This window comes from Curtobacterium pusillum, assembly GCF_007680845.1.
GTDB lineage: Bacteria > Actinomycetota > Actinomycetes > Actinomycetales > Microbacteriaceae > Curtobacterium > Curtobacterium pusillum_B.
This window is the reverse complement of the sequence record NZ_VEIY01000002.1, coordinates 144,357-258,820: the sequence shown is the minus strand read 5'-3', so window position 1 is coordinate 258,820 and position 114,464 is coordinate 144,357. Positions and strand designations below refer to the sequence as shown.

Here is a 114,464-nt window from a genome sequence, read left to right as displayed (position 1 = left end):
TGCCGTCCGCACCCGGCGACGACGGTGTCCGGCGGTAGTGTTTCCGGGAGCACCACAGGACGACGGGGGACCGATGACCGAGCAGCACCAGGCCGACGGGTGGGGGTCCGTCCCCGACGTCGACTCGATCAGCGGGGAGCGCGGGGCTCCCGCGACGACGGGCGCCGCGGCACCGGCGGCTCCGCGGAAGAAGCTCCGCCGCGGCGCCCTCGTCGGGATCATCGCGGGCGGTGCGGCGGTCGTGCTGCTGCTCGTCGCGGGCGTGGTCGGGTACTCGGTCGGGACGGCCTCGCACTCCGCCGACCGCCCGGTGCGCGCGTTCCTCGACGACCTGACGGCCGGACGCGTCGACGCAGCCTTGGAGTCCGCCGGCATCGACCACGACAAGGACGACGTGCTGCTGACGGACGCCGCGTACGCCAAGGCGACCAGCCGGGTCACGGGGTACCGCATCGCGGCCACCCGCGACGACGGCGACACCGCGACGGTGACGGCGTACCTGCGCCAGGGCGGGCGCGACGTCTCCTCGACGTTCACGCTCGACAAGACGGGCACCGACTGGGGCGTGTTCCCGGTGTGGGAGCTCGAGGCACCCCGACTCGGTGCGGTCGACGTCAGCGTGCGCGGTCCGGCCGGCGCGACGGTGGAGGTCGGCGGGCAGTCGACGACCACCTCGAAGGACGGCACGGTCACGCTCACGGCGCTCCCCGGCACGTACGACGTCGCGGTGGACGGCGGCAAGTGGTACTCGGCGGACGCGACGACGGCGACGGTGGCCGGGTTCGGCGGCTCGGCCTCGAGCCCGGTGTCGATGACGACGAAGCTCACCGCCGCGGGGGAGCAGTCCGCGAAGGGCGCGGTGGACGCGTGGGTGGACGGCTGCATCGCGTCGACCGACGCCGAGCCGGCGGGCTGCAGCTTCTACGCCTACGGGCAGGACTCCTCGTACACCTACACGAACCAGAAGTGGACGCTCGACGCCCGCCCCTCGGTCGCGGTGGGCGACTGGCTGTCGAACGGCTGGCTGGTCACGACGACGACGCCCGGCAGCGCGACCTTCACGGCCGACATCTCCGGACCAGGCGGCGTCGGGACGGCCTCGGCCGGTCCGATCAACGTCAACGCGAGCGGGTACGTCACCGGGTTCACCGACGCGGGCGCGCAGTTCCGCTCAGCGGTCGGCAACGGCTCCTCGGACACCGGTTCCTGACCCGGCTCGCGTCCGCACCGGTACGGTCCACGGCCGGTCTGGAGGCGCGGCGCGGCTCCGCAGGACTGGCCCGGCGGTGCGCCCCGCGCCGAACGCGACCACCCACCGGGCGCGTGTTCGCCCAGGGCGGTCGGCACGCGCCTCCAGGGCGACGCGCCCGGATTGATTTCGCCGTGTGACGCAGGTAGTCTCTTCCGGGTGTGCGCCCTCGTGCGCGCCCGAAAGAGCCGGTCCGACCGACGGTCGACCGGCCTCCATCCCCCACTCACCACTCGCCGTCAGGCGGTGATCAGCGTGGGATGAGGAAGCCGGCGGTCCGCGTCGGCCAGAGAACACGAGCAGGACCAGGAGAACAGTTGCCTACTATTCAGCAGCTCGTTCGCAAGGGTCGTTCGCCGAAGGTCACCAAGACCAAGGCGCCCGCCCTGAAGGCGAACCCCCAGCAGCGTGGTGTGTGCACCCGCGTCTACACCACCACCCCGAAGAAGCCGAACTCCGCCCTGCGCAAGGTCGCTCGTGTGAAGCTCTCGAACGGTACCGAGGTCACGGCCTACATCCCCGGTGAGGGCCACAACCTCCAGGAGCACTCGATGGTGCTCGTGCGCGGCGGTCGTGTGAAGGACCTCCCCGGTGTCCGCTACAAGATCATCCGCGGCGCGCTCGACACGCAGGCCGTGAAGAACCGTAAGCAGGCGCGTAGCCGCTACGGCGCGAAGAAGGGTTGAGCCAATGCCTCGTAAGGGTCCCGCCCCCAAGCGTCCCGTCGTCGCAGACCCGGTCTACGGCGCGCCGATCGTCTCCCAGCTCGTGAACAAGATCCTGCTGGACGGCAAGAAGGGCCTCGCCGAGCGCATCGTCTACGACGCACTCGAAGGCGTTTCCGCCAAGAACCAGCAGGACGCCGTCGCGACGCTCAAGAAGGCGCTCGACAACGTCCGTCCGACCCTCGAGGTCCGCAGCCGCCGCGTCGGTGGCTCGACCTACCAGGTCCCGGTCGAGGTCAAGCCGCACCGCGCGAACACCCTCGCGCTCCGCTGGCTGACCTCGTACGCCAAGGCCCGTCGCGAGAAGACGATGACCGAGCGTCTCATGAACGAGATCCTCGACGCGTCGAACGGTCTCGGCGCCGCGGTCAAGCGCCGTGAAGACACGCACAAGATGGCCGAGTCGAACAAGGCCTTCGCCCACTACCGCTGGTAGTCCCGGCACCGTCCGGGCGCCGGTGGTCATGAACCGCTGGCGCCCGGACGGACGCCAACCTCTCCTACAACTCTTCCGGAGGAACCTGTGGCACAGGACGTGCTCACCGACCTGAACAAGGTCCGCAACATCGGCATCATGGCGCACATCGATGCCGGCAAGACCACGACGACCGAGCGCATCCTGTTCTACACGGGCATCACGCACAAGATCGGTGAGGTCCACGACGGCGCCGCGACGATGGACTGGATGGCGCAGGAGCAGGAGCGCGGCATCACGATCACGTCGGCCGCGACGACCTGCTTCTGGGACAACAACCAGATCAACATCATCGACACTCCCGGTCACGTGGACTTCACGGTCGAGGTGGAGCGCTCGCTCCGCGTCCTCGACGGTGCGGTCGCCGTCTTCGACGGCAAGGAGGGCGTCGAGCCCCAGTCCGAGACCGTCTGGCGTCAGGCGGACAAGTACGACGTCCCCCGCATCTGCTTCGTCAACAAGATGGACAAGCTCGGCGCGGACTTCTACTACACGGTCGACACCATCGTGAACCGCCTCGGCGCCGAGCCCCTCGTGCTCCAGCTGCCGATCGGTTCCGAGAGCTCCTTCGAGGGCGTCGTCGACCTGGTCGAGATGCGTGCACTGACCTGGCGCGGCGACGCCAAGGGTGACGTCGAGATGGGTGCGAAGTACACCATCGAGGAGATCCCGGCCGACCTGGCCGACCGTGCCGCCGAGTACCGCGAGAAGCTCATCGAGCGCGTGGCCGAGGCGGACGACGTCCTCATGGAGCGCTACCTCGACGGTGACACCGACTTCTCGGTCGCCGAGATCAAGGCCGCGATCCGTGCCCTCACGGTGAGCAGCACGCTCTACCCGATCCTCTGCGGCTCCGCGTTCAAGAACCGCGGCGTCCAGCCGATGCTCGACGCGGTCGTCGACTACCTCCCGTCCCCGCTCGACGTGCCGCCGATGATCGGCCACGACGTCAAGGACGAAGAGAAGGAGATCATCCGCAAGCCGGATGCCTCCGAGCCGTTCTCCGCCCTCGCGTTCAAGGTCGCGGTGCACCCGTTCTTCGGTCGCCTCACCTACGTTCGCGTGTACTCCGGCTCCATCGAGTCCGGTGCACAGGTCATCAACTCGACCAAGGGCAAGAAGGAGCGCATCGGCAAGATCTTCCAGATGCACTCCAACAAGGAGAACCCGGTCGGCAACGTGACCGCCGGGCACATCTACGCGGTCATCGGTCTCAAGGACACGACCACGGGCGACACCCTCTGCGACCCGCAGAACCCGGTCGTCCTCGAGTCGATGACCTTCCCGGAGCCCGTGATCGAGGTCGCGATCGAGCCGAACACGAAGGCCGACCAGGAGAAGCTCTCCACGGCCATCCAGAAGCTCGCCGAAGAGGACCCGACGTTCCGCGTCGAGCTCAACGCCGAGACCGGTCAGACGACGATCAAGGGCATGGGCGAGCTCCACCTCGACATCCTCGTCGACCGGATGAAGCGCGAGTTCCACGTCGAGGCCAGCGTCGGCAAGCCCCAGGTGGCCTACCGCGAGACGCTGACCAAGGTCGTCGAGCGCTACGACTACACCCACAAGAAGCAGACCGGTGGCTCCGGTCAGTTCGCGAAGGTGCAGATCGCGCTCGAGCCGATGGAGGTCACGAGCGAGAAGGTCTACGAGTTCGTCAACGCGACCTCGGGTGGCCGTGTCCCGCGCGAGTACATCCCGTCGGTCGACGCCGGTATCCAGGACGCCATGCAGGTCGGCATCCTCGCCGGGTACCCGACCGTCGGCGTCCGCGCCACCCTCAAGGACGGTGCGGCGCACGACGTCGACTCGTCCGAGATGGCGTTCAAGATCGCCGGTTCCATCGCCTACAAGGAAGCGGCCCGCAAGGCCGGTCCCGCCATCCTCGAGCCGATCATGGCCGTCGAGGTCCGTACTCCGGAGGAGTACATGGGCGACGTCATCGGTGACCTCAACTCCCGTCGTGGCCAGATCGCCTCGATGGAGGACGCCTCGGGCGTCAAGGTGGTCCGCGCGAGCGTGCCGCTGTCCGAGATGTTCGGCTACGTCGGTGACCTTCGTTCGAAGACCTCCGGTCGTGCCGTCTACTCGATGACCTTCGAGACCTACAGCCAGGTCCCGGCCAAGGTCGCCGAGGAGATCATCGCGAAGAACACCGGGGAGTAACGCTCCGGCGTTCTCCACAGGCGGGGGCGCCCGGCGACGGGCCCCTCGCCACCAAGTACAGTAAAGACACACACCGCGCACCAACGATCCGTGCCCACAAAGGGCCGGCCGGGGGTGTCGCTTCTTCAGTCCTGAGGAGGACCCCAGTGGCCAAGGCCAAGTTCGAGCGCACCAAGCCGCACGTCAACATCGGAACCATCGGTCACGTCGACCACGGCAAGACCACGCTCACGGCGGCGATCACCAAGGTTCTGCACGACCAGTACCCGGACCTCAACGAGGCCCGTGACTTCGCGCAGATCGACAACGCTCCCGAAGAGCGCGAGCGCGGCATCACGATCAACATCTCGCACGTCGAGTACCAGACCGAGAAGCGCCACTACGCGCACGTCGACGCTCCTGGTCACGCTGACTACGTGAAGAACATGATCACGGGTGCGGCACAGATGGACGGCGCGATCCTCGTGGTCGCCGCCACCGACGGCCCGATGCCCCAGACGCGTGAGCACGTGCTGCTCGCCCGCCAGGTCGGCGTGCCGTACATCGTCGTCGCGCTGAACAAGTCCGACATGGTGGACGACGAGGAGATCCTGGAGCTCGTCGAGCTCGAGGTCCGCGAGCTGCTCGGCTCGCAGGAGTTCGACGAGGACGCCCCCGTCGTGCAGGTCTCGGCGCTCAAGGCGCTCGAGGGCGACGAGAAGTGGGTCAAGTCCGTCCAGGACCTGATGGCCGCCGTCGACGAGTCCGTTCCGGACCCGGTGCGCGCCACCGACCAGCCCTTCCTGATGCCGATCGAGGACGTCTTCACGATCACCGGTCGTGGCACCGTCGTCACCGGTCGTGTCGAGCGTGGCACGCTCGACCTCAACTCCGAGGTCGAGATCGTCGGCATCCGCCCGACGCAGAAGACCACGGTCACGGGCATCGAGATGTTCCGCAAGCTGCTCGACAAGGCCGAGGCTGGTGACAACACCGGTCTGCTCATCCGTGGCCTCAAGCGCGAGGACGTGGAGCGCGGCCAGGTCGTCGTGAAGCCGGGTTCGGTCACGCCGCACACCGAGTTCAAGGCGAACGCGTACATCCTGACCAAGGAAGAGGGCGGGCGTCACAACCCGTTCTACGCGAACTACCGTCCGCAGTTCTACTTCCGCACCACCGACGTCACCGGTGTCATCACGCTGCCCGAGGGCACCGAGATGGTCATGCCCGGCGACACCGTTTCGATGGCCGTCGAGCTGATCCAGCCGATCGCCATGGAGCCGGGCCTCCGTTTCGCCATCCGTGAGGGTGGCCGCACGGTCGGCGCTGGTACGGTCGAGGAGATCGTCAAGTAACTCCGGTTACCTGCGTGCAAGCGGGGTCGGGCCTTCGGGTCCGGCCCCGCTTTCGTGTTCCCGGGGTCAGGGCGTGGAGCTCGCTTCCACCGTCCGGGTCACCACCCACCGGTGCTTGCCGATCAGCCGGTCCCGGGTGAAGCCGAGCCGCTCGAAGGTCGACAGCGCCCCGTGGAACAGGAACCCCGCGGGGACGGCTCCGGCCGGTTCGGGGTAGCCCTCCACGCGTCCGCCGCCGCTCGCGGCGATGAGCTCGAGCGCTCCGCCGAGGGCGCGCGTCGCAACCCCCCGCCGTCGGTGGCCGGCGCGGACGTAGTTGCAGCCGATCCGCCACTGCGGCGGTTCCCCGGTCTGCGTGACGTCGTAGGCGCGCCGGTTCTTGATCCGGACGATCTCGCTCACCGGCCCGAACTGACACCAGCCCACGCAGCGGTCGCCCGCGAACACGAGCGCGGCGTGTGTGGTCCCGGCGAGGACGCGGGCGTGCTTCCGTTCGCGGTTGCACGCGGCGTCGCGGGTCGGGCCCTCCTCGTGCATGCCGATGCAGTGACACCCGCTCGGGTACCCGCCGCTGGTGGCGCAGGTCTCGACGAAGGCGTCCCAGGTCGATGCGTCGAGCGGCCGGACGGTGTGATCGTCCGCCGCGGTGTCGTGTTCGTCCATACGCTCGGCTCCGATTCGCGGGGTCCGCTGGTGCCACGGACACCGGCAGCGTACGTCGTCCCGTGCGCGAGCGAGAGGGCTTCCTCGCCGGAACGGGTGCTCCCGCTGCCGTAGGGCGCCTGGACGGGCCGAGGGGGCCGTGTCGGCCCGTATGGACGACGTCGCCGAGCGTGACCTGCTGACGGACGGGACCGGTCACAGGCGGTGGCGAGTTGCATCGGTGACGTGACACGCCTCCGCCGCTCCGCGACCAACGGTCGCGGCTACCACCGCGTCCGCAGCGGACGCGGGTTCTCCTACCGGGCCCCGGACGGGACCACCGTGTCGGACCCCGCGGTCCGGCAGCGGCTCGAGGACCTCGTCATCCCGCCCGCGTGGGACGACGTCTGGATCTCGCCGTACGACAACGGGCACATCCTCGCGACCGGCATCGACGGCGCCGGTCGCCGGCAGTACATGTACCACCCGGGCTGGCGCGAGCGGATGGACCGGATCAAGTACGACCGCGCGCTCGCTCTCGCCGAGTCCCTGCCGGTCGCCCGACGCGGCGTGACCATGGACCTGCGACGGCCGGAGCCGGACCGGCAGCGGGCGCTCGCCGCGGCGTTCCGGATGCTCGACCAGGGGTCGCTGCGGGTCGGCTCGGAGCGCTACGCGACCGAGCACGGCAGCCGGGGGCTCTCGACGCTGCTGTGCGCGCACGCCCACGTCTCCGGGGACGAAATCGAGCTCGACTTCCCCGGCAAGAGCGGGCAGGAGTGGTCGTCGTCGATCCACGACCCCGACCTCGCGACGGTGATCGCCGGCATGAAGCGGCGCGGACCGAACGCCCGGCTGCTCTCCTTCCGGGAACGGCGCGGCGCCGAGTGGGAGCCGCTCTCCGCCGAGGACATCAACGCCTACGTCAAGGAGCGCGCCGGGGACGAGTTCACGGCGAAGGACTTCCGGACCCTGCACGGCACCGTCGCGGCCGCTGTCGACCTCGCCCGGACCGGACCGCAGTCGTCCCAGGCGAAGCGGCGGAAGGCGGTGTCGCACGCGGTGAAGGCCGCCAGCGAGGAGCTCGGGAACACCCCGACCGTCTGCCGGCAGAGCTACATCGACCCGCGGTTGCTCGACGCGTACGACCACGGCGAGACCATCGACCCCGCACGGATCCACGCCGCCGAGTCCGAGGTCCGTGCCCTCCTCTACCGACAGTGACCTGGAAGGGGCCGGGATGACGTACCGTTGGACCTCGTGCCCGACCACCCCCACACGGGCACGGAAGGACCCACACCAGTCGTGACTGACGAGTGCATCCACGGATTCGAGACCGAACTCTGCGACATCTGCGCCCCGCGCCAGCGTGCGGCGTCGGAGATCCCCACACCCACACCCCGGCGGACGCGGATCACCACCTCGCTCCGGACCGTCCCCGGCCAGGCGGCGGCGCCCGCGTCCTCGCTGCGGTCCCCGGTGCCCGACCTGCCCGAAGCGCGTGACTTCGCCTCGCTGCGTGCGCACCACGTCACGCACGTGGACAACCTCGACGACATCGTGGGCTCCGGCGCCATCCTCGCGTCCGACGCGGTCACGCCGGTCGTCGACGTCGCATCGGCCGAGGTCCGGGCCGCCCGCGCCGAAGCCACCGCGCCGGACGGTTCGCCCGTCTCCTCGCACGTGCCGTTCACCCTGTCGCCCGACGCCACGCGCTGGGACGAACTCCGCACCGGCGCCGAGGGGGAGCGCTGGTCCGACGCCGCGCGCCGCACCCGCGCGACCGAGTACGTGATGCTCGTGGTCCCCGTCTCGGCGTTCGGGGCGTCGGTGATCGTCGCCGACCAGGACGCCGAGGCCGAGGACGCCCGGTTCGCCGTCGGCCCCGACGCCGCGACGAACCTCATCCGCCGCACGGACTTCACCGACCCGGAGATGCTCGGCCTCGAGCTGCTCGCCGGGCCGAGCGTGCCGTTCTCCGCCGTCGCCGTGATCGGCGTGCCGAACGACCGGGTCCGCCAGAGCGTCAAGGCGGTCCTCAAGGACCACGGCGGACACGCGCCGCGGGTGGCGGTCTTCCCGCCGTGGTTCGTCCCCCCGGTCCCCGCGGAGTAGCCCGCGCGCCCGGCGCCGCCGGGCCCGCGCGGCGCCCGCTCGGTGCCCGCCCGGTGCCCGCTCGGCCTCGCCGAGCGGGCACTTTGCGTCCCGCTCGGGTCCCTCGGGCGGCGGGTTCTGCCCGCTCGGCGTCCCGCCGACGGCGTGTCCTGCCCGCTCGGCCGGGGAGGGGGCGGGGGAGGTCGGCGGGGGAGGTCCGCGGTGGCTGCCCGGAGGGCCTGCGGAGGCGACGTGGCCGCCGGGGACGAGCCGCGCCTCCAGTCCGTCGATCCCCGCCGTTCCGGGGAAGCGAGCCGATCCCGACACGCCACGGAATCGCGACACGCCCGGGTTGCACGGATGGCGTGCCTATGCGAGACTTGTCCGGTTCCGAATTCCGCGGGCGCTCGCGCTCGCAGGATCACTGCTCTGGCAGTGCACAACCCCCGTGTTCAGCATGGCTGGGTTGGGCCGCAGGCAGCAGAACACGTTCGACTCCTCGCAAGCGCTCGGCCACAGCTGTGTCCGGACGTGGGGAGACGACATGCCCACGCTGGACGGCCCCGGTCGCCCCGCGCGGTTGACAGGAGAACAGCGGTCATCCCCAGCGGATGCGGCCGGTTGGTTCAGGAAAACAGCCAAGCCGTGCAGGAATGCACGGTGGCGGCGGCGTCAGGCGGCCCGAGGGTGCGCGGCGCAGAGAGGACAAAGAGACACATGGCGGGACAGAAGATCCGCATCCGGCTCAAGTCGTACGACCACGAGGTCATCGACACGTCGGCCCGGAAGATCGTCGACACGGTGACCCGTGCCGGTGCGACCGTGGTCGGCCCGGTGCCGCTCCCCACCGAGAAGAACGTGGTCACCGTGATCCGTTCTCCCCACAAGTACAAGGACTCGCGCGAGCACTTCGAGAAGCGCACGCACAAGCGGGTCATCGACATCGTCGACCCGACGCCGAAGGCCGTGGACTCGCTCATGCGACTCGACCTGCCGGCCGACGTCAACATCGAGATCAAGCTGTAAGGGGGCTGGACTGATGGCGAATTCAACCAAGTCCGTCAAGGGCCTCCTCGGCAAGAAGCTCGGGATGACCCAGGTCTGGGACGAGAACAACAAGTTCATCCCCGTGACCGTGATCGAGGTCGGCCCGAACGTGGTCACCCAGATCCGCAACGTCGAGCGCGACGGCTACGAGGCGATCCAGATCGCCGCCGGTGCCATCGACCCGCGCAAGGTCAACAAGCCGGCCGCTGGTCACTTCGAGGCCGCCGGGGTCACCCCGCGCCGCACCCTCACGGAGATCCGCACCAACGACTCCGCTGACTACACCCTCGGCCAGGAGCTCACCGTCGACACGTTCGAGGCGGGCCAGAAGGTCGACGTCGTCGGCACGTCCAAGGGCAAGGGCTTCGCGGGTGTCATGAAGCGCCACGGCTTCGCCGGCGTCTCCGCGTCCCACGGTTCGCACCGCAACCACCGCAAGCCCGGTTCCATCGGTGCCTCGTCGACGCCGTCGCGCGTCTTCAAGGGCATGCGCATGGCCGGCCGCATGGGTGGCGAGCGCGTGACCGTCCTCAACCTCACGGTGCACGCCGTCGACGCCGAGAAGGGTCTGCTGCTCGTCAAGGGCGCCGTCCCCGGTGCTCGCGGTCGCTCCGTCTTCGTCCGCACCGCCGTGAAGGGTAAGTGATCATGGCCACCACGACCGCAACCACGATCGACGTCCTCGACGCATCGGGCACCAAGTCCGGCACGGTCGAGCTCCCCGCTGAGCTCTTCGACGTCGAGACCAACGTCCCGCTGATCCACCAGGTCGTCACCGCGCAGCTCGCCGCCGCGCGTCAGGGCACCCACAAGACCAAGAACCGCGGCGAAGTCCGCGGTGCCGGTCGCAAGCCGTTCAAGCAGAAGGGCACCGGCCGCGCCCGTCAGGGTTCGGTCCGCGCTCCTGAGCACACCGGTGGTGGCGTCGTCCACGGACCGACCCCGCGCGACTACTCGCAGCGCACCCCGAAGAAGATGATCGCCGCTGCGCTGCTCGGCTCGCTCTCGGACCGCGCCCGCGGTGGCCGCATCTCCGCTGTGGAGGGCTTCGTCCCGGCCGAGCTGCCGTCGACCAAGACCGCCCGCACGCTCCTCGAGAAGGTCGCGCCCGTCAAGCACGTGCTCGTCGTGCTCGAGCAGGACGACGAGATCACGCTCAAGTCGATCCGCAACCTGCCGAACGTCCACGCGCTCTCGTACGGCCAGCTCAACGCCTACGACGTGCTCAAGGCTGACGCGCTCGTCTTCAGCAAGAGCGCACTCGACGCCTTCATCGCGTCGAAGACCGCGAAGGAGATCTCCGCATGAGCGGCTTCAACAAGGACCCGCGCGACATCATCATCTCGCCGGTCGTCTCGGAGAAGAGCTACGGCCTGATCGACCAGGGCAAGTACACGTTCATCGTGGACCCCCGCTCGAACAAGACCGAGATCAAGCTCGCCATCGAGAAGATCTTCGACGTCAAGGTCGCCAGCATCAACACGCTGAACCGTCCGGGCAAGACCCGCCGCACCAAGTTCGGCCTGGGCAAGCGCAAGGACACCAAGCGTGCCATCGTGACGCTCAAGTCCGGTTCGATCGACATCTTCACGGCTGTCGGCTGAGGACCAGAGGGATAAATCATGGCTATTCGTAACTACAAGCCGACGACCCCTGGTCGTCGCGGCTCGTCGGTCGCCGACTTCGCTGAGATCACCCGTTCGACGCCGGAGAAGTCACTGCTTCGTCCGCTGCCGAAGACCGGTGGCCGCAACAGCTCGGGCCGCATCACCACCCGTCACATCGGTGGTGGCCACAAGCGCCAGTACCGCGTGATCGACTTCCGTCGTCACGACAAGGACGGCGTGGACGCCAAGGTCGCACACATCGAGTACGACCCGAACCGCACCGCGCGCATCGCGCTCCTGCACTACGTGGACGGCACGAAGCGCTACATCATCGCGCCGAACAAGCTGAAGCAGGGCGACGTCGTCGAGCAGGGTCCCGGCGCCGACATCAAGCCCGGCAACAACCTGCCGCTGCGCAACATCCCGGTCGGTACCGTCGTGCACGCGATCGAGCTCCGCCCCGGTGGCGGCGCGAAGATGGCCCGCTCCGCCGGTGCCTCGGTCCGCCTCGTCGCCAAGGACGGCCCCTACGCGCAGCTCCGTCTGCCGTCGGGCGAGGTCCGCAACGTCGACGCCCGCTGCCGCGCCACGATCGGCGAGGTCGGCAACGCCGAGCAGTCGAACATCAACTGGGGCAAGGCCGGCCGCATGCGCTGGAAGGGCGTCCGCCCGACCGTCCGTGGTGTCGCGATGAACCCGGTCGACCACCCGCACGGTGGTGGTGAGGGCAAGACGTCCGGTGGTCGTCACCCGGTCAGCCCCTGGGGCCAGGCCGAGGGTCGTACGCGCAAGCCGAACAAGCCGAGCGACAAGCTCATCGTCCGTCGCCGTAACGCCGGCAAGAAGCGCAAGTAGGAGTTCAGAAGATGCCACGCAGTCTGAAGAAGGGCCCCTTCGTCGACGAGCACCTGCTCCGCAAGGTCGTCACGCAGAACGAGGCCAACACCAAGAACGTGATCCGTACCTGGTCGCGTCGCTCGATGATCATCCCGAACATGCTCGGGCACACGATCGCCGTGCACGACGGCCGCAAGCACATCCCGGTGTTCGTCACCGAGTCGATGGTCGGTCACAAGCTCGGCGAGTTCGCGCCGACCCGCACCTTCCGTGGTCACGTGAAGGACGACAAGAAGGGCCGTCGCCGCTAGCGCGGCGACGCAGAGGAGGAACGAAATGGTGGAGTCGATCGCACGCGTGCGACACATCCGCGTCACGCCTCAGAAGGCCCGTCGCGTCATCGAGCTGATCCGCGGCAAGCAGGCCCACGAGGCCCTCGCCATCCTGAAGTTCGCCCCCCAGGGCGCTTCGGAGCCCGTGTACAAGCTGGTCGCCTCGGCGATCGCGAACGCACGGGTCAAGGCGGACTCGACGAACAGCTTCCTCGACGAGCGCGACCTCTACGTGAGCCGCGTCTTCGTCGACGAGGGTACGACCCTGAAGCGGTTCCAGCCGCGCGCCCAGGGCCGCGCCTTCCGCATCAACAAGCGCACCAGCCACATCACGGTCGTCCTCGCGACGCCGGATGAGGTCGAGGCTGCCGCGACGAGCAAGAAGGCGAGCAAGTAATGGGCCAGAAGGTCAACCCGTACGGCTTCCGTCTCGGGATCACGACGGACCACGTCTCGCACTGGTTCACCGACAGCACGAAGCCCGGTCAGCGCTACGCCGACTACGTGGCCGAGGACATCAAGGTGCGCGAGTACCTGAAGAAGACCCTCGACCGCGCCGGCGTCGCCCGCATCGAGCTCGAGCGCACCCGTGACCGCGTCCGCGTGGACATCCACACGGCACGCCCCGGCATCGTCATCGGTCGCCGCGGCGCCGAGGCGGAGCGCGTCCGGAGCGAGCTCGAGAAGCTCACGAAGAAGCAGATCCAGCTCAACATCCTCGAGGTCAAGAACCCCGAGACCGAGGCCCAGCTCGTCGCGCAGGGCATCGCCGAGCAGCTCTCCGCTCGTGTCGCGTTCCGTCGCGCCATGCGCAAGGGCCTGCAGGGTGCTCAGCGCGCCGGCGCCAAGGGTGTCCGCATCCAGGTGTCGGGTCGTCTCGGCGGCGCCGAGATGTCGCGCTCGGAGTTCTACCGCGAGGGCCGCGTGCCCCTGCACACGCTCCGCGCGAACATCGACTACGGCTTCTACGAGGCCCGGACCACGTTCGGCCGCATCGGCGTGAAGGTCTGGATCTACAAGGGCGACATCACGAACAAGGAGCTCGCTCGCGAGCAGGCGAACCAGCGTTCGTCGCGCCCGGAGCGTCGTGGCGGCCCGCGCGGTGAGCGTGGGGACCGTGGCGGCGACCGTCGTGGCGGCGACCGCGGTGGCCGTCAGCAGCAGGCCCCGCAGGACGCGCCGGCCGGCGCAGGAGTTGAGGCGTAACCATGCTTATTCCCCGTCGAGTCAAGCACCGCAAGCAGCACCACCCGAAGCGCTCAGGCCAGGCCACCGGTGGCACCAAGGTGTCGTTCGGTGACTTCGGTATCCAGGCACTGACCCCCGCCTACGTGACCAACCGTCAGATCGAGTCCGCTCGTATCGCCATGACGCGTCACATCAAGCGTGGCGGCAAGGTGTGGATCAACATCTACCCGGACCGTCCGCTCACGAAGAAGCCGGCCGAGACCCGCATGGGTTCCGGTAAGGGCTCCCCCGAGTGGTGGGTCGCCAACGTCAAGCCGGGTCGTGTGCTCTTCGAGCTCTCCGGCGTCACCGAGGACATCGCCCGTGAGGCGCTGACCCGTGCAATCCACAAGCTGCCCCTCAAGGCACGCATCATCAAGCGCGAGGAGGGCGACGCATAATGGCGATCGGTTCCAAGGAGCTCCGTCCGACGGAGCTCGACACGTTCGAGAACGAGCGTCTTGCTGACGAGCTCAAGAAGGCCAAGGAGGAGCTCTTCAACCTCCGCTTCCAGTCGGCCACCGGCCAGCTGGAGAGCCACGGTCGTCTCCGTGCCGTCAAGCGCGACATCGCCCGTATCTACACCGTCCTCCGCGAGCGCGAGCTCGGCATCCGTGCCACGCCCGCTCCCGTCGAGACCGCCACCAAGGCCAAGAAGACGAAGAAGGCTGACAAGCCGGCCGAGTCGACCGAGGCCGAGACCGCCGAGGAGAACTGATGGCGAACGAAGAGAAGAACTCCGCCGCCTCCGCTCGCGGCTACCGCAAGACGCGTCGCGGCTACGTGACGAGCGACAAGATGGACAAGACCATCGTGGTCGAGGTCGAGGACCGCGTGAAGCACGCGCTCTACGGCAAGATCATCCGCCGCACGTCCAAGGTGAAGGCCCACGACGAGCTCGGCACCGCTGGTGTCGGCGACCTCGTCGTGATCAGCGAGACCCGTCCCCTCAGCGCCTCCAAGCGCTGGCGCCTGGTCGAGATCCTCGAGAAGGCCAAGTAGGCCCTGGCCTACTTCGGAATAGGAGACAGCAGTGATCCAGCAGGAATCCCGCCTCAAGGTCGCCGACAACACGGGTGCCAAGGAGATCTTGACCATCCGCGTGCTCGGTGGCTCGGGTCGTCGCTACGCCGGTCTCGGTGACGTCATCGTCGCCACGGTGAAGGACGCCATCCCCGGCGGCAACGTGAAGAAGGGTGACGTCGTCAAGGCGGTCATCGTTCGCACCAAGAAGGAGACCCGTCGTCAGGACGGCTCCTACATCAAGTTCGACGAGAACGCGGCAGTGATCCTCAAGGCTGACGGCGACCCGCGCGGCACGCGCATCTTCGGTCCGGTCGGTCGCGAGCTCCGTGACAAGAAGTTCATGAAGATCATCTCGCTCGCGCCGGAGGTGCTGTAAGCCATGGCGAACATCAAGAAGGGTGACCTCGTCCAGGTCATCACGGGTGCCAAGCAGGAGCGCGGCGGCGACCGCGGCAAGCAGGGCAAGGTCATCGAGGTCCTCCGCGAGAAGAACCGCGTCGTCGTCGAGGGCGTGAACTTCGTCACGAAGCACGTCCGCGTCGGCCAGACGCAGCGCGGCTCGAAGACCGGTGGCATCGAGCAGCACGAGGCCCCGATCCACGTCTCGAACGTCGCGCTCGTCGACCCGAAGACCAAGAAGCCGACCCGCGTCGGTTTCCGCAACGAAGAGGTGGAGAAGGACGGGGTCAAGAAGACCGTCCGCGTCCGCTACGCCAAGAAGTCTGGTGAGAAGCTCTGATGACCGACACGACTGCCGCGCCGGCGACCAAGGTCGAGCCGCGCCTCAAGCAGAAGTACAAGAACGAGATCAAGGCTGCCCTCACCGAGCAGTTCGGGTACGCGAACGTCAACCAGGTCCCCGGCCTGGTCAAGGTCGTCGTGAACACCGGCGTCGGTGAGGCGGCTCGTGACTCGAAGATCATCGAGGGGGCCATCAAGGACCTCACGGCGATCACGGGTCAGAAGCCCCAGGTCACCAAGGCCCGCAAGTCCATCGCGCAGTTCAAGCTGCGCGAGGGCCAGGCCATCGGTGCGCACGTCACCCTCCGCGGTGACCGTGCCTGGGAGTTCATCGACCGGCTCGTGACCCTCGCCCTGCCCCGCATCCGCGACTTCCGCGGTCTCAGCGACAAGCAGTTCGACGGGAACGGCAACTACACGTTCGGTCTCACGGAGCAGTCCGTGTTCCACGAGATCGACCAGGACCGCATCGACCGCGTGCGTGGCTTCGACATCACCGTCGTGACCACCGCGAAGTCGGACGACGAGGGCCGCGCGCTGCTCAAGCAGCTCGGGTTCCCGTTCCGTTCTGCCGAGCAGACGGTCTAAGATATCTCGGGCGGTGCGGGCCGGAGGATTCACGTCCTCCGGCCCGCACGCACGATCACACCGATCCAGGGGATTCGCCCCGGGATCACCCGATCGCTCAGGTCGGCATTCGTGGAACGGGTGTCGAAACCAGGCGAAGAATGGACGACCATCATGACGATGACCGATCCGGTCGCAGACATGCTGACCAGATTGCGGAACGCGAACTCGGCGCACCACGACGACGTCTCGCTTCCCAGCTCGAAGCTGAAGAAGAACATCGCTGAGATCCTCAAGCGCGAGGGCTACATCAGCGAGTGGAAGATCGAGGACGCCCGCGTGGGCCAGACCCTCACGATCGACCTCAAGTACGGCCCCGAGCGCGAACGCTCGATCGCCGGCATCAAGCGCGTCTCGAAGCCCGGTCTCCGGGTCTACGCGAAGTCGACGGAGATCCCCCAGGTCCTCGGTGGCCTCGGCGTGGCGATCCTCTCGACCTCCTCGGGCCTGCTCACCGACCGCGAAGCCGAGCAGAAGGGCGTGGGTGGGGAAGTCCTCGCCTACGTGTGGTGACCGACAATGTCTCGTATCGGACGTCTTCCCATCGACATCCCCGCCGGCGTGACCGTCTCCATCGACGGCCAGAACGTGGCGGTCAAGGGCCCGAAGGGCGAGCTCGCGCTCGTCGTCGCTGAGCCCATCCAGGCCAAGCTCGAGGAGAACCAGGTCCTCGTCACCCGCCCGGACGACGAGCGCACCTCCCGTGCGCTCCACGGCCTCACCCGTACCCTCATCGCCAACAACATCGTGGGCGTCACGCAGGGCTACTCCAAGGGCCTCGAGGTCGTCGGCACCGGTTACCGCGTGCAGGCCAAGGGCAACAACGTCGAGTTCGCGCTCGGCTACTCCCACCCGATCACGGTCGAGCCGCCGGCGGGCATCAGCTTCGCCGTCGAGGGCAACAACAAGCTCACCGTGACCGGCATCGACAAGCAGGCCGTCGGCGAGGTGGCTGCCAACATCCGCAAGCTGCGCAAGCCCGAGCCCTACAAGGGCAAGGGTGTCCGCTACGCGGGCGAGATCGTGCGCCGCAAGGCCGGAAAGTCAGGTAAGTGATCATGGCCATCGGAATCCGAGGCAAGAGCAAGTCGGCCGCCAAGGCGCGTCGTCACAACCGTCTCCGCAAGAAGATCACCGGCACCGAGTCGCGTCCGCGTCTCGCCGTCACCCGCTCGTCGCGTCACGTGTTCGTGCAGGTCATCGACGACGCCAAGGGTCACACCCTGGCCAGCGCGTCGACGATGGAAGCCGACCTCCGTTCGTTCGACGGCGACAAGACGGCCAAGGCCCGTCGTGTCGGCGAGCTCCTCGCGGAGCGCGCCAAGGCCGCCGGCGTCGAGGCCGTGGTCTTCGACCGCGGTGGTAGCAAGTACGCCGGTCGCGTCGCCGCGATCGCCGATGGTGCCCGTGAAGGAGGGCTGAACCTGTGAGCGACATCGCGAACACGAACGAAGACGCCAACGTCGAGGCGACCGAGGCCGCCGACACCACGGCGACCACCGACGCCGAGTCCACGAGCGCCAAGGCCCCCGCGGCCAAGGAGCCTGAGGTGCCGGTCGTCGAGCGCCCCGTCGAGACCGCCGCCGGTTCGGCATCGAACAACCGCGACTCCGCCGACAACCGTGGCCGCCGTGGTGGCGGACGCGACCGTCAGCAGGGTGGCGGCCGTGGCAACGACCGCAACGGCCGGGGTGGCGACAGCCAGTTCCTCGAGCGCGTCGTGACCATCAACCGCGTCTCCAAGGTCGTCAAGGGTGGTCGTCGCTTCAGCTTCACCGCGCTCGTCGTCGTCGGTGACGGCAACGGTCTGGTGGGCGTCGGCTACGGCAAGGCCCGCGAGGTCCCGACCGCCATCTCCAAGGGTGTCGAGGAAGCGAAGAAGAACTTCTTCCGCGTCCCCCGCGTCGGCAACACCATCCCGCACCCGGTGCAGGGTGAGGCCGCTGCCGGTGTCGTGCTCCTCCGTCCGGCCGCTGCCGGTACCGGTGTCATCGCCGGTGGTCCGGTCCGCGCCGTCCTCGAGTGCGCCGGCATCCACGACGTCCTGAGCAAGTCGCTCGGTTCGTCGAACACGATCAACATCGTGCACGCGACCGTCACGGCGCTGCAGCAGCTCGAGGAGCCCCGTGCGGTCGCAAGCCGCCGCGGTCTCCCCGTCGACCGGGTCGTCCCGGATCGTCTGCTCCAGGCCGAGGCCGCTGCTCTGCGTGCCGCGTCCGAGAAGGCAGGTGCGTGATGGCGATGCTGAAGATCACGCAGACGAAGTCCGTAATCAGCGAGAAGCAGTACCAGCGCGACACGCTCCGCAGCCTGGGTCTCAAGCGCATCGGCCGTACGGTCCTGCGTGAGGACAACGCCCAGAACCGCGGGTACGTCGCGACGGTCGCGCACCTCGTGAAGGTCGAGGAGGTCGACGCATGAGCGACGAGAAGAACGAGCGCGTGCAGGTGCTGAAGCTGCACCACCTCCGCCCCGCTGCGGGTGCCAAGAAGGCACGCACCCGCGTCGGTCGTGGTGAGGGCTCGAAGGGCAAGACCGCCGGCCGTGGTACCAAGGGTCAGAAGGCTCGTTACCAGGTCAAGGTCGGCTTCGAGGGTGGGCAGATGCCGCTGCACATGCGCACCCCGAAGCTCCGCGGGTTCAAGAACCCGTTCCGCGTCGAGTACCAGGTCGTGAACCTGGACAAGATCGCGGAGCTCTACCCCAACGGTGGCGACGTCACCGTCGCGGACCTGGTCGCCAAGGGCGCCGTCCGCAAGAACGAGAAGGTCAAGGTTCTCGGTCAGGGTGACATCAGCGTGAAGATCACGGTCGCGGTCGACAAGGTCTCGGCGTCCGCCGCCGAGAAGATCGCGGCTGCTGGCGGCACCGTCTCCCAGTAACCCCCGTCGGCGGCCCGTGCGTTTGCGCACGGGCCGCCGTTACGGTTTCCTTGACAGTGGTCGGCGTCCGCCGGCCAGGTCGGTCCTGCCGACCACACCGGTGACGGCCCCTCTCCGGGCCGCCGGTCCCAGAAGTTCGGAGTCCTCGTGTTCAGAGCGGTCGCGCGCATCATGCGCACCCCCGATCTTCGCAAGAAGATCGGCTTCACCCTCGCGATCATCGCGCTGTTCCGCCTGGGGTCGTACATCCCCGCGCCGTTCGTCGACTACGCATCCGTGCAGACCTGTCTCGCCAGCGCTTCGTCGCAGCAGGGTCTCTACGACCTCATCAACCTCTTCTCCGGCGGCGCGCTGCTGAAGCTCTCGGTCTTCGCGCTCGGCATCATGCCGTACATCACGTCGTCGATCATCGTGCAGCTGCTCCGCGTGGTCATCCCGCACTTCGACGCCCTCTACAAGGAGGGGCAGTCCGGTCAGGCGAAGCTGACGCAGTACACGCGCTACCTCACCATCGCGCTGGGCGTGCTGCAGTCCACCACCCTGATCACGGTCGCCCGCTCCGGCGCCCTGTTCGGCACGAACGCCTCGGCCTCCTGCTCGTCGATCATCTCGAACGACAGCTGGTACGCGATCATGCTCATGGTCGTCACGCTGACCGCCGGCACCGGCCTCATCATGTGGATGGGCGAGCTCGTCACCGAGCGCGGCATCGGCAACGGCATGTCGCTGCTCATCTTCACGTCGATCGCGGCGCAGTTCCCGTCGGCCCTCTGGGCGATCGAGCAGTCGAACGGCTTCGAGCTGTTCCTGTTCGTCATCCTCGTCGGCCTGGTCATCATGATGGCCGTCGTGTTCGTCGAGCAGTCGCAACGACGCATCCCCGTCCAGTACGCCAAGCGCATGGTCGGACGGCGGACGTACGGCGGCAACAACACGTACATCCCGATCAAGGTGAACATGGCCGGCGTCGTGCCCGTCATCTTCGCCTCGTCGCTGCTGTACCTGCCGGCCCTGGTCGCGCAGTTCAACCAGCCCTCCGACGGCACCGAGCCCGCCGCGTGGGTGACCTGGATCCAGAACAACCTGACCTCGGGTGACAACTGGTTCTACATGGTCCTGTACTTCCTGCTCATCGTCGGCTTCACGTACTTCTACGTCGCGATCACCTTCAACCCCGAAGAGGTCGCCGACAACATGAAGAAGTACGGCGGCTTCATCCCGGGCATCCGCGCGGGCCGACCGACGGCCGAGTACCTCGACTACGTCCTGACCCGGGTGACGTTGCCCGGCTCCCTGTACCTCGGTCTCATCGCGCTCATCCCGCTGGCCGCACTGGCCTTCTTCGGCGCGAACCAGAACTTCCCGTTCGGCGGCGCGAGCATCCTCATCATCGTGGGTGTCGGCCTCGAGACCGTGAAGCAGATCGACTCGCAGCTGCAGCAGCGTCACTACGAAGGGCTTCTCCGTTGAGCGCACGTCTCATCATCGTCGGACCCCCCGGGGCGGGGAAGGGCACCCAGGCCGGCCGCATCGCCGAGGCCTTCGGGATCCCCGCCGTCTCGACGGGCGACATCTTCCGCAAGAACGTCGCGGACGGCACCCCGCTCGGCGTCCAGGCGAAGGCGATCATGGACGCGGGCGACTACGTCCCGGACTCCCTGACGAACGAGCTCGTGAAGTCCCGCCTGCAGGAGCCGGACGCCGAGCAGGGCTTCCTGCTCGACGGCTACCCCCGGACGGTCGGGCAGGTCGAGTACCTCGACGCGCTCCTGGCTGAGCAGGGCACCGGCATCGACGCGGTCGTCCAGCTCGTCGCGGACCAGGACGAGCTCGTCGGTCGGCTCCTCAAGCGCGCCGAGGAGCAGGGCCGCAGCGACGACAACGAGGACACCATCCGCCGTCGCCAGCAGGTGTACGCCGAGCAGACCGCCCCGATCGTGGCGGCCTACGGCGAACGCGGCCTCGTGGTCGACGTCGACGGTCTCGGTGGCATCGACGAGGTGGGCGACCGCATCCAGGCGGCGCTGTCCGCCCGCGGGCTCACCGCAGGCGTCTGACACCGCGTGGCACGCTTCCGCAAGCCGTCGATCTACAAGTCGCCGGAGGAGCTCCGCGCCATGGTCGCGCCCGGTCTGCTGACCGAGGCGGCCTTGACCGCGGTCCGTGCGGCGATCCGCCCGGGCACCACGACGGGCGAGCTCGACGCGATCGCCGAGCGGGTCATCCGCGACGGTGGCGGCATCCCGAACTTCCAGTTGGTCCCGGGGTACCGGCACACCCTGTGCGTGTCCGTGAACGACGAGATCGTGCACGGGATCCCGGGCGACCGGGTCCTGCAGCCCGGTGACATCGTGTCGGTGGACGCCGGCGCCGAGGTCGACGGCTGGAACGGCGACAGCGCCTTCACGGTCGTCGTCCCCGGCGGCGACGCCGGCCTCACCGCGGCCCGGCAGACCCTCTGCGACACGACCGAGCGCGCGCTCTGGCACGGCATCGCCGCCCTCGCCCACACGAAGCACCTGCACGAGGTCGGCGCCGTGATCGAGGACGCGATCGACGAGACCGGCGCGTGGGGCATCGTCGAGGACTTCACCGGCCACGGCATCGGCCGGTCCATGCACGAGGACCCGCCGGTGTTCAACTACCGGGTCCGCGGTGCCGGTCCGGCGGTCAAGCCGGGTCTCGTCGTCGCGATCGAGCCGATGGTCACCGCCGGCACGATCGACAGCACGACGGACGACGACGACTGGACCGTCCGCACGCTCGACGGCTCCGACGCGGCGCACTGGGAGCACAGCATCGCGGTGCACGCGGGCGGCATCTGGGTGCTCACGGCCGCCGACGGCGGCGCCGCCGGTCTGGCCCCGCTGGGTGTGACGCCGGTCCCGATCCCGTAGGTCGCGCCTCCCGGTCCGGCCCGCAACACGCGCCGTCCGGACGCGTCGGCCACGGTGGTCCCACGCTCTCACCCGTCGGCCTGGAGGCGCGGTGCGGGCCCGGCACGCGCCTCCCGTCCGGCTCCTGCGCACGTCCACGACGTCCGCACGGGTGGACCGTAGGCACCTGTCGTCAGCCCCGCGGCTAGTCGTTGCCGACGGAGCAGGTCTCCTCGGAGGCGCTCTGCCCGGTGATCGAGGACGGCAGGGGAGTCGCCGACGTGGTGGCGGTGCTCGTGGCGCCACTGCTCGTGCCGCTCGACGTGCCCGTGCCCGTGCCCGTGCTCGTGCCCGTGCTCGAACCGGTCCCGCTCGACGTGCCGGTCGACGGCGCCGTGGTGGCGGTGCCGCTCGAACCGGAGGACTCCTCCGACGCCCGGCCGGTCGACGAGTCGCTCAGTGACGTCTTCTGGTCGCTCTGCAGGGCGACGTTGAGGGTGTGGGCCGCGTCCTGGTCGACGATCACGCGCGCGCTGTCCGCCGGGTCGTCCGCGACCGGGTACTGCACGAACAGCATGTTCGCCGTGCTCATCCCGCGGAGGGCCCCGGCCAGGCCGACGAGGGTGCGCGCCTGCGCGAGGCCGTCCGAGAGCGTCATGTTCGACAGGGCGGCACCGGCCAGCTTGTAGAGCGTGATCGGGTTCGAGAGCGTGCCGTCGGACGTGACCTTGCGGAGCAGCGCGGACAGGAACACCTGCTGCGAGCTGATGCGGGCCAGGTCGCTGCCGTCGCCGACGCCGTGCCGGGTGCGGAGGAAGGCGAGGGCGTCGGACCCCTCGAGGTTGTGCGACCCCGCGGTGAGGTGGAGCCCGGTGTAGGTGTCGTTGATCGGCTCCGCGACGCAGACGTCGACGCCACCGAGGGCGTTCGACATCTCGATGACCCCGTCGAAGGTGATGAGGCCCGCGTACGGGATGCTCAGGCCGGTGAGGTTCTCGACCGTGTCGACCACGCACGAGACGCCGCCGTTGCCGAGCGCGGTGTTGAACTGCGCGGACGTGGCCGCCGGGTAGGTCGTCCCGGTCTCGGGGTTCGAGCACGCCGGGATCGGGACCATGAGGTCGCGCGGGAAGCTGACGGCGGTGAGCTGGGTGTGGTCCTGCGAGATGTGGATGAGCATCGTGACGTCGTTGCGGGCGCCGTCCACGTCGTCGGCGGAGTCGAACTGCCCGACGCGGGTGTCGCTGCCGATGAGCAGGATGTTCGCCCCGCCCTTGATCGCCGTGATGTCGGCCGTCTGGGCCTTGCTCTGGTCGTCGGTGCTGAGCTTCACCGTGGTCGGCGCGGTGGCGAGCTGTGCGCCGGCGATGGCCGCGACGCTCGTCCCACTGACCAGGACCACGGCGAGGGCGGAGGCCACGATCGACGCGAGGGTCCCCCAGCCGCGGCGGCGCGGGAGTCGGCCGTGGCGGGCGAGCGGGCGTCGGGTGGCGTCGGGCACGTGGTCTCCGTTCGGTGGTCCGACACGGCCGTGGTGGCGCGGACGGGATGGCACCCGGTCACGCTAGGGGCCGACGACTTGTGGCGCCCAGGAGGGGGCCGACAAACCACTGTGGAACGCTCAGACTGGTCTGGGAAGCCCCAGACGTGGGGACTTCGCCGTCTCCACTTGGCAATCCTCGGTTTACCACATAGGATCGATCTTTGGTGTGCCGTGCCCTTTGGGCGTGGCGCCCGACCCGCAGACCGGTTCGGGGATCACATCAGCAATCCAATCAAGCGACAGTGAGGCTATGGCCAAGAAAGACGGCGTCATCGAGATCGAGGGCTCGGTGCTCGAAGCTCTGCCCAACGCGATGTTCCGCGTTGAGCTGACCAACGGACACAAGGTCCTCGCGCACATCTCCGGGAAGATGCGCCAGCACTACATCCGCATCCTCCCCGAGGACCGCGTGATCGTGGAGCTGAGCCCGTACGACCTGACCCGCGGCCGGATCGTCTACCGCTACAAGTGATCCGCGAGCTGGAAAGGAACGGCCCGGCGAACCCGCCGAGCACGAAGCCAGCGAGCACGAGGAAACAACCATGAAGGTCAACCCCAGCGTCAAGCCCATCTGCGAGCACTGCCGTGTCATCCGCCGCAAGGGCCGCGTCATGGTGATCTGCAAGAGCAACCCGCGCCACAAGCAGCGCCAGGGCTGAGCTCCCAGCAGGACCCACAACTCAACACCGAACACGCAGTGCCAGAAGCCGATGCGCGAGCATCGGTGGACACCTCGGGGCGGAGGCCCGAGCACCGGCACTGCGCCACACCTCCATCGACAACAGGAGCAGCCATCACATGGCACGTCTAGCAGGCGTCGACATCCCGCGCGAGAAGCGCGTGGAGATCGCACTCACGTACATCTACGGCGTCGGCCGTACCCGCGCGGTCCAGGCACTCGCCGAGACCGGTATCTCTGGTGACATCCGCGTCAAGGACCTGACCGACGACCAGCTCGTCGCCCTCCGCGACTTCATCGAGGGCAACTTCAAGGTGGAGGGTGACCTCCGCCGTGAGGTCGCAGCCGACATCCGCCGCAAGGTCGAGATCGGTAGCTACGAGGGTCTTCGCCACCGTCGTGGTCTCCCGGTGCGCGGTCAGCGCACCAAGACCAACGCGCGTACCCGCAAGGGACCGAAGCGCACCGTGGCAGGCAAGAAGAAGGCTCGATAGGAGACCCCGATGGCTACCCCCAAGACTGCCGCGCGCAAGCCGCGCCGCAAGGAGAAGAAGAACGTCGCCGTGGGCCAGGCCCACATCAAGAGCACGTTCAACAACACGATCGTCAGCATCACCGACCCGTCGGGTGCCGTCCTCAGCTGGGCGTCCTCCGGGGCCGTGGGCTTCAAGGGTTCGCGCAAGTCGACGCCGTTCGCGGCGCAGCTCGCCGCCGAGTCCGCTGCGCGTCAGGCGCAGGAGCACGGCGTCAAGAAGGTCGACGTCTTCGTGAAGGGCCCGGGTTCGGGTCGCGAGACCGCGATCCGCTCCCTCCAGGCCGCCGGCCTCGAGGTCGGCTCGATCAACGACGTCACGCCGCAGGCGCACAACGGGTGCCGCCCGCCCAAGCGCCGTCGCGTCTGACGCGAGGAGCAACCGGCCGCGCCCTGCTCGTCCCCTGACCGGATCCGTCCGGTCCGGATCGGGCAGGGCCTGCGGCCATTCCTGGTCGTTCGATCGCGCACATCGGTGCGCGTGATCACAACTCAACAGACCCGTCGGGGCCCGGTCGGCCCCGTCGTACCGCCGAGTGTCATATAGCGGACACTCCGCCGAAAGGAATCCCACAGTGCTCATTGCACAGCGCCCCACCCTGACCGAGGAATCGATCTCCGAGTTCCGCTCGCGCTTCGTCATCGAGCCGCTCGAGCCCGGCTTCGGTTACACCCTCGGCAACTCGCTGCGCCGCACGCTCCTCTCCTCGATCCCCGGCGCGGCTGTCACCAGCATCCGCATCGACGGCGTCCTCCACGAGTTCAGCACCGTTCCCGGTGTCAAGGAAGACGTCACCGAGATCATCCTCAACATCAAGAGCCTGGTCGTCTCCAGCGAGCACGACGAGCCGATCACCGCGTACCTGCGCAAGCAGGGTGCCGGTCAGGTCACCGCAGCGGACATCTCCGCTCCGGCCGGCGTCGAGATCCACAACCCGGACCTCGTCATCGCGACCCTGAACGACACCGCGCGCTTCGAGCTCGAGCTCACGATCGAGCGTGGCCGTGGCTACGTGTCGGCGACGCAGAACCGCTCGGAGTTCTCCGAGGCCGGTCAGATCCCGATTGACTCGATCTACTCGCCGGTCCTCAAGGTCACCTACCGCGTCGAGGCGACGCGTGCCGGTGAGCGCACGGACTTCGACCGCCTGGTCGTCGACGTCGAGTCGAAGCCGGCCATCACGCCGCGCGACGCCATCGCATCGGCCGGCCGGACGCTCGTCGAGCTGTTCGGGCTCGCCCGTGAGCTCAACACGGCGGCCGAGGGCATCGAGATCGGCCCCGCGCCGGTCGACGCCGTGCTCTCGAACGAGCTGCAGACCCCGATCGAGGACCTCGACCTGTCGGTGCGCAGCTACAACTGCCTCAAGCGGGAGGGCATCAACACGGTGTCCGAGCTCGTCGCCCTGTCGGAGACGCAGCTCATGAACATCCGCAACTTCGGTCAGAAGTCGGTGGACGAGGTCAAGGACAAGCTCACCGAGCTCGGCCTGTCCCTCAAGGACACCGTCCCCGGATTCGACGGCGCCCACTTCTACAGCGGGTACGACGAGGACGAGTCCAACAACTGACCTCGCGCTGACGCGCACGCGCGCCGCTGACGCAGCGCGCACCACTCTTTCACCACTGGAGAACTGACATGCCGAAGCCCACCAAGGGCCCCCGCCTCGGTGGCGGTCCCGCCCACGAGCGCCTGCTCCTGAGCAACCTCGCCAACGCCCTCTTCACGCACGGTCGCATCACGACCACCGAGACGAAGGCCAAGCGCCTCCGTCCCGTCGCCGAGCGTCTCATCACCTTCGCGAAGCGTGGCGACCTGCACGCTCGCCGTCGCGTGATCGCGCAGCTGCGTGACAAGTCCGTCGTGCACACGCTGTTCACGGAGATCGCACCGCAGGTCGCCGACCGTCAGGGCGGCTACACCCGCATCACGAAGCTCGGCTTCCGCAAGGGCGACAACGCGCCCCTCGCGTCGATCGAGCTCGTCCTCGAGCCGGTGTCGGGCACGCCCGCCCCGGTGACGCGCAAGGCTGCTCCGGCCGCCGCTGCGCCCGTCGAGGAGACCCCGGCGGAGGACACCACCGCCGAGGAGACCAGCACCGAGGAGACCCCGGTCGAGGAGACCGAGACCACCGAGGAGTCCGCGCCGGTCGAGGCCGAGACCGAGACCGACGCTGCTGCCGAGGTCGAGGGCGACGCCGCCGAGAAGGCCGACGACGCCAAGTAGGTCGCACACCACCACGAGGAAGCCCCCGCAGCGCCTGTTGCGGGGGCTTCCTCGTTCGTCCGAGAGGAACCGATGCCGTTCGAGCACGTGACGGGGCTCGGCACCAGGGTCTGGCGCTGGAGCCGGACCTCGGGGACCCAGCCGCGCCTCCTGCACGCCGCGAAGGCAGCGGCGGCCGCGGTCATCGCCTGGTTCATCGCCCGCCACGTCCCCGGTGTCGCGGCCGAGTACCCCTACTACGCCCCGCTCGGGGCCGTGGTGGCGATGCAGGCGACGGTGTTCGCGGGCATCCGGAGCGGCGTGCAGACCCTCGTGGGGATCGCGCTCGGCATCGTCATCGCCGGCTTCACGATGTGGGTGGGCGACCCCGGCTTCCTCGCGGTGGCCCTGGCGGTCGGGATCGGTGTGCTCGTCGGCGGGTTCCGGGTGCTCGGCGAGGGCAGCTCGTGGGTGTCGACGGCCGCGCTGTTCGTGCTGCTGGTCGGTGGGGCGCACGCCGAGGGCTACTCGCTCGGGTACCTCGTGCAGATGGCCGTCGGCGTGGTGGTCGGGCTGCTCGTCAACTTCCTCGTGTTCCCGCCGCTGCACTTCTGGGACGCCGAGCACCGCATCGACGCGGTGAACGGGGTCCTCGCCGACCACCTCGACGGACTCGCGGTCGTGCTCGAGGACGGGACGCGCGACGAGGCGGCGTGGGACCGTCAGCAGGACAGCCTCGACCGGGCGATCGCCGACGTCCGCTCCCGGGTGTCGATCGCACACGAGAGCCGGCGGCTGAACCCGCGCGGCGCCCTGCGCGGGTCGCGGGCTCGGTTGCAGCGCGACGGTGCACGGTTCCGGGCCCTCGAGCGGGCGGCCTGGTACACGACCGACCTCACTGAGCTGGTCGCCCGCTCGGGGCCGGTGTCCGAGGGGCTCGGCCGGCCGGACCCCGCGTTCGCCGCCCCGCTCGCGAAGGCCTTCCGGCAGCTCGCCAGCATGATCCGTGGTGACAGTACGGACGGGGCCGGTGACGACGCGATCGCCGAGCTCGAGCACGCCCTCGACGCCTCGCGCGAGAACCCGTCCCACGTCGCGGTGACGTCGGCCGCGCTCGTCGCGCTGCGGGGGATCGTCGAGTCCGAGCGCCGGGCCACGGACGACCTGGACACCCGCACCGGGCCCTCGATTTCATAACGTCGCGGTTATAGAGTGTGGCCGTGCACGCGTTCGACGTCCTCGGCGACCCGGTCCGCCGCCGGCTCACGGAGCTCCTCGCTGCGGGGGACCGGACGGCCGGCGCGCTCACGGACGTCATCGGCCACGAGTTCGGGATCTCGCAGCCGGCCGTGTCCCGGCACCTGCGGGTCCTGCGCGACGCCGGCTTCGCCTCCGCGGTCCCGCGGGGAACGGCGCGCGTGTACCGGCTGGAACCCCGTGCGGTCGAGGAGCTCGACCGCGCCGTCGAGCGGTACCGCGCGCTGTGGGCACAGCGGCTCGACGCCCTCGCGACCGAGATCGCCCGCGGTCGTCCGAGACCGCCCGAGACCGCCCACGGTCGCCGCACCCGTGACACCGCCCGCGGTCGCCGCACCCGCGACGCCGTGACCGACCCGCACCCCGAGGAGCACTGACATGCGCACCACCGACGGCACCGTCCAGGACTCGCCCTCCGGCGGGTACCTCATCCGCTTCGCCCAGACGTACCCGACCACCGTCGAGGACCTCTGGGACGCGATCACCGACCGGGAACGGCTGTCCCGGTGGATGGCACCGTACGAGGGCGACCTCCGCCTCGGCGGGCACTGGCTCGCCCGGTACGACGACGGCACGGTCTTCACCGAGGGCACGGTCACCGCGTGCGAGGCCCCTCGGACCTTCACGACCACGTGGCACGCCCGCGACGAGCACGAGACCACCATCACCGTCACGGTCGAAGCGGTCGCGGACGGCGCCGCGCTCCGGCTCGAGCACGACGGCGTCGGCGGTCGTGACTACGCCCCCGGGTGGCACACGTACCTCGAGCTGCTCGAGCTCGACCTTGCCGGCGACCGGGACGCCGCCGCGGCCTTCGACTGGGACGCCCGGTACGCCGTGCTCCGGGAGCACTACCGCGCCGGGTGACCGCCCCGGCACCGACCGTCCGTAGACTCGCACCGTGCCCGAGCAGCCCCGCGTCGCCGTCCTCGGACCCGTGACGGTCGAGGGGCCCACGGGGACGCCGACGTCCGTGCCGGGCGCCCTGGCACGCTCGTTCCTCGTCGCGCTGGTCATCGCTCGCGGACACGCCGTCACGACCGAGGCACTCATCGACGAGCTCTGGCCGACGGACCGACCCCGTGGCGCGCGTGCCGCGCTCCAGACCCTCGTCTCCCGGCTCCGCCGCGGTGTGGCCGACGGGATCGTCGTGTCGACGAGCACCGGCTACGCGCTTGGGTGTGACGACATCGACGTCGACGTCGACCTCGCCCGAGCCGAGCGGGCAGCATCGGACCACGCCGAAGTGGGAGCGCTCCGTGCCGCCCTCGACCTGTGGCGGGGGAGCCCGGGCGACGACGTCGAGGGCGACCTCGGCGACACGCTCGCCGACCGCGCCGCCGCCGCACGACGCTCGCTCCGCCGCGGGCTCGGCGCCGCGCTGCTCGACTCCGGCAACGCCGACGAGGCGGTCGATGTCTGGACGACGGAGGCGCAGGCCAACCCGTTCGACGAGGTCGCCGTCGACGGCTGCATGCGCGCGCTCGTCGCCGCCGGTCGGACGGCCGAGGCGCTCGCCGCCTTCGCCGCGCACCGCGACCGGCTGGCCGACGAGCTGGGCGCCGACCCGTCCGCCGACCTGGTGCGGCTGAACGCCGAGCTGCTCCGCCGCTCGAGCGCGGACACCGGACGCGCCCGCCGTGTCGGGCTGCGGGCCGCGCCGAACACGCTGGTCGGACGGGAGGCGGACCTCGCCACGGTCGCGGAGCTCTTGTCCCGCAACCGGCTGGTGACGATCCTCGGTGCGGGTGGGCTCGGCAAGACCCGCCTCGCGCAGGCGGTCGCCGCCGGCGTACCGCCGACCTGCGGCGTCGTGGTGCTCGAGCTCGCGCCGCTGACCGCGGCGGAGGACATCGTGCCGGCACTCGGTGCACTCCTCGGGGTGGCCGAGTTCCGGTCGGCTCGGGCGCTGCGGGACGTCGTCGTCGCGGACCTGCGCAGCCGGGTCGTGCGCGCGCTCGCCGACGGCCCGACCGTGCTCGTCCTGGACAACTGCGAGCACCTCGTCGCCGAGGTCGCCGGGTTCGCCGCCGACCTGCTCGCCGCCGATCCCGACCTCCGCGTCCTCACGACCTCACGCGCACCGCTGGCGATCGCCGGCGAGGTGGTGGCTCCGCTCGCGCCCCTGCCGGTCGAGGCCGACGGGGCCGCGGTCCGGCTCTTCACCGAGCGGGCGCGCGCCGCGAGACCCGGTGCCGTCCTGCCGGTGGACACCGTCCGCCGGATCTGCAGCCGGCTGGACGGCTCGCCGCTCGCGATCGAGCTGGCGGCCGCACGGATCCGCGGCATGAGCATCGACGACATCGAGCGCCGGCTCGACGACCGGTTCGCCCTGCTCCGCGGCGGCGACCGGAGCGCCCCGGAACGGCACCGCACGCTCCTCGCCGTCATCGAGTGGAGCTGGCGGCTGCTCGACCCGGGCGCGCAGGACCTCCTCACCCGTCTGGCGCTGTTCCCGGACGGGCTCGCCGTCGACGCGGTCGAGGCGGTCGCCACCCCGGAACGCCGGGACGACGCCCTCGACGACCTCGCCGAACTCGTCGAGCAGTCGCTCGTGCAGCTCGTCGAGCTCGAGGGCGAGCCGGTCCGCTACCGCCTGCTCGAGACCGTCCGCGAGTTCGGGGTCGCACGCCTCGACGAGCGCGGCGCCACCGAGGCCGTCCGGACGGCGATGATCGGCTGGGGACGGGACTTCGCCGCCTCGCGGAACCTCTTCACCATCACCGGGGCCGAGCAGCTGTCCCGCTTCCACGAGGTCCGGCGGGAGGCCGACAACCTCGTGACCCTGCTCCGCTGGGGTCTGCGGGCCGACGACGCCTCCGCGACCGCGCACCTCTTCGCCGCCCTCGGCGCCTACTGGACGCTCCGCGGAGCGCACGGCGAGGTCACCGGCGTCGCCGCGGACGTGGTCGACGTCCTGCGTTCACGGACGCCGGCGGCCGAGGACGTCGCGGCCGTCCAGGTGGGCCTCCTCGTCGCCGGTGCGTCCTCGGCGTTCGACGACCGTCGGACCGCGGCGTGGGCGATCTCCACGCTCCGTCGCCTCCGTCGGGCCGGGACGACGGGGTTCCCGGTGCTCGACGCGCAGGTCGCGCTGCTCCTGACGCTGGGCCGACCCGCGGCGGGCACGGCGCTGCTCGCACGGCTCCGCGACGACCCCGACGACGGCGTGGCCGGCACCGCGAACATGCTCAGCGCGCCCCTCGCCGAGAACGACGGCGAGTTCCGCGCAGCCCTCCGGTACGCCACCCGGGCACAGGTTCTCGCCGAGCGAACGGCCGACGCGTGGACGATCGGCACGGTCGCGGTCACGATGACGCAGCTCCTCGCCCAGACCGGCCGGTACGAGGACGCCCTCGCGAACGCCGAGCGCGCCCGCGAGCAGCTCGAGCGGTTCGGCGCCGAGGACGACCTGTACGAGATCGGGTGGACCGTCGGCCTCTGCTCGGCGGCCACCGGCGAGGTCGAGACCGCCCGGGCGGTCGCCGCCGACCTGCAGCACCGGCCCGTGTCGGGACGAGGCGGGTTCGACGGCGACCGGTCGCAGATCGGTGTGCTGGCGGTCGCGATCGGGGCGGAGTGCCTGCGCTTCGAAGGGGACCTCGACGGTGCTGCGCGCGAGTACGCGGCGGCCTGGGACTGGGTGCTGCCGCACCGGAAGCACACGCCGCACTGGACCGTGATGGCGGGCGCGGCACGGATCGCGGCCGTGGACGAGGCGGCCGCACGCCGTACCGTCGGGGCCGCGCCGCGCCTCCAGGACGAGGAACGCGCGGTCGCACGCCGCATCCGGGTCGGTGCGCTCGTGATGATCCGCCTGCACCCGTGGTGGCTCGACCTGCCCGTGCTCGGCACGACCCTCGCCGGCCTGGCGCTCGCCGCCGCGCGGAGCGGTCACCCCGAGGAAGCGGCCCGCTGCTGGGGCGCGGCGACCCGCTTCGGGACCCGGCAGGACTTCGCCGTGCTCGCCCACCGCCGTCTCCGGCCGGTCCTCGTCGACCAGGTCGGCGCCGACCTGGTCGCGGACGCCGAGACGGCCTCGGCCGGATGGGACCGGGCCGAGGCCGTCTCGCGGGCGAGGCTCCTGCTCGAGGACCTCCGCTACGCCTTCCGCATGTAGGCGCGGACCGTCAGCGGCGCGAACACCGCGACCACGACCGCCGCACCGAGCAGGCTGATCCACAGGTCGCCCGTGACGGTGCCGTGGTTGATGAGGTCCCGTACGGCGGTGATGAGGTGCGAGATCGGGTTCACCTCGGTGAACCAGCGCAGCCAGCCCGGCAGGGTGTCGGTCGGCACGAACGCGTTCGACAGGAACGTCAGGGGGAACAGCACCAGGTTCGCGATGCCCGAGACGCTCGACGCGGTGCGCGCGATGACGCCGAAGTACGCGAAGATCCAGCTGATCGACCACGCCACGACGATCACGAGCAGGCCCGCGAGGACGACCGCGGTCGGCCCGCCCTCCGGACGGAGGCCCATGATGATGCCGACCGTGAACGTGATCGCCGTGGCGATCGCGTAGCGGACGGTGTCGGCGAGGAGCGCACCGGCGAGCGGGGCGATCCGGGCGATCGGGAGGGACTTGAAGCGGTCGAACACGCCCTTGTCCATGTCCTCGCGGAGCTGGACGCCGGTCACGATCGAGGACGTGATGTTCGTCTGCACGAGGATGCCGGGGATGATCACGGGCAGGTAGCTGCCGATGTCGCCGGCGATCGCACCACCGAAGATGTACGTGAACATCACGGTGAAGACGATCGGCATGAGCGTCACGTCGAACAGCTGCTCGGGCGTGCGCCGGACCTTCACCAGGCCGCGGTACGCCATCGTGAAGGACTGCCGGATCGTCGCACCGAGGCCGGTCGCGCCGACACCGGGACGCGGGGTGACGCGGGGGGCCGAGGTCGGGGTGGGGGCGATGGTGGTCATGCGATGCTCCCTTCGAGCTCGCGCTGGGTGTCGTCGTCGGCGGTGGCCGGGGCACCCGTGATGGTCAGGAAGACCTCGTCGAGCGTGGGCTTCTGCACGCTCATCTCGGCGAGGGAGATGCCGGCCTCGCGGAACGACACCAGGAGGTCGGTCACCCGGTCCGGGTCCGACATCGGGGCGGTGAGGCGCGATCCCTCGGGGCTGGCCACCGCGTCGACGCCCAGGGTGTTCCGCACGATCGCGCGGGCGGCGTCGAGGCGCAGGGCGTCGGCCAGCCGGAGCTGCAGCGAGCTCGTGCCGATCGACGCCTTCAGCTCGTCACCGGTGCCCTCGGCGACCACGCGGCCGTGGTCGATGACGGCGATGCGGTCGGCGAGCTGGTCGGCCTCGTCGAGGTACTGCGTCGTGAGGAGGACCGTCGAGCCCGTTGCGACGAGCTCCCGGATCGTGTCCCACATCTGCGCACGGGTGCGCGGGTCGAGGCCCGTCGTCGGCTCGTCGAGGAAGATGAGCGGCGGCTGCGCGATGAGGCTCGCGGCGAGGTCCAGCCGACGGCGCATGCCGCCGGAGAAGTTCTTCAGCGGACGCGACGCCGCCTCGGTCAGCCCGAAACGCTCGAGCAGCTCCGTCGACTTCGCCTTCGCGTCCCGCCGGGACAGCCCGAGGAGCCGGGCGAAGATCACGAGGTTCTCGGTCGCGCTGAGCGTCTCGTCGACACTCGCGTACTGGCCGGTCACGCCGATCAGGGAGCGGACGAGCTGAGCCTCACGGCGGACGTCGTGGCCGAAGACGCGGGCCTCGCCGGCGTCCGCCCGGAGCAGGGTCGCGAGCATCGAGATGGTGGTCGTCTTGCCGGCACCGTTGGGGCCGAGCACGCCGTAGACCGTGCCGGCCTCCACGCGGAGGTCGACACCGTCCACCGCGCGGTTCGTCCCGAAGGTCTTGACGAGGCCGGTGGCCTCGACCGCGAGCGGTGTGGTGGTCATTCGCGCAGGTCCTTTCGTGGTGACTCGACGCGGTTCGCCGATGTCGAGGTCGATCGTGCCGCGGGCCGCTCACGCGGCACTGACGTGGCGCTGACACCGCTAGCGTGGGGGTGTGAGTGAGACGGGCGTGCCGCAGTCGGACGTGCGGCTCCGGCTGGACATCGCGTACGACGGGTCGGCGTTCTCCGGGTGGGCCAGGCAACCCGGACTCCGCACCGTGCAGGGCGCGCTCGAGACCGCGCTCGCCACCGTCTTCACCCGCTGGGGCGAACCGCCGCTCCTCACCGTCGCCGGCCGCACCGACGCCGGCGTGCACGCCACCGGGCAGGTCGCGCACCTCGACCTGACCGCGTCGCAGTGGGGAGCGCTCACCGCGAAGGCCGGATCCGGCCCCGGACGCTCGCCGTTCGACGGGCTCGTGCGGCGCGTGAACGGCATCGCCGCCCCCGACGGGGACGTCGTCGTCACCCGGGCATCGGTCGCGCCCGACGGGTTCGACGCCCGGTTCTCCCCGCTCTGGCGGCGCTACACGTACCGGGTCGCTGACGCCGACGCCCCCCGCGATCCACGTCGTCGCGGGCACACCGTGTGGTACCCGGCGCGTCTGGACCCGGCGGCGATGGAGCGCGGTGCGCTGCGGTTGTTGGGGTTGCACGACTTCGCGACGTTCTGCAAGCCGCGCGAGGGAGCGACGACCATCCGGACGTTGCAGGAGTTCCGCTGGGACCGCGAGCCGGACGGGGTACTGGTGGCGCGCCTCCGGGCCGACGCCTTCTGCCACTCCATGGTGCGGGCCATGGTCGGGGCGACCATCGCCGTCGGCGAGGGCCGCTTCGACGCCGAGCGCCTCGAGGAGCTGCGTCTCGCGGAGACCCGCACCAGCGAGTTCAAGGTCGCTCCCGCGAAGGGCCTGACCCTGACCGAGGTCGGGTACCCGGCGGACGAGGAACTCGCCGAGCGGGCGACGCAGACCCGGGCACGGCGGGGAACGCCGGACGGCGGCGGTACCGTCGGGGGATGAACTCCCGCGAAGCCCGGTCCGTCGTCTCCGTCGCTCCGGGGGTCGTGTTCGTCGAGGGGCCCGTGTCGAACTGGGTCGTCCTCGCCGAGGAGGACGGCGTCGCGCTGATCGACGCCGGGTACCCCGCGGACGCCGACCTCGTGCTCGACACCGTCCGGTACGCCGGGCACGACCTCGACGACCTCCGCCGCGTGTACGTCACGCACGGGCACGTCGACCACGTCGGCGGCATCCCTGGCATCCTCGCGCGGTACCCGCACGTCGAGGTGCTCGCGCACGCCGACGAGCTCGACAACGTCCGAGGGCCCGCGCGGCAGCAGGTCACCCCGGCGGAGATCGGCGGGCGGCTGGCGTCCCCGCGGGTGCTCCGGTGGCTCGCCCGGGCGATCCGGTCGGACGCGCTCCGGCCCACCGAGGTCCCGTCCGCGCGGGCGTTCACCGCGGCGGACTTCGCCGGGCGGGCGATCTCGCCGCTGCCGGCGGACGGGCACACGGACGGGTCCACGGCGTACCTGCTGCCCGCGGCGAACGCGATCGTCACGGGGGACGCGATCGTGTCGCGGCACGACACGCAGCCGAGGTCGTGGTCGCCGCGGCCGCGGATGATCACGTCGTTCTTCACGGCGGACCAGGAGCGGGCGGTCGAGAGTGCCCGGGCGTTGCCGGTGCCGGAGATCCTGCTGCCGGGGCACGGGCCGGCGGTGCACCGGGTGGGGCGGGAGTGGGTGCCGGTCGGTTCCTGACGGGCGCGGCCCGCTGCGAGCGTTCCGGCCTCCGCCCACCGCCCCCGACCGGGGGTGGAACGGATCGTTCACCAGCCGGAAACCTGAGGGCCCCCGCAGGTCGGTAGCGTGCGACCATGCACAGATCCGTCGGGCGCACTCTGCTGTGCGCCACCGCTGCCGCCGCGCTCGTCGCCGCCCCACTCGTCTCCGTCTCCACTGCCAGCGCGAACCCCACCGGCACCGGGCTCGTCATCGAGGAGGCCTACCTCAAGGGCGGCAGCGCGAACCAGCCGTTCACGAACAAGTTCGTCGAACTCGGCAACCCCACCGACACCGCCGTCAGCGTCGACGGCTGGTCGGTGCAGTACCGCGCCGCCACGAGCACCGGTGCCCCCGCGGTGGGCAAGCTCAGCGGCTCCGTCCCCGCGCACGGCACCTACCTCGTGCAGATGGGGTCGAACGGCACGAACGGCCAGGCGCTCCCGGAGCCCGACGCCGTCACCGGCCTGAACCCCTCCGGCTCCACGGGCACCCTCGTGCTCGCCGACCAGGCGACCGCGCTGTCGCTGCCCGCCGGCGCGGTCACCACGGGCACACCGGGCGTCGTCGACCTGCTCGGGTACGGCACCTCGAACACGTTCGAGACCGCGGTCGCCACGGCTGGCAGCGCGAACGCGGTCCCGGACGCGCTGACCCGCCAGGGCACGACCGACACCGACTCGAACGCCGCGGACTTCACGGTCACGTCGTCGGTCACGCCGGAGAACGCGGCGGGCGAGACCACGCAGCCGACGGACCCGACGGATCCGACGGATCCAACTGACCCGACCGACCCCGGGACACCGGCCGAGCAGGTCACCATCGCGCAGCTGCAGGGCACCGGCGACGCCTCCCCGTACGTCGGCGGGACCGTCCGCACCGACGGCGTCGTCACGGCGGTCTACGCCACGGGCGGCTTCAACGGCTACACGGTCCAGACCGCCGGCACCGGCGGGGCGCTCGTCCTGGCGAAGCACACCGCCTCCGACGCCGTGTTCGTCTACTCGGCAGCCACCGCGGCGAACGTCACGGTCGGCGACGCGGTCCGGCTCACCGGCACGGTGTCCGAGTTCAACGGCCTCACCGAGCTGACGGTCCCGTCGGCCGCGGGCCTGGAGCAGCTGCCGAAGGACGGCGTCGTGCAGCCGGTCCCGGCCACGATCACCCTCCCGCGGACGGACGCGCAGCGCGAGTCGCTCGAGAGCATGCTCGTCGCCCCGCAGGGTGACTACACGGTCGCCGACGACTACACGACGAACCAGTACGGCGAGGTCGTGCTGGCCAGTGGCAAGCAGCGTCTCCTCCAGCCCACCGAGGTCGCTCGTCCTGGCAGCGCCGAAGCGGCCGCGGTGGTCGCCGACAACGCGGCACGGACGGTGGTGCTCGACGACGGTGCGAGCACGAACTTCCTCAGTGCCGCGAACCAGTCGATCCCGGTGTCCTGGCTCACCCAGGGGCCGGTGACCGTCGGCGCTGCTGCGACGTTCCGGAAGCCGGTCGTCCTCGACTACCGCAACGACGCGTGGAAGTTCCAGCCCACCGCGCCGATCACCGGTGCGACCCCGGCGGCGGACCTGCCGACGGCGTTCTCGAACGTGCGGACCACCGCGCCGGAGAACGTCGGCGGCGACGTCCGGCTCGCCGGCTTCAACGTCCTGAACTACTTCCCGACGACCGGCGACCAGCTCACCGGCTGCACGTACTACACGGACCGCGACGGCGACCCCGTGACGGTGCGCGGCGGCTGCGACGCCCGTGGTGCGGCGAACGCGGACGACCTGGCCCGGCAGCAGGTGAAGATCGTCAAGGCCATCAACGGCCTCGGCGCCGACGTCGTCTCCCTCGAGGAGATCGAGAACTCCGCACGCTTCGGCAAGGACCGCGACGCGGCCGTGGCCACGCTCGTCGCCGCGCTCAACGCGGCCACCGGCAAGGACACCTGGGCGTACGCGAAGTCGCCGGCGAAGACCCCGGCCAGCGAGGACGTCATCCGCCTGGCGCTCATCTACAAGAAGGACCGCGTGCAGCCCGTCGGTGGATCGACGATCCTCGACTCCACCGCCTTCGCCAACGCCCGACAGCCGCTCGCCCAGGCCTTCGCGCCCGTGGTGAAGAAGCCGGGCAAGGGGTCGCAGAAGCCGAGCGGGCAGGACACGTTCCTCGTCATCGCGAACCACTTCAAGTCGAAGGGGTCGGGCGAGGGTGCTGACGCGGACCAGGGCGACGGGCAGGGTGCGTCGAACGCCTCCCGCGTCGCGCAGTCGAAGGCGCTCGTGGCCTTCTCGGCCGCTCAGCAGCGGCAGGCCGGCACCGACAAGGTGTTCATGCTCGGCGACTTCAACGCCTACAGCCAGGAGGACCCGGTGAAGGTCCTCGACGACGCCGGGTACACCGACCTCGGGCCGACGAAGGACCCGTCCGAGTGGTCCTACGTGTTCGACGGGCTGAGCGGCTCGCTCGACCACGTCTTCGCCTCGAAGGCCGCACTCCGGACCGTCACCGGCGTGGACATCTGGAACATCAACTCGGTCGAGTCGGTCGGCCTGGAGTACAGCCGCTACGACTACAACGTCACCGACCTGTACCGCGACGACGTGTACCGCGCGAGCGACCACGACCCGATCCTGGTCGGCATCGACCTGCCCGGCGTCGGCGACCCCGGGCAGGGGAACCCGGGCCACGGCGGTCCCGGTCACGGCGGTCACCCGGTGGCGGACGCACTCGCGGCGCTCGCCGCGTTGATCGCGTGGTTGCGGAGCCTGTTCGGCTGACGGACGTCCTCGTGACGGACGGGAGGCGCGGTGCCAGCCGGCACCGCGCCTCCCGTCCGTCCTGTCGCGCGTTCGACAACGCGAGCCGCGTCCGGTAGGCTCTCACCTTGGTCTGCGCGCCCCGTGCGCCGGACAGTCAGATGAGCCCTCCACCGGGCAGTTCCAGCAGGCATCGCCCGCGGGAACACCCACCGGAGCGGGATTCACGGACTCCTCACCTCGACACGAAAGCAGCACTCCTGTGACTCGTACGTTCTCCCCGAAGCCGGCAGACGTCCAGCACGACTGGATCGTCATCGACGCGACCGACGTCGTCCTCGGCCGTCTCGCCACCCACGCCGCGGCGCTCCTGCGCGGCAAGCACAAGGCCACCTTCGCCCAGCACATGGACATGGGTGACTACGTCATCATCGTGAACGCGGACAAGGTCGCCCTCACCGGCTCCAAGCTCGCCAAGAAGGTCTACTACCGCCACTCGGGCTACCCGGGCGGCCTCACGGCGACCTCCTACCCGGAGATGCTCGAGAAGCACCCGACCCGCGCCGTCGAGAAGGCGATCCGCGGCATGCTGCCGAAGAACACCCTCGGTCGCGAGCAGCTCAAGAAGCTCAAGGTCTACGCGGGCGCCGAGCACCCCCACTCCGCCCAGCAGCCCAAGGCGTACGCCTTCGACCAGGTCGCACAGTAGTTCCGGCCACGACGACTTCAAGGACACAGGAAACACTCATGGCTCAGATCGCTGACTCCCTCGACCAGACCCCGGAGAGCTTCACCACGGAGAGCGCACCCGTCGCTGCCGAGGCCGCTCCCCGTCAGATCCTCAACGTCTCCGGCGGTGCCGTCGGGCGCCGCAAGGAGGCCATCGCGCGCGTTCGCCTCGTCCCCGGGACGGGCACGTTCGTCGTGAACGGCCGCACGCTGGAGGACTACTTCCCGAACAAGCTGCACCAGCAGCTCATCAACGACCCGTTCAAGGTCCTCGAGCTCCTCGGCTCGTACGACGTCGTCGCCCGCATCACCGGTGGCGGCCCCTCGGGTCAGGCCGGCGCGCTCCGCCTCGCCATCGCCCGCACCCTGAACGAGATCGACCGCGAGAACAACCGCGCCGCCCTCAAGAAGGCTGGCTTCCTCACCCGTGACGCCCGCGTCATCGAGCGCAAGAAGGCCGGTCTCAAGAAGGCCCGCAAGGCGTCGCAGTTCTCGAAGCGCTAGTCGCCACCGGCTGACGATCGCCATGCCGCGTCTGTTCGGTACCGACGGGGTTCGTGGTCTCGCCAACGGCGAGCTGACGGCCGCGCTCGCACTGGGTCTTGCCCAGGCGAGCGCGGCCGTCCTCACACACGGACACCACGCGGACGCCCGTCGGGCGTCCGGTCGACCGCGCCCGCGCGCGGTCCTGGCGCGCGACCCGCGCGTCTCCGGCGAGTTCCTCGGTGCCGCGGTCGCGGCCGGGCTCGCCTCCGCCGGCGTCGACGTGCTCGACGCCGGGGTCATCCCCACCCCTGCTGCGGCGTTCCTCGTCGCGGACATCGACGCCGACTTCGGCGTGATGATCTCTGCGTCGCACAACCCCGCCCCCGACAACGGGATCAAGTTCTTCGCCGCCGGCGGCCGGAAGCTCCCGGACGAGGTCGAGGACCGCATCGAAGCGGCCATGCACGACCACTCCGCGCCGACCCCCACCGGTGGCGACGTCGGCCGGATCACCCGGTTCGCCGACGCCGAGGACCGCTACGTCGTCCACCTGCTCGGCACGCTGCCGCACCGGCTCGACGGCCTGCACGTCGTGCTCGACTGCGCGAACGGTGCCGCCGCTGGTGTCTCGCCCGAGGTGTTCGTGAACGCCGGTGCGAAGGTCACGCTGATCGGCGCGGAACCGGACGGCATCAACATCAACGACGGCGTCGGGTCGACGCACATCGACAACCTCGCCCGCGCGGTGCTCGCTGCCGGCGCGGACGTCGGGATCGCCCACGACGGCGACGCGGACCGCTGCCTGGCCGTGGACGCCGAGGGCAACGCGGTGGACGGCGACCAGATCATGGCGATCCTGGCGCTGTCGCTCAAGGAACGCGGACACCTCGCGCACGACACCCTCGTCGCGACGGTCATGTCGAACCTCGGGCTCATCCGCGCGATGACGGACGCCGGCATCACGGTCGAGCAGACCGCGGTGGGTGACCGCTACGTCCTCGAGAAGATGAACGAGGGCGGGTTCTCGCTCGGCGGCGAACAGTCCGGCCACGTCATCTTCAACGAGTACGCGACGACGGGCGACGGGGTCCTCACGGGCCTGCACCTCGTGGCGGAGATGGCCCGGACGGGCAAGTCCCTCGCCGAGCTCGCCGCGTGCATGACCGTGTTCCCGCAGGTGCTGCAGAACGTCCGTGGGGTCGATCGCCACGGGCTGGCCGACCAGGGCGTGCAGGACGCCATCGCCGCCGCGTCCGCCGAGCTCGGGGACACCGGGCGGGTGCTGCTCCGGCCGTCCGGCACGGAGCCGGTCGTGCGGGTCATGGTCGAGGCGGCGTCGCAGGAGACCGCGCAGCGCGTGGCCGACGAGCTGGCCGCGGTCGTGTCGGAGCGGCTGGCGCTCGACGCCGCGTAGCGCGGGCGGCCGCGCCCGGCCGCCCGCGTCGGTCGTCGTCGCGGTTGCGTGAACCAGGTTCCGGACACAGCACCGCGCATCTTCGCGGTGTGGTGTCCGGAACCTGGTTCCGGCAGGGCCCGCCCCGCCCGCCCGCGCTAGATCTTGCGGAGCAGCACCGAGTTCACCTTGTGGTTCGCGCCCTTCTTGAGCACGAGGGTCGCCCGGGAGCGCGTCGGCAACACGTTCTCGAGCAGGTTCGGCTCGTTGATCGCCCGCCACACCTGGGTGGCCGTCTCCACCGCGTCCGAGCGGGAGAGCGACGCGAACCGGTGGAAGAAGGAGTCCGGGCTCGCGAACGCCTCCTCCTGCAGGGCCAGGAACCGGTCGACGTACCAGGACTCGATGTCCTTCGTCTTCGCGTCCACGTAGATCGTGAAGTCGAACAGGTCGGAGAGCGCGAGCCGCCCGTGCACCGGCGGCGCCAGGACGTTGAGGCCCTCGACGATGAGGATGTCCGGCTGCCGCACGACGATCTCGGCATCGGGCACGATGTCGTACACGAGGTGTGAGTAGTACGGCGCCCGCACCTCCGCCGCCCCGCTCTTCACCTGGCTCACGAACCGCAGCAGCGAACGACGGTCGTACGACTCCGGGAAGCCCTTGCGGTCCATGATCCCGCGGCGCTCGAGCTCGGCGTTCGGGTACAGGAACCCGTCGGTCGTCACGAGCTCGACGCGGGGCGTGTCCGGCCATCGCTTCGTCAGCTCACGCAGCAGACGGGCGACCGTGGACTTCCCGACCGCGACCGACCCGGCGACACCGATCACGAACGGGGTGCGTCCGGCCCGCTCGCCGAGGAACCGGCTCGTCTCGGCGTGCAGGTTCCGCGCACCGGCCGCGTACAGCGTCAGCAGGCGGGAGAGGGGGAGGTAGACCTCCTGCACCTCCTGCATGTCGAGGCGGTCACCGAGGCCGCGCAGCTGCACGATCTCGGTCTCGGTGAGGGAGAGGTGCTCCTTCGGTGCGAGCTGCGACCACTCACCCCGTGGGATCTCCACGAAGGGGGTCGGGTGCGCGACGGGTGCTTCCGTGATCGGCATGGGCACGAGCGTACAGACGGGAGGCGCGGATCACGTGAGCAGACCGGCGCACGTCAGCCGCGCCTCCCGTCCGACCACCGCGCGCACGTCGCGGACGCGACCGCGCGTCGTCAGGCGGGGAGCGCGGACTCGATCGCCGCGATGACCTGCGGCGCGTCCGGCTTCGTGGTCGGACGGAAGCGCGTGACCGAGCCGTCGGGCGCGACGAGGAACTTCTCGAAGTTCCAGCTGACCCGGCCGGCCTTGCCGTCGGCGTCCGGGGTCTCCTTGAGCGCCTGGTAGAGCGGGTGGGCGCTCTTGCCGTTCACCTTGACCTTCTCGGACATCGGGAACGTGACGCCCCACGTGGTGGAGCAGTACTCGTCGATCGCCTCGGACGTGCCGAGCTCCTGCAGGAACTGGTTGCTCGGGAACCCGAGGACCGTGAACCCGCGCGGGCCGTACTCCTTCTGGAGCGCCTCGAGCTGCTCGTACTGCGGCGCGAGGCCACAGCGCGACGCGACGTTCACCACGAGCACCGCCTTGTCCGAGAACGCGCCGAAGGTGGTCTCCTCGCCGTGGAGTGTCGTGATCGCGATGTCGTCGAACCGTCCCATGTCCCAAACGTTATCCCCAGCCCTGCCGCTTCGCAGGGTCGGCGGTCAGGCAGACCGTAGGATCGACGCCATGTGTGGAATCGTGGGCTACGTCGGCAGCAACAGCAGCCAGGACGTCCTTCTCGGTGGTCTGCGTCGGCTCGAGTACCGCGGCTACGACTCGGCGGGCATCGCCGTCGTGGACGGATCGCAGGAACTCGCCTCCGCGAAGAAGGCGGGCAAGCTGCAGGCCCTCGTCGACGAGCTCGAGTCGCACCCGATCGCCGACGGCGGGACCGGGATCGGCCACACCCGCTGGGCGACCCACGGTGGCCCGACCGACGGCAACGCGCACCCGCACCTGGCGGACGGCGGCAAGCTCGCCCTCATCCACAACGGCATCATCGAGAACTTCTCCTCGTTGCGGGACGAACTCGTCGCCGAAGGCGTCGAGTTCCTCAGCGAGACCGACTCCGAGGTCGCCGCGCACCTCGTCGCCCGTTCCTTCCGTGCCACCGGGGACCTGACGAGCGCGATGCAGCAGGCCGTGCAGCGGCTCGAGGGTGCGTTCACGCTCCTCGTCGTGCACGCCGACCAGCCGGGGGTCGTCGTCGGCGCCCGTCGCAACTCCCCGCTCGTGGTGGGGCTCGGCGACGGCGAGAACTTCATGGGCTCGGACGTCGCCGCGTTCGTCGCGTACACGCAGCGCGCCCTCGCGATCGGGCAGGACGAGATCGCCACGATCCGCCCGGACGGCGTGGACGTCATCCACTTCGACGGCACCCCGGCGTCGCCGGCCGAGTTCGAGGTGAACTGGGACGCCTCCGCCGCCGACAAGGGCGGGTGGACCTCCTTCATGGCGAAGGAGATCAGCGAGGAGCCCGAGGCCGTCGCGAAGACGATCCTCGGCCGCGTGCACGACGGTGCCGTGACCCTGACCGACCTCGACCCGATCGCCGACCGCCTCGCGACCGTCGACCGCGTGATCGTGATCGCCTGCGGCACCGCGGCGTACGCCGGCATCCTCGGCAAGTACGCCATCGAGCAGTGGGCCCGCGTCCCGGTCGAGGTCGAGCTCGCCCACGAGTTCCGCTACCGCGACCCCGTGCTGGACGAGCGCACGCTCGTCGTCTCGATCAGCCAGTCGGGCGAGACGATGGACACGCTCATGGCCGTCAAGTACGCGCGTGAGCAGGGCGCGCAGGTCCTGTCGATCTGCAACACCCAGGGCGCCACCATCCCCCGCGAGTCCGACGCGGTGATCTACACGCACGCCGGACCGGAGGTCGCCGTGGCCTCGACGAAGGCGTTCATCGCGCAGGGCGTCGCGCTGTACCTGCTCGGGCTGCACCTCGCCACGCTGCGGGGTACGCTCACGGCCGAGCAGATCGCCGAGCAGGTCGCCGAGCTCGAGGGGCTCGCCCCGAAGCTCCAGCAGACGATCGACGACGCGTCCGGCATCAAGGACCTCGCCCGCTGGATGGCGGACACGCGCAGCGTCCTGTTCCTCGGTCGCCACGTCGGCTACCCGATCGCGCTCGAGGGTGCGCTCAAGCTCAAGGAGCTCGCGTACATCCACGCCGAGGGCTTCGCCGCCGGTGAGCTGAAGCACGGGCCGATCGCCCTGATCGAGCCCGGCCAGATCGTCTTCGTGATCGTGCCGTCCCCGCGTGACCCGCGGTCGCTGCACCCGAAGGTCGTGTCGAACATCCAGGAGATCCGCGCCCGCGGCGCCCGGGTGATCGCCATCGCCGAAGAAGGCGACGCCGCCGTGCTGCCCTTCGCGGACGAGGTCCTGCGCATCCCCCTCGCGACGCCGCTGTTCGAGCCGCTGCTCGCGGTCGCGCCGCTGCACATGTTCGGCATGGAGCTCGCCGCGGCCAAGGGCCTCGACGTCGACCAGCCGCGCAACCTCGCGAAGTCGGTCACCGTCGAGTAGTCGGCGATGATCATCGGCATCGGTGTCGACGTGGTCGACCTGGAACGGTTCGAACGGGTGCTCACCCGGACGCCCGCGATGCGCACGCGGTTGTTCACCCCGGGGGAGCTCGTCCGTGACGGGGAGCCCCGTCCGATCGCGTCGCTCGCGGCACGGTTCGCCGCGAAGGAAGCGCTCATCAAGGCCTTCGGGTCGAGTGCGGGGTTGAGCTGGCAGGACCTCGAGGTCGTCTCCGACGACCAGCGGAACCCGTCGTTGACGCTGCAGCGATCGGCGCGGGACGTGGCGGATGCGCGCGGGGTGACGAACGTGCACCTGTCGTTGTCGCACGACGGCGGGATCGCGACGGCGTTCGTGGTCATCGAAGGAACAGGGGAAGTCAGTTGAGCGCGTTCACCGGCATCACCCTCGACCGTCGGACGACGGTTCTGTCGCTGATCGCCGAGGGGGTCGCGTCGTGAGCGCGTTCACCGGCATCACCCTCGACCGGGAGGCGCTCATCGCCAACTACGCGACGGTCGCCGAACAGGTGGCCCCGTCCGGCGTCATCGCGGTCGTCAAGGCGAACGGGTACGGCCACGGCGCGGCCGAGGCCGCGCGCGCGTTCGTGGACGCCGGCGCGGAGTGGCTCGGCGTCGCCGACATCGACGAGGGCATCGCGCTCCGGCACGCGGGCATCGACGAGGGCGTCCGGATCCTCGCCTGGCTGCACGCCCCCGACGAGGACTTCCGCCGCGCTGCCCGCCACGGCATCACCCCGGCGGTCTCGAGCGTCGACCAGCTGTCCGCGGCCGCCGACTCCGACGTACCGGCCGTACACGTCTGCGTCGACACGGGCCTCAGCCGGAACGGTGCGGTCGAGTCCGAGTGGGCCGAGCTCTTCGCCACGGCCGGACGGCTGGCCCGCGGCGGCAACCGCACCCGCATCGAAGGACTCATGTCCCACCTGTCGAACGCGTCCCGCTCGGACGACCTCGACCAGGACGCCGCACTGCAGCGCGCGCTCGACGGCCTCGCGGCGAACGGCATCGTGCCCGACATGGTGCACCTGGCCGCCAGCGCGGCGAGCCTCGCCGTCCCGGAGACCCGGCACGACGTCGCCCGGGTGGGGCTGGCCCTGTACGGCCTGAGCCCGTTCCCGGACCGCACGTCGGCCGACCTCGGTCTCCGGCCCGCGATGCGCGTGACGGCCGCGGTGCTCCGCACGGTGCCGGTGCGCGCGGGGGAGGGCGTCAGCTACGGGTACACGTGGCGGGCGACGGAGGACACCACGCTCGCGGTCATCGGCCTCGGGTACGCGGACGGCTTCGACCGCGACTTCGGCAACCGCGTCTCCGTCCGCATCGGGGACCGGACCTTCCCGGTCGTGGGCCGCGTCGCGATGAACGCCATGCACGTCGACATCGGTGACGCCGACGTCCGGACCGGCGACGAGGCGGTGCTCTGGGGCGACCCCGCGAACGGCGACCCCGCGGTGGAGGACTGGGCGGCGGCCGTCGGGACGATCAACTACGAGGTGGTCGCACGGATCGGCCGCAGCGTGGAACGGAGGACGACGTGAACGCGCCGCTGCGCCGGGCCGAGATCGACCTCGACGCCTACCGCGCCAACCTCGACCTGGTCCGCGAGTGGATGGACCCGGTCGAGCTCATGGCGATCATGAAGGCCGATGCGTACGGGCACGGCCTCGAGCCGATCGCCCTGGCAGCGGTCGACGCCGGCATCCGCTGGATCGGCGTGCTCACGGTCCCGGCGGCGCTGCGGCTCCGGTCGATCGGCGTCGGTGAGGACGTGCACCTCTTCACGTGGCAGCACGACCCCGCGCTCGACTTCCGCGACGCCGTCGACTCGGCGGTGGACCTCGGGGTGTCGAACGTGCCGGAGCTGCAGCGGGTGATCGACGCCGTCGACCAGCGCCCGGCGCGCGTGCACCTCGGGTTCGACTCCGGGCTGCACCGCGACGGCGCGACCCCGGACGACTGGCCCGCGCTCGTGTCGCTCGCCCAGGACGCCCAGCGCGCCGGCCGGATCGAGGTCGTCGCCGCTTACACGCACCTCGCGGAGGCCTCGGACGACGACGACGCCTCGGCCGTGGCGCTGTTCGACGACGCCGTCGAGCGAGCGGACGAGCTCGGCCTCGACATCCCGATGGAGCACGTGGCCGCGTCGCTCGCCGGGCTCGAGCGCAAGGAGTTCCGCAAGGACATGGTCCGGATGGGCGCGAACCTGTTCGGGATCCCCGGTGCCGACGGCGTCTCGGCGGCCGACCTCGGCCTGGAACCCGTGATGACGCTGACCGCCTCGGTCGCCAAGACCAAGCGGGTCCCCGTCGACACCGGCGTCTCCTACGACTACACGTACCGCACGACGACCGAGACCACGCTCGCGCTCGTGCCGGTCGGGTACGCGGACGGTGTGCCGCGCCTGGCGCAGGGCCGGATCGAGGTGGCGATCGGCGGCAAGCGCTACCCGATCGCCGGCCGCGTCGCGATGGACCAGTTCCTCGTCGACGTCGGTGACGACGACGTCCGGATCGGCGACGCCGTCGTGCTGTTCGGCACCGGCGAGCACGACGAGATGACCGTCCTCGAGTGGGGCGACGCGCTCGGCACCATCGGTGAGGAGATCGTCTGCCGGATCGGCAGCCGCGTGCCCCGGGTCTACGAGGGACACCGCGTCGAGGGGCACGTCGCCGAGTACCTCCGAGGCGAGCGGCCGTGACGGAGCAGCCCCGGGTCCTCCTCGACACCACGGTCGCGACCACCGACGCGATGGGTGCGCTCGGCGCCCGGCTCGCCGCGGTCCTGCGCGCCGGCGACCTCGTCGTGCTCACCGGCCCGCTCGGCGCCGGCAAGACCACGCTCACCCGTGGGCTCGGTGCGGCGCTCGGTGCCCGGGGCCAGGTGTCGAGCCCGACGTTCGTGCTCGCCCGGACCCACCCGACGACCGCCGGCCCCGACCTCGTGCACGTCGACGCCTACCGGCTGTCCGACCCGGTGGAGCTCGACGACCTCGACCTCGACTGGGACGCCTCGATCGTGGTCGTGGAATGGGGCCGCGGCTTCGTCGACGGCATCTCGGACAGCGTGCTCGACGTCGAGATCACCCGTGCGACCGGCGCCGGCGCGGACGCCCTCGACGCCGATGCCGACCCGGACGACGTCCCCGACGAGCCCCGCCGCGTGGTCGTCACCGCGACCGGACCCCGATGGGCCGACGCCCGGCTCTGACCGCCGGACGGACCCCGTCGGAACCGATCGGCCACCACCGGACACCAGCTGGGAAAGGGATCGGAACGGGGAAGCACACGGTGGACGACGACGAAGGACTGTGGCGCGCAGCGCGGAACGGCGACGCGCGCGCCTACGAGCGGGTGTACGACCGACACCGCGACCGAGTGTTCGGACAGGCCGCACGCCTGCTGCGCTCCCGGATCGAGGCGGAGGACGTCACCGCGCTGGTGTTCCTCGAAGCCTGGCGGCGCCGCGCGGACGTCCGGATCGTCGACGGATCGGTGCTGCCGTGGCTGCTCGTGACCACGAACAACGTCGTCCGGAACGTCGCACGGGCTGCCCGCCGGCACCGCGCGGCGATGGAGCGCATCGCGTCGCTCGCCCCGGTGCGCGCCGACGCGGAGGAGGCGTTCGAGGACGTCGACTCCGGCCCGGAACGGTCGGCGGTGCGACGCGCGCTCGCCGCGTTGCGTCCGTCGGACCGTGAGGTCCTCGTCCTCTGCGTCGTCGGCGAGCTGCCGATGCAGGCGGCCGCCGCGGCCATGGGCGTCCCGGTCGGCACCGTGAAGTCCCGCCTCTCCCGCGCGAAGCGGCGCCTGGCCGACCGGCTCGGCGGGTCGCCGGCCGGGCCCGATCCACTGCACGACCTCACGTCGAAGGAGGGAGCACGATGAACGACGTCCGGTTCGACCCGCAACGAGACGCGGCGATCCGCACGGTCCTCCGTGACGAGGTCGCGGCGGCCGCCTCCCGGAGCCCGCTCCGCCGGTTCCTCGTCGCCGTCGCGATCGTGGTGGCCGGCCTGCTCGCACTCGGCGGTGGAGGGTACGCGCTCGCCGCCGCGCACCCCGAGCTGTTCGGGCCGAGAGCCCACGCCCCGGCTGCGCCGACCAGCGCCCCCGCACCGCAGTCGTCCACGCCGGTGGGGTCGCCGATCGTCCCCACCGAGGAACCGACGACTCCCCGGACGACACCGCCCGCCGCGGACCCGACGCCGACGCAGCTGCCGGTGCCGGCGGTGCCCGTCATCGTGAGTCCGACCGACGGGGCGACCACCCCCGGCGGCACGATCACGATCGCCGGCACGGGCTCGCCGGGGTCGCACGTGTACCTGACCGAGTACTGCACCCTCGCGCCGCCGGCCTGCACGATCCCGGAGGAGATCGGCCAGCCCTGGCAGCCGCAGGTCGTCGTCGGTGCGGACGGGCGGTGGAGCACCACGACCTTGATCGCACCGCCGCAGACGCTGACGTTCCGGCTCGCCGCCAGCGCGGCGTTCGTCAGCGCGGACGGGTCCACCGTCGGTCACGGGTCGGGGTCGTCGCCCGACCTCCGGTTCACGGTGACCGGATCGGGCGGATGACCCCACGGACGGGAGCGGCTGTGGGGGGCGCTCCCGTCCGAGGCGGGCCAGGAGCGGTGACGCGCCTACGATGGACGGGTGCTGCTCGCGATCGACACCTCCGCCGGGACGTCCGTCGCCGTCGTCGACCCGCAGACCCGGCAGGCCCTGGCCACCCGTGACACCGAGGACAGCCGCCGCCACGCCGAGGTGGTCGGCCCCTTCCTCGCCGAGGTCCTCGACGCCGCCGGCATCACCGCAGCGGACGTCACCGGGGTCGTCGCCGGCATTGGCCCCGGCCCGTTCACCGGCCTCCGCGTCGGCATCGCCGCCGCCCGCACGTTCGCCGCGGCACGAGGCGTCCCGTTCCTCCCGCTCGTCAGCCACGACGCGGTCGCCGCCGACCAACGCGCCTCCGGCCTGGAGGGCCCGTTCGTCGTCCTGACGGACGCCCGCCGGCGCGAGGTCTACTGGAGCGGGTACGACCAGACCGGCACGCGGGTCGCGGGCCCGGGACTCGCCAAGCCGGCGGACCTGGACGAGGCGATCCGCGCCTCCAGGCCCGATGCGGTGGGCTGGGACCGCGTCACCGTCACGTCCATCCCGGCCTGGAGGCTCGGCGCGCTCGCCGCGGACCGGCTCGCCTCCGGCGCGTCCTTCGCCCAGGACACGCCCCTCTACCTCCGCGATCCCGACGTCACCGTGCCCGGTGCGCCGAAGCGGGTGAAGCAGTGACCCTGCCCGACGGGCTGCGCCTGCGGCGCGCCCACCCGCAGGACCTCGACGACGTGATGTGGCTCGAGCACACGTCGTTCCCGACCGATGCCTGGTCGCGCTCGCAGATGTCCGGCGAGCTGTACTCGCCGCACGGGTACTACGTCGTCGTGGAGACGACCGACGTCGGCGCCCCGACGATCGTCGGGTACGCCGGGCTCTCCTCGCTCGCGGGGAACCCCGTCGCCGACGTCCAGACCATCGCCGTGGCGGCTGAGCAGCGCGGGAAGGGCGTCGGCCGGGAGCTGTTCACCGAGCTCCTCGACGAAGCACGGCGTCGCGGCGTGCACGAGGTGTTCCTCGAGGTCCGGGCGGACAACCCGGTCGCGCAGGCGATGTACACGGCGTTCGGCTTCGAGCGGATCGCGGTCCGCCCCCGCTACTACCAGCCGGACGGCGTCGACGCGTGGGTGATGCGGGCGTCGCTGGAGCCCGCGGACACATCGGCTGCCGGTCGGCCCGGCCCGATCGGGCAGGAGGCCCTCGATGAGCACGACTGAACCGCTGGTGCTCGGCATCGAGACGAGCTGCGACGAGACCGGCGTCGGCATCGTGCGGGGGAGCACCCTGCTCGCCAACGTCATCGCGTCGAGCATGGAGGAGCACGCGCGCTACGGCGGCGTGGTCCCCGAGGTCGCCGCTCGAGCCCACCTCGAGGCGATGACGCCGACGCTCGAGGCGGCACTGGCACAGGCCGGCGTGACGCTCGACGAGCTCGACGCCGTCGCGGTGACCGCCGGCCCCGGACTCGCGGGCGCGCTCATGGTCGGCGTCGGCGCAGCGAAGGCGCTCGCCGTGGCCACCGGCAAGCCGCTGTACGGCGTGAACCACCTCGTCGGGCACGTCGGGGCGGACGTCCTCCGTGCCGACGGCAGCGCGATCGAACTGCCGACCGTGGCGCTGCTCGTGTCCGGCGGGCACACGTCCCTGCTGCTCGTGCGCGACCTGGTCGGCGACGTGGAGCTCCTCGGCGAGACGATCGACGACGCCGCGGGCGAGGCGTTCGACAAGGTCGCGCGGCTCCTCGGACTGCCGTACCCCGGCGGGCCGCAGATCGACCGGGCCGCGGCGGACGGCGACCCGACGGCGATCCGGTTCCCCCGCGGACTGACGCTGCCGAAGGACATGGCGGCGCACCGGTACGACTTCTCGTTCTCCGGGCTGAAGACCGCCGTCGCACGGTGGGTCGAGCGCTGCCGCGACGAAGGGCGCGAGGTCCCGGTCGCCGACGTCGCGGCGAGCTTCCGCGAAGCGGTGGTCGACGTGCTCCTCACGAAGGCGCTCCGGGCCTGCGCGGACACCGGGGTGCACCGGCTGCTCCTCGGCGGCGGGGTCGTCGCGAACGCCCGACTGCGGCAGGTCGCGGCCGAACGGTGCGCGGCGGCGGGCGTCGAGCTGCGGATCCCGCCGTTCGACCTCTGCACCGACAACGGGGCGATGATCGCCGCGATCGGGGCCCGGCTGGTGGCCGAGGGGCACGCGCCGAGCGACCTCGGGATCGCGGCCGACTCGACCCTGCCGGTGACGACCGTCCAGGTGTGACCACCGCTCCCGCACCGGCTGTCGGCGTGTGTGGGAGGATTCACAGGGCGCCGACGAACCCGGTGCCGAGAGGGGTGGACGGTGTCCGATCAGAACCAGTGGCCGAAGCCCGGCGAGACGGACCCGGGTCGCGACGCGTCCGTGGGCGGGCAGCCGCAGGAGCCGGGGGCCGGACAGTACGGCGGGTCCGCGCCGGAGGCACCGCACACGCCGCAGGGGACGGCCGCTTCGGACCCGTGGGCGCAGTCCGGCCAGGGTGCCGCTGCGCAGGGCGTGTCGGAGGGGCAGACCGCACCGCAGAACCCGTACGCGGCACCGGCCCAGCAGCACAACCCGTACGGCGCGCCGAACCAGCAGCAGAACCCGTACGCCGCTCCGAGCCACCAGCAGAACCCGTACGCCGCTCCGGGGCAGCCGCAGAACCCGTACGCCGCACCCCACAACCCGTACGCCGCACCCCAGAACCCGTACGCCGCGCCGCAGAACCAGTACGCCCAGAACCCCTACGCAGCACCGCAGAACCCCTACGCAGCGCCCGGCTACTCGGGCGCCGGGTACCAGCCCTACGCCCAGCGCCCCAAGACGAACACGCTCGCCGTCCTGTCGATCGTGTTCGGCCTCGGCGCCGTCCCGCTCTTCTTCATGGCGATCCTGCTCGGCCCGGCCGGTGCGATCCTCGGCCACATCGCCCTGGGGAAGATCAAGGAGAACGGCGAGGGCGGCCGCGGGCTCGCACTCACCGGCATCATCGCCGGGTGGGTGATGACCGGCTTCTGGATCCTCTGGATCATCGGCCTCGTGTGGCTGGGCACCATCGGGAGCTCGTACTCGCACGACTACGACTACGGGACGGACTCGGGCGCCTTCATCGGCTGAGCCGCTCGCACAGGACGGCGGTGTGCCGTCCCGCGACGCGGGTGAGCACGAGGGTCGCGTGCCCGCTGCCCCCGCGCAGCCGGAGGCGCTTCCGGAACTGCGCGGGGTCGACGTCGACGCCGCGCTTCTTGATCTCGACCGTCCCGACGCCGTCGGCAGCGAGTCGTGCGGCGAGCTGCTTCACGTCGAGCGGCAGCGTGTCGAGGACCCGGAACCCCTGGGCGAACGGCGTCGTCACCGCGCGGTCCGCGGTGACGTACGCGATCCCGTCCGAGAGCATCCGACCGTCGAGCGACCGGGCAAGGTCGCCGATCAGCCGGGCGCGGATGACGGCCCCGTCGGGTTCGTAGAGGTACTCGCCGAGCGGTCCGACCTCGACGTCCTCGGCGTCGGCGGCCCCGACGAGTTCGGCGATCCCGTGCGGACCGACGACGGTCGCGGCGCGCCCGATGCCCGGTCGGGCGAGCGGCCCGAACCACAGGGCGAGCTCGACGACCTCCCGGTCGACGGAGGTCCACTGCGCCTCGGCACCGTCCGGGATGAGGTCGCGGTCGACCCCCGGCCCGAGCTTCACGCCGGTCGGGGTGGTCGTCGCGGCGGCGAACACGGTGTCGAGCGACGGCGACCAGTCGTCCGGGTCGGCCAGGCGACGGGTGTCCGAGTGCCCGGAGGTCCGGCGTGCCGGGTCCATCCAGACGCCGTCGACCCGGGACAGGTCGAACGCCGCGGCGTCGCCGAGCTCCACGCGAGCGTCCGGCCACGGTGACAGGTTGTGGGTGGCGACGGCGGCCGTCACCTCGTCGCGGTCCACCGCGGTGACGTCGAGGTCGAGCGCGGCCATCGCCATGGCGTCCCCGCCGATGCCGCAGCCCAGGTCCGCGACCCGGGTGATCCCGGCCGCGGCGAAGCGTCCGGCGTGCTGCGCGGCGACCTGCAGCCGGGTCGCCTGCTCGAGACCCGCTTCGGTGAACAGCATCCGGGCGGCGAAGTCGCCGAACTTCGCGCGGGCCTTCTGCCGCAGCTTCGCCTGGGTGAGCACAGCGGCGACGAGGCCGGGGTCGTGCCCTTCGGACCGCAGACGGGACACCACCCGGACGATCTCACCGCCGTCCGAGACGGCCGGCGTACGGTCGAGCAGGTCCATCCCCTCGGGGGTCAGCAGCTGGGCGAGGTCGGCGGCTTCCACCCGTCGATCCTCCCAGGTCGCCGAGAGGTGCGACACGTGCTGGCACTCGGATTGACCGAGTGCCAGTGGCCCCCTAGAGTTGGCGTTGGCACTCTCCTGTGCGTAGTGCCAACCCGGTTTTCATCTGTACCGAGTCCGTACCGAGAAAGAAGAGGTCACCGTGGCCGTCAGCATCAAGCCGCTCGAGGATCGCATCGTCATCCGCCAGGTCGAGGCGGAGCAGACCACCGCTTCCGGTCTGGTCATCCCGGACACCGCGAAGGAGAAGCCCCAGGAGGGCGAGGTCGTCGCCGTCGGACCGGGTCGCATCGACGACAACGGCAACCGCGTCCCGCTGGACGTCGCCGTGGGTGACAAGGTCATCTACTCCAAGTACGGCGGCACCGAGGTCAAGTACTCGGGCGAGGACCTCCTCGTCCTCTCCGCCCGCGACGTCCTCGCGGTCGTCGTCTCCTAGCTCCAGCTCCGGCTGGTCAGCAGACCACGCGAACGCCCCGTTCGGCTCCGGCCGGCGGGGCGTTCGCGCGTCCGCGACGCATCCGCCCGCTGGTCGCGGTGGTCCCGGGAGGCGCGGTGCCGGCCCGGACCGTCGGTGCGGCTTCCTAGGATGGTTCCGTGAGTGAACCGAGTCCGGCGCGCCCGGCCCGCAGCGAGGCATCCGTCGGTGTCGCCCAGGGGATCGTCGCGTACGGGCTGTGGGGACTCATGCCGCTGCTGTTCGCGGCGATGGCCCCCGCCGGCGCGTTCGAGATCGTGTCCTGGCGGATCGTCTTCGGCCTGGCGTTCTGCGCGATCGCCATCGCCGTGACCCGCTCCTGGCGCCGGACGCGCTCGCTCGTCGCCCAGCGCCGGGTCATGCTCGTGATGGGCCTCGCCGCGGTGCTCATCCTGGTGAACTGGACGGTGTACGTCGCCGCGGCGACCTCGGGCCACACGGTCGAAGCGGCGCTCGGGTACTTCATCAACCCGCTCGTCACGATCGCGCTCGGCGTCGTCGTGCTCCGCGAGCGCCTCCGTCCGGCGCAGTGGACGGCCGTCGGCATCAGCGTGGTCGCGGTCGTCGTGATCGCGATCGGGTACGGCCGGATGCCGTGGATCTCCCTCGCGCTGGCGTTCTCGTTCGGCCTGTACGGGCTCGTGAAGAAGCGCGTCGGCGGCACGGTGGACGCGCTCTCGGGTCTCTCGATGGAGACCGTCTGGCTGCTGCCGATCGCGGTGGTCGCGCTCGTGGTCGTCGGGGTGACCGGGTTCGGCGGTGGTGTGACGTTCGCGGGCGAGGGGTGGGTGCACGTCCTCGTCACGGTGCTGACCGGGCCGGCCACCGCGGTGCCGTTGCTCTTGTTCGCGTCGTCGGCGCGACGGGTGAGCCTGTCCACGCTGGGACTGACGCAGTACCTCGCGCCGATCATGCAGCTGCTCGTCGGGGTGGTCGTGCAGCACGAGCCGATGTCGGGCGCGCGCTGGTTCGGCTTCGGGATCGTCTGGCTGGCCCTGGTCATCCTGACGGTGGACTCCTTCGCCGCCGCGCGAGCGGCCCGCCGGACGCTCGCCCCTGCCGCGGTCGAGCCCGCCTGACGGGGCCGCGCCGCGCCTCCAGGCTGTGTGCCGAGTCTCGCTCTGCGCGACAGGACTCGCGCGCCCGGACCCGAGGAACGACGCTGGGCCCGAGTCTCGGCTTGGTGCAGCCGAGACTCGGGCCCAGACGAGGTGTGCGGGGTGTTACTTCTTGACCGAGCCCTGGATGGCGCTCTGGTAGACGGGCTTGTTGTCGCCGTCGAACTTGTAGATGCCGATGTAGGCGCTCGACGGGTCGTTGTTCGAGTCGAACGGACCGATGCCCGACGGACCCGTGTAGTGGATGTCGTCACCCTTGTCGAGGATCGCCTTGCAGTCCTTGAACGTCGAGCACTCGGTGCCGCCGTCCGCGCCCGACACGGCGGCCATGTTCTTCTGGATGGTGCCCGAGTCGGTGCCCTTGCCCTTCACCGCTGCGAGGGCGGCGAGGGTCGTGGCGTCGTAGGACTCCGCGGCGTACGAGTAGTCGGCGAGGTCCTTGCCCGACGACTTCTTGTAGTACGCGGCCAGCTGCTGCTTGAACTCGTCCTTCGGCGAGGCACCGGGGATGGTGCCCTGCGCGCCGGTCAGCGTGCCCTTGTCGAAGTCCTTCGAGTAGTCCGCGGTGTTGCCGTCCGACATGTAGATCGTCTTCATGTCGGCGTTCTGGGACTTCAGCTCGGGGATGATCGACTTGGTCTCGTCGAACGCGAGGATGACGATGGCGTCGGGCTTCGTGGCGAGCGCCGCGGTGACCTCGGACGAGAACGTCGTCTGGCCGGGCGGGAACTCCTGGCCCTTGCCCTTGGCGCCGTAGACGACCGACCCGCCGGAGTCCTCGATGGCCTTCTGGACGGTGTTGCGGAGGCCGGTGCCGTACGTGTCGTTGAAGACGAGGAAGGCGACCTTCGCGTTGCCGTCACCGGTGATGAGCTGGCCGAGGGCCGAGCCCTGCACCGAGTCCGGCGGAGCGGTCCGGTAGTAGTACGACGAGTAGCCCGAGAGGTCGGACGCGGTGTTCGCGGGGGAGATCTCCACGATGCAGTTGCTGGTGAGCTGGTCGATGACGTTCAGCGTGACGCTGGACGACTCGGCGCCGATCGCGACCGGGACCTTCGCGTTCACGAGCTTCGTCGCGGCCGAGCTCGACACGGTCATGTCGTTGCTGTCACCGGAGTCGGTGGCGGGCGAGATGCTGACGTCCTTGTCGAGGACACCGCCGGCCGCGTTGATGTCCTGCACCGCGAGGCCGACACCGGACTCGGCGGGCGGGTTGAGGTACGCGAGCGAACCCGTGAGCGGGAGGATCGTGCCGATCTTCAGCGCGTCGGTGCTCGGGGTGTCCGGGGCCTTGCAACTGGCGGCGGGGTCCTTCTTCGTGCCGCTGGACGCGGACGACGACGGGGAGCTGCTGCTGGTGGTGGAACACGCGGCGAGCAGGAGCGCCGCCGCTCCCGCCACTGCCAGTGCCGTGGTGGCACGGGTGGTTCTGATCATCCGTGGAGCCCTTTCTCTGCGCGGAGCCCTACCGCATCGGGTCGAGCGCGGGGTCCCCGCGTGGGATGTCGAGAAAACTAGGGCGGATGTGTTTCGCATGTGTGTCGGTTGTCCACCCCTGGGTGTTTCGTTACATACCCGTGACACTTCTGAACGGACGGCCAGGTTCCCGGCCGTACGGTCCCGGGGCATGAGCGACACACCCTCGACCACGCAGTTCCGTCCCACCCGGGCCATCGTCACCGGAGCCGAATCCGGGATCGGCCGCGCCACCGCCGTCGCCCTGGCGGCTGCCGGCATGGACGTCGGCATCACGTACCTGTCCGAGCCCGACCGGGCCGAGGAGACCGCCGCCGAGGTCCGCGCCGAGGGGCGGCAGGTCTTCGTCGAGCAGATCGACGTGACGGACCTCGCCGGGGCCGGGGCGGTGATCGACCGGCTCGCCGAGCAGCTCGGCGGCGTCGACGTGATCGTCGCGGACGCCGGGACCGGGGACAACGCGCCGTTCCTCGAGATCACCCTCGACCAGTGGCGCCACACCGTAGCCACCGACCTGGACGGCGCGTTCGTGACGATCCAGGCGGCCGCACGACGGATGGTCGCGCAGGGGACCGGCGGGCGGATCATCGGGATCACGAGCGTGCACGAGCACCAGCCCCGGTACGGGTCGAGCGCCTACGACGCGGCGAAGCACGGTCTGGGCGGCCTGCTGAAGACCATCGCGATCGAGCTGGCCGAGCACGGCATCACCGCGAACGCCGTCGCCCCGGGTGAGATCGCGACGCGGATGACGGGCGCCGAGGACGAGGACCCGCACACGATCTCCCGTCCCGGTGTCCCGCTCGGGCGTCCGGGGAACGCGTGGGAGATCGCGGCCGCGGTGGCGTTCCTGGCCTCGCCGGCCTCGTCGTACATCACGGGGATCTCGCTGCCGGTGGACGGCGGGATGCTGCAGATGGGCCCGCACGGCGGCTCGCACATCACGTCCGACGACTGGCGCTCGGCGTAGGCGCGGAACGGTTCCGGAACGGCAGAACGCCCCGCTCCTGGTGGAGCGGGGCGTTCTGCGTGCCGGGGTCAGCGGTTGTAGTTCGGGGCCTCGACGACCATCTGCACGTCGTGCGGGTGGGACTCCTTGAGCCCCGCCGCCGTGATGCGGACGAACTTGCCGCGGGCCTTGAGCTCCGGGATCGTCCGACCGCCGACGTAGAACATCGACTGCCGCAGGCCGCCGACGAGCTGGTAGACGACGTTCGACACCGAGCCGCGGTAGGGCACCTGTCCCTCGATGCCCTCGGGGATGAGCTTGTCGTCCGAGGGGACGTCGGCCTGGAAGTAGCGGTCCTTCGAGTAGGAGGTCTTCTTGCCGCGGGTCTGCAGCGCGCCGAGGGAGCCCATCCCGCGGTACGCCTTGAACTGCTTGCCGTTCACGAACACCAGGTCACCGGGGGACTCGTCGGTGCCGGCGAGGAGCGAGCCGAGCATGACGGTGTCGGCACCGGCCACGAGGGCCTTCGCGATGTCGCCCGAGTACTGCAGGCCACCGTCGGCGATGATCGGGATGCCGGCCTCGCGCGCGGCGAGGGAGGCCTCGTACACGGCGGTGACCTGCGGCACGCCGACACCCGCGACGACGCGCGTGGTGCAGATCGAGCCCGGTCCGACACCGACCTTGACGGCGTCCACACCGGCGTCGATGAGCGCCTGCGCGCCCGCGCGGGTGGCGACGTTGCCGCCGATGACGTCCACGCCGGCGAACGCCGGGTCGCCCTTGAGGCGGCGCACCATGTCGAGCACGCCTTCGCTCTCGCCGTTGGCGGTGTCGACGACGAGCACGTCCACACCGGCCTCGAGCAGGGCGGTCGCGCGCTGCCAGGCGTCACCGAAGAAGCCGATCGCGGCACCGACACGCAGTCGGCCGCCCTCGTCCTTGGTGGCGTCCGGGTACTTCTCGCTCTTGTCGAAGTCCTTGACCGTGATGAGGCCGCGGAGCTTGCCGGCCTCGTCGACGAGCGGGAGCTTCTCGATCTTGTGCTCGGCGAAGATCGCGACCGCGTCGTCCGGGTCGATGCCGACCGGGGCGGTGACGAGCGGTGCCTTGGTCATCACGTCGCGCACGAGCGTGGTCTGCTGCTCGAAGGGGGCGACGAAGCGCATGTCACGGTTGGTGATGATGCCGACGAGCGTGCCGTCGCCCTCGACGACCGGCAAGCCGGAGACGCGGAACTGCCCGCAGAGCGCGTCGACCTCGGCCACGGTGGCGTCCGGGCTGGTCGTCACCGGGTTGGTGATCATGCCCGACTCGGAGCGCTTGACCTTGTCGACCGCGGCGGCCTGGTCGGCGATCGACATGTTGCGGTGCAGGATGCCGATGCCGCCCTGCCGCGCCATCGCGATGGCCATGCGGGCCTCGGTCACGGTGTCCATCGCTGCGGAGAGCAGCGGGACGTGGACCTCGATGCGCTTGGTGAGCCGGGACGTGGTGGACGCCTCGCTCGGGATGACGTCGGTGTGCCCGGGCAGGAGCATGACGTCGTCGTACGTGAGTCCGATGAATCCGAACGGATCCGGCTGGTCCATGGGTCCCCTTCGTGGGCGAGGTGAAGTGTCGAGACACCGGGAACGCTGCGGCGGGTTCCGGATAGACCATCCTAACGCGCGCACCGGCGGGCGCATTCCGGCAGCCGCCCGGGGCCGCGGATCGGACTGCTGAGAAGAATCACGGTTGCGGCACGATTTGTGCAGGAGACGTGATGGAAACACGGGGGACACAAAAAATCCCTAGGGTCCTCGACTATCCGAACGAGAGGCTCATCCGTGGGTTCCATCACTCCGCCGGGGTCAGCGCTTGCGCACCGACTCCGCCGCGGGGCACCAGGCCGCAGCCGCCTGGTCCTCGCCGCCGTACTGTTCCTCGCCTTCCTCGCCACCTTCGCGGTCGACTGGGCACTGGCGCCCGGGGCCGACGCGGCGACGAGTGCTCCATCCGCCTCCGCGTCGGCGAGCAGCGCTCCCGCCAGCACCCAGCCGTGCACGGTGAGCCCGACGAACGGCTGCATCCAGGGCACCATCACCGACTCGGACCGCAAGCCCGTCAGCGGCGTCGACGTCGACGTCGCCGGTCCGGGCGGGTTCTCGCAGACCGCGACCACGGCCGACACCGGTCGCTGGTCCGTGAGCGTGACCCAAGCCGGCAACTACACCGTGAGCGTCGACCAGGACACCCTGCCGAAGGGGCAGTACCTGACGAACGCGGCCGACGCGAAGCGGACCGTCGCGGCGAGCCTCAACGCGAACGTCGGTCAGATCTTCCAGCTCTCCGACCAGCAGGGCGTCACGACCACCGGCGCCGCGACGAGCGTCACCCCGCAACGGGCCTGGCAGCAGTTCGCGTCCGGCATCCGGCTCGGGCTGCTCATCGCCCTCGCCTCCGTCGGGCTCTCGCTCATCTACGGCACCACCGGGCTGTCGAGCTTCTCGCACGGCGAGCAGGTGACGCTCGGCGGTCTGCTCGCGTACCTCTTCGCGAACCAGCTCGGCTGGAACATCTGGCTGACCGGGATCGTCGTGACCCTGCTCTGCGCGGCGACGGGTTGGCTGCAGGACGCCGGCATCTGGCGGCCGCTGCGGAAGAAGCGGATCAGCCTCACGCAGCTCATGATCGTGACGATCGGGCTCTCGATCGCCGCCCAGTACGCGTTCCAGTACTTCTTCGGCGCCTCGACCGTCCGCATCCAGCAGGGCAACCCCGAGACGGTCACGTTCGCCGGGCTCACCCTGACGGTGCAGTCGTACGTGGCGATGGCGATCGCGCTCGTCGTCCTCGTCGGCACCGGGCTCTTCCTCGCGAAGACCCGCTTCGGCCGTGCGACCCGGGCGGTGTCGGACAACCCGGCGCTCGCCAGTGCGTCCGGCATCGACGTCGACCGGGTGATCCGGTTCGTGTGGACGCTCGCCGCCGGCCTGGCGGGCCTCTCCGGCGTGATGCTCGGACTCGTGCTCAACGGCGTGAACTGGCAGACCGGTCTCCAGCTGCTGCTGCTCATGTTCGCCTCGGTCACGCTCGGCGGACTCGGCACCGCGTACGGCGCGCTCGTCGGGTCGATGATCATCGGCATCGTCGTCGAGCTCACCAACCTCGTGCTGCCGGGTGACTTCAAGTACGCCACCGCACTCGTGATCCTCATCCTCATCCTGCTGTTCCGGCCGCAGGGCATCTTCGGTCGTGCCGAGCGGATCGGTTAAGGGAGCCCCGACATGGACTACATCCTCCAACTGCTCAGCTCGCTGACGCAGGAAGCACTCGCCCCGACGACCGCGGCGTTCGCCCTCGCGGCGATCGGCCTCAACGTCCACTTCGGCCTCACCGGCCTGATCAACATGGGCCAGGCGGCGTTCCTGCTGCTCGGCGCCTACGGGTTCGCGATCTCGATCACGAACGGGCTGCCGTTCATCATGGCGGTGCTCATCGCCCTGCTCGTGGCCATCGTCTTCGCGATCATCCTCGGCATCCCGACCCTGCGGCTCCGCGGCGACTACCTGGCGATCGTGACGATCTCCGGTGCCGAGATCATCCGCATGGTCGGCAGGTCGAGTCTCCTCACCGACACGACCGGTGGCTCGAACGGCATCGCCGGCTCGGCCTACCGCGACCCGTTCAACGCCCTCAGCCCCCTGCCCGACGGCACCACGAGCATCCTGTGGTTCACGTACTCGAACAACGGCGTCAACGGCTGGTGGATCCGCATCGCGGCCTGGGCCCTCGTCGCCCTGTTCACCCTCGTGCTGTTCCTGCTCATGCGGAGCCCCTGGGGCCGCGTGGTGAAGGCCATCCGCGAGGACGAGGACGCCGTCCGCTCCCTCGGCAAGAACGTCTACTCGTACAAGATGCAGGCGCTCGTCTTCGGTGGCGCGCTCGGTGCGCTCGGCGGGATCATCTACGTGCTGCCGAGTTCGGTGCAGCCGGACGCGATGGGCCGCTCGATGACGTTCTTCATCTGGACGGCGCTCATCCTCGGCGGTGCCGCGACCGTGTTCGGCCCGGTGCTCGGGTCGGTGCTGTTCTTCGTCCTCCGGCTCTTCATCCGCACCCTCGCCGGGGACTTCATCCCCGACTCGATCATGAACGCGCAGCAGGCGGAGCAGTTCTCCTACGTGCTCGTCGGCGTCGCGCTGATGCTCCTCATCGTGTTCCGTCCGCAAGGACTCCTCGGCAACAAGAAGGAGCTGTCGTTCAGTGTCTGAGTCGTACACACACCAGAAGACCGACCCGATCCTCGTCGTCGACGACGTCACGCGGCGCTTCGGCGGCATGACCGCGGTCGACGTCGACCACCTCGAGGTCCAGCGCGGCACGATCACCGCCCTCATCGGCCCGAACGGCGCCGGGAAGACGACCTTCTTCAACCTGCTCACCGGGTTCGACAAGCCGAGCCCCGGTGCGAAGACGCAGTTCAACGGCGACACGCTCCAGAAGACGAGCGCGACGCACATCGCGAACCGGGGCATGGTCCGCACCTTCCAGCTCACCAAGGCCCTGAGCCGCCTCACGGTGATGCAGAACATGCTCCTCGGGGCGCGGGAGCAGCCCGGGGAGAACTTCTTCGCCGCGCTGATCAAGCCGGTCTGGGCGAAGCGCGAGCGGGAGATCACCGCGAAGGCGGAGGACCTGCTCGACCGCTTCAAGCTCCTCGAGAAGAAGGACGACTACGCCGGCTCGCTCTCGGGCGGCCAGCGGAAGCTCCTCGAGATGGCCAGGGCGCTCATGTCCGACCCGACGATGATCATGCTCGACGAGCCGATGGCCGGCGTGAACCCGGCCCTGACGCAGTCGCTCCTCGGCCACATCCAGTCCCTCCGCGACGACGGCATGACCGTGCTGTTCGTCGAGCACGACATGCACATGGTCCGGCACATCTCGGACTGGGTCGTCGTGATGGCCGAGGGCAAGGTCGTGGCCGAGGGCCCCGCCGACACCGTGATGGACGACCGGGCCGTCATCGACGCCTACCTCGGTGCGCACCACGACACCGACCTGGGCGACGACTCGCTCCTCACCGAGGAGACCTACGAGGAACTGGCCGAGGAAGTCGCAGAAGAAGACGAGCAGGAGGCGACCCGATGACGGACGCAATCGACCCCACGAACGCGAGCAGCGCCTCCAGGCCGACAGCGGCGAACGCCGCACCAGCGGCCACGCTGGAACGCGAGCCGGTCCTCAGCGCGAAGAACCTCGTCGCCGGCTACCTGCCCGGCGTGAACATCCTCAACGGCTGCGACCTCGACTGCTACCCCGGCGAGCTCATCGGCATCATCGGCCCGAACGGCGCCGGGAAGTCGACGCTCCTCAAGGCGCTGTTCGGCCTCGTGTCGATCCGCGAGGGCTCGGTCACGCTGCAGGGCGAGGACATCACCAACCTCAAGGCGAACAAGCTCGTGCAAGCCGGCGTCGGCTTCGTCCCGCAGACGAACAACGTCTTCCCCTCGCTCTCCATCGAGGAGAACCTGCAGATGGGCCTGTACCTCCGGCCGAAGAAGTTCGCCGAGCGGCTCGAGGTCATCTACGACCTGTTCCCCGTCCTCGGCCAGCGCAAGGGGCAGCGGGCCGGCTCGCTCTCCGGCGGCGAGCGGCAGTCCGTCGCGATGGCCAGGGCGCTGATGATGGACCCGAAGGTGCTGCTCCTCGACGAGCCGAGCGCGGGTCTGTCGCCGGTCCGCCAGGACGAGACGTTCATCCGCACGCGCCGGATCAACAAGGCCGGTGTGTCGATCGTCATGGTGGAGCAGAACGCGCGACGCTGTCTGCAGATCTGCGATCGTGGGTACGTGCTCGACCAGGGGAGGAACGCGTACTCGGGCACCGGGAAGGAGCTCGCCGACGACCCGAAGGTCATCGAGCTGTACCTGGGAACGCTCGCCAAGGACGTCGACTCCGCTCGCTGAGCGCGTGGAGTCGGCCTCGGGTGCCGCTGTGGGGGTGGTATCCGCAACCGGGCGGGGTCGTGCGTGGTCGCTCAGCGCCGCACGGCTCCGCTCCTCACGTCGCGTCCGGCGCGCTGGTCGCGTCGCGTCGGCCTGGAGGCGCGGCTCGGCCCCGGTGCGCCGGTATCGTTCCGCAGGTGCGGAGAGTGTCGGCGGTCGCGACGGACGTCCTCGTCTGGGTGGTCTTCGCCGTGCTCTTCGTCGGCGCAGCCCTGCTCGTGAAGGTCGCCGCGGCGCTCCTCGTCGTGCTCGTGGTGCTGGCGCTCCTGCTCGGCCTGGTGCTGCGCACGGTCCGTCGGCGCCGCGCCGGACCGCCGCGCCGCTGACCCGCGGACCCGCCCACTGCACCGTCCGCCCGTGCCACCCGCCGACCCCGACCGGTAGGGTTGCCGGGTGAGTGAAGTCGAGATCGGTGCTGGCAAGCGCGGACGTCGGGCGTACGCGTTCGACGACATCGCGGTGGTCCCCTCGCGGCGGACGCGCGACCCGCAGGACGTCAGCGTCCAGTGGTCGATCGACGCGTTCACGTTCGCGTCGCCGATCCTGTCGGCCCCGATGGACTCCGTCGCCTCCCCGGCCACGGTCATCCAGATGGGCAAGCTCGGCATGCTCGGCGTGCTGGACCTCGAAGGGCTCTGGACCCGCTACGAGGACCCGGCGCCCTACTACGACGAGATCAAGGCGCTGACCGACGGCAACGTCACCAAGCGCATGCAGGAGATCTACTCCGAGCCGGTCAAGGCCGAGCTGATCACCGCGCGCCTCGCCGAGATCCGTGCCGCCGGCGTCCCGGTCGCCGGGTCGCTCAGCCCGCAGCGCACGCAGGAGTTCTCGCAGACGGTCGTCGACGCCGGTGTCGACCTGTTCGTCATCCGCGGCACGACGGTCTCGGCCGAGCACGTGTCGCAGAACACCGAGCCCCTCAACCTCAAGAAGTTCATCTACGAGCTCGACGTCCCCGTGATCGTCGGCGGTGCCTCGACCTACACGGCGGCGCTGCACCTCATGCGCACCGGTGCCGCTGGTGTGCTCGTCGGCTTCGGCGGGGGTGCGGCATCGACCACGCGTGCGGCGCTCGGCATCCACGCCCCGATGGCCACGGCCGTCGCGGACATCGCCGGCGCTCGCCGCGACTACATGGACGAGTCCGGCGGTCGCTACGTGCACGTGATCGCCGACGGCGGCCTCGACACCGCCGGTGACGTCGTCAAGGCGATCGCCATGGGCGCGGACGCGGTCATGCTCGGCACCGCCCTGGCCCGCGCGGCCGAGGCGCCCGGCGGTGGCTTCCACTGGGGTGCCGAGGCGCACCACCCCGAGCTGCCCCGCGGCCGCCGCGTCGAGGTCGGCACGATCGCCCCGCTCGAGAACGTCCTGAACGGTCCGACCCCCACGTGGGACGGCCGGGCGAACATCGTCGGCGCGCTGCGTCGGTCGATGGCGACGACCGGTTACTCCGACGTCAAGGAGTTCCAGCGAGTAGAAGTGGTCGTGGCGCCGTACCACCGGGACTGACGGTGGCACCCGCACTCCCGTGCGGGTGACGCCTCGGCGCTGATCGCGACACCGCGACACGCGACACGGAGGCGACGATGGCGAAGGCCGCAACCACCAGCACATCCAGCGCGACCAGGCCCGCTCGGCCCGAGAACGCCGCTCCGGGGGTCGGCTTCGACCCGTCGGCGAAGCTCGGTCCGGACGAGCGGACCGCGGCCATCGAGGCCATGAAGACCACCGAGCTCGACGTGCTCGTCGTCGGCGGCGGCATCGTCGGCGCGGGCAGTGCGCTCGACGCCGTCACCCGCGGCCTGAGCGTCGGGATCGTCGAGGCCCGTGACTGGGGTTCGGGGACGTCGAGCCGCTCGTCGAAGCTCGTGCACGGCGGCATCCGGTACCTCGAGCAGCTGAACTTCGCGCTCGTCCGCGAGGCGTTGATCGAGCGCGGGCTCCTCCTGCAGCGGATCGCCCCGCACCTGGTCAAGCCCGTCCGGTTCCTCTACCCGCTCAACCACCGGGTGTGGGAGCGCTTCTACATCGGCATCGGCATGGCGATGTACGACGTCTTCAGCTGGTCCGGCGGTCGCCCGCCCGGCGTCCCGCACCACCGGCACCTCAGCCGCGGGCAGGTCCTCAAGAACATGCCCGGTCTGAAGAAGGACGCCTTCGTCGGCGGCATGACCTACTACGACGCCCAGGTCGACGACGCCCGGTACGTGGCCTCGCTCGTGCGCACGGCGGCGTCCTACGGCGCGCACGCCGCGAGCCGGATCCGCATCGAGGGCTTCATCAAGGTCGGTGAGCGGGTCGTCGGTGCCGAGGCGCACGACATCCAGACCGGCGAGAAGTTCGAGATCCGCGCGAAGCAGGTCGTCAACGCGACCGGCGTCTGGACGGACGACACCCAGGCGATGATCGGCACCCGCGGGCAGTTCAAGGTGCGGGCGTCGAAGGGCGTGCACCTCGTCATCCCGCGCGACCGCTTCCAGTCGAACACGGGCATGATCCTCCGCACCGAGAAGAGCGTGCTGTTCGTGATCCCGTGGGGACGGCACTGGCTCGTCGGCACGACGGACACCGACTGGTACCTCGACAAGGCGCACCCGGCGGCGACCGCGGCGGACATCGACTACATCCTCGAGCACGTGAACAAGGTGCTCGCGGTCCCGCTCACCCGCGAGGACGTCGAGGGCGTCTACGCCGGACTCCGACCGCTGCTCGCGGGTGAGTCCGACCAGACGTCGAAGCTCAGCCGCGAGCACGTCGTCGCGCACACGGTCCCCGGGCTCGTGGTCGTCGCCGGCGGCAAGTGGACCACCTACCGCGTGATGGGCAAGGACGCCATCGACGAGGCGGTCGCGGCCATGGACGGCAAGATCCCGGGCTCGACGACCGAGGACATCCCCCTGCTCGGTGCCGAGGGGTACCCGGCGGCGTGGAACCGCCGCGGCCGCACCGCGCGGAGCTTCGGCGTGCACAAGGTCCGGATCGAGCACCTGCTGAACCGCTACGGCACCCTCGCGACCGAGGTGCTGCAGCTCGTCAAGCAGGACCCGTCCCTGGCCGAGCCCCTGCCCGGCGCCGACGACTACATCGGCGCCGAGGTCGTCTACGCCGCCTCGCACGAGGGCGCACTCCACCTGGAGGACGTCCTCGCCCGCCGGACCCGCATCTCGATCGAGGCCTGGGACCGCGGCGAATCAGCGGCTCCGGTGGCCGCGAAGCTCATGGCGGACGTGCTCGGCTGGGACCAGGAGACCACCGAGAACGAGGTGTCGAACTACCTCAAGCGCGTGGCCGCCGAGCGTGAGTCGCAGCTGCAGCCCGACGACGAGTCGGCTGACCGCGTCCGCCTCGAGGCACCGGACATCGCGTTCGGCTTCGACGAGGACGACGTCGTGGTCGGCGGTGGCCGCTCCAGCGGCGCGGAGGGCGCGAAGGCGTCCGACGAGCAGGTGGTCGGCGAGAAGACGAGCGAGCCGGAGTAGACGCACGGGTCCCCGGACCGGAGGCGCGTGGCGGCGCCGCCCCGCGCCTCCCGTCCTTCCGGGAGCGGCCCCAGGGCGCGTGGTCAGGCCGTCGCGCGCGCGCGACGCAGCGTCCGCACCAGCGTGGTGCAGAGCACCACGCCGATGCCGACGAGCGCGGTGAGGCTCGTGCCGTACAGGACGCCGGACCACACCGTGTGTGCGGCGCCCGAGACCGGGTACGAGTCGGCGACGTCGAACGCGAGGAAGAACATCGACTGGAACGTCGCACACGCGCCGGCCGCCAGCACCCCGAGGTGGACCACGGCGATCGTCATGGCCGGGAGCCGTGCGACGAGGCCGAGGACCGCGCCGCCGACGCCCAGCAGCACGCCGATGCCCGCCGTGACGGCGACCCCGACGACGTCCTGCGTGGTGGAGTTCCCGGCTGCGTCGACGTGCCGGTAGATCTCGGCGAGGGACGAGCCCGGCACCGCGGCGAGCGGATCGAGGACGAGCGCGTTCAGCGCCAGCAACGCCGCGTACAGCACCACGACCGCGACCCCTGCGCCGGCCACCACCCACCGTGTCGTCCCCATCCACGGACTGTAGCGGATCGGAATGTGCCGGGCCCCGCGGTGGTTATCATCGACGTACTCGAAAAGGGAGCCATCATGGTCGACGTCCATCGCGTCAAACTCCCCGGAGTCGGCGTGCTGCACAGCTTCTACACCGACGACGGTGGCAAGTGCGGTGTCATCACGCACCGGTCGGGTCACTCCGACCTCATCTCCTTCGCCGACGTCTCGGACGGCGCCGACAAGTCCGAGAAGGTCTCGCTCCGCCTCAGTGAGGACGAAGCGCACACCCTCGCCGAACTCCTCGGCGGCACCCGGATCACCGAGGGCCTCGACAAGCTCGACGAGATCCCGGGCCTCAGCATCGACTGGTTCTCGGTCGACTACGACGACGCCATCGCGGGCAAGCCCCTCGGCGACCTCCACGACTCGGGCTTCATCGGCCTGACCGTCGTCGCGGTCGTCCGCGGCGACAGCGCGAACCCCGCGCCGTCGTCGGACTTCGTCGTGTTCCCCGGCGACACCATCGTGGTGGCCGGCGCCCCCGAGAAGGTCGCGAAGGCGTTCTCGTTCTACCGCAGCGGAGAGCTTGCGGCCGCGTCGGCCGAGGCCCCGCGCAGGAGCTAGCTCGTGCACCTGGGTGGTGAGCTGCTCACCATCGGTGTGCTCTTCGTCATCGCCTACGTCCTCGGACGACTCGGCAAGACGATCGGGCTCCCGGCGATCCCGATCTACATGATCGTGGGGCTGCTGGCGAGCCCGCACACCCCGTGGATCGGCCTGAACGTCGAGTCGCACACGATCGAACTCATCGCGACGTTCGGCCTCATCCTGCTGCTGTTCAACCTCGGGTTGGAGTTCGACCAGGAGGAGTTCTACGGCAACGCCGGGAAACTCCTGGTCTCCGGCGGCACGTACGTCGCCATCAACATGGGCGTCGGGTTCGCCTTCGGGTTCTCGCTGGGCTGGGGCACCCGCGAAGCCCTCATCATCGCGGGCATGACCGCGACGTCGTCGAGCGCGATCGTCACGAAGCTCCTCATCGAACTCCGGCGGCTCGCGAACGACGAGACCCCGATGATCCTCGGTGTCACCGTCATCGAGGACGTCTTCATCGCGATCTACCTCGCGATCGTCTCCGTGGTGCTCTCCGGCGACACGAACATCTGGGCCGTCGTCGGGAAGCTCGGGCTCGCGTTCGGGTTCCTCGTGGTGATGTTCACCCTCGCCCGGTTCGCCGGCAAGTGGGTCTCGAGGATCTTCGCGACCCGCGACGACGAGCTCTTCACCGTGCTGTTCTTCGGACTCGCGGTGATGTTCGGCGGCATCGGCGACCTGCTCGGGGTCACCGACGCGATCGGTGCGTTCGTGATCGGTCTGCTCTGCGGGGCCACGCGCTACCGCGACCGCATCGAGCAGCTCGCGCTCCCGATGCGCGACGTGTTCGCCGCGTTCTTCTTCGTGAACTTCGGGCTCGGGCTCGACCTGTCGACGTTCGGCGAGGTCCTCTGGCCCGTGCTCGGCGCCATCGGCATGACCGTCGGACTCAACGCCGTCGCCGGTCAGCTCGTGGCCCGCATGAACGGCTTCAACGTCCAGCAGGGCATCAACACCGCCGTCATCCTGGTGAACCGCGGCGAGTTCGCGCTGATCCTCGCGACGCTCTCGGCCGCCGCCGGCCTGGAGGCGCGGATCACCGCGTTCGCGGGCCTCTACGTCCTCGTCATGGCCATCCTCGGTCCGCTGCTCGCCGTGAACTCCGACCGCATCGGCCGCCTCGTGGTGCGTCCGGCCCGCGTGGCGCGGCTGCGCTCGCGCCTGCGGGCGCGGCTCGGCCGCCGACTCGGGGCGGGCGCCTCGAGCCCCGCGATGGAGGACGTGGTGGACGCCGCGGCCGTCGCCGGCGTCGCCGACCAGGACGCGAGTGCCGCGGCCCGCCGTGCCGAGCGGGACCGCCAGTTCGCCGAGGAGTTCGCCCTCGTGGAGGCTGCGGGCAGGGAAGAGCGGGACAATGGGTCCCCGGAGCCAGTGGACGAGCCCGTGACGGCGTCCGTGGAGATCCCCGCCGAGCGTCCCGAACGCCCGGTTCGACAGCGCGATCCGGAGTACTGATACGAATGTGGGCCGTAGCCCGACGACCGAGGTGGATCGCGCTGCTGTTGCTGGCGCTCGTGCTCGCGGCGGTGTTCGCAGGGTTGGGCAAGTGGCAGCTCGAGCGGAGCATCGCCAACGGCCGGCCGCTCCCGGCCACCACCGAGACGCGCAAGACCCTGGACACCGTGACGAAGCCGATGCGGCCAACGTCCGAGACGCTCGCCGGGCAGAAGGTGACCGTGACCGGCACGTTCGTGGCCGGTGACACGACCGTGCTGACCGGGCGCAGCGGGGGTGGGACGTACCAGACCGTCGGACACATGGTGGACGACGGAAGTGGGGCGAGCCTCCCGGTCGTCATCGGGTGGTCCGACCAGCGCTCGGCCGCCGTCGCCGGTGGTGAGCGCCTGACGGACGGCGCGCGGATCACCGTCGAGGGGCGGTACTACCCGGCCGAGTCGCCGGACCAGGACACCTACGACAAGGGCGAGTACTCGGCCGTCGCCCCCGCCCGGTTCGTCAACACGTGGAAGGCCTTCGACGACCGGATGTACCTCGGGTACGTCGTCGCCGACGGCACCACCGCGAAGGCCGCCGACCTCGGCACCATCGCCGACCGCGCCCCCACGCGCGAGGTCCAGTTCGACTGGCTGAACCTCTTCTACGCCGTCGAGTGGGTCGTGTTCGCCGGCTTCGCCGTGTTCCTCTGGTACCGGTTCGTGAAGGACGCTTGGGAACGCGAGGAAGACGACCGTCGTGAGGCCGCTCTCAGCGTCGACGGGGCCCTCGCGGACCGACGGTAGGATGGCCGATATGGCTCTGACCGTCCGAACCCGTGACATCCCGAAGATCCCGGGTGCGGTGAAGTGGTACCGCGTCTCGGCGTACATCACCGGTGTGCTGCTGCTCGCCCTGGTGCTCGAGATGATCCTCAAGTACACGCCCCTGCACCTCGAGATGCAGCTGGGCGGTGGCGCGTTCTTCGTCCCCGAGGGGACGGCCGGCAAGGAGCCCGGCACGATCAACCTGTCGATCGGCATCCTCATCGCCCACGGCTGGTTGTACGTCCTCTACCTCTTCACCGACTTCCGTCTGTGGAGCATCATGCGCTGGCGCCCGATCCGCTTCCTGCTGATCGCGCTCGGCGGCATCATCCCGTTCATGTCCTTCGTGGTCGAGCACCGGATGCAGAAGATCGCCATGGACACCTACCACGAGCTGACCGCTGCCCAGCAGCGTGAGAAGGAGGCCGCTCGGTGAGCGAGACCGAACAGCGTCCCGTCCTGGTCGTCGACTTCGGAGCCCAGTACGCGCAGCTCATCGCGCGTCGGGTCCGCGAAGCGAACGTCTACAGCGAGATCGTCCCGCACTCCATCACGGCGGACGAGATCCGCGCGAAGGACCCGGCGGCCATCGTGCTGTCCGGTGGTCCGTCGTCCGTGTACGAGCAGGGTGCGCCCGCGCTCGACGGCGACATCCTCGAGCTCGGTGTCCCCGTGCTCGGCATCTGCTACGGCTTCCAAGCCATGGCCACCGCGCTCGGTGGCGAGGTCGCGAACACCGGCCTCCGCGAGTACGGATCGACGTCCGTCGACGTCACCGGCACGGACAGCGTCCTGCTCGGCGGTCAGCCGGAGTCCCAGGTCACCTGGATGTCGCACGGCGACTCCGTGGCGAAGGCCCCGGAGGGCTTCGAGGTCCTCGCGTCGAGCGCCTCGACCCCGGTCGCCGCGTTCGCGTCCGACGAGCGCAAGCTGTACGGCGTGCAGTGGCACCCCGAGGTGAAGCACTCCGTCTTCGGTCAGGCCGTGCTCGAGAACTTCCTGCACCGCGCAGCCGGGCTCCCCGGTGACTGGAACTCCGCCAACGTCATCGACGAGCAGGTCGCGCGGATCCGCGAACAGGTCGGGGACGCCCGCGTCATCGCCGGACTGTCCGGCGGGGTGGACTCCGCAGTCGCCGCAGCGCTGGTGCACAAGGCCGTCGGGGACCAGCTCACGTGCGTCTTCGTCGACCACGGACTCCTCCGCGCCGACGAGCGGAAGCAGGTGGAAGAGGACTACGTCGCCTCCACCGGTGTCCGGCTCATCACGGTCGACGCCGAGCAGCAGTTCCTCGACGCCCTCGCCGGCGTGAGCGACCCGGAGCAGAAGCGCAAGATCATCGGGCGGGAGTTCATCCGCACGTTCGAGTCGGCGGCCGAGGCCCTCGTGCTCGAGGCGCGCGGCGACACCGGTGCCGGTGAGGTCAAGTTCCTCGTGCAGGGCACCCTCTACCCGGACGTCGTCGAGTCCGGCGGCGGTGCGGGCACGGCGAACATCAAGTCACACCACAACGTCGGCGGACTGCCCGACGACATGACGTTCGAACTCGTCGAGCCGCTCCGCACCCTGTTCAAGGACGAGGTGCGCGCGGTCGGTCGTGAGCTCGGGCTGCCCGAGGTCATCGTCGGTCGCCAGCCGTTCCCCGGTCCGGGGCTCGGCATCCGCATCGTGGGTTCGGTCACGAAGGAGCGGTTGGAGCTGCTCCGTGCCGCCGACAAGATCGCGCGCGAGGAGCTCACCGCGGCCGGCCTCGACGACGAGATCTGGCAGTGCCCGGTCGTCCTGCTCGCCGACGTCCGGTCCGTGGGCGTCCAGGGTGACGGCCGCACGTACGGCCACCCGATCGTGCTGCGTCCGGTGTCGTCGGAGGACGCGATGACCGCCGACTGGACCCGCCTGCCGTACGACACGCTCGCGAAGATCTCGAACCGCATCACGAACGAGGTGCCCGACGTGAACCGGGTCGTGCTCGACGTCACGTCGAAGCCGCCGGGGACGATCGAGTGGGAGTAGTCCTCCCGCGCTGAGGGCCCGGCACGCGTCACGCGTGCCGGGCCTTCGTGCGTCCGGCGCGGGCGCGGCGCAGGGGCGGCTCCCGCGCCGATCGGGCAGAACACGCCGCAGGGCATCCGCCGAGCGCGCGGAACCGGCCGCCCGGGCCCCCCGAGCGTGACGGAAAAGGCCCGCTCGGCGCGTTCGGCCGCCGGGGCCCGGGCGCGCCGGGCCGAGCGGGCAGGACCCGCCGCGGGGCGTGCGCCGAGCGGGCGGAACCGGTCGCCGGGAGGCCTCGAGTGTGACGGAAAAGGCCCGCTCGGCGGGCGCGCGGCCCCCGCCCGAGCACGACGAAGGGCCCCGGCGTGTTCGCCGGGGCCCTTCGGGAATGCGGGTGCTAGTTGCGCTGGCTGCTCGCGATGATGGCGAGGATGCGCAGGATCTCGAGGTACAGCCACACCAGGGTGACGATCAGGCCGAACGCAGCCGTCCACGCGTAGATGCGGGGCGCACCGCGCTCGACGCCGGTCTTGATCTGGTCGAAGTCGATGATCAGCGAGTACGCGGCCATGACGACCACGAAGATGCCGATGAGGACTCCGAGCGGGATACCGAACAGCGAGACCCCCAACAGCCCGAACGCCGACTGCGTGACGCCGGTCCACATCAGGACGAGGTTCACCAGCGAGAACGCCATGTAGCCGACCATCGCGATGAGGAAGAACCGCGTGGCCTTCGGCGTCGCCCGGACCTTGCCGGAGCGGAAGAGCAGGAGCGTCACGAAGAACACACCGAGGGTGCCGAACACGGCCTGCGGGACGATGCCCTCGAACGCGGTGTCGTAGTAGCCGGAGATACCACCGACGAACAGGCCCTCGAAGAACGCGTACAGGAGCACGAGCGCCGGCGACGGCTTCTTCTTGAAGGTGTTCACGAGCGCCAGGACGAACCCGACGAGCGCGCCGACGATCCAGACCGCCGGCGGGAGGTTCCAGCCGGCCACCGCACCGACGACGAGCACGCCGAACGCGAGCAGCGTCTTGACGATGGTGTCCTCGTACGACATGCGGTCGGTGTCGACCGTGGAGGCCGCCGGACGGTCGTACATGTACTGCAGCTGCTCGGGCGTCATGCCGCCCCGGGCCTGCTGCGGGGTCTGTCCCCAGCCGGCCTGCTGCTGACCAGCGCCGCCGCCCCAGGCGTTGCGTCCCTGGTCGTTGAAGGCGGGGGACTGGTCGAAACCGGGCTTGAAGGCCATGGTGTCCTCTTCCTAGGAGATTCGAGTCCTCTCAGCCTAGGTGCGCTCGATCGCGGAAGGCTGAGGGTTCGCGGCGAGCGGACGGGCTCCCGGAGGACCCCGATGCCCGAAGCCTATGGGCGTCCGCTGCGCGCGCGCCCCGAAGTCGTCGGGAACCTGCCGACCGCGACCCGGCCGCCTGCGGGGCGCGACCGGGCGGCCGGCGGTGATCCGCGCCTCCAGTCCGGACGACCGACCGCGCGACCGGGTGGACCCACGTGACCAACGCGACCGAGATGGTCATGAGGAGCAGCCAGGCGACGATCTTCGTCGGCGCGACCGGCTCCCACGCCGCGGCCTGTGCCGGGTAGGACCACGCGCCCGCCCACGTGGCGACGTTCTCGGCCACCCAGATGGACAGGGCGACGAGCCCCATCGCGACCAGCACGGGCATCCGCAGCGTGGACCGGTGGATCCGCACGCGCATGGTCGTCCGTGCGAAGAGCAGCACGATCGCCGCGAGCAGGACGTAACGGGCGTCCCGGACGAAGTGGTGTCCGAAGAAGTTCGCGTAGACGGCTCCCGCGACGACCGCGAGCAGCCACTGCCGTGGGTACCGGTCGAAGCGCAGGTCGAACAGCCGGTACACCCGGACCATGTAGGAGCCGACCGCGCCGTACATGAAGCCGGAGAACAGGGGGACGCCGAGCACGACGAGCACGCCGCCCGGTTCGTAGGTCCAGGAGCCCATGTGGGTCTTGAAGACCTCCATGACGGTGCCGACGACGTGGAAGAGCAGGACGACGCGGAGCTCCCGGACGGTCTCGAGCCCGAACACGAGCATGCCGACCTGCAGCAGCACGGCGGCCACGGTGAGCACGTCGTTCCGCAGGGCGGCGGGGACGGTCAGGTGCACGACCGCCATCGTCGCGAGCAGCAGCGCCCCGAACGCACACGCCCACGCCTGCTTCGCGCCGAACACCAGGAACTCGGTGACGGCGACGCGACCGGGTCGGTGCGGCTGGTGCCCGGCGTCGAGCATCCGCCGGGCGGCACGGTCGATGCGGTGCTCGACGGCGGTGGAGAGGGATCGGACGGTCATGCTGCGAGCGTCGGACCCGCCGCTGGGAACGGTGGGCTGTGCGCATCCGGATGTGCCGCCCGACACACGCCAGGCCGCGGACACCGCTCCCCAGTAGGGTGCGCGCATGACCCTCGTGATCGCCCACCGTGGCGCGTCCGGCTACCGCCCCGAGCACTCGCGGAGCGCCTACGAACTCGCGATCGAGCTCGGCGCCGACGCGATCGAGCCGGACCTGGTGCCGACGAAGGACGGCGTGCTCGTCCTGCGGCACGAGAACGAGGTCTCGGGGACCACCGACGTCGCCGACCACCCGGAGTTCCGGCACCTCCGCACGACGAAGACGGTCGACGGCGACCAGGTGACGGGCTGGTTCACCGAGGACTTCACGTGGGCCGAGCTGCAGACCCTGCGGACGCGGGAGCGCCTGCCCGCGCTGCGCCCCGGCTCCGCGGAGCACGACGGCGAGGAGCCGGTCCTGCGGCTCGAGGACCTGCTCGCGATCCTCGACGCAGCGCCCCGCCCCGTGGGCCTCGTGGCCGAGGTCAAGCACGCCGACTTCTTCGGCCGTGCCGGCTTCCCGATGGGCCAGCTCGTCGACGGCGCGCTCGGCGACGCGGGGTGGCGGCGCGACGAGCGGCTCACGATCGAGTGCTTCGAGAAGGGCGTGCTCCGCGACCTCCGTGCGCGCGGGACCGCCACACGGCTGGTGTACCTCCAGGAGGCGCGGGGCAGCGCCGCCGACGAGGTCGCGTCCCACGGGTCGCTGGCTCCCACCTACGCGGCCGAGCGGTCGGACGAAGCGCTCGCCACGTTCGCGACGGAGTTCCACGGCATCAGCGTCGATCTCGGGACGCTGATGGCCGGGGTCGACAGCGTCGCGCTCGACGACCCCGCGCCGGTCCGGAGCGCGATCGTCGACCGGGCGCACGACGCGGGGCTCGCCGTGTACACGTGGACGCTCCGCCCGGAGAACCGGTTCCTGCCGGGGCCGCTCCGCCGCGGGGGCGAGGTCGCGGGGTTCGGCGACTGGGAGCGGTGGTTCACGTCGGTCGTCCGGACCGGGGTCGATGGGGTCTTCGCGGACCACACCGACCTGGCGGTGCTGGCCCGTTCGGCTGTCGGGGGTCCGGCCTAGACTGTCCCGGACATGACGATCGTGCTGGACCCATTCGACTCGTCCCCCGAGCAGGGTGGCGGGACCGCCTCGTACGAGGACCCGTTCACCGCGGGTCTGAACCCCCAGCAGAAGGAAGCCGTCGAGTACCGCGGCGAGTCCCTGCTGATCGTGGCCGGCGCGGGCTCGGGCAAGACGAGCGTGCTGACCCGGCGCATCGCACTGCTGCTCGCGAACCGCGAAGCCTGGCCGTCGCAGATCCTCGCGATCACCTTCACGAACAAGGCCGCCGCCGAGATGCGCGAGCGCGTCCGGGCCCTGGTCGGGCAGGCGTCCGACGGCATGTGGATCTCCACGTTCCACTCGGCGTGCGTGCGGATCCTCCGGCGCGAAGCGGAGCGCTTCGGGTTCGCGCAGTCGTTCACGATCTACGACTCCGCCGACTCCAGGGCCCTGCTCAAGCGGATCATCAAGGAGCTCGAGGCGGACACGCTCGGGCTCACGGTGGGTGCCGCCGCGTCGAAGATCTCGAAGCTCAAGAACGAGCTGCAGGACATCGACTCCTACGCCCGGAACATCAACGCGAACGACCCGCAAGAAGTCATGTTCACCGAGGTGTTCCGTCGGTACACGAACGAGCTGCGCCGGGCGAACGCGTTCGACTTCGACGACCTCATCGGGCAGACGGTCTTCCTGTTCCGTGCCTTCCCCGACGTCGCCGCGCTCTACCAGCGCCGGTTCCGGTTCATCCTCGTCGACGAGTACCAGGACACGAACCACGCGCAGTACGCCCTCATCCGCGAGCTCACCCGTCCGGTCCCGGCCGAGCAGGTCGACAAGCTCGAGGACTCCGGGCAGCACGTCGCCCGGATGCGCGAAGCCGACGGGTCGATCGCGCCGGCGTCCCTGACGGTCGTCGGTGACTCGGACCAGTCGATCTACGCCTTCCGTGGGGCCGACATCCGCAACATCGTCGAGTTCGAACGGGACTTCCCGAACTCGAAGGTCGTCCTGCTCGAGCAGAACTACCGGTCGACGCAGAACATCCTCGACGCGGCGAACGCCGTCATCGCGAACAACTTCGACCGTCAGGCGAAGAACCTGTTCACGGACGTCGGAGCCGGCGACAAGATCGTCGGGTTCACGGGCTACACCGGCCACGACGAAGCGCAGTTCGTCGCGGACGAGATCCAGCGCCTGCGCGAGGACGGCACCGACTACCGCGACATGGCGGTGTTCTACCGGACGAACTCGCAGACCCGTGCGCTGGAGGAGATCTTCATCCGCGCGGCGATCCCGTACCGGGTGCTCGGCGGCACGAAGTTCTACGAGCGCGCGGAGATCAAGGACGCGATGGCGTACCTGATCACCGTCGCCAACCCGGCGGACCCCCTGGCGCTCCGCCGGATCCTCAACGTGCCGAAGCGCGGGATCGGTGCGGTCACCGAGACGACGCTCCAGCGCTACGCCGACGAGCACGAGACGACGATGCGGGACGCACTCCGGCATGCGGACGAGCTCGGGTTCGGGCCGAAGGTGCGGAACGCGATCACCGCCTTCGCCGCGCTGCTGGACTCCGTGTCGGAGAAGGCGGCGACCCAGCCGGTGGTTGACACCCTCACGCAGCTGCTCGACGGGTCGGGCCTGCTCGAGAACCTGCGGAAGTCGCCGGACGCGCAGGACGCCGCCCGCGCGGACAACATCGACGAGCTCGTCGCGGTGACGCGGGAGTTCCAGAAGAACAACCCCGAGGGCACGCTGTCCGACTTCCTGACCGAGGTCTCCCTCGTCGCGGCGGCGGACGAGCTGGACGACTCCTCCGGGACGGTCTCGCTCATGACGCTGCACACGGCGAAGGGCCTCGAGTACGACGCCGTGTTCCTCACCGGTGTCGAAGAAGACCTGCTGCCGCACCGGATGTCGGCGAACGAGCCTGGTGGCCCCTCCGAGGAACGCCGGCTGTTCTACGTCGGCATCACCCGCGCGAAGAAGTCGCTGTTCCTGTCGCTGGCGATGACCCGCGCGCAGTTCGGTGACGTCAACGTGGCGATGCCGTCGCGCTTCCTCCAGGAGATCCCCGAGGGGCTCATCGAGTGGAAGCAGTCGCCCGGCATGGCGAACAGCCGCGGTGGCACGCAGCCCCGTGCGCTGAACGCTCGGCGGGACGGCGCCGGCGGGGGCGGGTTCGGCGGTGGCGGTGGCGGCTACCGCGGGGGCGGTGGATGGGGCGGTGGCTCCTACGACCGTGCCGCTGCGGCACAGAAGACCCGCCCGAAGACCGAGTGGGCGAACCGGGTGTCCGGGCAGGTCCGTGACAACGGGGACATGGAGCTCGTGGCGGGCGACCGGATCAAGCACGTCGACTTCGGCGAGGGGACGGTCTCGGCCGTGACGGGTCAGGGGGCGAAGCGCATCGCGGAGATCGCGTTCGACTCCGCGGGGCGCAAGAAGCTGCTCATCAAGATCGCCCCGATCGAGAAGCTGTAGCGCCCGGCGCGCCCCGCGTCGGCCGGTGTCGAACCACGGAACCGACGTCGAACCGGGCCCGGGTGCCGGTTCCACGTCGCAATCGTGGTTCGACCCCGCGGCACGGCGGCCCGCGACCCGGCGCCGCCTCGCGCGGCCCCGCGCCGGGCGCGCCCCCGCGCGCTACGGCTGCAAACGCGCCGCGCTCCACCCGCCGCCGGCGCCCCTGCGGTACTCCAACCGCCGGTGCATGCGGTCCCGACTGCCGTGCCAGAACTCGACGCGCTCGGGTTCGAGCCGCCACGCCACCCACCCCGCGGGGCGGGGGACGTCGTCGCCGGCCTCGTCGAGCAGGGCGTTCGCGTCGTCGATGAGGTCCTCGAGCGTCCGCGGCTCGAGCACGGCGGACTGGTCGGCGACGGCCGTGGCGGCGCGCGACTTCGGCGACCGGTCGGCGAACAGCGCGTCGGACTCGGCGTCGGAAAGCACCACCGCCCGCCCCTCGAACCGGAGCTGCTGCATGGTCTCGCGCCAGTAGACCTGGAGCGCTGCGAACGGGTTCTCCTCGAGCTGCCGGCCCGTCGGGCTCAGCGTCGAGGTGCCGAACACGAGGCCCTCGTCGTCGAGCCGCTTCACGTCCACCGTCCGCGCGGACACCCGCCCGTCGGCGCCGGCCGTGGCGAGCGTCATCGACAGCGGCTCGGAGACGTCGCCGTCTTGAGCGGCGTCCAGCCAGGAGCGGGCGACCGTGAACGGCGAGACGGGCGGGTCGGTGAACTCGGGGAAGGCGAACGAGGTGTCACCGGACAGCGGGGCGGAGGGCATGCCCCCACCCAACCGCGCTCAGTCCACCCACGTCCAGGTCACCGGGGGACGACCGCCCCGGCCGGCGACGGAGGAGGGAGCATCCGCCCGGACGAGCGCCGGGTTCGTCCGGAGCGCACGGTTCGTGTTGCCCGGGTCCGGGGCCGTGCCGGTCAGGGCGGTCTGCAGCTGCGCCGCGTCCGAGCTGGTGAACACCTCGCCGAGGAGCGCGCGCGTCAGCGGCAGGTCGCGCCAGATCCGGGTGCGGACGTGCTCGAGGGCGGCACGGATGATCGTGTCGTGGTCGAACGGGAGGCGCGGCTCGCCCTGGTCGGGGAGCCTCCAGACCGAAGACGGCCGGTCCACGGCGCCTCCGCCACCGGGCCCGACGGCGCTCGGGTCCACCACGGCCGCGAACGCGACGCTGATCGCCGTGCTCCGCGGGTCCCGCTCCGGCCCGTCGAACGCCCCGATCTGCGCGAGGTGCCGGACCGCAGCCGCATCGATCCCGGCCTTGGACCGGAGCGCGCGTCGGGCACCGTCGGCGAGGCGTTCCGCAGGGGCCAGGAGCACGCCGGGCAGCGCCTCCTGGCCGACGTACGGCGCGTACTGCCGAGGCGCGGTGGCGACCCGGAGACCACTGCCCGCCGCGAAGGACACCGGGACGACGTCGATCGCGATGAGCGGCTGGTCGCGGGCCGCCGTCGGGGCACCGGTCACGCGGTCGCCCGTCGTGCCGCGCGGGCGGCGCGTTCGGCCCGGAGGGTCTCGCGGACGTCGGCGAAGGACTGCAGGACGGTGAACCGGCCGTCGATCCACACGGGCTGGAGGAGGTTGGTCGCCTCGTTCTCCGGGGTGGCCTGGTCGGTCTGCCGGATCTCACCGGTGGCGTCGCGGTGCAGGGCGATCCGGCCCTTGGCGCTCTTCTTGCCGCTGCCGGTCTTGGGGTCCTTCTGGATGTCCACGGGCTCGCCGTCGACGAGTGCCCAGGTGGCCTTGACCGCGCTGCCGAGGTTGTCGCGGGTCATGTACTGGTACGTGTACGAGCCGATCCCGAGCACGATGTTGTCGCTCGCGTAGCCCTTCGCGGCGAGACGCTCGTAGATGCGGTGGGCACGGTCGAGGGTGATGCTGTCGCCGTAGATCACGCCGACGTGCTGGTCGAGGACCTTGAACCCCTGCTCGTTCACGGTGTGCCCGAAGATCTCGTCGAGGAGTTCGACGACGCCCTTCTCCTCGTGGCTGCGGCCGGGGTCGCTCAGCGCCGCGGCGTCCACCCCGTGCACCGTGCCGGTGACGATGTCGACCGGGTCGCCCGAGTCGGGGCGGATGACGAGCTTGCCGTCGCGGCCGGTGATGCGGTCCTTGAGGGCGGGGAGCGTCTCGGTGACGACCTTGAAGAGGTCGAAGCCGTCGCTGACCGCGGAGACGATGCCGGTCGGGTAGACGTCGAGGATCTGCTCGAAGGTCGCCAGCTCGCCGTCGGCCCCGCGGACGCACATGACGCTGTGCTCGGTGGCGGGGACGCTCGCGGCGACCCAGCCGTTGTCGCCCGGGTAGTACCGGTCGATGAAGTCGAGCGACGGCATCGAGTCGGTGCCGAGGAACGAGAGGAGGTGCCCGGCCCCGCCGGCGGCGGCTGATTCGATGCTCGACTGCCCGCGGAACGAGAAGTCGTGTGCGGCGAAGTCGATGCTGGCCGGGTCGGCGCCGGTGCGGGCGGCCCAGTCCTCCATGAGGTCGCGGTACTCGAGCGCCTTGGTGGCGACGGTCGACGGGTGCCAGATCGACGCCGACAGCGCGGTCTCGATGTAGTTCGGCAGCCAGAAGAACTCGTCGATCGTGTTCTCGATCGTCAGGGTGGCGACGCCGATCGGGGCGAGCGTGCCCTCGGGGAGCGCGCGGATCTCGAGCGGGAGGTACCCGAGCCGGTGCAGGGCGCGGACGTGGTCGGTGCCGATGTGGTTCGGGCCGAAGTACCCCTGCAGGGCCTGCTCGAACCGGTCGGCGACCTCGTCCTCGTCGGCGGCGAAGAACGGCGCCCAGGCTTCGACGAGCGAGCGCTGGATGAACGCCTGCAGGCCGAAGACCACCGCGTGCGTCGACTCGGGCATGTGCGCGTTCGACCGGTTCGTCCAGTTGATGAGGATTCGGGTGGTGCCGGCGGGGTAGACCTGCCGGTGCGAGTGCTTGTACCCGTCGACGGCGAGGAGCGGGGCGATCGGGCTCGGCGCGGTGAGTCGTGGCGCGATCGTGGTGGTGTCGGTGTCGGTCATCGGATCTGCTCCGTCAGGGTGGGGGTGAGTTCGATGGTGCGCAGACCGTCGATGTGGTTCTGCGCGGGGTAGGAGTCCGTCGTGACGATCTCCCCGAAGTGGTCGGCGAGCTGCGGGGCCCGGCCGGAGAAGACGCCGTGCGAGACCCAGAGGCCGAGGCGGTCCTTCGTCAGGCCGGTCGCCGCCGCGAGACCCATGAACGTGCCGCCGCCGTCGCAGATGTCGTCGACGACGAGCAGCCGGCCGGTGTCGGGCAGTGGCTCGCAGGAGAACCCGTCGAGCTTGCCGGTGTCCGGGTTGCGGTGCTTCTCCGCCCGGAACACCGGGAGACCGCACGCTTTGGCGACGGCAGTGGCCCGGGCGACCGCGCCCTTGTCGGGGGCGATGATGCCGACGTAGTCGGAGCCGGCGACCACGGCGTCGCGGACGAGCGCTTCGCTGGTGACGACGGTGAGCCGCTCGACCAGGTCGACGATCACGGGCGAGTGCGGGTCGAACGCGATGACCTGGTCGATCCGGAAGCCGTTGATGACGTCCGCGTAGACCTTCGCGCCGAAGGGGAGTCCGCGGTCCTGCCGGGCGCCGGGCAGGTAGGGGATGAGGGCGACGGACCGGGATCCGCGCTGCCGGACGGCGTCCGCCCACATGCCGAGCACGAGGAGGTCGTCGCCGCTCGTGCCGCGCAGGGTCGCGATCTCGATGAGGTCCCCCGCGTCGGCGTCGTGCGCGACCTTGACGTGGGCTTCACCGGCGGGGAACCGCATGGTGGAGAACGTCGGTGTCGCGAGGTCTCCCCGGGTGGTCCGGGTGTTCAGTTCGACTGCCATGACCCGACCGTACCACGGTATTTGTCAGTTTGACAAGTACCTGTCCGCGGTGCGGTGCATCGACCGGAGCAGGAGCGGCCCGGGCAGCCGGAGCAGCCCGCGCGGCAGGAGCCCGCGGACCACACGCACCCACCGGACGGTGCGCCGGAACCGCCGCTGCTCGCGCGGCCCCCACGCGAACCCGTACTGCGTGCGCACGACCTCCGGCAGCATGCCGACCGTCACGATCCGGACGACCGGCATCACGGCCCGCACCCACAGCGGCGCGAACCGCGGGTGCAGCAGGTCGCGGACGACCCCGCGGGCGTCGTCGGTCACCTCGAGACGCTCGAGCGCGGACGCCCAGTACCACTCGAACGCCTCGACGGTCCCGGGCCAGCGGTCGGCGGGCACGCGCAGCGCCGTGCCGATCGGCGCGTAGGCGTCGAGGACCGACCGGGCACGGGAGGCGTCGACGGGGTCGCCGAACAGCGTGTGCGCGCGCATCGCCGAGTCGTACAGGGTCGCCGCCACCCAGAGCTGCCGGTCCGGGTCGTCGGCCCCGGTGACCGGGCGGTGGGCCCGGCCGACGAACCCAGCGGCGACGGCGGCGTCCGCCTCGGTGCCGATGACCACGGCGTACACGAACATCAGGGTGTGGGCCAGCCGCTGCTGCGGTCGGCGCGCGAAGTCCGAGTGGCAGCGCACTCCCGCCGCGACCACCGGGTCGGCGATCTGCAGCAGGATCGCGCGGCCACCCGCGGCCACGGGTGTGCTGTCGGCGAGGAACCGACGGAGGTCCGGGTCCTGGACGCGACCAGCGGTCGGACGGGAGGCACGGTGCGGGTCCGGCACCGCGCCTCCAGGCTGTCCCGTGGTCACGTTCCGGCCCCGCGTCGCCGCTTCCGCAGGAACGGCACCATGTCCACTGCGATCGCCAGGGCCAACGCGACCGCCCCCGCGACCAGGGAGACCATGAGTGCCGTCCCGTCGACGGTGGCGCCGGTGGTCGTCACGAGCAGTGTCGCGACGAGCCAGATCGCCGGGAGCGGCCAGAGTCGTCTCGGAGCGCCGGCGACCACGCCACCGACCACACCGACCAGCAGCAGCGGGAGCCAACGGCTCGTCGGCTCCGACCGGGCGACGAGGTTCGCCGCGGCAGCCACGAGCAGGAGCGCGGCGATCGTGATGAGTCGCACCGCACCCGGCATGCGACTGACACTGGCTCGGGCGCGACGGAACACGGCCCGATCGTACGGGGTGCCGGTCAGAGGGGCTTCGTGCCGAGGTCGTTCCCGAGGTCGGGACGCTCCTCCTCCTGCTCCCACAGGTCGGGTGAGCCCTCGCGGGGCGAGCCGCCCGTCGGGCCGTCGTCGGTGCCGTCACCGGGCTGCGGTTCGACGGTCTCGCCGGCCACGGCGTCGTTCGTGACGGTCTCGAGGGCTTCCTCGCGGTCGTCCACCTCGTAGGGGCCGGTGTGCTCGGTGTCCACGTCGTCGTCGCGGAACTCGTCGGTGCCGTCGTCGGGTGTGATGCCGGGGTCGCTCACTGCGCACTCCTTCTCGTTTCGGGACTCCCTGTGTACGCCCCGGTCCTGCGGACGCGTCCGGTGTCCGCTCCGCGCGCCGTTTCGTGTCCCGTTCACCTGCAGGTCACCTGCGGGTCACGGGCGCGGGGCACACTCGCCGTGCTCGGGGGAGTGGAGCGCGGTCGCCGACGGGTGGTCGAGCGACCGCGCCTTCCCCCGGTCAGACGCGCTCGAGCAGCCCGCGCTCCGCGACGTCGGCGAGGGCGAGCGTGCGGTACCCGGCGGACTCGAAGAACACCGTCAGGCGGTCGTCCTCGGTGCTCATCACGGTCCCGCGGCCCCACTCGGCGTGCTCGACCTCGGCGTCCGGCGGCCACTCGGCGTCGTGCGACCCGTCGGCCGCGTGCGCTCGCTGGGCGGAACCGGACGAGCAGGTGTCGCAGTTGCCACACGGTTCGGGCAGCTCGTCGCCGAAGTAGCCGAGCAGGAACTGCCGGCGGCACTCGTCGGTCTCGGCGAAGCGGCGCACCATCGCGATCCGGGACTCCTCGATGCGCTCCCGCTCGTCCGCGCGGTCCGAGGCGGCGCGGGCGGCGTCCTCGGCGGTCCGCGGCGCGCCGGGGGCCCGGCGGAGTCCGTCGCGCACGTCGACGAGGACCCCGGCGTCGACGAGCGCGTTGGCGGCGCGTCCGGCGGTCCGTGCGGAGAGTCCGCTGGCGTCCGGCAGGTCCGACCGGGCCACGGTGCCGCGGCCCGGCACGGCGTCGAACACCGCGCGGAGCGAGGCCGGCCGGGGGCTGCCGGAGGCGAAGAAGCGGCGGAGGCCGAGGTCCTCGGCGCGGTAGTGCATGGTCGCGAGCCCCGGGCTGCCGTCGCGCCCCGCCCGCCCGACCTCCTGGTAGTACGCGTCGACCGACTCCGGCACGTCGGCGTGCACGACGAAGCGGACGTCGGGCTTGTCGATGCCCATGCCGAACGCGCTCGTGGCCACGACGACGTCGATGTCGCCGTCGAGGAACGCGTGGTGCACGGCCTCGCGGTCCCGCACCCGGAGCCCCGCGTGGTACGGCTTGGCGCGCCGGCCGCTCTCGACGAGCTCGTCGGCGTAGACCAGGGTCTCGGCGCGGGTGGCGACGTACACGACCCCGGCTCCCTCGAGTCCGGCGACCTGGGCGACGAGGGCGTCCTGCTTGCTGTCGGCGTCCTCGTGGCGGACGACCTCGAAGCGGAGCTCCGGCCGGTCGAACCCGGTGGCGAGGACGAGCGGGTCCCGCATGCCGAGCCGCTCCACGATCTCGGTGCGGACGGGCGAGGACCCGGTGGCCGTCATCGCGAGCACCGGTGGGCGGCCGAGCCGTTCGGCGACCTCGCCGAGCAGCAGGTAGTCCGGCCGGAATTCGTGCCCCCACGACGACACGCAGTGCGCCTCGTCGACCGTCAGGAGGGCGACCCCGGCGGCCACGAGCCGCTCGACGACGTCGTCCTTCGCGAGCTGCTCCGGAGCGAGGAACACGTACCGGACCTCGCCGGCGTCGACCGCGTCCCACGCCTCGGTGAGGTCACGGTGGCCCTTCGTCGCGTTGATCGTCACGGCACGGGGGGCGTCCGGGTGGTCCTCGAGCCCGACGACCTGGTCCTCCTGCAGGGCGACGAGCGGCGACACCACGACGACGAGCCCGTCGAGCGCGAGCCCGGCGACCTGGTAGATCGCGGACTTGCCGGATCCGGTCGGCATCACGGCGAGGGCGTCCCGGCCGGACAGGACCGCGTCGATGACGGTCTCCTGCTGGGGACGGAGGGTCCAACCGAAGACGTCGGTGGCGCGGGTACGGAGTGCGGTGTCCATCGGGTACACCGTGCCGAGCGCTCCCTGTGGTCCGGCCCGGAGCCGCGCGCACCGGATGTCCACACTGCGGCGCTAGCATGGCCGTCGGCCGTTGTCTCGACATCGAGCGACCCTCGATGTGGAGTGCGCGACCGGGAAACCGATGCCGATCGCACGAACCGTCGTGCGGGAAGAAGAACAGCGTGGATCTTTTCGAGTACCAGGCCAGGGACCTCTTCGAGTCCTACGGCGTCCCCGTCCTCCAGGGCATCATCGCCGACACCCCGGACGAGGCGAGAGCAGCGGCGGAGAAGATCGGCGGCGTGGTCGTCGTCAAGGCGCAGGTGAAGGTCGGCGGTCGCGGGAAGGCCGGCGGCGTCAAGGTCGCCAAGACCCCCGACGAAGCGTTCGAGCACGCGCAGGCGATCCTCGGCCTCGACATCAAGGGCCACACGGTCCAGCGGGTGATGATCGCCCAGGGCGCGGACATCGCCGAGGAGTTCTACTTCTCGGTGCTGCTCGACCGGGCGAACCGCTCGTACCTGTCGCTCGTCAGCGTCGAGGGCGGCATGGAGATCGAGCAGCTCGCGGTCGAGAAGCCCGAGGCGCTCGCCCGGGTCGAGGTCGACCCGCTCACCGGCATCGACCAGGCGAAGGGGCTCGAGCTCGCGCAGCAGGCCGGCTTCCCCGAGGCGCTGCAGGAGCAAGTCGCGAACGTGTTCGTGAAGCTCTACGACGTCTACAAGGGCGAGGACGCCACCCTCGTCGAGGTGAACCCCCTCGTCCGCACCGGCGACGGTCAGATCCTCGCGCTCGACGGCAAGGTCTCCCTCGACGAGAACGCCGACTTCCGGCACCCGGCGCACGCCGACCTCGAGGACACCGCGAGCGAGGACCCGCTCGAGGCCAAGGCGAAGGCCCACGGCCTCAACTACGTCAAGCTCGACGGCGAGATCGGGGTCATCGGCAACGGTGCCGGCCTCGTCATGTCGACGCTCGACGTCGTCGCCTACGCCGGTGAGCGCCACGGCGGCGTGAAGCCCGCGAACTTCCTCGACATCGGCGGCGGCGCCTCGGCCGAGGTCATGGCCAACGGCCTCGACGTCATCCTCGGCGACCCGCAGGTGAAGAGCGTCTTCGTGAACGTCTTCGGCGGCATCACCGCCTGCGACGCCGTCGCGAACGGCATCGTCGCCGCGCTCGGGATCCTCGGCGACGCGGCGACCAAGCCGCTCGTCGTGCGCCTCGACGGCAACAAGGTGGACGAGGGCCGGCGCATCCTGACCGAGGCGGCGCACCCGCTCGTCACGATCGCCGAGACCATGGACGACGCGGCCGAGCAGGCCGCCGAACTCGCCGCTGCAGCGGCCTGAAGGGACTGACCATGTCGATCTTCCTCAACAAGGACTCCAAGGTCATCGTCCAGGGCATCACCGGCGGCGAGGGCACCAAGCACACGGCGCTCATGCTCGCGGCCGGCACGCAGGTCGTCGGTGGCGTCAACGCCCGCAAGGCCGGCACGACCGTCACCCACGGCGACGTCGAACTGCCGGTGTTCGGCACCGTGCGGGAAGCCGTGGACACCACCGGCGCCGACGTCTCGATCGTGTTCGTGCCGCCGGCCTTCGCGAAGGACGCCGTGCTCGAGGCCATCGACGCCGCGGTGCCGCTGGTCGTCGTCATCACCGAGGGCATCCCGGTGCAGGACTCCGCCGAGTTCTGGGCGCACGCGAAGGCCCTCGGCGGGGCGACCCGCATCATCGGGCCGAACTGCCCCGGCATCATCACGCCCGGTGAGTCGCTCGTCGGCATCACCCCGGCGACGATCACCGGCAAGGGCCCGATCGGTCTCGTGTCGAAGTCGGGCACCCTGACCTACCAGATGATGTACGAGCTCCGTGACCTCGGGTTCTCGACCGCCATCGGCATCGGCGGCGACCCGGTCATCGGGACGACGCACATCGACGCGCTCGCCGCGTTCGAGGCCGACCCCGAGACCGAGGCCATCGTCATGATCGGCGAGATCGGCGGCGACGCCGAGGAGCGTGCGGCCGACTACATCAAGGCGCACGTGACGAAGCCGGTCGTCGGGTACGTCGCGGGCTTCACCGCCCCCGAGGGCAAGACGATGGGCCACGCGGGCGCGATCGTGTCCGGTTCCGCCGGCACCGCCGAGGCGAAGAAGCAGGCGCTCGAGGCGGCCGGCGTCAAGGTCGGCAAGACGCCGTCCGAGACGGCCGCGCTGCTGCGCGAGGTGGTCGCCGCGAAGTAGCGGTGCGGTCCGCGTCGTGACGACGCAGACGGGAGGCGCGGTGCCGGCTGGCACCGCGCCTCCCGTCGTTCCTGCCGTCGCTGTGTACCCTTGTGGTTACGTAACCAGAGTGGTACACATGGTGCATGGACGCGATCTGGGGAGCCCTCGCCGACGGACACCGCCGGACGATGCTCGCCGCGCTGCGCGAACGCCCGCGGACGGTGAACGAACTCGCCGACCTCGTGCCGATCGCCCGGCCCGGCGTGTCCCGGCACCTTCGCGTGCTGCGCGAGAGCGGACTCGTCGAGTCCGAGCAGGACGCGCAGCGGCGGGTGTACCGGCTCCGGACCGAGCCCCTGACCGAGATCGACGAGTGGCTGCGGCCCTACCGGGACCAGTGGGAGCAGCGCCTCGACGCGCTGGAGACCGAGGTCGCCCGGGGTCGCCACGAACGGAAGGCACGAGGATGACGACGGAGACGTCCGGCACGGTCCGGATCGAGGAGGACGGCACCGGCACGGTGCGCATGGACCGGGTCTACCCGACCGGGATCGACGACCTGTGGGACGCGGTGACCGTGCCGGAACGCCTGGCGCGGTGGTTGGTGGTGCGGCTCGACGGTGTGCCCGCCCTCGGCGAGACCGTGCACGCGGTATTCACCAGCCACTGGGACGGGTCCGTGCGCGTTGACGTGTGCGACCGGCCCGAGCGACTGCTGGTGACCATGACCTCGGACGGCGAGACCACCGTGACCGAGGCCCGGCTGACGGCGGTCGACGACGACCGGACGCGGCTCGTGATCGAGGAGCGGGGCTTCACCGCGGACGAGGTCGCCGACCACGGCGCCGGGTGGCAGGTGCACGTCGAGGACCTCGGCACCGTGCTCGCGGGCGGCGAACCCGAGCCGTGGCTGCCGCGGTGGCGGGCGCTCCAGCCGGGGTACGTGGCGTCCCTCTCCTGAGCGGATCTGCCGCGCGGCACCGCCGTCGGCGGCGGATCGGCACGTATCCTCGCTCCGATGAACCGCCTGGGAACCGCACTGCTCGCCGCGATCGAGGCGGTCGTGACGGTCGGCGTCGGCATCGGGATCGCCCTCGTGCCGCTCACGCTGCTCTGGGGCTTCGAGTACGGCCTGCAGATCGACTGGGACGTCTTCTGGAAGGCCACCGGGAGCGTCTGGCTCGTCGGCCACGGCGTCGACGTGTCGTTCCTGCTCGGCTCGGCGCTCGCGAAGTCGTCCGGTGTCAGCGGCGCCACCGACCCGATCCACGTCACGCTCGCGGCGCTCGGCTTCGCGATCGTGACTGCGTGGCTGGCCGGCCGCGCCGGACGTCGGTTCGCCGAGACCGAGCACCGGACGACCGGGCTCCTGGTCGGGACGGCCGTGGTGGCGGCGCTCGGCCTCGCGATCGCGCTGTCCTCCCGGTCCGCGGCGATCGACCCGACGACCTGGCAGGCGATCGTCCTGCCCGCGCTGTGGTTCGGGATCCCCGCCCTCGTGACGAGCGAGGTCTGCCGGCGTCGTCGCGGCCTCCCCGCCGACGCGGTCACCCAGCGCGTGCTCGACCTGCTCGGCCGGGTACCCGAGGCCTGGCGTGCCGTGGCGGCGTTCGGGCTCCGTGCGGGCACGGCCGCGACCGCCGCGGTGGTCGCCGTCGCCGGCATCGTCGTCGCCTTCCTGCTCTTCGGGTCCTTCGCCGAGGTCATCTCCCTCTACGAGCGGTCGCACGCGGGCATCGTCGGGGGCATCGCACTGACCGTCGGCCAGCTCGCGTTCCTGCCGGACTTCGTCGGGTGGGCGACCTCGTGGCTCGTCGGCCCCGGCTTCGCGATCGGCACCGGGTCGAGCGTCTCGCCGATCGGCACGACGCTCGGGCCGATCCCCGGCCTCCCCGTGTTCGGCGCGCTGCCCGCGTCCGGGCACACCTTCGGGCTCGTCTGGGTGCTCGTCCCGGTCGTTGCCGGGTTCGCGGTCGGCGGGCTCCTCCGCCCGCGACTCGTCCGGGCTCTCGGCAGCGCGAACTCGGCGCTGCACCGGGCGCTCGGCGGGGTCGCCGCCGGCATCGTCGCGGGCGTGCTCACCGGGGTCGTCGCGTGGCTGACCGCGGGGTCGTTCGGTCCGGGCCGCCTCGCGGACGTCGGCCCGCACGCCCTGGTCGTGGGTGCCTTCGCCGCGCTCGAGGTCGGCGCCCCGGCGATCGTCGCCCTCGCCGCGGGGAGCGACCTCGTCCGACTGCCCGAGGGCGGGTGGGCGCGGGAGCGTTGGCACGAGTCCGAGACTCCGGACGACACGTCCGAGGAGCACGAGGGGTCCCTCCTCGCCGCGCTCGACCGGGCCGGTGCCGGGCGCACCACCGAGGTGCACCGGTTCGTCGTCGAGGAGGCGCACGGGGCCCTCCCGGACCGCGCGGCCACCGACGACACCCGCACCGCGCCGGAGCCGGCGGCCCCGTCGGAGGCGAGCCGCGCCTCCAGGACGGACGACGACACGCGCGCCGAGCCCGTCACGCACGCCGAGACCGACGTCGAGTTGCCCGACTGGGCGCGCACCGACGCGGTCGCGGCCGAGCGGATGGGCGGCGCACCAGCAACCCCGGACGCGAGCGGGGTCGCGCGGACGACGAAGCGCGGCGGCGTCGGCGCGGTCCGCGACCGGCTGCGCGGAGCGGCGGAGGGCGTCCGCGAGCGTGCGGACGACGTCCGCGAGCGGGCCGCCGGGCTGCGCGACCGGGTCACCGGGGCGGACGTCGAGCGAGACGAGACCGACACGCCCTCCGCGCCGCCGGTGCCGCACGCTCCCGGGACCGAAGCCCAACCCGCGTTCCCGTGGAGCACCGAGGAGTTCGTCGCCGGCCGTGACGACGCGGACGACGACGCCGCCGACGACGACGCTGCCGACGAGAACGTTGCCGACGGACCCGCCCGGCCCACCAGCGCTTCGGGCCCAGCGCAGGACCGCGCACCCGGACACCCGACGTGGGACGCGACCGACCAGATCCCCGAGGACGAACTGCCCTGGTGGCGGCAGCCGAAGGGCGACCGGTAGCGACCGCCGTCGCACGGCGGGCCGCCCGGTAGGCTTGGTCGCGTGCTCGAACTGGTCGTCCTGATCTCCGGTGCCGGCTCGAACCTCCGGGCCCTGCTCGACGCGACCCTCGACGCGGAGTACCCCGCCCGGGTCGTCGCCATCGGTGCCGACCGCGACGCCGAGGGCCTCGGTCTCGGCGAGGAGTACTCGATCCCGACGTTCACGGTGCCGTTCACCCGGTTCGACTCGCGCGAGGAGTGGGGCCGGGAGCTCGCGACCCAGATCCGTCCGTGGTCGCCGGACCTCCTCGTGCTGTCCGGCCTGATGCGCCTGCTGCCACCGACCGTCGTGTCCGAGTTCGCCCCCGGCATCATCAACACACACCCGGCGTACCTGCCCGAGTTCCCCGGTGCCCACGGGGTGCGGGACGCCCTCGCCGCGGGCGTCGACCAGACCGGCGCGAGCGTGATCCAGGTCGACGACGGCGTCGACAGCGGGCCGATCCTCGCGCAGGAGCGTGTCCCGGTGCTCCCGGGCGACTCCGAGTCGACGCTGCACGACCGCATCAAGCCGGTCGAGCGTCGCCTGCTCATCCAGACCATCCTCGACATCGCCAACGGCACCACCGACCTGAAGGGCACCCCGAGCGCATGAGCGTGCACGCAGCCGACCCCAGCCTGTACCGCGACCGGGACCTCGTCCCCGTGCGGCGGGCGCTCATCTCGGTGAGCGACAAGTCCGGCCTGCTCGAGCTCGCCGGCGCCCTCGCCGACGCCGGCGTCGAGATCGTCTCCACCGGCTCCACGGCCGGCGCGATCCGGGACGCCGGGTACGCCGTCACGGACGTGTCGAGCGTCACGGGCTTCCCGGAGTCGCTCGACGGCCGCGTGAAGACCCTGCACCCGTCGGTGCACGCGGGCCTCCTCGCCGACCTGCGCCTCGAGTCGCACGAGCAGCAGCTCGCCGAGCTCGGCATCGAGCCGTTCCAGCTCGTCGTCGTCAACCTCTACCCGTTCGTCGAGACGGTGGCCTCCGGCGCCGACACCGCGACCGTGGTCGAGAACGTCGACATCGGCGGGCCCGCGATGGTCCGCGCCTCGGCGAAGAACCACCCGAACGTCGCGATCGTCGTGTCGCCGTCCTCCTACGCCGAGGTGGTCGAGGCCGTGCGCGCCGGGGGCACCACGCTCGAGCTCCGGAAGCGCCTCGCCGCGCAGGCGTTCGCGCACACCGCCGCGTACGACACCGCGGTCGCGGGCTACTTCGCGAGCGACGTGGTCGCGGCGGCAGCAGCCGCACCGACCACGAGCGGCGACATCGAGACGCCCGGCTCCTTCGACGAGCACCTGTCGTTCGGCGCCGACCTCGCCGCGACGCTCCGCTACGGCGAGAACGCCCACCAGGCGGCCGCGCTCTACACGAGCGCGGGCGGGACCGGCATCGCGCAGGCGACGCAGCTGCACGGCAAGGAGATGTCGTACAACAACTACGTCGACGCCGATGCCGCCGTGCGGGCCGCGTACGACTTCGCGGAGCCCGCGGTCGCGATCATCAAGCACGCGAACCCGTGCGGCATCGCGATCGCCCCGGCCGATGCCGCCGACCCGATCGCCTCCGCCCACGCCGCCGCGCACGCCTGCGACCCGCTGTCCGCGTTCGGTGGCGTGATCGCCGCGAACCGGCCGGTGACCGTCGGCATGGCCGAGACCGTCAAGGACATCTTCACCGAGGTCGTCGTCGCCCCCGCGTTCGACCCCGAGGCGATCGAGATCCTGTCGCGCAAGAAGAACATCCGGCTGCTCTCGCTCCCGACCGACTTCGCGCTGGCTCCGCGGGAGGTCAAGCAGATCTCCGGCGGGTTCCTCGTGCAGGACGCCGACCGCTTCACGGCGTTCGACCAGTCCACCTGGACCCTGGTGTCCGGCGAGCCGGCCGACGAGCAGACCCTCGCCGACCTCGCGTTCGCGTGGAAGGCCAGCCGGGCCGTGAAGTCGAACGCGATCCTCCTGGCGAACCAGGGCGCGAGCGTCGGCGTCGGCATGGGGCAGGTCAACCGCGTCGACTCGTGCCACCTCGCGGTGGACCGTGCCGCGGAGCGCGCCGCCGGATCGGTCGCCGCGTCGGACGCGTTCTTCCCCTTCGCGGACGGGCTCCAGGTGCTGCTCGACGCCGGCGTGCGCGCCGTCGCCCAGCCCGGCGGCAGCGTCCGCGACGACGAGGTGATCGCCGCCGCGACGGCTGCCGGCGTGACGATGTACTTCACGGGTGAGCGGCACTTCTTCCACTGATTCGAACAAAGGCATTGCGCACCACGATCGACTGTGAATAGTCTGTAAGGCTCCGCGACAGGCACGCCGACGGCCCCGCACGACCACGGGCCGGCGGCACCGCGGACACAACGGTGACGAAGACGACGACTGGAGTGACGATGGACACGACGACCGGAACCGTGGCGACGGATGCCCGTGCAGGTCTCGTGCTCGCCGTGGGGACCGCTCCCGACGCACGACCGCGCGCAGTGCACGTGGCCGTCGCGCCGCACCCGTACCGGGGTGCGCCCGCCGTCACGGCACCGCTGTCCGCGTAGGGCTGTCTCCCACAGCCACCGGACGGTGATCGTCGGCTCTGCCGGCGACACCGACCACGGGCCCGCGCGAGCCCACGCCTGAACCCGGGGGACGACTGTCTCCCGGTGCACTCCGACCGAACCGACGCCGCTCGACGAGCGGTGGCGGGCGACCCCGTCCGACCGGCACGCACCTGACCAGGGTGCGTGCGGACCGAGACCGGACCGACCGCTCGGCCGACGACCATCACGCAACGCAACACCGAGCCTCCCGACCGGACCTGCCGCGACAGCGGCTCCCGGCCAGGAGGCCCCGGCACGACGCACGAGGACGCAGACCCCATGTCCAAGACGCCAGAGCAGGCGCGCCCGTCCACCGACCGCCCCTCGACACAGCGCCCATCAACATTCAGCGCTATTGCTCGTATCTACCCCTTCGTGAAGCCCTACCAGGGCCGCATCATCGGCGGCATGTTCGCCGCCATGGGTGCGTCGCTGGTCGCGCTCGCGATCCCCTACGTCCTGCAGTGGCTCGTCGACGGCCCGCTGTCCTCGAAGGACTCCGCACAGATCTGGCCGGCCGGCCTGGGCGTGCTCGCGCTCGGCGTGCTCGAGGCGTTCTTCATCGCCTCGCGCCGACGCCTGGTGATGCGCCCGTCGACCCGCATCGAGACGAGCATGCGGAACGCGCTCTACGCGAAGCTGCAGGACCTGCCGGTGGCGTTCCACGACCGCTGGGAGTCCGGGCAGCTGCTGTCCCGCTCCGTGTCCGACCTGTCGCTCATCCGGCGGTGGCTGGCGTTCGGCGTCGTGCTGCTCGTCGTCAACATCGTGACGATCGTCGTCGGCTTCGTCGTGCTGTTCACCTTCGGGTGGCTGCTCGGCCTGGTGTTCCTCGTCGCCTCGATCCCGCTGTGGATCAACGGGCTGCTGTTCGAGCGCCGGTACTCCGTCGTCGCGCGCCGCAGCCAGGACCAGGTCGGTGACCTCGCCACGAGCGTCGAGCAGTCGGTGCACGGCATCCGCGTGCTCAAGGCGTTCGGTCGGGGCCGGTACAAGCTCGACGAGTTCAGCGAGCAGGCCGAGGCGCTCCGCGGCACCGAGATCGAGAAGGCCAAGGCGATCGCGGGCATCTGGCTCTGGCTGCTGCTCGTGCCCGACGTCGCGTTCGCGCTCTGCCTGCTCGCCGGCATCTTCCTCGCGTCGCAGGGGCAGCTCACCGTCGGGCAGCTGTTCGCGTTCTTCGCGACGGCCACGGTGCTGCGGTTCCCGATCGAGTCGATCGGCTTCCTGCTCTCGATGACGTTCGACACGCGCACCGCGGTCGACCGCTTCTTCGAGGTCATGGACTCCGAGAACACGATCACGGACCCCGAACACCCGGAGACGATCGCGGAGCCGCACGGTGCCCTGTCCTTCAACGGCGTGCACTTTCGCTACCAGGACTCCCCGCCGCAGTTCCCCGACCTCATCAACGGCGTCGAGCTGCAGCTCCGGCCGGGCGAGACCATGGCGCTCGTCGGACTGACCGGCTGCGGCAAGACGACGTTGCTCTCGCTCGTCCCGCGGCTCTACGACGTGACGGGCGGTTCGGTGACCATCGACGGTGTCGACATCCGTTCGCTGACCAGGGAAGAGCTGCGCCGGCACGTCGGCGTCGCCTTCGAGGACGCCACGCTGTTCTCGACGACCGTGCGCGAGAACGTGCTGCTCGGTCGTCCGGACCTGTCCGGGGACGAGGCCGAGACGCTCATGCGCGAGGCCCTCGACATCGCCCAGGCGTCCTTCGTGGACGACCTGCCGGACGGGGTCGACACGCGCGTCGGGGAAGAGGGACTGTCCCTGTCCGGTGGGCAGCGGCAGCGACTCGCACTGGCCCGTGCCATCGCGGCGCGGCCGTCGGTGCTCGTCCTGGACGACCCGCTGTCCGCGCTCGACGTCGACACCGAGGCGCGGGTCGAGGCGGGCCTCCGTCGCGTCCTCGCCGAGACCACGTCGCTCATCGTGGCGCACCGTCCGTCGACCGTGACGCTCGCGGACCGCGTCGCGCTCATGGAGAACGGCGTCGTCACCGCCGTCGGCACCCACTCGGAGCTGATGGCCACCAACGACCACTACCGCTACGTCATCTCGTCGCTCGACGAGGACGACGCCACCGCACGAGAGGAGGCGATGGCATGAGCCAGCAGACGGAACAGAACCTGCCTGGAGGCACGGCCGGCGTCCCACAGGACGCTCCGGACGAGCAGACTGCCGCGCCCGTCACCGCGTCGATCACCACCCTGGGCGTGCGCGGCGAGGAGCGTGAGGACTTCACCAAGGCGGAGAGCAAGCGCCTGCGGCGCCGGTCCCTCGCCCTGCTCGGGTCCCTCGCGGCCCCGCTGAAGATGCGCCTCGTCGTGCTCGGCATCGTCGTGGTGGTCTCCACGGCTGGGACCGTGGCCGGTCCGGCGCTCATCGCCTGGGGCATCGACAACGCCCTGCCCGCCGTGCTGGACCGGAACGACTGGGTGCCGGCGTTCGGGGTCGTCGCGACGTACGTCGTCGTCGCGATCCTCGGCGCGGTGCTCACCGCCTGGTACACAGTGCTCGCCGCGCGGATCAGCCAGGCGATCCTGTTCGACCTCCGCAAGCGGGTGTTCCTGCACACGCAGCGGCTCTCGCTGGAGTTCCACGAGACGTACACGTCGGGCCGGATCATCTCCCGCCAGACGAGCGACCTCGACTCCATCCGGGAGCTGCTCGACTCCGGCCTGAACCAGCTCATCCAGGGCGTGCTCTACATGGTGTTCACGGCGATCGCCCTCGTGGCGCTCGACCCGACGTCCGGGCTCGTGCTCGCGGTGTCGCTCGTGCCGCTGTGGTTCCTGATCCGCTGGTTCCAGTCGAACTCGCAGACCCTGTTCCGGGCGACCCGTGTCACCTCGGCCCGGGTGATCGTGCACTTCGTCGAGACCATGACCGGCATCCGGGCGGTGCAGGCCTTCCGCAAGGAGTCCCGCAACCGTGACGAGTACGGCGGGTTCGTCGAGGACTACCGGGTGGCGAACACGAAGGTGTTCAACCTCTTCGGGACGTTCGACCCGGTGCTCGTGCTCATCGGGAACGCCACGCTCGCCGCGGTCGTGATCGTCGGTGGCTTCCGGATCGTCGACGGTTCGCTCGAGGTCGGTGCGCTGCTCGCGGTCGCGCTGTACGCCAAGCGCTTCTTCGACCCGGCGCAGGAACTCGCGATGTTCTACAACGGCTACCAGTCGGCCTCGGCCGCGATGGAGAAGATCTCCGGCGTGCTCGAGGAACGGCCGAGCGTGCCGGACCCCGCGAAGCCGGTGAAGCTGCCGGACGCCACCGGGAAGATGGACTTCGACGACGTCGTGTTCGCGTACAACAAGGGCAAGGTCGTGCTCCCGGAGTTCGACCTGCACATCCCGGCGGGGCAGACGATCGCGCTCGTCGGGTCGACCGGTGCCGGCAAGTCGACGCTCGCGAAGCTCATGGCGCGCTTCTACGACCCGTCGCAGGGATCGGTCAAGCTCGACGGCGTGGACCTCCGGGACATCGACCCGAAGGACATGCGCCGCGCGATCGTCATGGTCACGCAGGAGGCGTACCTGTTCTCCGGCACCGTGGCGGACAACATCGCGCTCGGGAAGCCCGGGGCCTCCCGCGCCGAGATCGAGGCAGCGGCGAAGGCCGTGGGCGCGCACGAGTTCATCATGGCGCTGCCCGACGGGTACGACACCGACGTGAACAAGCGCGGCGGCCGGGTGTCGGCCGGGCAGCGGCAGCTCCTGTCGTTCGCCCGGGCGTTCATCGCGGACCCGAAGGTGCTCATCCTCGACGAGGCCACCGCGTCGCTCGACATCCCGTCGGAGCGGCTCGTGCAGGAGGGGTTGGAGACCCTCCTCGCCGACCGGACCGCCGTGATCATCGCGCACCGCCTGTCCACCGTCGCGATCGCCCACCGGGTGCTCGTGATGGAGTACGGACGGATCGTCGAGGACGGCACCCCGGACGACCTCATCGCGGGCACCGGACGGTTCGCCCAGCTCCACGCGGCCTGGCGCGACTCGCTCGTGTGAGGTGATGCCGGGCTGCACGACGTGGTTGGCTTGTCCCATGAGCAACGACAGCGTGCAGCCCGGCGGCGTCGCCCTGCGCGACCCCTTCTACGGGGCACCCTTCGCCGAGGCCGTCCGACGGTTCTGGCGGAAGTACACCGTGTTCACCGGGCGAGCGTCCCGCGCCGAGTTCTGGTGGTGGTGGCTCACGTCGTTCGCGATCGGGCTCGTCCTCCAGCTCGTGCCGCAGGTCTTCACGCCGGACAGCCCGGTCGGTGAGAACCCGGTCGGCTCGTACCTGTTCGTGCTCTGGGTCCTCGCGACGCTCGTCGGTTCGCTCGCCCTCGGCGCCCGGCGGCTGCACGACGCGAACCTGTCCGGCTTCTGGCAGTTCCTGCACGTGCTCGTCGGCGTCGGCTCGCTCGTGCTGTTCGTGCTGTTCCTGCTGCCGACGAACCCGAAGGGCGCGCGCTTCGACGCCTGAGGGCCCGCTTCGACGCCTGAGGGCGGACGCCGTCGGGTGATCCCGCATCGCCGGTGGGGAAGCCGCAAGACTTCCTCGCAGCAGGCTCGGGCCGTCCTATCGTTCCCCTGTGACCGAGCACACCACCACGACCGCATCCGGAGCGGCTGCACGCCTCCGCCAGGACCTGCTCTACGGGCTCGAGCACATCGTGTTCACGAGCGTGCTCGGCTCGCCGCTGCTGCCCGGGGTGGCGCGGCGGGCGATGCTCCTCGCCGCGGGCGCCCACGTCGGATCGGGACCGGGGATCGGGTTCGCCCTCGCGGGGTCCGCGCGGAACCTGACGATCGGCCACGGGGTCTTCTGCAACAAGCGGGTGTCCGTCGAGGCCATCGCGCCGGTGTCCATCGGTGACGACACCTCGATCGGCATGGACGTGCTCATCATCACCAGCCACCACGGCTTCGACGGGGCGGGGCAGTGGAACCGCACACCGGAGGGCCGGCCGGTGCGGATCGGGAAGCGCGTGTGGATCGGCGCCCGGGCCACCGTCCTGCCCGGGACCGTGATCGAGGACGACGTGGTCGTGGCTGCTGGCGCGGTCGTGCGGGGGACGCTGCGGTCGGGCGGTGTGTACGGCGGCGTGCCCGCGAAGCGCATCCGCGAGCTCGGGCCGGCGTCGGAGACGGTCGAACCGGCGCAGCCGGTGCGCTGACGTCGGCGTCAGAACGGGTCGTCGGCGTCCGTGGTCGGTGACCAGCGCGCCCGACGCATGTCGATCCTCCAGGCCGTCGCGCCCTGCACGAGCGGCGTCCCCTCGGCGCGGTAGTGCTCGTGCGCGCGGGCTTCGTGGTGGACCGGGGGCAGGCCGCCGGACCGGACCACCCGCCACCACGGGAGGTCGGAGCCCTCGTGCGCCATGACCTTGCCGACCGCACGCGACGCCCGGGAGCCGAGGGCCGCCGCGACGTCGCCGTAGGTCATCACGTGCCCGGGCGGGATGAGCCGGACGACCTCGGCGACTGCAGCGCCGAAGTCGCCGGCGTCACCGAAGCCGTCGGCCGCGCCGGCCTCGCCTTCGGCTGCGTCCGCGGGCACGGCTAGAGCGTCAGGACCGCGAAGTGGTCGCCGTACTGGGTCTCCCGGACGACCTCGAACCCCACCGCGCGGAAGAACGGTTCCGGGCTGTCGTCGCCACCGGGCTCGTACACGACCGTCAGGCGCTCGAGGCCCCGGCTGCGGGCTTCGTCCGCCAGACCGTGCACCGCGAACCGGCCGACCCCGCGACCCTGCGCCGACGCCGACACGTTCACGCGCCAGATCGCGCTCCGGAGTTCTTCCTCGGAGTTGTCCTCGTCGAAGGTGCCGATGATCATGCCGACGACCTCGTCACCGTCGAGGACCACGCGGGTCCACGCCGAACTCGGCTTCACGTCGGACTCCGCGACCGCGTACGTCGTCGGCTGCACGAACTGCTCCTGACCGGGCTTGAGCGTCAGGGAGTTGGCCGCCGCAGCGGTCGACGCGGAGAGTTCTTCGAGGCGGAGGTCCGTCATGTCGCTCAGGGTATCCGTGCGACCCGTGCGGGGGCCAGCAAGCCGCAGAGACCGATACCGCACCGTTGTCGCGCCCGGCGGCGTGCAGCAGCGCGGTATGGTCGCGGCATGGCAGAACACCGGCGCGGGGCGAACCTCCCGTCGATCGGTGGGTTCAACCGCACCGTCGTGCTCGACGCGGTCCGTCGCTCACCCGACGGGCTCAGCCGGGTGGAGCTCGCCTCCCGCACCGGTCTCAGCGCCCAGACCGTGTCGAACGTCACGCGGTTCCTCATCGAGGCGGGGATGATCGCGGAGTCCGGCACCGTGGTGTCCGGGCGCGGCAAGCCCCGGACGATCCTCCGGCTCGAGGCCAGCAGTCGGTACGCGGTCGGGGTGCACGTCGACCCCGCGGTCGTGACGTACGTGCTGCTCGACCTCGCGGGGACCGTGGTCGCCTCGACCACGACGTCGACGCCGACCGCCGATGATCCGTCCGAGGTCGTCCGGACCATCGCGAGCGCCGTCGACGGGTTGGTGTCCGACGCGCAGGTCGACGTGGACGCCGTGCTCGGGGTCGGCATCGCCAGCCCGGGGCCGATCGACGTCGACGCCGGCGTCGTGCTCGACCCGCCGTTCCTGCCGCGCTGGCGCGACGTGCCGCTCCGCGACGCGCTCGCCGACGCGACGGGCTACCCGGTGCTGCTCGAGAAGGACGTCACAGCGGCGGTCGTCGGCGAGATGTTCCTGGCGGGGGAGTCCTCGGCGCGGAACTTCGCGTTCGTCTACTTCGGCACCGGCTTCGGCGTGGGACTCGCGGTCGACCACGAGCCCGTGCGCGGTGTCGGGTCGAACGCGGGCGACGCCGGGCACATCATGGTCGACCAGGGAGCGCTCGCCGGGACGCCGGACAGTGCCGGCTCCCGGGGTGAGGTCGGCGCCGCCGTCGCGCCGGACCGTCTGGTGCAGATCGCGCGGAGCCGCGGACTCCCGCTCGAAGCTCCGTCGGACGTCGAGTCGGTGGACCGCGCGTGGGACGGCCTCGCCTCGGCCATCGAGTCGGGGGACCCCGTGGCGATCGGCCTCGCCGAGGACGCCGGCACCGTCATGGGCAACGCGGTCGTGCTCATCGTGAACCTGCTCGACATCGACCGCGTGGTGTTCGGCGGGCCGTTCTGGTCACGGGTGGCGAGGGCGGCGCTGCCGGCGGCCCGGGCAGCGATCGTCGAGTCGCCGCTGTTGGTGCCGAAGCACCCGGTGGTCGTCGACGAGAGTGATCGCGGCGCGGACGTCGCCGCCGTCGGCGCCGCCTGCCTCGTGCTCGACGCGGCGCTGTCGCCGCGCGCCAGCGCGCTCCTCATCCGGCGCTGACACGACCGGCGTGCGTCCGGGGGTGGTCGCGACCACCGCCGGACGGGAGGCGCGGGGCGGGCCCGCGCCGTGCCTCCCGTCCGTCGTCGGGTGCGCTCCGGACCCGCGACACCCGTCGTTCACCTGGTCGCCACCGGCCGGACGCCCGGGTGCTGAACAGTCGTGCAGGTACCCGCCCCCTCACGTCCTCCGGAGGACTCCGCATGCACCCCCGAGCCCTGCGCACCGGCGCATCGATCGCCGCCGGTCTCGTCGTCGCGACCTGCCTGCTGACCGCGACGCCCGCCACCGCTGCCGTCGGTGACGACGACCCCTCCGTCGGGGCCGCTGCCGCGAACGGCCTCGTCGTCAACGAGGTCGAGTCGAACGGCGACGACACCGACTGGGTCGAACTCAAGAACACCTCGACGACGGCGATCGACCTGTCCGGCTACGCGTTCCTCGACGACGACAGCTCGCACGACCCGTACCTCCTGCCGGCCGGCTCGACGATCGCCGCGGGCGGGTACTTCGTCATCGACGGCGCCTCGGGCACGAGTCCCGGGTTCACCTTCGGGCTCGGCGGAGCGGACACCGCTCGGGTGTACGACCGGTCCGGCACACTCGTGCTCCGGTACTCGTGGACGGCACACGCGGCGGTGACGTACGGCCGCTGCCCGGACGGCACCGGCGCACTCGTGGACACCACCGCGTCGACGAAGGGTGCGGCGAACGACTGCTCCTCGCCGGTGCGCATCAACGAGGTCGAGTCCGACGGCGGCACCCCGGGCGACTGGGTGGAGCTGACGAACGTCGGCACGACCACCGTCGACCTCGGCGGGTACGTCTTCGAGGACAGCGAGGACGACCACGCGTACACGATCCCCGCGGGCACGACCGTCGCACCGGGTGGCTTCACCGTGCTGGACGAAGCCGACTTCGGCTTCGGGCTGGGGAAGGCCGACGCCGCTCGGCTCTTCGACCCCCGCGGCCAGCTCGTCGACTCGTACCAGTGGACCGCACACGCCGCCTCGACGTACGGCCGGAACCCCGACGGGACCGGGGCGTTCGCCGACACGTCCGCGCCGACGAAGGGCGCTGCGAACCGGTTCGCCGGGGTCGTCACGGCCGAGGCCTGGCCCGGCGGCCCGGACGAGACCGTGCTCGACGACGAGGACACCTTCACCGGCGACCTGAGCGGGATCGACTGGACGGAGGCCACTCCGTCGACGTCCTCGTCCTCGTCGCCGGGGCAGCTCTGGGCCGTGCAGAACGGCGACGGCCTGCTCTACCGGATCCTCTCGGACGGCAAGGGCGGCTGGGCGCCGTCGAACACATCGGGCACCGAGCTGCACTACGCCGACGGATCGGGTACCCCGGACGCCGAGGGCGTGACCGTGACCTCGGACGACCCCGGCGCCGTGTACGTGTCGACCGAGCGGGACAACGACGTGTCCGGGACCAGCCGCCCCGCGGTGCTGCGCTTCGCCACGACCGACGGATCCCAGAAGACGCTGGACGCCACCGACGAGTGGAACCTTGCGGCGGACTTCCCGGGGCTCGGCGCGAACGCCGGCCTCGAGGGCGTCACCTGGATCCCCGACTCCTGGCTCACCGCACACGGCTTCGCGGACGAGCACACCGGTGCCGCGTACTCGCCGTCGACGTACGCGGGGCACGGCGGCGGGCTGTTCGTCGTCGGGGTCGAGGGGACCGCGAGCGTGTACGCCTACGCCCTCATGGACGACGGTTCGTTCCAGCGCGTCGCCACGATCACGACGCCGTTCGCCGTCGTCGCGGACGTCCAGTTCGACCCGACGCTCGACGCGCTCTGGGTGGTCTGCGACGACGCCTGCTCCGGTCGGACGGCGCTCTACGAGGTGACCGACGGTGCGTTCAGTGCGACGACCGTGTACGAAGCACCCTCGGCGGCCGACCGGACCCTGGCGAACGAGGGCTTCGCGATCTCGGGCGTCTGCACGGACGGGGCGCGGGCGACCTTCTACGCCGACGACAACGACACCGACGGGTTCTCGTTCCGGACCGGGACGTACCCGTGCGAGTCCTCCGCGCCCGGTGACGGCGGTGGTGACGGCGGTGGTGATGGCGGTGCTCCTGGTGGTGGGACTCCGGGAGGTGGGGGCTCGACGCCGACCCCGACGCCGGTTCCGACGCCGGGTGGTGGCGCGGGTGCGGTTCCGGTTCCGGTTACGTCACCGGTTTCGCCGTCGGAGTCGTCGCTGACGGCCGGGAACCGTGGTTCGGTGTCGGCGCCGGCGTCGGCTCGTCCGGGGGAGACGATCACGGTCGGGGTTGGTGCGGCGTTCGCGGGGCAGCGGGTCAGTGTGTGGTTGTTCTCCGAGCCGACGTTGCTCGGCACGGTGACGGTCGCTGCGGACGGGACGGTGCGGGTGACGATCCCCGCTGATGCCACGGCCGGTGCGCACCGGTTGGCGGTGACGGCTGCTGACGGGTCGTTGATCGGGTGGACGGCGATCACGATCGACCCGGTGACGGGGGAGTTGGCGTTCACGGGTGCGGACCTGACGGGAGGGCTCGCCGCGGCGCTACTGCTCGTGGCCGCCGGCGCGGGCGTGCTGGTCGTCCGGCGCCGCCGCGGGGTGCGCGCGGCTGCGTGACCGCCTGACGGTCTGGAGGCGCGGTGCGGGCTGGCACCGCGCCTCCCGTCCGTCGTGTCCCCGGGCGGAACCGGGCGTGGCTTACGGAATCGGGCGTACCTGGTCGAACCGTTCTGCCAGGTACGCCCGATTCGACCGGGTACGCCCGGTTCGACCCGCACCCGGACCAGCCCGGGTACCCCGCCCGCGCAGGCCACCCGCCGGGGATCGGCCCGCGCCCGACAGCCGTGCCGGGCGCTACCGTCGCAGCATGAGCGTCGAGATCCTCCGGTACACCGCGTTCGCCTCCGAGCCGGGCGGTGGCAACCCCGCCGGCATCGTGCTGGACGCCGCCGGCCTCCGAGACGACGAGATGCTCGCCATCGCCCGCGACGTGGCCTACCCCGAGACCGCGTTCGTCGTCGGGGAGACGGAGACCGGCCCGAGGGTCCGGTACTTCTCGCCGGGAGCGGAGGTCCCCTTCTGCGGCCACGCCACGATCGCCACCGCGGTGGTCCTGGCGGAGCGGGACGGCCTCGGGCGACGGGTGTTCACGACGGCGGCGGGGGAGGTCGCCCTCGACGCGACGGCCGCACCGGACGGCAGTGTGCAGGTCGCGATGACGAGCGTGGAGCCGAGCGTGCGACCCCTCGACCCGGGCTTGCGGGACCGGCTGTTCGCGCTGCTCGGGCTGGTGCCGGACGACGTCGCCGAGGGGTTCCCGGTCCTGGAGTCCTTCGCGGGCAACTGGCACCCGGTGATCGTCCTCGCCGACGAGGAGCTGTTCCACCAGTTCCGCTTCGCGCCGGCGCCCCTCGCGGAGCTCATGCTCGAGGGCGGGTGGTCCGGGACCGTCACGGTGCTGCACCGGACCGGGCCGCTGGAGTACGAGGCGCGCAACCTCTTCCCGGTCGGACGCATCACCGAGGACCCGGCGACGGGTTCGGCCGCGGCGGCGACCGGGGCGTACCTGCGCGAGGTCGGGGCCGTCGTGCCGGACGACCGCGTGGTGATCCGCCAGGGTCGGCACGTCGGGCGCCCGAGCATCCTGCTCGTCGACGTGCCCGCCGCGGGCGGCATCACGGTCACGGGCGGCGCCGCGCGCATCTGACCGCGGCCCACCGACGTCCCGGCCCGGCGAGCGCACCAGGTTCCGGACACAGCATCGTGAACGAGCGCGGTGCTGTGTCCGGAACCAGGTTCCGGGGAAAAAGGCCTTGACAGCAATAAGTCAATACGGTGGACTAACTGTGCGCCGCGGGTGATGGAGCCCGCGGACATCACCCGTGCAAAGGAGCACCGATGAAACGCACCCGCATCATCGCCGGACTCGTCGCCGTGGCAGTCGCCGCCGTCGGTCTGGCTGGCTGCTCGAGCTCGGGGTCCGCCTCGAGCGACACGATCAAGATCGCGTACCAGAAGTTCGGCGCCTTCCAGCAGCTCGACGCCCAGATGAAGGTCGTCAAGAAGGAGTACGAGAAGGCGAACCCGGGCAAGAAGGTCGAACTCGTGCCGATCCAGGCGCAGGAGAACGACTACTACACGAAGCTCGCCCTCATGAACAAGGCCCCGGCCACCGCGCCGGACGTCATGTACGAGGACACCTTCCTCATCAAGGCCGACGCGCAGGCCGGCTACCTCCTGCCGCTCGACAAGTACACGGCGAAGTGGAAGGACTGGAGCCAGTTCTACGACAACGCCAAGCAGGCCGGCGAAGGCGTCGACGGCAAGACCTACGGCATCCCGATGGGCACCGACACCCGGGCCCTCTGGTACAACAAGGAGATCTTCCAGAAGGTCGGCCTGCCCGTGCCGTGGCAGCCGAAGACCTGGGACGACGTGCTCGCCGCGGCGAAGACGATCAAGCAGAAGGACCCGGGCGTCATCCCGTTCAACCTCTACTCGGGCAAGCCCCAGGGCGAGGCGTCGACGATGCAGGGCTTCGAGATGCTCCTGTACGGCGCGGACGGCTCCGGCAACACGCTCTACAAGGACAAGAAGTGGGTCACGGACTCGAAGCAGTTCCAGGACTCGCTCCAGTTCGTGAAGGACGTCTACCAGGGCGGCCTCGGCCCGACACCGCAGCAGGCGCTCGACAGCCAGGTCGGCACGACGATCGCGCAGACCTGGCTCCCCAAGGGCCAGCTCGCGATCGACCTCGACGGATCGTGGCAGTCCGGCACGTGGCTGAAGTCCGGCACCGCGCCGTGGGCTGACTGGTCCAAGGTCATGGGTCAGGCGCCGATGCCGACGCAGAACGGCCAGGAACCGGGCTACAACTCGATGTCCGGCGGCTGGACCCTCGCAGTGGGCAAGAACTCGAAGGACCCGCAGGCCGCGTTCGACTTCATCTCGACCTTCCTCAACCAGAAGGGGTCGCTGAAGTACGACATCGAGAACAGCCAGATCGCCGTCCGCAAGGACGTCGCCGAGGACCCGACCTACGACGCGTCCAACCCGACGTTCAAGTTCTTCTCCGGGCTCGTGGAACACACGAACTTCCGCCCGGCGACGAGTGACTACTCGCAGGTCTCGAACGCCATCCAGGTCGCGATGGAGTCGGTGATGACCGGTCAGCAGACGCCGAAGCAAGCCGCTGCTGCCTACGACAAGACGGTCGTCGGCGTGGTCGGCAAGGACCACACCACCTCCGGCTGATCGCTGCGGTGACCACCTGACGCAACTGGAGGCGCGGCTCGCGTCGTGCGCCGCGCCTCCAGTCCGCTCCCACCCACCTTCGGAACCCCCTCCGCACCCGGAAGGCAACCACCCGTGTCCAGCACCCCCCTCGCGCCGACGCTGTCGGCACCCGGTGCGCCGAAGCGCACCGATCCGCCGGTCCCGCGCAAGCGGAAGCCGCTGCGGAACGTGGGACGAGCGGTCCCGCTCCTCCCCGCCGTCGTCCTCCTCGTCATCTTCCTGCTCGGCCCGGTCATCTCGTCGTTCTACGGGTCGTTCACCAACTCGGCGCTGACCGGTGTCGGCGCCGCCGACCAGCAGTTCGTCGGCCTCAAGAACTACGTCGAGCTGTTCCAGGACCCGGACTTCCCGAAGTCCGTCATCCTGACCATCGTGTTCCTGCTCGCCTCCGCGGTGGTGGGCCAGAACGTGCTCGGGCTCGGCCTCGCACTGCTCATGCGGAACGCGAACAAGGCGGTCCGCGCGATCGTCGGCACCTTCGTCGTCGCCGCGTGGGTGCTGCCCGAGATCGTGGCGTCGTTCGCGGCGTACGCGTTCTTCAACGACAAGGGCACGCTCAACGAGTTCCTCGGCGGCATCGGGATCAACGGCCCGAACTGGCTCTACACGTACCCGATGCTCGCGGTGATCCTGGCGAACATCTGGCGCGGCACCGCGTTCTCGATGCTCGTGTACTCCGCCGCCGTGCAGGAGGTCCCCGAGGAGATCACCGAGTCCGCCGAGGTCGACGGCGCCCAGGGCTGGCAACGGCTCGTCTACATCACGCTGCCGGTGATCCGCCGGTCGATCTCGACGAACCTCATGCTCACGACACTGCAGACGCTGTCGGTGTTCACGCTCATCTACGTGATGACCGCGGGCGGCCCCGGCACCGACTCCTCGACCCTGCCGATCCTCGCCTACCAGGAGGCGTTCAAGTTCTCGCAGCTCGGCTTCGGGACGGCGATCGCCACGATCCTGCTCGTCGTCGGTGCGGTGTTCTCGATCATCTACATCAAGGCCCTGAAGCCGGAGGTGGACTGATGGCCATCACTGCCCCGTCCCTCGACCAGACCACGACCCGATCGGTGACCGCGCCCGGCGCGCTGCACATGACCTCCCCGCGGGGGCGGACCATGCGGTGGGTGTCGAACATGGTGCTGCTCGTCATCGCGGTGTGCTTCGCGGTGCCGCTGCTGTGGCTCGTGCTCGCGTCCGTCGACCCCGACGCCTCCCTGTCGGTGAAGGTGCCGTCGCACTTCACGCTCGACAACTTCACGAAGGTGCTCACGCCCGAGCTGTCGTTCGTCCCGCTCGCGAACAGCCTGCTGCTCTCCGGCGGCACGGCGGTCGTCACGGTCGTCGTCGCGATCCTGGCGGCGTACCCGCTGTCCCGCTACAAGATGCGGGTCAACAAGCCGTTCCTCTACGGGATCCTGTTCGGGACCGGCCTGCCGATCACCGCGATGATGGTGCCCGTCTACGCCCTGTTCGTGTCACTCAACCTCATCGACAACGTGTGGGGCTGCATCTTCTTCCTCGCCGCGACCTCGCTGCCCATGGCCATCTGGATGGCGAAGAACTTCATGGACGGCGTGCCGATCTCCCTCGAGGAAGCGGCGTGGACGGACGGCGCCTCGATGCTCACCACGCTGTGGCGCATCGTCGTGCCGCTCATGCGCCCGGGCATCGCGGTGGTGTTCATCTTCGTGTTCATCCAGGCGTGGGGGAACTTCTTCGTCCCGTTCGTCCTGCTGCTCTCGCCCGACAAGGTGCCCGCTGCGGTGAGCATCTTCAACTTCTTCGGGCAGTACGGGGCGGTAGCGTACGGGCAGCTCGCGGCCTTCTCGATCATCTACTCGGTGCCCGTCATCGCCCTCTACGTGATCGTGTCCCGGGGCCTCGGCGGCGGCAACGCCCTCGCCGGTGGCATCAAGGGCTGACGCCCACCCTGCCGACCGTCACCGCTGACCCCGCTGGAAAGGAACCAACTCCATGCACCACGACGAACCCCTCGTCGAAGCCAGGATCGCCCGGCTCGTCCGGGACCGCATCGACCCGGCGGTCCACCGCCGCTCCGTCCCGGTGGAGGTCGCGGCCTGGACCGTGCCGGACGAACCGGTGCCGTTCGACGTCGCGGTCGCGGCCGACTACGGACCGTTCGACGGCGGCACCTGGGGCGGACGACCCTGGGGGACGACGTGGTTCCGGATCCGCGGCACCGTGCCGGCGGACTTCGGGACCGGCCCGGGCACGACCGCCGAACTGCTCGTGGACCTCGGGTTCACCAAGCGGCACCCCGGGTTCCAGGCCGAGGGGCTCGCGTGGCGTCCGGACGGGTCGACGATCAAGGGCATCGAGCCGCGGAACGACACGGTGCCCCTCGAGGTCGGCCCCGGCGAGTCGTTCGAGCTCTACGTCGAGGCCGCCGCGAACCCGGACATCGGCGGCGACAGCTTCCAGGGGGCGACCCCGCTCGGATCCCGGTCCACCGCCGGGACGGAGCCGATCTACCGCGTGCGGGCGATCGAGCTCGTCGAGCGGGACGACACCGTGTGGGAGCTCCAGCAGGACTTCTGGGTCCTCCGCGGACTCATGGCCGAGCTGCCGACCGACGGGACCCGGGGCGCGGACATCCTCCGTGCGCTCGAACTCGCGGCCGACGCCCTCGACCCCGACGACGTCGCCGGGACCGCGGCGGACGCCCGGGCCGTGCTCGCGCCGGCGCTCGCCGTCCCCGCCAGCGTCGCCGCACACCGCGCGGTCGCGGTCGGGCACGCGCACATCGACTCCGCCTGGCTCTGGCCGGTGCGCGAGACGATCCGCAAGTGCGCCCGGACGTTCTCGAACGTGCTCGACCTGATGGACCGCGACCCGGACTTCACGTTCGCGTGCTCCTCGGCGCAGCAGTACGCGTGGATCCGTGACGGCTACCCGTCGATCTGGGCCCGCATCAAGGAGCGGGTCGCCGAGGGCCGGTGGATCCCGGTCGGCGGCATGTGGGTCGAGTCGGACACGAACCTGCCCGGTGGCGAAGCGCTCGCCCGGCAGTTCGTCGCCGGCAAGCGGTTCTTCCTCGAGGAGTTCGGCGTCGACACCCCCGAGGCCTGGCTGCCCGACTCGTTCGGGTACACCGGTGCCCTGCCCCAGATCGTCCGGGCCGCGGGCTCGAAGTGGTTCGTCACCCAGAAGCCGTCGTGGAACGAGACGAACGTCATCCCGCACACCTCCTTCCACTGGGAGGGCATCGACGGCTCCCGGGTCCTGACCCACCTGCCCCCGGCGGACACCTACAACTCGGACGTCTCCCCGGCGGACCTGCACCGCGGCGAACGGCAGAACAAGGAGCGCGGCGTCGCGAACACCTCGATGCTCCTCTACGGCTTCGGCGACGGCGGTGGCGGCCCCACCCGCGAGATGGTCGCCGCAGCCCGGCGCCAGCACGACCTGGACGGCTCGCCCCGGGTCGACCTCGGCACCCCGGCGCAGGTGTTCGAGGAGCTCGAGGAGGCCCTCCCGACGCCCGCCGTGTGGTCGGGGGAGATGTACCTCGAGTTCCACCGCGGCACGTACACGTCCCAGATCCGCACGAAGCAGGGGAACCGTCGCTCCGAGCACCTCCTGCGCGAGGCCGAGCTCTGGGCGTCCACGGCGGCGGTCCGGCTCGGGCTCGACTACCCGTACGAGGAGCTCGAGGAGGCCTGGCACACCGTCCTCCTGCAGCAGTTCCACGACATCCTGCCGGGATCGTCGATCGCCTGGGTCTACGAGAACGCCGAGGAGAACTACGCCCGCGTCGCGTCCGTGCTCGAGGGACTGATCGGGAACGCCACCACCGCGCTCGCGAACGGCGGAGCAGCGGCGCTCGCCGGCGTGGCCGCGTCCTCGTCCTCCGTGGCCGGCGGCAGCGCCCTGCTCGACGCGCCGTCCGGCGACGCCGTCGGCGGCGGTGCCTCGGTCGGGACCGTCGTGCGGTTCAACGCCGCACCGGTCGCGGCGGGAGACGTGACCGCCCTGGGAGGTTCGCTCGGCGAGGAGCCGCGAGCCGTGCCTCCCGTCCGGAACGGCGACCGCTTCGTCTTCGACACCGGCGTCGTCACGGCGACCATCAACGACGACGGCCACGTCGTGTCGCTCGTCGACCACGCGACCGGACGCGACGCGGTCGCGCCCGGCGTCGTGGCGGCCGAGTACACCGTGTTCCGGGACACCCCGAACCAGTGGGAGGCGTGGGACATCGACCGCGCGTACCAGCGGAACGGGACGGTCGTGGCGGCGACGTCCGTGTCGATCTCCGCCTCCGGCGACGAACTCGTGGTCGTCCGACCGTTCGGTTCGTCGTCGATCACCACACGGTTCTCGGCGACCGCCGGGCAGCCGGAGCTCGCCATCGAGACCGAGGTCGAGTGGCACGAGCACCAGAAGCTGCTCAAGCTCGCGTTCCCGCTGGACGTCCGCGCGGCTTCGGCCTCGAGCGAGATCCAGTTCGGGCACATCGACCGGCCGACGCACCAGAACACCTCGTGGGACATGGCACGGTTCGAGACGAGCGCCCACCGCTGGGTGCACGTCGGCGAGCCCGGGTTCGGGGTCGCCGTCGCGAACGACTCGACGTACGGACACGACATCACCCGGAACACCCGGCCCGACGGTGGGACCACGACGCTCGTGCGCGAATCGCTGCTGCGCGCGCCGACGTTCCCGGACCCGAACGCCGACCAGGGGCACCACGTGTTCCGGACGGTGCTGCGGATCGCGCCGTCGGTGCTCGACGCCGCGGACTCCGGCTACCGGCTCAACCTGCCGGTGCGGACGGTCGCCGGGTCGAGCGAGGTGTCGCCGCTGGTCACGGTGTCGTCGCCGCAGGTGTTCGTCGAGGCGGTGAAGCTCGCCGAGGACCGCTCCGGCGACGTCGTCGTGCGGCTGTACGAGGCGTCGGGCGGTCGCGCGGCCGACGTCGGTGTGGACTTCGGGTTCGACGTCGCCGAGGTGGTGGCGGTGGACCTGCTGGAACGCCCGTCCGGGGACACGTGGGAGTCGGGGGAGCCGGTCGTGCTCACGCTCCGGCCCTTCGAGATCGTCACCCTGCGGGTACGTCGGGCCTGAGGCAGCGGGTCCGGCCGGGAGACCGCGGCGCCGGACGGGACACGGGTGCGTTCCGTCCGGCGCCGTGCTGCGTGCGGGGTCGGGCGGCCGGGCGGGCCGGGCGGGGGCGGGTGCCTGGTGGAATCGGGCGTACCTGGTGGAATCGGGCGTACCGGGTCGTTCCGTTTCGGCAGGTATGCCCGGTTCCCCATTCCATCGCGAGCGTTCTGGGAAGGAAACGTCCTCCTCCACAGGGCGGGAGGAGCGAGCGGCCGTCCACAGAGATCGGGCTCAGGGTCCGGCGACGGGTGGTGGTCGGGCATCGTGCAGCCATGGACGAACCGCTCCCGATCCTCAGGGCCTCCCAGATGCGTGAGGCCGGCCTCGACCCGACCACCCTGCGCCGCCGAACCCGCATGGACGGGCCGGGCAGGCTCGTCAAGGTGGGGCCGAACGCGTTCGTGCGCGGTGACCTCTGGGACTCGGCGGGGCCGCGGCGACAGTACGTGACCCGTGTGCACGCCAGGCTCGGTCGGCTCGGTGTCGGCGCCGCGGCCTCGCACGTGTCCGCCGTGGCCATCCACGGACTCCCGTCGCTGCACGGTTGGGAAGCGCCGGTGCACGCCACGGTGCCGGAGTCGATGTACCGACAGCGGACCGCCGACCTCGTCCTGCACACTCGCGCCGTCCCGGAGCACGAGCGCCTGGATACGGGCGGACTCTCGGTCACGACCCTCCCGAGGACGGTGTCGGACATCGCGTTGAGCGGGGACGTCCGCGCCGCGGTCGTCGTCGCCGATGCAGCCCTCCGTCGCGGCACCAGCATCGAGGCGCTCCGCTCCACGGTGCCCCCACTGGCCCGAGCGCGTGCAGTGGCCGCGCGGGTCCTCGACCTCGCCGACGGTCGATCCGGTTCTCCGGCCGAGTCGCTCGCCCGCGTGGTGTTCCACGAGCTCGGAGTGACCGCGCCCGTGCTCCAGCAGGAGTTCGAGGTCGGTGGCCGGCGGTTCGCCGTGGACTTCTGGTTCCCGGACGTCGGCGTGGTGGTCGAGATCGACGGGCGCGCGAAGTACACCCAGGCTCGGTACCGGAACGGACGCACCCCCACCGAGGTGTTCGTCGACGAGAAGCGTCGCCACGAGCTCCTGCTGACAGTGCCGGGTGGCCGGACGATCGTGCGCCTCGAGTGGCGGGGCTTGTTCGACCTCGATGCGCTCGCGCTGCGGCTCCGGGGCGTCGGCCTCGCGTGCGCAGTGCGTCCGACGCGGAGCGCACGGGGATGAGTGGTCGAGTACTGCTCGGGAACCGTTCCAGCGAGCCGTCGATACGGTGGCGGCATGGCTGTCAAGGAGATCTGGCTCGTGCGCCACGGGGAGTCCGAGGCGAACGTCGCCGCTGCCCGCGCCGAAGCCGCAGGGGACGACGTCATCGATGCCGGGCACCGGGATGCTGACGTCCCGTTGAGCCCGCTCGGCGAGGACCAGTCCCGCGCGCTCGGGAACGAACTCGCGTCCCGCGGGGTCGACGACGTCCCGGTGGCGCTGTGGGTGTCGCCGTACCTCCGCGCGCAGCAGACGATCGGCATCGCGCTCGCCGAAGGCGGTCTCACCGAGCCGGCGAGACGGGTGGACGAGCGCCTGCGGGACCGTGAACTCGGGGTCCTCGACCTGCTCACCCGGCAAGGGGTGCGCAACCGGTACCCGGACGAGGAGCGTCGCCGCGAGTGGCTCGGCAAGTACTACCACCGACCGGCCGGCGGTGAGTCGTGGGCCGACGTCATGCTCCGGCTGCGATCGCTGCTCGCCGACGTCGACCGGCTGCCGGACACGGAGCGGCTGGTGGTCGCCGCGCACGACGCCATCGTCATGCTGACCGTCGCGGTCTGCCTCGACCTCGACGAACCGACGCTCATGGAGTTCGCCCGGACGCACACGGTCGCGAACGCCTCACTCACCCGACTCCGTCGTGATGCGGTCGGTGCACCGTGGACGCTCGAGGAGTTCTCCGCGGTCGAGCACATCGCCGAGGACCCCGACGCCGAGGTCACCGAGCACAGCGGCGAGAAGGACGACGCCCATGTCAGCTGATCCGATCACCCCGAACTTCCTCCGCGACTGGCCGCTCCCCGAGCCCGGCGCCGGCAAGTACGGCCGCGGGCAGGTGCTCGTGGTCGGTGGCGCTGCCCGGACGCCGGGTGCCGCGATGCTCTCGTCGCTGGCTGCGCTCCGAGTCGGTGCCGGCCGCCTGACCCTGGCGGTCGCACGGAGCGTCGCCCACGAGGTCGCCGTGGCCGTCCCGGAGTCGGGCGTCGAGCCGCTCGACGAGGACCAGGACGGGCACGTCGCGGTCGGCGCCGTCGAGGGGATCGTCGATGCGCTCGGCAGCGCGGACGCCGTCCTCGTCGGCCCGGGACTCGACGAGCCCGACGGGACACGTGACCTCGTCGCCGGGATCGCCGATGCCGTCGGGCCGGACACGCTGGTCGTGCTCGACGCCTTCGCGCTCGGGGTCGCCGCCGACGTCCGCGACGAGCTGCGGCCCCTCCGCGAGCGGCTGGTCATGACGCCGAACAGCGGTGAGGCGGAACGACTGCTCGGACGTCCGTGCAGCGACGACACCGTGGCGGACGCGATGGCGATCGCCGAACGGTTCGGTGCCGTCGTCGCACTCGGGGACGCCATCGCGACGCCCCGTGGCCGGACGTGGATCAAGGGCACCGGGTCCGGCGGCCTGGGGACGAGCGGCAGCGGCGACGTGCTCTCCGGCGCGGTCGTCGGTCTGCTCGCGCGCGGAGCAGAACCGGCACAGGCGGTGGCGTGGGCCTCGTACGTGCACGCCGCGGCCGGCGATCGGCTGGCCGTGCACGTCGGCCCGCTCGGGTACCTGGCGAGCGAACTCGTCACCGAGATCCCGCGCGTGCTGGTCGAACTCGGCGCCTGACCCGCGCCCGGCCCCGCGCTCGGCCC

119 protein-coding genes (1 of these 119 only partly in view) are annotated in these 114,464 nt (G+C 70.9%); 97 read left to right on the top strand and 22 right to left on the bottom strand.

Annotated elements, in window-relative coordinates; all coding sequences use genetic code 11:
• The 6 genes from FS825_RS05625 to tuf form a co-directional block, all read left to right on the top strand.
• A protein-coding gene (locus FS825_RS05625) for a DUF6121 family protein (protein ID WP_144711488.1) crosses the window boundary here: on the top strand, positions 1–38 show its final stretch. It extends 421 nt beyond the left edge of the window; 38 of the gene's 459 nt are visible here — the last part of the coding sequence; its start codon lies off the left edge, out of view; it ends in the stop codon at positions 36–38.
• A gap of 35 nt (positions 39–73) precedes the next feature.
• Complete coding sequence (locus FS825_RS05620) at positions 74–1,210, top strand: hypothetical protein (protein ID WP_144711487.1); 1,137 nt, start codon at positions 74–76, stop codon at positions 1,208–1,210.
• A 356-nt stretch (positions 1,211–1,566) separates the two neighbouring features.
• A complete protein-coding gene (gene rpsL / locus FS825_RS05615) occupies positions 1,567–1,935 on the top strand; it encodes a 30S ribosomal protein S12 (protein WP_071292552.1) in 369 nt (122 codons plus the stop codon).
• 4 nt (positions 1,936–1,939) lie between these two features.
• Positions 1,940–2,410, top strand: a complete 471-nt coding sequence (rpsG, locus tag FS825_RS05610) for a 30S ribosomal protein S7 (RefSeq protein ID WP_058728452.1) — start codon at positions 1,940–1,942, stop codon at positions 2,408–2,410.
• Positions 2,411–2,497: 87 nt separating this feature from the next.
• Positions 2,498–4,615, top strand: coding sequence for an elongation factor G (gene fusA, locus FS825_RS05605; protein WP_144711486.1), 2,118 nt, complete (start codon positions 2,498–2,500; stop codon positions 4,613–4,615).
• Between the two features lie 146 nt (positions 4,616–4,761).
• Positions 4,762–5,949 (top strand): elongation factor Tu, encoded by a 1,188-nt coding sequence (gene tuf, locus FS825_RS05600; RefSeq protein WP_144711485.1) that lies wholly within the window; start codon positions 4,762–4,764, stop codon positions 5,947–5,949.
• Between the two features lie 66 nt (positions 5,950–6,015).
• On the opposite strand, the gene FS825_RS05595 is transcribed toward tuf, so the two are convergent.
• A complete protein-coding gene (locus FS825_RS05595) occupies positions 6,016–6,612 on the bottom strand; it encodes a GNAT family N-acetyltransferase (protein ID WP_144711484.1) in 597 nt (198 codons plus the stop codon).
• A gap of 225 nt (positions 6,613–6,837) precedes the next feature.
• On the opposite strand from FS825_RS05595, the gene FS825_RS05590 reads away from it, so the two are divergent.
• The 25 genes from FS825_RS05590 (at position 6,838) to map (ending at position 21,908) form a co-directional block, all read left to right on the top strand.
• Entirely contained in the window at positions 6,838–7,815 is a 978-nt protein-coding gene (locus FS825_RS05590) for a DNA topoisomerase IB (protein WP_144711483.1), read from the top strand.
• A gap of 81 nt (positions 7,816–7,896) precedes the next feature.
• The gene (locus tag FS825_RS05585) at positions 7,897–8,706 is read left to right on the top strand and encodes a DarT ssDNA thymidine ADP-ribosyltransferase family protein (RefSeq protein ID WP_186377086.1); all 810 of its coding nucleotides are present in this window, start codon (positions 7,897–7,899) and stop codon (positions 8,704–8,706) included.
• Between the two features lie 696 nt (positions 8,707–9,402).
• On the top strand, positions 9,403–9,711 hold the full coding sequence (rpsJ, locus tag FS825_RS05580) for a 30S ribosomal protein S10 (protein ID WP_022903286.1): 309 nt from the start codon (positions 9,403–9,405) through the stop codon (positions 9,709–9,711).
• A gap of 13 nt (positions 9,712–9,724) precedes the next feature.
• Positions 9,725–10,378 (top strand): 50S ribosomal protein L3, encoded by a 654-nt coding sequence (gene rplC / locus FS825_RS05575; protein WP_144711481.1) that lies wholly within the window; start codon positions 9,725–9,727, stop codon positions 10,376–10,378.
• A 2-nt stretch (positions 10,379–10,380) separates the two neighbouring features.
• Positions 10,381–11,040 carry a 50S ribosomal protein L4 gene (gene rplD / locus FS825_RS05570; protein WP_144711480.1) on the top strand — a complete coding sequence of 220 codons (660 nt, stop codon included), beginning with the start codon at positions 10,381–10,383 and terminating at the stop codon, positions 11,038–11,040.
• Entirely contained in the window at positions 11,037–11,336 is a 300-nt protein-coding gene (rplW, locus tag FS825_RS05565; protein ID WP_058742338.1) for a 50S ribosomal protein L23, read from the top strand. The genes rplD and rplW overlap by 4 nt, the downstream gene beginning before the upstream one ends.
• Positions 11,337–11,354: 18 nt before the next feature.
• Complete coding sequence (rplB, locus tag FS825_RS05560) at positions 11,355–12,194, top strand: 50S ribosomal protein L2 (RefSeq protein ID WP_058725379.1); 840 nt, start codon at positions 11,355–11,357, stop codon at positions 12,192–12,194.
• Between the two features lie 11 nt (positions 12,195–12,205).
• Complete coding sequence (gene rpsS, locus FS825_RS05555; RefSeq protein ID WP_022906343.1) at positions 12,206–12,487, top strand: 30S ribosomal protein S19; 282 nt, start codon at positions 12,206–12,208, stop codon at positions 12,485–12,487.
• Between the two features lie 25 nt (positions 12,488–12,512).
• Positions 12,513–12,905 carry a 50S ribosomal protein L22 gene (gene rplV / locus FS825_RS05550; protein WP_022906344.1) on the top strand — a complete coding sequence of 131 codons (393 nt, stop codon included), beginning with the start codon at positions 12,513–12,515 and terminating at the stop codon, positions 12,903–12,905.
• Complete coding sequence (gene rpsC, locus FS825_RS05545) at positions 12,905–13,714, top strand: 30S ribosomal protein S3 (RefSeq protein ID WP_144711479.1); 810 nt, start codon at positions 12,905–12,907, stop codon at positions 13,712–13,714. The genes rplV and rpsC overlap by 1 nt, the downstream gene beginning before the upstream one ends.
• A gap of 2 nt (positions 13,715–13,716) precedes the next feature.
• Positions 13,717–14,136, top strand: a complete 420-nt coding sequence (gene rplP / locus FS825_RS05540; RefSeq protein WP_144711478.1) for a 50S ribosomal protein L16 — start codon at positions 13,717–13,719, stop codon at positions 14,134–14,136.
• Positions 14,136–14,453 (top strand): 50S ribosomal protein L29, encoded by a 318-nt coding sequence (rpmC, locus tag FS825_RS05535; protein ID WP_111239706.1) that lies wholly within the window; start codon positions 14,136–14,138, stop codon positions 14,451–14,453. The genes rplP and rpmC overlap by 1 nt, the downstream gene beginning before the upstream one ends.
• Entirely contained in the window at positions 14,453–14,737 is a 285-nt protein-coding gene (gene rpsQ, locus FS825_RS05530; RefSeq protein WP_111116943.1) for a 30S ribosomal protein S17, read from the top strand. Before rpmC ends, rpsQ begins: the two co-directional genes overlap by 1 nt.
• A 31-nt stretch (positions 14,738–14,768) precedes the next feature.
• Positions 14,769–15,137 carry a 50S ribosomal protein L14 gene (gene rplN, locus FS825_RS05525; protein WP_017885523.1) on the top strand — a complete coding sequence of 123 codons (369 nt, stop codon included), beginning with the start codon at positions 14,769–14,771 and terminating at the stop codon, positions 15,135–15,137.
• 3 nt (positions 15,138–15,140) lie between these two features.
• The gene (gene rplX, locus FS825_RS05520) at positions 15,141–15,500 is read left to right on the top strand and encodes a 50S ribosomal protein L24 (RefSeq protein WP_144711477.1); all 360 of its coding nucleotides are present in this window, start codon (positions 15,141–15,143) and stop codon (positions 15,498–15,500) included.
• On the top strand, positions 15,500–16,090 hold the full coding sequence (gene rplE, locus FS825_RS05515; RefSeq protein ID WP_144711476.1) for a 50S ribosomal protein L5: 591 nt from the start codon (positions 15,500–15,502) through the stop codon (positions 16,088–16,090). Before rplX ends, rplE begins: the two co-directional genes overlap by 1 nt.
• A gap of 153 nt (positions 16,091–16,243) precedes the next feature.
• Positions 16,244–16,642 carry a 30S ribosomal protein S8 gene (gene rpsH / locus FS825_RS05510; protein WP_111116939.1) on the top strand — a complete coding sequence of 133 codons (399 nt, stop codon included), beginning with the start codon at positions 16,244–16,246 and terminating at the stop codon, positions 16,640–16,642.
• A 6-nt stretch (positions 16,643–16,648) separates the two neighbouring features.
• Positions 16,649–17,185 (top strand): 50S ribosomal protein L6, encoded by a 537-nt coding sequence (gene rplF / locus FS825_RS05505; RefSeq protein ID WP_144711475.1) that lies wholly within the window; start codon positions 16,649–16,651, stop codon positions 17,183–17,185.
• 2 nt (positions 17,186–17,187) lie between these two features.
• Complete coding sequence (gene rplR, locus FS825_RS05500; RefSeq protein ID WP_092094206.1) at positions 17,188–17,559, top strand: 50S ribosomal protein L18; 372 nt, start codon at positions 17,188–17,190, stop codon at positions 17,557–17,559.
• A 119-nt stretch (positions 17,560–17,678) separates the two neighbouring features.
• Positions 17,679–18,365, top strand: a complete 687-nt coding sequence (rpsE, locus tag FS825_RS05495; protein WP_092094204.1) for a 30S ribosomal protein S5 — start codon at positions 17,679–17,681, stop codon at positions 18,363–18,365.
• The gene (rpmD, locus tag FS825_RS05490; RefSeq protein WP_022906355.1) at positions 18,365–18,550 is read left to right on the top strand and encodes a 50S ribosomal protein L30; all 186 of its coding nucleotides are present in this window, start codon (positions 18,365–18,367) and stop codon (positions 18,548–18,550) included. The genes rpsE and rpmD overlap by 1 nt, the downstream gene beginning before the upstream one ends.
• Entirely contained in the window at positions 18,547–19,011 is a 465-nt protein-coding gene (rplO, locus tag FS825_RS05485) for a 50S ribosomal protein L15 (protein WP_144711474.1), read from the top strand. The genes rpmD and rplO overlap by 4 nt, the downstream gene beginning before the upstream one ends.
• A gap of 147 nt (positions 19,012–19,158) precedes the next feature.
• Positions 19,159–20,481, top strand: a complete 1,323-nt coding sequence (gene secY / locus FS825_RS05480; RefSeq protein WP_144711473.1) for a preprotein translocase subunit SecY — start codon at positions 19,159–19,161, stop codon at positions 20,479–20,481.
• A complete protein-coding gene (locus FS825_RS05475) occupies positions 20,478–21,068 on the top strand; it encodes an adenylate kinase (protein ID WP_144711472.1) in 591 nt (196 codons plus the stop codon). The genes secY and FS825_RS05475 overlap by 4 nt, the downstream gene beginning before the upstream one ends.
• A 60-nt stretch (positions 21,069–21,128) precedes the next feature.
• Positions 21,129–21,908: a type I methionyl aminopeptidase gene (gene map, locus FS825_RS05470; protein WP_395885766.1), complete on the top strand. Its 780-nt coding sequence runs from the start codon at positions 21,129–21,131 to the stop codon at positions 21,906–21,908.
• A gap of 184 nt (positions 21,909–22,092) precedes the next feature.
• Here map and FS825_RS05465 read toward each other — a convergent pair whose 3' ends face one another.
• Positions 22,093–23,388 carry an LCP family protein gene (locus FS825_RS05465; RefSeq protein ID WP_144711470.1) on the bottom strand — a complete coding sequence of 432 codons (1,296 nt, stop codon included), beginning with the start codon at positions 23,386–23,388 and terminating at the stop codon, positions 22,093–22,095.
• Between the two features lie 292 nt (positions 23,389–23,680).
• Here FS825_RS05465 and infA point away from each other — a divergent pair, with 292 nt between their 5' ends.
• The 10 genes from infA (at position 23,681) to FS825_RS05415 (ending at position 32,224) form a co-directional block, all read left to right on the top strand.
• Complete coding sequence (infA, locus tag FS825_RS05460) at positions 23,681–23,902, top strand: translation initiation factor IF-1 (protein WP_017885509.1); 222 nt, start codon at positions 23,681–23,683, stop codon at positions 23,900–23,902.
• Positions 23,903–23,972: 70 nt separating this feature from the next.
• Positions 23,973–24,089: a 50S ribosomal protein L36 gene (rpmJ, locus tag FS825_RS05455; protein WP_022903266.1), complete on the top strand. Its 117-nt coding sequence runs from the start codon at positions 23,973–23,975 to the stop codon at positions 24,087–24,089.
• Positions 24,090–24,228: 139 nt separating this feature from the next.
• On the top strand, positions 24,229–24,603 hold the full coding sequence (gene rpsM / locus FS825_RS05450; RefSeq protein WP_058728274.1) for a 30S ribosomal protein S13: 375 nt from the start codon (positions 24,229–24,231) through the stop codon (positions 24,601–24,603).
• Positions 24,604–24,612: 9 nt separating this feature from the next.
• On the top strand, positions 24,613–25,011 hold the full coding sequence (gene rpsK / locus FS825_RS05445; protein ID WP_017885507.1) for a 30S ribosomal protein S11: 399 nt from the start codon (positions 24,613–24,615) through the stop codon (positions 25,009–25,011).
• Between the two features lie 205 nt (positions 25,012–25,216).
• The gene (locus FS825_RS05440) at positions 25,217–26,212 is read left to right on the top strand and encodes a DNA-directed RNA polymerase subunit alpha (protein WP_079237370.1); all 996 of its coding nucleotides are present in this window, start codon (positions 25,217–25,219) and stop codon (positions 26,210–26,212) included.
• A 68-nt stretch (positions 26,213–26,280) separates the two neighbouring features.
• Entirely contained in the window at positions 26,281–26,868 is a 588-nt protein-coding gene (gene rplQ, locus FS825_RS05435) for a 50S ribosomal protein L17 (RefSeq protein ID WP_144711469.1), read from the top strand.
• Positions 26,869–26,940: 72 nt separating this feature from the next.
• Positions 26,941–28,044 (top strand): FUSC family protein, encoded by a 1,104-nt coding sequence (locus FS825_RS05430; protein ID WP_144711468.1) that lies wholly within the window; start codon positions 26,941–26,943, stop codon positions 28,042–28,044.
• Positions 28,045–28,067: 23 nt separating this feature from the next.
• Positions 28,068–28,481, top strand: a complete 414-nt coding sequence (locus FS825_RS05425; RefSeq protein WP_144711467.1) for an ArsR/SmtB family transcription factor — start codon at positions 28,068–28,070, stop codon at positions 28,479–28,481.
• Between the two features lies 1 nt (position 28,482).
• Positions 28,483–28,971: an SRPBCC domain-containing protein gene (locus FS825_RS05420; protein WP_144711466.1), complete on the top strand. Its 489-nt coding sequence runs from the start codon at positions 28,483–28,485 to the stop codon at positions 28,969–28,971.
• Positions 28,972–29,005: 34 nt separating this feature from the next.
• Positions 29,006–32,224, top strand: coding sequence for an AfsR/SARP family transcriptional regulator (locus FS825_RS05415; protein ID WP_144711465.1), 3,219 nt, complete (start codon positions 29,006–29,008; stop codon positions 32,222–32,224).
• Here FS825_RS05415 and FS825_RS05410 read toward each other — a convergent pair.
• The gene (locus FS825_RS05410; protein WP_144711464.1) at positions 32,206–33,036 is read right to left on the bottom strand and encodes an ABC transporter permease; all 831 of its coding nucleotides are present in this window, start codon (positions 33,034–33,036) and stop codon (positions 32,206–32,208) included. The genes FS825_RS05415 and FS825_RS05410 overlap by 19 nt on opposite strands.
• Positions 33,033–34,022 carry an ATP-binding cassette domain-containing protein gene (locus FS825_RS05405; protein WP_144711463.1) on the bottom strand — a complete coding sequence of 330 codons (990 nt, stop codon included), beginning with the start codon at positions 34,020–34,022 and terminating at the stop codon, positions 33,033–33,035. Before FS825_RS05405 ends, FS825_RS05410 begins: the two co-directional genes overlap by 4 nt.
• 112 nt (positions 34,023–34,134) lie before the next feature.
• On the opposite strand from FS825_RS05405, the gene truA reads away from it, so the two are divergent.
• The 6 genes from truA (at position 34,135) to glmM (ending at position 41,186) form a co-directional block, all read left to right on the top strand.
• Positions 34,135–35,043, top strand: coding sequence for a tRNA pseudouridine(38-40) synthase TruA (gene truA, locus FS825_RS05400; protein ID WP_260981030.1), 909 nt, complete (start codon positions 34,135–34,137; stop codon positions 35,041–35,043).
• Positions 35,040–35,786 (top strand): MBL fold metallo-hydrolase, encoded by a 747-nt coding sequence (locus tag FS825_RS05395; RefSeq protein ID WP_144711462.1) that lies wholly within the window; start codon positions 35,040–35,042, stop codon positions 35,784–35,786. Before truA ends, FS825_RS05395 begins: the two co-directional genes overlap by 4 nt.
• A gap of 116 nt (positions 35,787–35,902) precedes the next feature.
• Positions 35,903–38,578: an ExeM/NucH family extracellular endonuclease gene (locus FS825_RS05390; RefSeq protein WP_144711461.1), complete on the top strand. Its 2,676-nt coding sequence runs from the start codon at positions 35,903–35,905 to the stop codon at positions 38,576–38,578.
• Between the two features lie 241 nt (positions 38,579–38,819).
• Positions 38,820–39,266, top strand: coding sequence for a 50S ribosomal protein L13 (gene rplM / locus FS825_RS05385; protein WP_144711460.1), 447 nt, complete (start codon positions 38,820–38,822; stop codon positions 39,264–39,266).
• Positions 39,267–39,304: 38 nt separating this feature from the next.
• The gene (rpsI, locus tag FS825_RS05380; protein ID WP_144711459.1) at positions 39,305–39,790 is read left to right on the top strand and encodes a 30S ribosomal protein S9; all 486 of its coding nucleotides are present in this window, start codon (positions 39,305–39,307) and stop codon (positions 39,788–39,790) included.
• A 22-nt stretch (positions 39,791–39,812) separates the two neighbouring features.
• Positions 39,813–41,186: a phosphoglucosamine mutase gene (gene glmM, locus FS825_RS05375; RefSeq protein WP_144711458.1), complete on the top strand. Its 1,374-nt coding sequence runs from the start codon at positions 39,813–39,815 to the stop codon at positions 41,184–41,186.
• Between the two features lie 137 nt (positions 41,187–41,323).
• On the opposite strand, the gene coaA is transcribed toward glmM, so the two are convergent.
• Both coaA and FS825_RS05365 read right to left on the bottom strand, forming a co-directional pair.
• A complete protein-coding gene (gene coaA / locus FS825_RS05370; RefSeq protein ID WP_144711457.1) occupies positions 41,324–42,268 on the bottom strand; it encodes a type I pantothenate kinase in 945 nt (314 codons plus the stop codon).
• A gap of 110 nt (positions 42,269–42,378) precedes the next feature.
• Positions 42,379–42,864 (bottom strand): glutathione peroxidase, encoded by a 486-nt coding sequence (locus FS825_RS05365; RefSeq protein ID WP_144711456.1) that lies wholly within the window; start codon positions 42,862–42,864, stop codon positions 42,379–42,381.
• Positions 42,865–42,934: 70 nt separating this feature from the next.
• Here FS825_RS05365 and glmS point away from each other — a divergent pair, with 70 nt between their 5' ends.
• The 11 genes from glmS to FS825_RS18905 all read left to right on the top strand — a co-directional run bounded on the left by glmS (position 42,935) and on the right by FS825_RS18905 (position 52,549).
• The gene (glmS, locus tag FS825_RS05360; RefSeq protein WP_144711455.1) at positions 42,935–44,782 is read left to right on the top strand and encodes a glutamine--fructose-6-phosphate transaminase (isomerizing); all 1,848 of its coding nucleotides are present in this window, start codon (positions 42,935–42,937) and stop codon (positions 44,780–44,782) included.
• A gap of 6 nt (positions 44,783–44,788) precedes the next feature.
• A complete protein-coding gene (locus FS825_RS05355; RefSeq protein ID WP_144711454.1) occupies positions 44,789–45,169 on the top strand; it encodes a holo-ACP synthase in 381 nt (126 codons plus the stop codon).
• Positions 45,170–45,239: 70 nt separating this feature from the next.
• Complete coding sequence (gene alr / locus FS825_RS05350; protein WP_144711453.1) at positions 45,240–46,343, top strand: alanine racemase; 1,104 nt, start codon at positions 45,240–45,242, stop codon at positions 46,341–46,343.
• Complete coding sequence (alr, locus tag FS825_RS05345) at positions 46,340–47,503, top strand: alanine racemase (protein WP_222126891.1); 1,164 nt, start codon at positions 46,340–46,342, stop codon at positions 47,501–47,503. The genes alr (FS825_RS05350) and alr (FS825_RS05345) overlap by 4 nt, the downstream gene beginning before the upstream one ends.
• Entirely contained in the window at positions 47,500–48,012 is a 513-nt protein-coding gene (gene tsaE, locus FS825_RS05340) for a tRNA (adenosine(37)-N6)-threonylcarbamoyltransferase complex ATPase subunit type 1 TsaE (protein ID WP_395885598.1), read from the top strand. Before alr (FS825_RS05345) ends, tsaE begins: the two co-directional genes overlap by 4 nt.
• Positions 48,013–48,092: 80 nt before the next feature.
• Positions 48,093–48,689 carry an RNA polymerase sigma factor gene (locus FS825_RS05335; RefSeq protein ID WP_260981029.1) on the top strand — a complete coding sequence of 199 codons (597 nt, stop codon included), beginning with the start codon at positions 48,093–48,095 and terminating at the stop codon, positions 48,687–48,689.
• Positions 48,686–49,378, top strand: coding sequence for a hypothetical protein (locus FS825_RS05330; RefSeq protein WP_144711451.1), 693 nt, complete (start codon positions 48,686–48,688; stop codon positions 49,376–49,378). The genes FS825_RS05335 and FS825_RS05330 overlap by 4 nt, the downstream gene beginning before the upstream one ends.
• 78 nt (positions 49,379–49,456) lie before the next feature.
• Positions 49,457–50,092 carry a tRNA (adenosine(37)-N6)-threonylcarbamoyltransferase complex dimerization subunit type 1 TsaB gene (tsaB, locus tag FS825_RS05325; RefSeq protein ID WP_144711450.1) on the top strand — a complete coding sequence of 212 codons (636 nt, stop codon included), beginning with the start codon at positions 49,457–49,459 and terminating at the stop codon, positions 50,090–50,092.
• Positions 50,089–50,631 (top strand): ribosomal protein S18-alanine N-acetyltransferase, encoded by a 543-nt coding sequence (gene rimI, locus FS825_RS05320; protein ID WP_144711449.1) that lies wholly within the window; start codon positions 50,089–50,091, stop codon positions 50,629–50,631. Before tsaB ends, rimI begins: the two co-directional genes overlap by 4 nt.
• Positions 50,618–51,673 carry a tRNA (adenosine(37)-N6)-threonylcarbamoyltransferase complex transferase subunit TsaD gene (tsaD, locus tag FS825_RS05315; protein ID WP_144711448.1) on the top strand — a complete coding sequence of 352 codons (1,056 nt, stop codon included), beginning with the start codon at positions 50,618–50,620 and terminating at the stop codon, positions 51,671–51,673. Before rimI ends, tsaD begins: the two co-directional genes overlap by 14 nt.
• A gap of 81 nt (positions 51,674–51,754) precedes the next feature.
• Entirely contained in the window at positions 51,755–52,549 is a 795-nt protein-coding gene (locus FS825_RS18905) for a DUF4190 domain-containing protein (protein ID WP_186377085.1), read from the top strand.
• On the opposite strand, the gene FS825_RS05305 is transcribed toward FS825_RS18905, so the two are convergent.
• The gene (locus FS825_RS05305; protein ID WP_144711446.1) at positions 52,539–53,735 is read right to left on the bottom strand and encodes a class I SAM-dependent methyltransferase; all 1,197 of its coding nucleotides are present in this window, start codon (positions 53,733–53,735) and stop codon (positions 52,539–52,541) included. The genes FS825_RS18905 and FS825_RS05305 overlap by 11 nt on opposite strands.
• Before the next feature lie 160 nt (positions 53,736–53,895).
• On the opposite strand from FS825_RS05305, the gene groES reads away from it, so the two are divergent.
• Together groES and rarD are read left to right on the top strand one after the other, a co-directional pair.
• Positions 53,896–54,192, top strand: coding sequence for a co-chaperone GroES (groES, locus tag FS825_RS05300; RefSeq protein WP_071260016.1), 297 nt, complete (start codon positions 53,896–53,898; stop codon positions 54,190–54,192).
• 158 nt (positions 54,193–54,350) lie between these two features.
• Positions 54,351–55,310, top strand: coding sequence for an EamA family transporter RarD (rarD, locus tag FS825_RS05295; RefSeq protein ID WP_144711445.1), 960 nt, complete (start codon positions 54,351–54,353; stop codon positions 55,308–55,310).
• 144 nt (positions 55,311–55,454) lie between these two features.
• Here rarD and FS825_RS05290 read toward each other — a convergent pair whose 3' ends face one another.
• A complete protein-coding gene (locus tag FS825_RS05290; protein WP_144711444.1) occupies positions 55,455–56,786 on the bottom strand; it encodes an ABC transporter substrate-binding protein in 1,332 nt (443 codons plus the stop codon).
• Between the two features lie 190 nt (positions 56,787–56,976).
• Here FS825_RS05290 and FS825_RS05285 point away from each other — a divergent pair, with 190 nt between their 5' ends.
• Positions 56,977–57,795 (top strand): SDR family oxidoreductase, encoded by an 819-nt coding sequence (locus tag FS825_RS05285; protein WP_144711443.1) that lies wholly within the window; start codon positions 56,977–56,979, stop codon positions 57,793–57,795.
• Between the two features lie 68 nt (positions 57,796–57,863).
• Here the strand turns inward: FS825_RS05285 and guaB are convergent, their stop codons facing one another.
• Positions 57,864–59,366: an IMP dehydrogenase gene (gene guaB, locus FS825_RS05280; protein WP_144711442.1), complete on the bottom strand. Its 1,503-nt coding sequence runs from the start codon at positions 59,364–59,366 to the stop codon at positions 57,864–57,866.
• Positions 59,367–59,612: 246 nt separating this feature from the next.
• On the opposite strand from guaB, the gene FS825_RS05275 reads away from it, so the two are divergent.
• From FS825_RS05275 to FS825_RS05245, 7 genes are all read left to right on the top strand, one after another.
• On the top strand, positions 59,613–61,031 hold the full coding sequence (locus tag FS825_RS05275) for a branched-chain amino acid ABC transporter permease (protein WP_472595125.1): 1,419 nt from the start codon (positions 59,613–59,615) through the stop codon (positions 61,029–61,031).
• 12 nt (positions 61,032–61,043) lie between these two features.
• A complete protein-coding gene (locus tag FS825_RS05270; protein WP_079237341.1) occupies positions 61,044–62,030 on the top strand; it encodes a branched-chain amino acid ABC transporter permease in 987 nt (328 codons plus the stop codon).
• Positions 62,023–62,910 carry an ABC transporter ATP-binding protein gene (locus FS825_RS05265; RefSeq protein ID WP_144711441.1) on the top strand — a complete coding sequence of 296 codons (888 nt, stop codon included), beginning with the start codon at positions 62,023–62,025 and terminating at the stop codon, positions 62,908–62,910. Before FS825_RS05270 ends, FS825_RS05265 begins: the two co-directional genes overlap by 8 nt.
• Positions 62,907–63,728 (top strand): ABC transporter ATP-binding protein, encoded by an 822-nt coding sequence (locus tag FS825_RS05260; protein ID WP_260981027.1) that lies wholly within the window; start codon positions 62,907–62,909, stop codon positions 63,726–63,728. The genes FS825_RS05265 and FS825_RS05260 overlap by 4 nt, the downstream gene beginning before the upstream one ends.
• A gap of 176 nt (positions 63,729–63,904) precedes the next feature.
• Positions 63,905–64,093, top strand: a complete 189-nt coding sequence (locus FS825_RS05255) for a hypothetical protein (protein ID WP_144711440.1) — start codon at positions 63,905–63,907, stop codon at positions 64,091–64,093.
• A 67-nt stretch (positions 64,094–64,160) separates the two neighbouring features.
• Positions 64,161–65,282 carry a GuaB3 family IMP dehydrogenase-related protein gene (locus tag FS825_RS05250; protein WP_144711439.1) on the top strand — a complete coding sequence of 374 codons (1,122 nt, stop codon included), beginning with the start codon at positions 64,161–64,163 and terminating at the stop codon, positions 65,280–65,282.
• A gap of 77 nt (positions 65,283–65,359) precedes the next feature.
• Positions 65,360–67,252, top strand: coding sequence for a glycerol-3-phosphate dehydrogenase/oxidase (locus FS825_RS05245; RefSeq protein WP_144711438.1), 1,893 nt, complete (start codon positions 65,360–65,362; stop codon positions 67,250–67,252).
• An 83-nt stretch (positions 67,253–67,335) separates the two neighbouring features.
• Here the strand turns inward: FS825_RS05245 and FS825_RS05240 are convergent, their stop codons facing one another.
• Complete coding sequence (locus FS825_RS05240; protein WP_144711437.1) at positions 67,336–67,830, bottom strand: hypothetical protein; 495 nt, start codon at positions 67,828–67,830, stop codon at positions 67,336–67,338.
• A gap of 75 nt (positions 67,831–67,905) precedes the next feature.
• Between FS825_RS05240 and FS825_RS05235 the strand changes: the two genes are divergently transcribed.
• Genes FS825_RS05235 through guaA form a run of 5 tightly spaced genes read left to right on the top strand, consistent with a single transcriptional unit; the run spans position 67,906 to position 72,740 of the window.
• Entirely contained in the window at positions 67,906–68,436 is a 531-nt protein-coding gene (locus tag FS825_RS05235; protein WP_144711436.1) for a cation:proton antiporter regulatory subunit, read from the top strand.
• 3 nt (positions 68,437–68,439) lie between these two features.
• Complete coding sequence (locus FS825_RS05230) at positions 68,440–69,921, top strand: cation:proton antiporter (RefSeq protein WP_144711435.1); 1,482 nt, start codon at positions 68,440–68,442, stop codon at positions 69,919–69,921.
• 47 nt (positions 69,922–69,968) lie between these two features.
• Entirely contained in the window at positions 69,969–70,706 is a 738-nt protein-coding gene (locus FS825_RS05225; RefSeq protein WP_186377084.1) for an SURF1 family cytochrome oxidase biogenesis protein, read from the top strand.
• Positions 70,707–70,716: 10 nt separating this feature from the next.
• A complete protein-coding gene (locus FS825_RS05220; protein WP_260981026.1) occupies positions 70,717–71,163 on the top strand; it encodes a DUF3817 domain-containing protein in 447 nt (148 codons plus the stop codon).
• Positions 71,160–72,740, top strand: coding sequence for a glutamine-hydrolyzing GMP synthase (guaA, locus tag FS825_RS05215; RefSeq protein ID WP_144711432.1), 1,581 nt, complete (start codon positions 71,160–71,162; stop codon positions 72,738–72,740). Before FS825_RS05220 ends, guaA begins: the two co-directional genes overlap by 4 nt.
• 376 nt (positions 72,741–73,116) lie before the next feature.
• Here guaA and FS825_RS05210 read toward each other — a convergent pair whose 3' ends face one another.
• Positions 73,117–73,977 carry a Bax inhibitor-1/YccA family protein gene (locus FS825_RS05210; protein WP_144711431.1) on the bottom strand — a complete coding sequence of 287 codons (861 nt, stop codon included), beginning with the start codon at positions 73,975–73,977 and terminating at the stop codon, positions 73,117–73,119.
• Between the two features lie 31 nt (positions 73,978–74,008).
• On the bottom strand, positions 74,009–75,058 hold the full coding sequence (locus FS825_RS05205; RefSeq protein WP_144711430.1) for a DUF817 domain-containing protein: 1,050 nt from the start codon (positions 75,056–75,058) through the stop codon (positions 74,009–74,011).
• 106 nt (positions 75,059–75,164) lie between these two features.
• Between FS825_RS05205 and FS825_RS05200 the strand changes: the two genes are divergently transcribed.
• Together FS825_RS05200 and FS825_RS05195 are read left to right on the top strand one after the other, a co-directional pair.
• Complete coding sequence (locus tag FS825_RS05200) at positions 75,165–76,175, top strand: glycerophosphodiester phosphodiesterase family protein (RefSeq protein WP_144711429.1); 1,011 nt, start codon at positions 75,165–75,167, stop codon at positions 76,173–76,175.
• Between the two features lie 12 nt (positions 76,176–76,187).
• Positions 76,188–78,641 carry an ATP-dependent helicase gene (locus tag FS825_RS05195; RefSeq protein ID WP_144711428.1) on the top strand — a complete coding sequence of 818 codons (2,454 nt, stop codon included), beginning with the start codon at positions 76,188–76,190 and terminating at the stop codon, positions 78,639–78,641.
• A gap of 162 nt (positions 78,642–78,803) precedes the next feature.
• On the opposite strand, the gene FS825_RS05190 is transcribed toward FS825_RS05195, so the two are convergent.
• From FS825_RS05190 to FS825_RS05160, 8 genes are all read right to left on the bottom strand, one after another.
• On the bottom strand, positions 78,804–79,445 hold the full coding sequence (locus FS825_RS05190; protein ID WP_144711427.1) for a pyridoxal 5'-phosphate synthase: 642 nt from the start codon (positions 79,443–79,445) through the stop codon (positions 78,804–78,806).
• Between the two features lie 18 nt (positions 79,446–79,463).
• Positions 79,464–80,144: an NUDIX hydrolase gene (locus tag FS825_RS05185; protein ID WP_144711426.1), complete on the bottom strand. Its 681-nt coding sequence runs from the start codon at positions 80,142–80,144 to the stop codon at positions 79,464–79,466.
• On the bottom strand, positions 80,141–81,700 hold the full coding sequence (locus tag FS825_RS05180; RefSeq protein WP_144711425.1) for a nicotinate phosphoribosyltransferase: 1,560 nt from the start codon (positions 81,698–81,700) through the stop codon (positions 80,141–80,143). The genes FS825_RS05185 and FS825_RS05180 overlap by 4 nt, the downstream gene beginning before the upstream one ends.
• Entirely contained in the window at positions 81,697–82,527 is an 831-nt protein-coding gene (locus FS825_RS05175; protein ID WP_144711424.1) for a phosphoribosyltransferase family protein, read from the bottom strand. The genes FS825_RS05180 and FS825_RS05175 overlap by 4 nt, the downstream gene beginning before the upstream one ends.
• Before the next feature lie 24 nt (positions 82,528–82,551).
• Positions 82,552–83,388, bottom strand: coding sequence for an oxygenase MpaB family protein (locus FS825_RS05170; protein ID WP_186377083.1), 837 nt, complete (start codon positions 83,386–83,388; stop codon positions 82,552–82,554).
• Complete coding sequence (locus FS825_RS18560; RefSeq protein WP_186377082.1) at positions 83,385–83,717, bottom strand: hypothetical protein; 333 nt, start codon at positions 83,715–83,717, stop codon at positions 83,385–83,387. The genes FS825_RS05170 and FS825_RS18560 overlap by 4 nt, the downstream gene beginning before the upstream one ends.
• A 56-nt stretch (positions 83,718–83,773) precedes the next feature.
• A complete protein-coding gene (locus tag FS825_RS05165; RefSeq protein WP_144711422.1) occupies positions 83,774–84,055 on the bottom strand; it encodes a hypothetical protein in 282 nt (93 codons plus the stop codon).
• 199 nt (positions 84,056–84,254) lie between these two features.
• A complete protein-coding gene (locus FS825_RS05160) occupies positions 84,255–85,880 on the bottom strand; it encodes a RecQ family ATP-dependent DNA helicase (protein WP_144711421.1) in 1,626 nt (541 codons plus the stop codon).
• Between the two features lie 182 nt (positions 85,881–86,062).
• On the opposite strand from FS825_RS05160, the gene sucC reads away from it, so the two are divergent.
• From sucC to FS825_RS05100, 12 genes are all read left to right on the top strand, one after another.
• Complete coding sequence (sucC, locus tag FS825_RS05155) at positions 86,063–87,232, top strand: ADP-forming succinate--CoA ligase subunit beta (protein ID WP_144711420.1); 1,170 nt, start codon at positions 86,063–86,065, stop codon at positions 87,230–87,232.
• An 11-nt stretch (positions 87,233–87,243) separates the two neighbouring features.
• Entirely contained in the window at positions 87,244–88,131 is an 888-nt protein-coding gene (gene sucD, locus FS825_RS05150) for a succinate--CoA ligase subunit alpha (RefSeq protein WP_144711419.1), read from the top strand.
• Positions 88,132–88,256: 125 nt separating this feature from the next.
• Positions 88,257–88,583, top strand: a complete 327-nt coding sequence (locus FS825_RS05145) for an ArsR/SmtB family transcription factor (RefSeq protein WP_144711418.1) — start codon at positions 88,257–88,259, stop codon at positions 88,581–88,583.
• Positions 88,580–89,074 carry an SRPBCC domain-containing protein gene (locus FS825_RS05140; RefSeq protein ID WP_144711417.1) on the top strand — a complete coding sequence of 165 codons (495 nt, stop codon included), beginning with the start codon at positions 88,580–88,582 and terminating at the stop codon, positions 89,072–89,074. The genes FS825_RS05145 and FS825_RS05140 overlap by 4 nt, the downstream gene beginning before the upstream one ends.
• Positions 89,075–89,131: 57 nt before the next feature.
• The gene (locus tag FS825_RS05135; RefSeq protein WP_144711416.1) at positions 89,132–91,159 is read left to right on the top strand and encodes a cell division protein PerM; all 2,028 of its coding nucleotides are present in this window, start codon (positions 89,132–89,134) and stop codon (positions 91,157–91,159) included.
• A 42-nt stretch (positions 91,160–91,201) separates the two neighbouring features.
• The gene (gene purN / locus FS825_RS05130; RefSeq protein WP_144711415.1) at positions 91,202–91,795 is read left to right on the top strand and encodes a phosphoribosylglycinamide formyltransferase; all 594 of its coding nucleotides are present in this window, start codon (positions 91,202–91,204) and stop codon (positions 91,793–91,795) included.
• Positions 91,792–93,429: a bifunctional phosphoribosylaminoimidazolecarboxamide formyltransferase/IMP cyclohydrolase gene (gene purH, locus FS825_RS05125; RefSeq protein ID WP_144711414.1), complete on the top strand. Its 1,638-nt coding sequence runs from the start codon at positions 91,792–91,794 to the stop codon at positions 93,427–93,429. Before purN ends, purH begins: the two co-directional genes overlap by 4 nt.
• 140 nt (positions 93,430–93,569) lie before the next feature.
• Positions 93,570–93,728, top strand: a complete 159-nt coding sequence (locus tag FS825_RS05120; protein WP_186377081.1) for a hypothetical protein — start codon at positions 93,570–93,572, stop codon at positions 93,726–93,728.
• A gap of 321 nt (positions 93,729–94,049) precedes the next feature.
• Positions 94,050–95,888 carry an ABC transporter ATP-binding protein gene (locus FS825_RS05115; protein ID WP_144711412.1) on the top strand — a complete coding sequence of 613 codons (1,839 nt, stop codon included), beginning with the start codon at positions 94,050–94,052 and terminating at the stop codon, positions 95,886–95,888.
• A 92-nt stretch (positions 95,889–95,980) separates the two neighbouring features.
• Complete coding sequence (locus FS825_RS05110) at positions 95,981–97,789, top strand: ABC transporter ATP-binding protein (protein WP_144711850.1); 1,809 nt, start codon at positions 95,981–95,983, stop codon at positions 97,787–97,789.
• 37 nt (positions 97,790–97,826) lie between these two features.
• A complete protein-coding gene (locus FS825_RS05105) occupies positions 97,827–98,252 on the top strand; it encodes a DUF805 domain-containing protein (RefSeq protein WP_186377080.1) in 426 nt (141 codons plus the stop codon).
• A 109-nt stretch (positions 98,253–98,361) separates the two neighbouring features.
• Entirely contained in the window at positions 98,362–98,946 is a 585-nt protein-coding gene (locus FS825_RS05100) for an acyltransferase (RefSeq protein ID WP_222126890.1), read from the top strand.
• An 8-nt stretch (positions 98,947–98,954) separates the two neighbouring features.
• On the opposite strand, the gene FS825_RS05095 is transcribed toward FS825_RS05100, so the two are convergent.
• The gene (locus FS825_RS05095) at positions 98,955–99,329 is read right to left on the bottom strand and encodes an MGMT family protein (protein WP_144711410.1); all 375 of its coding nucleotides are present in this window, start codon (positions 99,327–99,329) and stop codon (positions 98,955–98,957) included.
• A 2-nt stretch (positions 99,330–99,331) separates the two neighbouring features.
• Positions 99,332–99,787, bottom strand: coding sequence for a GNAT family N-acetyltransferase (locus tag FS825_RS05090; RefSeq protein ID WP_144711409.1), 456 nt, complete (start codon positions 99,785–99,787; stop codon positions 99,332–99,334).
• Positions 99,788–99,895: 108 nt separating this feature from the next.
• Between FS825_RS05090 and FS825_RS05085 the strand changes: the two genes are divergently transcribed.
• From FS825_RS05085 to FS825_RS05040, 10 genes are all read left to right on the top strand, one after another.
• Positions 99,896–101,137: an ROK family transcriptional regulator gene (locus FS825_RS05085; protein ID WP_144711408.1), complete on the top strand. Its 1,242-nt coding sequence runs from the start codon at positions 99,896–99,898 to the stop codon at positions 101,135–101,137.
• 203 nt (positions 101,138–101,340) lie between these two features.
• Positions 101,341–103,755, top strand: coding sequence for a lamin tail domain-containing protein (locus FS825_RS05080; RefSeq protein ID WP_144711407.1), 2,415 nt, complete (start codon positions 101,341–101,343; stop codon positions 103,753–103,755).
• Between the two features lie 250 nt (positions 103,756–104,005).
• Complete coding sequence (locus tag FS825_RS05075; protein WP_144711406.1) at positions 104,006–104,845, top strand: PhzF family phenazine biosynthesis protein; 840 nt, start codon at positions 104,006–104,008, stop codon at positions 104,843–104,845.
• A 191-nt stretch (positions 104,846–105,036) separates the two neighbouring features.
• Complete coding sequence (locus FS825_RS05070; protein WP_144711405.1) at positions 105,037–106,392, top strand: extracellular solute-binding protein; 1,356 nt, start codon at positions 105,037–105,039, stop codon at positions 106,390–106,392.
• A 114-nt stretch (positions 106,393–106,506) separates the two neighbouring features.
• Entirely contained in the window at positions 106,507–107,457 is a 951-nt protein-coding gene (locus tag FS825_RS05065) for a carbohydrate ABC transporter permease (protein WP_144711404.1), read from the top strand.
• 68 nt (positions 107,458–107,525) lie between these two features.
• Positions 107,526–108,356: a carbohydrate ABC transporter permease gene (locus FS825_RS05060; protein ID WP_186377118.1), complete on the top strand. Its 831-nt coding sequence runs from the start codon at positions 107,526–107,528 to the stop codon at positions 108,354–108,356.
• Between the two features lie 52 nt (positions 108,357–108,408).
• A complete protein-coding gene (locus tag FS825_RS05055) occupies positions 108,409–111,519 on the top strand; it encodes an alpha-mannosidase (RefSeq protein ID WP_144711403.1) in 3,111 nt (1,036 codons plus the stop codon).
• A 311-nt stretch (positions 111,520–111,830) separates the two neighbouring features.
• Complete coding sequence (locus tag FS825_RS05050) at positions 111,831–112,781, top strand: hypothetical protein (RefSeq protein WP_144711402.1); 951 nt, start codon at positions 111,831–111,833, stop codon at positions 112,779–112,781.
• A 54-nt stretch (positions 112,782–112,835) separates the two neighbouring features.
• A complete protein-coding gene (locus FS825_RS05045; RefSeq protein ID WP_144711401.1) occupies positions 112,836–113,585 on the top strand; it encodes a histidine phosphatase family protein in 750 nt (249 codons plus the stop codon).
• Positions 113,575–114,438 (top strand): NAD(P)H-hydrate dehydratase, encoded by an 864-nt coding sequence (locus FS825_RS05040; protein ID WP_144711400.1) that lies wholly within the window; start codon positions 113,575–113,577, stop codon positions 114,436–114,438. Before FS825_RS05045 ends, FS825_RS05040 begins: the two co-directional genes overlap by 11 nt.
• Positions 114,439–114,464 lie beyond the last annotated feature (26 nt).

Coding starts and splice junctions, on each gene's coding strand:
- FS825_RS05620 (WP_144711487.1), top strand. CDS start 74: ATGACCGAGCAGCACCAGGCCGACGGGTGGGGGTCCGTCCCCGACGTC.
- rpsG (WP_058728452.1), top strand. CDS start 1,940: ATGCCTCGTAAGGGTCCCGCCCCCAAGCGTCCCGTCGTCGCAGACCCG.
- FS825_RS05595 (WP_144711484.1), bottom strand. CDS start 6,612: ATGGACGAACACGACACCGCGGCGGACGATCACACCGTCCGGCCGCTC.
- rpsJ (WP_022903286.1), top strand. CDS start 9,403: ATGGCGGGACAGAAGATCCGCATCCGGCTCAAGTCGTACGACCACGAG.
- rplC (WP_144711481.1), top strand. CDS start 9,725: ATGGCGAATTCAACCAAGTCCGTCAAGGGCCTCCTCGGCAAGAAGCTC.
- rplD (WP_144711480.1), top strand. CDS start 10,381: ATGGCCACCACGACCGCAACCACGATCGACGTCCTCGACGCATCGGGC.
- rplW (WP_058742338.1), top strand. CDS start 11,037: ATGAGCGGCTTCAACAAGGACCCGCGCGACATCATCATCTCGCCGGTC.
- rplB (WP_058725379.1), top strand. CDS start 11,355: ATGGCTATTCGTAACTACAAGCCGACGACCCCTGGTCGTCGCGGCTCG.
- rpsS (WP_022906343.1), top strand. CDS start 12,206: ATGCCACGCAGTCTGAAGAAGGGCCCCTTCGTCGACGAGCACCTGCTC.
- rplV (WP_022906344.1), top strand. CDS start 12,513: ATGGTGGAGTCGATCGCACGCGTGCGACACATCCGCGTCACGCCTCAG.
- rpsC (WP_144711479.1), top strand. CDS start 12,905: ATGGGCCAGAAGGTCAACCCGTACGGCTTCCGTCTCGGGATCACGACG.
- rplP (WP_144711478.1), top strand. CDS start 13,717: ATGCTTATTCCCCGTCGAGTCAAGCACCGCAAGCAGCACCACCCGAAG.
- rpmC (WP_111239706.1), top strand. CDS start 14,136: ATGGCGATCGGTTCCAAGGAGCTCCGTCCGACGGAGCTCGACACGTTC.
- rpsQ (WP_111116943.1), top strand. CDS start 14,453: ATGGCGAACGAAGAGAAGAACTCCGCCGCCTCCGCTCGCGGCTACCGC.
- rplX (WP_144711477.1), top strand. CDS start 15,141: ATGGCGAACATCAAGAAGGGTGACCTCGTCCAGGTCATCACGGGTGCC.
- rplE (WP_144711476.1), top strand. CDS start 15,500: ATGACCGACACGACTGCCGCGCCGGCGACCAAGGTCGAGCCGCGCCTC.
- rpsH (WP_111116939.1), top strand. CDS start 16,244: ATGACGATGACCGATCCGGTCGCAGACATGCTGACCAGATTGCGGAAC.
- rplF (WP_144711475.1), top strand. CDS start 16,649: ATGTCTCGTATCGGACGTCTTCCCATCGACATCCCCGCCGGCGTGACC.
- rplR (WP_092094206.1), top strand. CDS start 17,188: ATGGCCATCGGAATCCGAGGCAAGAGCAAGTCGGCCGCCAAGGCGCGT.
- rpmD (WP_022906355.1), top strand. CDS start 18,365: ATGGCGATGCTGAAGATCACGCAGACGAAGTCCGTAATCAGCGAGAAG.
- rplO (WP_144711474.1), top strand. CDS start 18,547: ATGAGCGACGAGAAGAACGAGCGCGTGCAGGTGCTGAAGCTGCACCAC.
- map (WP_395885766.1), top strand. CDS start 21,129: ATGGTCGCGCCCGGTCTGCTGACCGAGGCGGCCTTGACCGCGGTCCGT.
- infA (WP_017885509.1), top strand. CDS start 23,681: ATGGCCAAGAAAGACGGCGTCATCGAGATCGAGGGCTCGGTGCTCGAA.
- rpmJ (WP_022903266.1), top strand. CDS start 23,973: ATGAAGGTCAACCCCAGCGTCAAGCCCATCTGCGAGCACTGCCGTGTC.
- rpsM (WP_058728274.1), top strand. CDS start 24,229: ATGGCACGTCTAGCAGGCGTCGACATCCCGCGCGAGAAGCGCGTGGAG.
- rpsK (WP_017885507.1), top strand. CDS start 24,613: ATGGCTACCCCCAAGACTGCCGCGCGCAAGCCGCGCCGCAAGGAGAAG.
- rplQ (WP_144711469.1), top strand. CDS start 26,281: ATGCCGAAGCCCACCAAGGGCCCCCGCCTCGGTGGCGGTCCCGCCCAC.
- FS825_RS05430 (WP_144711468.1), top strand. CDS start 26,941: ATGCCGTTCGAGCACGTGACGGGGCTCGGCACCAGGGTCTGGCGCTGG.
- FS825_RS05420 (WP_144711466.1), top strand. CDS start 28,483: ATGCGCACCACCGACGGCACCGTCCAGGACTCGCCCTCCGGCGGGTAC.
- FS825_RS05410 (WP_144711464.1), bottom strand. CDS start 33,036: ATGACCACCATCGCCCCCACCCCGACCTCGGCCCCCCGCGTCACCCCG.
- FS825_RS05405 (WP_144711463.1), bottom strand. CDS start 34,022: ATGACCACCACACCGCTCGCGGTCGAGGCCACCGGCCTCGTCAAGACC.
- FS825_RS05395 (WP_144711462.1), top strand. CDS start 35,040: ATGAACTCCCGCGAAGCCCGGTCCGTCGTCTCCGTCGCTCCGGGGGTC.
- FS825_RS05390 (WP_144711461.1), top strand. CDS start 35,903: ATGCACAGATCCGTCGGGCGCACTCTGCTGTGCGCCACCGCTGCCGCC.
- rpsI (WP_144711459.1), top strand. CDS start 39,305: ATGGCTCAGATCGCTGACTCCCTCGACCAGACCCCGGAGAGCTTCACC.
- glmM (WP_144711458.1), top strand. CDS start 39,813: ATGCCGCGTCTGTTCGGTACCGACGGGGTTCGTGGTCTCGCCAACGGC.
- coaA (WP_144711457.1), bottom strand. CDS start 42,268: ATGCCGATCACGGAAGCACCCGTCGCGCACCCGACCCCCTTCGTGGAG.
- FS825_RS05365 (WP_144711456.1), bottom strand. CDS start 42,864: ATGGGACGGTTCGACGACATCGCGATCACGACACTCCACGGCGAGGAG.
- glmS (WP_144711455.1), top strand. CDS start 42,935: ATGTGTGGAATCGTGGGCTACGTCGGCAGCAACAGCAGCCAGGACGTC.
- FS825_RS05355 (WP_144711454.1), top strand. CDS start 44,789: ATGATCATCGGCATCGGTGTCGACGTGGTCGACCTGGAACGGTTCGAA.
- FS825_RS05330 (WP_144711451.1), top strand. CDS start 48,686: ATGAACGACGTCCGGTTCGACCCGCAACGAGACGCGGCGATCCGCACG.
- tsaD (WP_144711448.1), top strand. CDS start 50,618: ATGAGCACGACTGAACCGCTGGTGCTCGGCATCGAGACGAGCTGCGAC.
- FS825_RS05290 (WP_144711444.1), bottom strand. CDS start 56,786: ATGATCAGAACCACCCGTGCCACCACGGCACTGGCAGTGGCGGGAGCG.
- FS825_RS05285 (WP_144711443.1), top strand. CDS start 56,977: ATGAGCGACACACCCTCGACCACGCAGTTCCGTCCCACCCGGGCCATC.
- guaB (WP_144711442.1), bottom strand. CDS start 59,366: ATGGACCAGCCGGATCCGTTCGGATTCATCGGACTCACGTACGACGAC.
- FS825_RS05270 (WP_079237341.1), top strand. CDS start 61,044: ATGGACTACATCCTCCAACTGCTCAGCTCGCTGACGCAGGAAGCACTC.
- FS825_RS05260 (WP_260981027.1), top strand. CDS start 62,907: ATGACGGACGCAATCGACCCCACGAACGCGAGCAGCGCCTCCAGGCCG.
- FS825_RS05245 (WP_144711438.1), top strand. CDS start 65,360: ATGGCGAAGGCCGCAACCACCAGCACATCCAGCGCGACCAGGCCCGCT.
- FS825_RS05240 (WP_144711437.1), bottom strand. CDS start 67,830: ATGGGGACGACACGGTGGGTGGTGGCCGGCGCAGGGGTCGCGGTCGTG.
- FS825_RS05235 (WP_144711436.1), top strand. CDS start 67,906: ATGGTCGACGTCCATCGCGTCAAACTCCCCGGAGTCGGCGTGCTGCAC.
- FS825_RS05220 (WP_260981026.1), top strand. CDS start 70,717: ATGGCTCTGACCGTCCGAACCCGTGACATCCCGAAGATCCCGGGTGCG.
- FS825_RS05210 (WP_144711431.1), bottom strand. CDS start 73,977: ATGGCCTTCAAGCCCGGTTTCGACCAGTCCCCCGCCTTCAACGACCAG.
- FS825_RS05205 (WP_144711430.1), bottom strand. CDS start 75,058: ATGACCGTCCGATCCCTCTCCACCGCCGTCGAGCACCGCATCGACCGT.
- FS825_RS05200 (WP_144711429.1), top strand. CDS start 75,165: ATGACCCTCGTGATCGCCCACCGTGGCGCGTCCGGCTACCGCCCCGAG.
- FS825_RS05195 (WP_144711428.1), top strand. CDS start 76,188: ATGACGATCGTGCTGGACCCATTCGACTCGTCCCCCGAGCAGGGTGGC.
- FS825_RS05190 (WP_144711427.1), bottom strand. CDS start 79,445: ATGCCCTCCGCCCCGCTGTCCGGTGACACCTCGTTCGCCTTCCCCGAG.
- FS825_RS05180 (WP_144711425.1), bottom strand. CDS start 81,700: ATGACCGACACCGACACCACCACGATCGCGCCACGACTCACCGCGCCG.
- FS825_RS05175 (WP_144711424.1), bottom strand. CDS start 82,527: ATGGCAGTCGAACTGAACACCCGGACCACCCGGGGAGACCTCGCGACA.
- FS825_RS18560 (WP_186377082.1), bottom strand. CDS start 83,717: ATGCCGGGTGCGGTGCGACTCATCACGATCGCCGCGCTCCTGCTCGTG.
- FS825_RS05160 (WP_144711421.1), bottom strand. CDS start 85,880: ATGGACACCGCACTCCGTACCCGCGCCACCGACGTCTTCGGTTGGACC.
- sucD (WP_144711419.1), top strand. CDS start 87,244: ATGTCGATCTTCCTCAACAAGGACTCCAAGGTCATCGTCCAGGGCATC.
- FS825_RS05145 (WP_144711418.1), top strand. CDS start 88,257: ATGGACGCGATCTGGGGAGCCCTCGCCGACGGACACCGCCGGACGATG.
- FS825_RS05140 (WP_144711417.1), top strand. CDS start 88,580: ATGACGACGGAGACGTCCGGCACGGTCCGGATCGAGGAGGACGGCACC.
- FS825_RS05135 (WP_144711416.1), top strand. CDS start 89,132: ATGAACCGCCTGGGAACCGCACTGCTCGCCGCGATCGAGGCGGTCGTG.
- purH (WP_144711414.1), top strand. CDS start 91,792: ATGAGCGTGCACGCAGCCGACCCCAGCCTGTACCGCGACCGGGACCTC.
- FS825_RS05120 (WP_186377081.1), top strand. CDS start 93,570: ATGGACACGACGACCGGAACCGTGGCGACGGATGCCCGTGCAGGTCTC.
- FS825_RS05115 (WP_144711412.1), top strand. CDS start 94,050: ATGTCCAAGACGCCAGAGCAGGCGCGCCCGTCCACCGACCGCCCCTCG.
- FS825_RS05105 (WP_186377080.1), top strand. CDS start 97,827: ATGAGCAACGACAGCGTGCAGCCCGGCGGCGTCGCCCTGCGCGACCCC.
- FS825_RS05090 (WP_144711409.1), bottom strand. CDS start 99,787: ATGACGGACCTCCGCCTCGAAGAACTCTCCGCGTCGACCGCTGCGGCG.
- FS825_RS05085 (WP_144711408.1), top strand. CDS start 99,896: ATGGCAGAACACCGGCGCGGGGCGAACCTCCCGTCGATCGGTGGGTTC.
- FS825_RS05080 (WP_144711407.1), top strand. CDS start 101,341: ATGCACCCCCGAGCCCTGCGCACCGGCGCATCGATCGCCGCCGGTCTC.
- FS825_RS05075 (WP_144711406.1), top strand. CDS start 104,006: ATGAGCGTCGAGATCCTCCGGTACACCGCGTTCGCCTCCGAGCCGGGC.
- FS825_RS05070 (WP_144711405.1), top strand. CDS start 105,037: ATGAAACGCACCCGCATCATCGCCGGACTCGTCGCCGTGGCAGTCGCC.
- FS825_RS05060 (WP_186377118.1), top strand. CDS start 107,526: ATGACCTCCCCGCGGGGGCGGACCATGCGGTGGGTGTCGAACATGGTG.
- FS825_RS05055 (WP_144711403.1), top strand. CDS start 108,409: ATGCACCACGACGAACCCCTCGTCGAAGCCAGGATCGCCCGGCTCGTC.
- FS825_RS05050 (WP_144711402.1), top strand. CDS start 111,831: ATGGACGAACCGCTCCCGATCCTCAGGGCCTCCCAGATGCGTGAGGCC.
- FS825_RS05045 (WP_144711401.1), top strand. CDS start 112,836: ATGGCTGTCAAGGAGATCTGGCTCGTGCGCCACGGGGAGTCCGAGGCG.
- FS825_RS05040 (WP_144711400.1), top strand. CDS start 113,575: ATGTCAGCTGATCCGATCACCCCGAACTTCCTCCGCGACTGGCCGCTC.